This window comes from Vibrio sp. B1REV9, from assembly GCF_905175395.2.
Lineage (GTDB): Bacteria > Pseudomonadota > Gammaproteobacteria > Enterobacterales > Vibrionaceae > Vibrio > Vibrio alfacsensis.
Genome location: NZ_HG992745.1, coordinates 402,220 through 517,562, shown reverse-complemented (window position 1 = coordinate 517,562; position 115,343 = coordinate 402,220). Strand labels below are relative to the sequence as shown.

At 45.8% G+C, this 115,343-nt stretch carries 97 protein-coding genes, 9 tRNA genes and 3 rRNA genes (2 of these 109 only partly in view); 56 read left to right on the top strand and 53 right to left on the bottom strand.

What is annotated here, in order from left to right; genetic code table 11:
- Positions 1-650: the 5' portion of a LysM peptidoglycan-binding domain-containing protein gene (locus tag KHN78_RS07850; protein ID WP_211915700.1), read on the bottom strand. The gene continues 439 nt to the left of window position 1, outside the view; 650 of the gene's 1,089 nt are visible here — the first part of the coding sequence; the start codon lies at positions 648-650; its stop codon lies beyond the left edge, outside the window.
- Positions 651-788: 138 nt separating this feature from the next.
- Here KHN78_RS07850 and def point away from each other — a divergent pair, with 138 nt between their 5' ends.
- From def to KHN78_RS07820, 6 genes are all read left to right on the top strand, one after another.
- Positions 789-1,307, top strand: a complete 519-nt coding sequence (def, locus tag KHN78_RS07845) for a peptide deformylase (protein ID WP_211915699.1) — start codon at positions 789-791, stop codon at positions 1,305-1,307.
- A gap of 31 nt (positions 1,308-1,338) precedes the next feature.
- Complete coding sequence (fmt, locus tag KHN78_RS07840) at positions 1,339-2,286, top strand: methionyl-tRNA formyltransferase (RefSeq protein WP_211915698.1); 948 nt, start codon at positions 1,339-1,341, stop codon at positions 2,284-2,286.
- 82 nt (positions 2,287-2,368) lie between these two features.
- Complete coding sequence (gene rsmB, locus KHN78_RS07835) at positions 2,369-3,652, top strand: 16S rRNA (cytosine(967)-C(5))-methyltransferase RsmB (RefSeq protein ID WP_211915697.1); 1,284 nt, start codon at positions 2,369-2,371, stop codon at positions 3,650-3,652.
- A gap of 64 nt (positions 3,653-3,716) precedes the next feature.
- Positions 3,717-5,093, top strand: coding sequence for a Trk system potassium transporter TrkA (trkA, locus tag KHN78_RS07830; protein ID WP_211915696.1), 1,377 nt, complete (start codon positions 3,717-3,719; stop codon positions 5,091-5,093).
- A gap of 9 nt (positions 5,094-5,102) precedes the next feature.
- Positions 5,103-6,548, top strand: coding sequence for a TrkH family potassium uptake protein (locus KHN78_RS07825; RefSeq protein ID WP_211915695.1), 1,446 nt, complete (start codon positions 5,103-5,105; stop codon positions 6,546-6,548).
- A 25-nt stretch (positions 6,549-6,573) separates the two neighbouring features.
- A complete protein-coding gene (locus KHN78_RS07820) occupies positions 6,574-7,188 on the top strand; it encodes a DUF3157 family protein (RefSeq protein WP_211915694.1) in 615 nt (204 codons plus the stop codon).
- A 44-nt stretch (positions 7,189-7,232) separates the two neighbouring features.
- Here KHN78_RS07820 and trhA read toward each other — a convergent pair whose 3' ends face one another.
- On the bottom strand, positions 7,233-7,886 hold the full coding sequence (gene trhA / locus KHN78_RS07815; RefSeq protein ID WP_128812168.1) for a PAQR family membrane homeostasis protein TrhA: 654 nt from the start codon (positions 7,884-7,886) through the stop codon (positions 7,233-7,235).
- A gap of 72 nt (positions 7,887-7,958) precedes the next feature.
- Positions 7,959-8,765 (bottom strand): sporulation protein, encoded by an 807-nt coding sequence (locus KHN78_RS07810; protein ID WP_211915693.1) that lies wholly within the window; start codon positions 8,763-8,765, stop codon positions 7,959-7,961.
- Positions 8,766-9,062: 297 nt separating this feature from the next.
- On the opposite strand from KHN78_RS07810, the gene KHN78_RS07805 reads away from it, so the two are divergent.
- From KHN78_RS07805 to KHN78_RS07785, 5 genes are all read left to right on the top strand, one after another.
- Complete coding sequence (locus tag KHN78_RS07805; RefSeq protein ID WP_128812170.1) at positions 9,063-9,230, top strand: hypothetical protein; 168 nt, start codon at positions 9,063-9,065, stop codon at positions 9,228-9,230.
- A gap of 123 nt (positions 9,231-9,353) precedes the next feature.
- The gene (locus tag KHN78_RS07800) at positions 9,354-9,620 is read left to right on the top strand and encodes a YihD family protein (protein ID WP_128812172.1); all 267 of its coding nucleotides are present in this window, start codon (positions 9,354-9,356) and stop codon (positions 9,618-9,620) included.
- Between the two features lie 447 nt (positions 9,621-10,067).
- Complete coding sequence (gene ccoG, locus KHN78_RS07795; RefSeq protein WP_211915692.1) at positions 10,068-11,489, top strand: cytochrome c oxidase accessory protein CcoG; 1,422 nt, start codon at positions 10,068-10,070, stop codon at positions 11,487-11,489.
- Positions 11,490-11,543: 54 nt separating this feature from the next.
- On the top strand, positions 11,544-12,530 hold the full coding sequence (locus KHN78_RS07790) for a serine/threonine protein kinase (RefSeq protein ID WP_211916524.1): 987 nt from the start codon (positions 11,544-11,546) through the stop codon (positions 12,528-12,530).
- A 34-nt stretch (positions 12,531-12,564) separates the two neighbouring features.
- Entirely contained in the window at positions 12,565-13,167 is a 603-nt protein-coding gene (locus KHN78_RS07785; RefSeq protein WP_211915691.1) for a thiol:disulfide interchange protein DsbA/DsbL, read from the top strand.
- A 42-nt stretch (positions 13,168-13,209) separates the two neighbouring features.
- Here KHN78_RS07785 and KHN78_RS07780 read toward each other — a convergent pair whose 3' ends face one another.
- The gene (locus tag KHN78_RS07780) at positions 13,210-14,088 is read right to left on the bottom strand and encodes an acyltransferase (protein ID WP_211915690.1); all 879 of its coding nucleotides are present in this window, start codon (positions 14,086-14,088) and stop codon (positions 13,210-13,212) included.
- Positions 14,089-14,253: 165 nt separating this feature from the next.
- On the opposite strand from KHN78_RS07780, the gene KHN78_RS07775 reads away from it, so the two are divergent.
- On the top strand, positions 14,254-15,210 hold the full coding sequence (locus tag KHN78_RS07775) for a DUF2860 domain-containing protein (protein ID WP_211915689.1): 957 nt from the start codon (positions 14,254-14,256) through the stop codon (positions 15,208-15,210).
- A 46-nt stretch (positions 15,211-15,256) separates the two neighbouring features.
- On the opposite strand, the gene KHN78_RS07770 is transcribed toward KHN78_RS07775, so the two are convergent.
- Complete coding sequence (locus KHN78_RS07770; protein ID WP_211915688.1) at positions 15,257-16,780, bottom strand: YifB family Mg chelatase-like AAA ATPase; 1,524 nt, start codon at positions 16,778-16,780, stop codon at positions 15,257-15,259.
- A gap of 478 nt (positions 16,781-17,258) precedes the next feature.
- Between KHN78_RS07770 and ilvG the strand changes: the two genes are divergently transcribed.
- Genes ilvG through ilvA form a run of 5 tightly spaced genes read left to right on the top strand, consistent with a single transcriptional unit; the run spans position 17,259 to position 23,558 of the window.
- Positions 17,259-18,905, top strand: a complete 1,647-nt coding sequence (gene ilvG / locus KHN78_RS07765; protein WP_211915687.1) for an acetolactate synthase 2 catalytic subunit — start codon at positions 17,259-17,261, stop codon at positions 18,903-18,905.
- 11 nt (positions 18,906-18,916) lie between these two features.
- Positions 18,917-19,201, top strand: coding sequence for an acetolactate synthase 2 small subunit (gene ilvM / locus KHN78_RS07760; protein ID WP_005440786.1), 285 nt, complete (start codon positions 18,917-18,919; stop codon positions 19,199-19,201).
- Positions 19,202-19,213: 12 nt separating this feature from the next.
- Positions 19,214-20,152, top strand: coding sequence for a branched-chain-amino-acid transaminase (gene ilvE, locus KHN78_RS07755; protein WP_009708024.1), 939 nt, complete (start codon positions 19,214-19,216; stop codon positions 20,150-20,152).
- Positions 20,153-20,165: 13 nt separating this feature from the next.
- Positions 20,166-22,007: a dihydroxy-acid dehydratase gene (gene ilvD, locus KHN78_RS07750; protein ID WP_045371932.1), complete on the top strand. Its 1,842-nt coding sequence runs from the start codon at positions 20,166-20,168 to the stop codon at positions 22,005-22,007.
- A 3-nt stretch (positions 22,008-22,010) separates the two neighbouring features.
- A complete protein-coding gene (gene ilvA / locus KHN78_RS07745) occupies positions 22,011-23,558 on the top strand; it encodes a threonine ammonia-lyase, biosynthetic (RefSeq protein ID WP_211915686.1) in 1,548 nt (515 codons plus the stop codon).
- A 58-nt stretch (positions 23,559-23,616) separates the two neighbouring features.
- Here the strand turns inward: ilvA and punR are convergent, their stop codons facing one another.
- Positions 23,617-24,519, bottom strand: a complete 903-nt coding sequence (gene punR / locus KHN78_RS07740; RefSeq protein ID WP_211915685.1) for a DNA-binding transcriptional activator PunR — start codon at positions 24,517-24,519, stop codon at positions 23,617-23,619.
- A gap of 154 nt (positions 24,520-24,673) precedes the next feature.
- Between punR and punC the strand changes: the two genes are divergently transcribed.
- A complete protein-coding gene (punC, locus tag KHN78_RS07735; RefSeq protein ID WP_211915684.1) occupies positions 24,674-25,879 on the top strand; it encodes a purine nucleoside transporter PunC in 1,206 nt (401 codons plus the stop codon).
- A gap of 84 nt (positions 25,880-25,963) precedes the next feature.
- Here punC and glmU read toward each other — a convergent pair whose 3' ends face one another.
- The 23 genes from glmU to KHN78_RS07620 form a co-directional block, all read right to left on the bottom strand.
- Positions 25,964-27,325, bottom strand: coding sequence for a bifunctional UDP-N-acetylglucosamine diphosphorylase/glucosamine-1-phosphate N-acetyltransferase GlmU (glmU, locus tag KHN78_RS07730; RefSeq protein WP_211915683.1), 1,362 nt, complete (start codon positions 27,323-27,325; stop codon positions 25,964-25,966).
- A 148-nt stretch (positions 27,326-27,473) separates the two neighbouring features.
- Complete coding sequence (locus KHN78_RS07725) at positions 27,474-27,896, bottom strand: F0F1 ATP synthase subunit epsilon (protein ID WP_099080480.1); 423 nt, start codon at positions 27,894-27,896, stop codon at positions 27,474-27,476.
- Between the two features lie 18 nt (positions 27,897-27,914).
- Positions 27,915-29,318 (bottom strand): F0F1 ATP synthase subunit beta, encoded by a 1,404-nt coding sequence (gene atpD / locus KHN78_RS07720; RefSeq protein WP_211915682.1) that lies wholly within the window; start codon positions 29,316-29,318, stop codon positions 27,915-27,917.
- A gap of 35 nt (positions 29,319-29,353) precedes the next feature.
- The gene (gene atpG / locus KHN78_RS07715; RefSeq protein ID WP_211915681.1) at positions 29,354-30,220 is read right to left on the bottom strand and encodes a F0F1 ATP synthase subunit gamma; all 867 of its coding nucleotides are present in this window, start codon (positions 30,218-30,220) and stop codon (positions 29,354-29,356) included.
- A gap of 44 nt (positions 30,221-30,264) precedes the next feature.
- On the bottom strand, positions 30,265-31,806 hold the full coding sequence (gene atpA, locus KHN78_RS07710) for a F0F1 ATP synthase subunit alpha (protein ID WP_128812194.1): 1,542 nt from the start codon (positions 31,804-31,806) through the stop codon (positions 30,265-30,267).
- Positions 31,807-31,819: 13 nt separating this feature from the next.
- Positions 31,820-32,353 carry a F0F1 ATP synthase subunit delta gene (gene atpH / locus KHN78_RS07705; RefSeq protein ID WP_211915680.1) on the bottom strand — a complete coding sequence of 178 codons (534 nt, stop codon included), beginning with the start codon at positions 32,351-32,353 and terminating at the stop codon, positions 31,820-31,822.
- Positions 32,354-32,367: 14 nt separating this feature from the next.
- Positions 32,368-32,838 (bottom strand): F0F1 ATP synthase subunit B, encoded by a 471-nt coding sequence (atpF, locus tag KHN78_RS07700; RefSeq protein WP_128812198.1) that lies wholly within the window; start codon positions 32,836-32,838, stop codon positions 32,368-32,370.
- A gap of 56 nt (positions 32,839-32,894) precedes the next feature.
- Positions 32,895-33,152: a F0F1 ATP synthase subunit C gene (atpE, locus tag KHN78_RS07695; protein WP_005372317.1), complete on the bottom strand. Its 258-nt coding sequence runs from the start codon at positions 33,150-33,152 to the stop codon at positions 32,895-32,897.
- Positions 33,153-33,207: 55 nt separating this feature from the next.
- Positions 33,208-34,020, bottom strand: a complete 813-nt coding sequence (atpB, locus tag KHN78_RS07690) for a F0F1 ATP synthase subunit A (protein ID WP_010444751.1) — start codon at positions 34,018-34,020, stop codon at positions 33,208-33,210.
- An 8-nt stretch (positions 34,021-34,028) separates the two neighbouring features.
- Positions 34,029-34,418, bottom strand: coding sequence for a F0F1 ATP synthase subunit I (locus KHN78_RS07685; protein WP_128812200.1), 390 nt, complete (start codon positions 34,416-34,418; stop codon positions 34,029-34,031).
- A 189-nt stretch (positions 34,419-34,607) separates the two neighbouring features.
- The gene (locus KHN78_RS07680; RefSeq protein WP_211915679.1) at positions 34,608-35,489 is read right to left on the bottom strand and encodes a ParB/RepB/Spo0J family partition protein; all 882 of its coding nucleotides are present in this window, start codon (positions 35,487-35,489) and stop codon (positions 34,608-34,610) included.
- Positions 35,490-35,512: 23 nt separating this feature from the next.
- Positions 35,513-36,286 (bottom strand): ParA family protein, encoded by a 774-nt coding sequence (locus tag KHN78_RS07675; protein ID WP_211915678.1) that lies wholly within the window; start codon positions 36,284-36,286, stop codon positions 35,513-35,515.
- A gap of 10 nt (positions 36,287-36,296) precedes the next feature.
- Positions 36,297-36,932 (bottom strand): 16S rRNA (guanine(527)-N(7))-methyltransferase RsmG, encoded by a 636-nt coding sequence (rsmG, locus tag KHN78_RS07670; RefSeq protein ID WP_211915677.1) that lies wholly within the window; start codon positions 36,930-36,932, stop codon positions 36,297-36,299.
- A complete protein-coding gene (mnmG, locus tag KHN78_RS07665) occupies positions 36,932-38,827 on the bottom strand; it encodes a tRNA uridine-5-carboxymethylaminomethyl(34) synthesis enzyme MnmG (protein ID WP_128812208.1) in 1,896 nt (631 codons plus the stop codon). The genes rsmG and mnmG overlap by 1 nt, the downstream gene beginning before the upstream one ends.
- A 469-nt stretch (positions 38,828-39,296) precedes the next feature.
- Positions 39,297-39,737, bottom strand: coding sequence for an FMN-binding protein MioC (gene mioC, locus KHN78_RS07660; RefSeq protein ID WP_211915676.1), 441 nt, complete (start codon positions 39,735-39,737; stop codon positions 39,297-39,299).
- A 103-nt stretch (positions 39,738-39,840) separates the two neighbouring features.
- A complete protein-coding gene (gene mnmE / locus KHN78_RS07655; protein ID WP_211915675.1) occupies positions 39,841-41,202 on the bottom strand; it encodes a tRNA uridine-5-carboxymethylaminomethyl(34) synthesis GTPase MnmE in 1,362 nt (453 codons plus the stop codon).
- 132 nt (positions 41,203-41,334) lie between these two features.
- Entirely contained in the window at positions 41,335-42,957 is a 1,623-nt protein-coding gene (yidC, locus tag KHN78_RS07650; RefSeq protein ID WP_211915674.1) for a membrane protein insertase YidC, read from the bottom strand.
- A gap of 2 nt (positions 42,958-42,959) precedes the next feature.
- Positions 42,960-43,217 carry a membrane protein insertion efficiency factor YidD gene (gene yidD / locus KHN78_RS07645; protein WP_099080494.1) on the bottom strand — a complete coding sequence of 86 codons (258 nt, stop codon included), beginning with the start codon at positions 43,215-43,217 and terminating at the stop codon, positions 42,960-42,962.
- Complete coding sequence (gene rnpA / locus KHN78_RS07640) at positions 43,184-43,507, bottom strand: ribonuclease P protein component (protein ID WP_241214344.1); 324 nt, start codon at positions 43,505-43,507, stop codon at positions 43,184-43,186. Before rnpA ends, yidD begins: the two co-directional genes overlap by 34 nt.
- A 46-nt stretch (positions 43,508-43,553) precedes the next feature.
- Entirely contained in the window at positions 43,554-43,688 is a 135-nt protein-coding gene (gene rpmH, locus KHN78_RS07635; RefSeq protein WP_005378825.1) for a 50S ribosomal protein L34, read from the bottom strand.
- A gap of 243 nt (positions 43,689-43,931) precedes the next feature.
- On the bottom strand, positions 43,932-44,669 hold the full coding sequence (locus KHN78_RS07630; protein WP_211915673.1) for an amino acid ABC transporter ATP-binding protein: 738 nt from the start codon (positions 44,667-44,669) through the stop codon (positions 43,932-43,934).
- Entirely contained in the window at positions 44,666-45,337 is a 672-nt protein-coding gene (locus KHN78_RS07625) for an amino acid ABC transporter permease (RefSeq protein WP_211915672.1), read from the bottom strand. The genes KHN78_RS07630 and KHN78_RS07625 overlap by 4 nt, the downstream gene beginning before the upstream one ends.
- A 108-nt stretch (positions 45,338-45,445) precedes the next feature.
- Positions 45,446-46,207 (bottom strand): amino acid ABC transporter substrate-binding protein, encoded by a 762-nt coding sequence (locus KHN78_RS07620; protein WP_211915671.1) that lies wholly within the window; start codon positions 46,205-46,207, stop codon positions 45,446-45,448.
- Positions 46,208-46,636: 429 nt separating this feature from the next.
- On the opposite strand from KHN78_RS07620, the gene dnaA reads away from it, so the two are divergent.
- The 5 genes from dnaA to KHN78_RS07595 all read left to right on the top strand — a co-directional run bounded on the left by dnaA (position 46,637) and on the right by KHN78_RS07595 (position 53,636).
- Positions 46,637-48,043 carry a chromosomal replication initiator protein DnaA gene (gene dnaA / locus KHN78_RS07615; RefSeq protein ID WP_128809806.1) on the top strand — a complete coding sequence of 469 codons (1,407 nt, stop codon included), beginning with the start codon at positions 46,637-46,639 and terminating at the stop codon, positions 48,041-48,043.
- A 63-nt stretch (positions 48,044-48,106) separates the two neighbouring features.
- Positions 48,107-49,207, top strand: a complete 1,101-nt coding sequence (gene dnaN, locus KHN78_RS07610) for a DNA polymerase III subunit beta (RefSeq protein ID WP_211915670.1) — start codon at positions 48,107-48,109, stop codon at positions 49,205-49,207.
- A 9-nt stretch (positions 49,208-49,216) separates the two neighbouring features.
- Entirely contained in the window at positions 49,217-50,296 is a 1,080-nt protein-coding gene (gene recF, locus KHN78_RS07605; protein ID WP_211915669.1) for a DNA replication/repair protein RecF, read from the top strand.
- A gap of 13 nt (positions 50,297-50,309) precedes the next feature.
- A complete protein-coding gene (gyrB, locus tag KHN78_RS07600; RefSeq protein ID WP_211915668.1) occupies positions 50,310-52,727 on the top strand; it encodes a DNA topoisomerase (ATP-hydrolyzing) subunit B in 2,418 nt (805 codons plus the stop codon).
- Between the two features lie 471 nt (positions 52,728-53,198).
- Positions 53,199-53,636, top strand: coding sequence for an Hsp20 family protein (locus tag KHN78_RS07595; RefSeq protein ID WP_211915667.1), 438 nt, complete (start codon positions 53,199-53,201; stop codon positions 53,634-53,636).
- A gap of 124 nt (positions 53,637-53,760) precedes the next feature.
- Here the strand turns inward: KHN78_RS07595 and KHN78_RS07590 are convergent, their stop codons facing one another.
- The 3 genes from KHN78_RS07590 to glyQ form a co-directional block, all read right to left on the bottom strand.
- A complete protein-coding gene (locus KHN78_RS07590; RefSeq protein WP_211915666.1) occupies positions 53,761-55,014 on the bottom strand; it encodes a valine--pyruvate transaminase in 1,254 nt (417 codons plus the stop codon).
- A gap of 239 nt (positions 55,015-55,253) precedes the next feature.
- Entirely contained in the window at positions 55,254-57,320 is a 2,067-nt protein-coding gene (gene glyS / locus KHN78_RS07585; RefSeq protein ID WP_211915665.1) for a glycine--tRNA ligase subunit beta, read from the bottom strand.
- Positions 57,321-57,334: 14 nt separating this feature from the next.
- On the bottom strand, positions 57,335-58,252 hold the full coding sequence (gene glyQ, locus KHN78_RS07580) for a glycine--tRNA ligase subunit alpha (RefSeq protein ID WP_128809812.1): 918 nt from the start codon (positions 58,250-58,252) through the stop codon (positions 57,335-57,337).
- 489 nt (positions 58,253-58,741) lie between these two features.
- Here glyQ and KHN78_RS07575 point away from each other — a divergent pair, with 489 nt between their 5' ends.
- Together KHN78_RS07575 and KHN78_RS07570 are read left to right on the top strand one after the other, a co-directional pair.
- Positions 58,742-59,296 carry a TMEM165/GDT1 family protein gene (locus tag KHN78_RS07575; protein WP_211915664.1) on the top strand — a complete coding sequence of 185 codons (555 nt, stop codon included), beginning with the start codon at positions 58,742-58,744 and terminating at the stop codon, positions 59,294-59,296.
- 160 nt (positions 59,297-59,456) lie between these two features.
- Positions 59,457-59,717, top strand: coding sequence for a hypothetical protein (locus KHN78_RS07570; RefSeq protein WP_128809814.1), 261 nt, complete (start codon positions 59,457-59,459; stop codon positions 59,715-59,717).
- A gap of 44 nt (positions 59,718-59,761) precedes the next feature.
- Here the strand turns inward: KHN78_RS07570 and tusA are convergent, their stop codons facing one another.
- Positions 59,762-60,010, bottom strand: a complete 249-nt coding sequence (gene tusA / locus KHN78_RS07565) for a sulfurtransferase TusA (RefSeq protein ID WP_211915663.1) — start codon at positions 60,008-60,010, stop codon at positions 59,762-59,764.
- A 132-nt stretch (positions 60,011-60,142) separates the two neighbouring features.
- Here tusA and KHN78_RS07560 point away from each other — a divergent pair, with 132 nt between their 5' ends.
- Positions 60,143-60,325, top strand: a complete 183-nt coding sequence (locus KHN78_RS07560) for a hypothetical protein (protein ID WP_038870247.1) — start codon at positions 60,143-60,145, stop codon at positions 60,323-60,325.
- A 168-nt stretch (positions 60,326-60,493) separates the two neighbouring features.
- Positions 60,494-61,435: a LysR family transcriptional regulator gene (locus tag KHN78_RS07555; RefSeq protein WP_211915662.1), complete on the top strand. Its 942-nt coding sequence runs from the start codon at positions 60,494-60,496 to the stop codon at positions 61,433-61,435.
- A gap of 80 nt (positions 61,436-61,515) precedes the next feature.
- Here KHN78_RS07555 and KHN78_RS07550 read toward each other — a convergent pair whose 3' ends face one another.
- From KHN78_RS07550 to fadB, 3 genes are all read right to left on the bottom strand, one after another.
- Positions 61,516-62,496: an MDR family oxidoreductase gene (locus tag KHN78_RS07550; protein ID WP_211915661.1), complete on the bottom strand. Its 981-nt coding sequence runs from the start codon at positions 62,494-62,496 to the stop codon at positions 61,516-61,518.
- Positions 62,497-62,754: 258 nt separating this feature from the next.
- Positions 62,755-63,930, bottom strand: coding sequence for an acetyl-CoA C-acyltransferase FadA (fadA, locus tag KHN78_RS07545; protein ID WP_211915660.1), 1,176 nt, complete (start codon positions 63,928-63,930; stop codon positions 62,755-62,757).
- Between the two features lie 14 nt (positions 63,931-63,944).
- On the bottom strand, positions 63,945-66,146 hold the full coding sequence (gene fadB, locus KHN78_RS07540; RefSeq protein ID WP_211915659.1) for a fatty acid oxidation complex subunit alpha FadB: 2,202 nt from the start codon (positions 66,144-66,146) through the stop codon (positions 63,945-63,947).
- A gap of 268 nt (positions 66,147-66,414) precedes the next feature.
- Here fadB and KHN78_RS07535 point away from each other — a divergent pair, with 268 nt between their 5' ends.
- The 10 genes from KHN78_RS07535 (at position 66,415) to KHN78_RS07490 (ending at position 75,179) form a co-directional block, all read left to right on the top strand.
- Entirely contained in the window at positions 66,415-67,038 is a 624-nt protein-coding gene (locus tag KHN78_RS07535) for a YigZ family protein (protein WP_211915658.1), read from the top strand.
- A gap of 46 nt (positions 67,039-67,084) precedes the next feature.
- Positions 67,085-68,542 carry a TrkH family potassium uptake protein gene (locus KHN78_RS07530; protein WP_211915657.1) on the top strand — a complete coding sequence of 486 codons (1,458 nt, stop codon included), beginning with the start codon at positions 67,085-67,087 and terminating at the stop codon, positions 68,540-68,542.
- A 9-nt stretch (positions 68,543-68,551) separates the two neighbouring features.
- Positions 68,552-69,079 (top strand): menaquinone-dependent protoporphyrinogen IX dehydrogenase, encoded by a 528-nt coding sequence (hemG, locus tag KHN78_RS07525; RefSeq protein WP_211915656.1) that lies wholly within the window; start codon positions 68,552-68,554, stop codon positions 69,077-69,079.
- A gap of 504 nt (positions 69,080-69,583) precedes the next feature.
- Positions 69,584-71,141: ribosomal RNA gene (locus tag KHN78_RS07520) — 16S ribosomal RNA — on the top strand.
- Between the two features lie 172 nt (positions 71,142-71,313).
- Positions 71,314-71,389 (top strand) — tRNA-Lys (locus KHN78_RS07515).
- Positions 71,390-71,417: 28 nt separating this feature from the next.
- Positions 71,418-71,493: transfer RNA gene (locus KHN78_RS07510), tRNA-Ala, on the top strand.
- Between the two features lie 35 nt (positions 71,494-71,528).
- Positions 71,529-71,604 (top strand) — tRNA-Val (locus KHN78_RS07505).
- Between the two features lie 328 nt (positions 71,605-71,932).
- Positions 71,933-74,824, top strand: a 23S ribosomal RNA gene (locus tag KHN78_RS07500).
- 129 nt (positions 74,825-74,953) lie between these two features.
- Positions 74,954-75,070: ribosomal RNA gene (gene rrf / locus KHN78_RS07495) — 5S ribosomal RNA — on the top strand.
- Together the 16S, 23S and 5S rRNA genes with 4 tRNA genes alongside form the textbook arrangement of a ribosomal RNA operon.
- Positions 75,071-75,102: 32 nt before the next feature.
- Positions 75,103-75,179: transfer RNA gene (locus tag KHN78_RS07490), tRNA-Asp, on the top strand.
- 266 nt (positions 75,180-75,445) lie between these two features.
- On the opposite strand, the gene ilvY is transcribed toward KHN78_RS07490, so the two are convergent.
- Positions 75,446-76,336: an HTH-type transcriptional activator IlvY gene (gene ilvY / locus KHN78_RS07485; RefSeq protein WP_211915655.1), complete on the bottom strand. Its 891-nt coding sequence runs from the start codon at positions 76,334-76,336 to the stop codon at positions 75,446-75,448.
- A gap of 142 nt (positions 76,337-76,478) precedes the next feature.
- On the opposite strand from ilvY, the gene ilvC reads away from it, so the two are divergent.
- Positions 76,479-77,963 (top strand): ketol-acid reductoisomerase, encoded by a 1,485-nt coding sequence (gene ilvC / locus KHN78_RS07480; protein WP_211915654.1) that lies wholly within the window; start codon positions 76,479-76,481, stop codon positions 77,961-77,963.
- 424 nt (positions 77,964-78,387) lie between these two features.
- Here the strand turns inward: ilvC and ubiK are convergent, their stop codons facing one another.
- The 4 genes from ubiK to KHN78_RS07460 all read right to left on the bottom strand — a co-directional run bounded on the left by ubiK (position 78,388) and on the right by KHN78_RS07460 (position 83,611).
- Positions 78,388-78,639, bottom strand: a complete 252-nt coding sequence (ubiK, locus tag KHN78_RS07475; protein WP_128812156.1) for a ubiquinone biosynthesis accessory factor UbiK — start codon at positions 78,637-78,639, stop codon at positions 78,388-78,390.
- Between the two features lie 131 nt (positions 78,640-78,770).
- Positions 78,771-81,893: a multidrug efflux RND transporter permease subunit VmeD gene (gene vmeD / locus KHN78_RS07470; RefSeq protein WP_211915653.1), complete on the bottom strand. Its 3,123-nt coding sequence runs from the start codon at positions 81,891-81,893 to the stop codon at positions 78,771-78,773.
- 11 nt (positions 81,894-81,904) lie between these two features.
- A complete protein-coding gene (gene vmeC, locus KHN78_RS07465; protein ID WP_211915652.1) occupies positions 81,905-83,011 on the bottom strand; it encodes a multidrug efflux RND transporter periplasmic adaptor subunit VmeC in 1,107 nt (368 codons plus the stop codon).
- An 18-nt stretch (positions 83,012-83,029) separates the two neighbouring features.
- Positions 83,030-83,611 carry a TetR/AcrR family transcriptional regulator gene (locus KHN78_RS07460; protein ID WP_128812150.1) on the bottom strand — a complete coding sequence of 194 codons (582 nt, stop codon included), beginning with the start codon at positions 83,609-83,611 and terminating at the stop codon, positions 83,030-83,032.
- Between the two features lie 169 nt (positions 83,612-83,780).
- On the opposite strand from KHN78_RS07460, the gene rep reads away from it, so the two are divergent.
- A complete protein-coding gene (gene rep / locus KHN78_RS07455; protein WP_211915651.1) occupies positions 83,781-85,796 on the top strand; it encodes a DNA helicase Rep in 2,016 nt (671 codons plus the stop codon).
- A gap of 79 nt (positions 85,797-85,875) precedes the next feature.
- Here rep and KHN78_RS07450 read toward each other — a convergent pair whose 3' ends face one another.
- Positions 85,876-86,289 (bottom strand): c-type cytochrome, encoded by a 414-nt coding sequence (locus KHN78_RS07450; RefSeq protein WP_211915650.1) that lies wholly within the window; start codon positions 86,287-86,289, stop codon positions 85,876-85,878.
- A gap of 360 nt (positions 86,290-86,649) precedes the next feature.
- On the opposite strand from KHN78_RS07450, the gene KHN78_RS07445 reads away from it, so the two are divergent.
- The 5 genes from KHN78_RS07445 (at position 86,650) to KHN78_RS07425 (ending at position 87,208) form a co-directional block, all read left to right on the top strand.
- Positions 86,650-86,726, top strand: a tRNA-Arg gene (locus KHN78_RS07445).
- A 33-nt stretch (positions 86,727-86,759) separates the two neighbouring features.
- Positions 86,760-86,835 (top strand) — tRNA-His (locus KHN78_RS07440).
- A gap of 72 nt (positions 86,836-86,907) precedes the next feature.
- Positions 86,908-86,984 (top strand) — tRNA-Pro (locus tag KHN78_RS07435).
- Between the two features lie 47 nt (positions 86,985-87,031).
- A tRNA-His gene (locus tag KHN78_RS07430) sits at positions 87,032-87,107 on the top strand.
- A gap of 24 nt (positions 87,108-87,131) precedes the next feature.
- Positions 87,132-87,208: transfer RNA gene (locus tag KHN78_RS07425), tRNA-Pro, on the top strand.
- 336 nt (positions 87,209-87,544) lie between these two features.
- Here the strand turns inward: KHN78_RS07425 and KHN78_RS07420 are convergent.
- Positions 87,545-88,288, bottom strand: coding sequence for an HAD family hydrolase (locus KHN78_RS07420; RefSeq protein ID WP_211915649.1), 744 nt, complete (start codon positions 88,286-88,288; stop codon positions 87,545-87,547).
- A 661-nt stretch (positions 88,289-88,949) separates the two neighbouring features.
- On the opposite strand from KHN78_RS07420, the gene KHN78_RS07415 reads away from it, so the two are divergent.
- The 5 genes from KHN78_RS07415 to KHN78_RS07395 all read left to right on the top strand — a co-directional run bounded on the left by KHN78_RS07415 (position 88,950) and on the right by KHN78_RS07395 (position 95,512).
- Positions 88,950-90,665, top strand: a complete 1,716-nt coding sequence (locus tag KHN78_RS07415) for a dipeptide ABC transporter ATP-binding protein (protein WP_211915648.1) — start codon at positions 88,950-88,952, stop codon at positions 90,663-90,665.
- A gap of 105 nt (positions 90,666-90,770) precedes the next feature.
- Positions 90,771-92,324: an ABC transporter substrate-binding protein gene (locus KHN78_RS07410; protein ID WP_211915647.1), complete on the top strand. Its 1,554-nt coding sequence runs from the start codon at positions 90,771-90,773 to the stop codon at positions 92,322-92,324.
- 146 nt (positions 92,325-92,470) lie between these two features.
- Entirely contained in the window at positions 92,471-93,448 is a 978-nt protein-coding gene (locus tag KHN78_RS07405) for an ABC transporter permease (protein ID WP_099079113.1), read from the top strand.
- Between the two features lie 2 nt (positions 93,449-93,450).
- Positions 93,451-94,407 carry an ABC transporter permease gene (locus KHN78_RS07400; protein WP_211915646.1) on the top strand — a complete coding sequence of 319 codons (957 nt, stop codon included), beginning with the start codon at positions 93,451-93,453 and terminating at the stop codon, positions 94,405-94,407.
- Positions 94,408-94,564: 157 nt separating this feature from the next.
- Positions 94,565-95,512: an SPOR domain-containing protein gene (locus KHN78_RS07395; RefSeq protein WP_211915645.1), complete on the top strand. Its 948-nt coding sequence runs from the start codon at positions 94,565-94,567 to the stop codon at positions 95,510-95,512.
- A gap of 88 nt (positions 95,513-95,600) precedes the next feature.
- Here the strand turns inward: KHN78_RS07395 and KHN78_RS07390 are convergent, their stop codons facing one another.
- The 5 genes from KHN78_RS07390 to KHN78_RS07370 form a co-directional block, all read right to left on the bottom strand.
- Complete coding sequence (locus KHN78_RS07390) at positions 95,601-98,300, bottom strand: hypothetical protein (protein WP_223917776.1); 2,700 nt, start codon at positions 98,298-98,300, stop codon at positions 95,601-95,603.
- A 258-nt stretch (positions 98,301-98,558) separates the two neighbouring features.
- Positions 98,559-100,106: a hypothetical protein gene (locus KHN78_RS07385; RefSeq protein ID WP_211915644.1), complete on the bottom strand. Its 1,548-nt coding sequence runs from the start codon at positions 100,104-100,106 to the stop codon at positions 98,559-98,561.
- A gap of 3 nt (positions 100,107-100,109) precedes the next feature.
- The gene (locus KHN78_RS07380) at positions 100,110-100,682 is read right to left on the bottom strand and encodes a sigma-70 family RNA polymerase sigma factor (protein ID WP_211915643.1); all 573 of its coding nucleotides are present in this window, start codon (positions 100,680-100,682) and stop codon (positions 100,110-100,112) included.
- A 2-nt stretch (positions 100,683-100,684) separates the two neighbouring features.
- Entirely contained in the window at positions 100,685-102,151 is a 1,467-nt protein-coding gene (locus KHN78_RS07375) for a chromosome partitioning protein ParA (RefSeq protein WP_211915642.1), read from the bottom strand.
- A 14-nt stretch (positions 102,152-102,165) separates the two neighbouring features.
- The gene (locus KHN78_RS07370; protein WP_211915641.1) at positions 102,166-103,518 is read right to left on the bottom strand and encodes a serine/threonine-protein kinase; all 1,353 of its coding nucleotides are present in this window, start codon (positions 103,516-103,518) and stop codon (positions 102,166-102,168) included.
- Positions 103,519-103,724: 206 nt separating this feature from the next.
- Here KHN78_RS07370 and KHN78_RS07365 point away from each other — a divergent pair, with 206 nt between their 5' ends.
- From KHN78_RS07365 to KHN78_RS07350, 4 genes are all read left to right on the top strand, one after another.
- Positions 103,725-104,732 (top strand): substrate-binding domain-containing protein, encoded by a 1,008-nt coding sequence (locus KHN78_RS07365; RefSeq protein ID WP_211915640.1) that lies wholly within the window; start codon positions 103,725-103,727, stop codon positions 104,730-104,732.
- 58 nt (positions 104,733-104,790) lie between these two features.
- Positions 104,791-105,717 carry a LysR family transcriptional regulator gene (locus tag KHN78_RS07360; RefSeq protein ID WP_211915639.1) on the top strand — a complete coding sequence of 309 codons (927 nt, stop codon included), beginning with the start codon at positions 104,791-104,793 and terminating at the stop codon, positions 105,715-105,717.
- Between the two features lie 202 nt (positions 105,718-105,919).
- Positions 105,920-106,297, top strand: coding sequence for an SMR family transporter (locus KHN78_RS07355; protein WP_211915638.1), 378 nt, complete (start codon positions 105,920-105,922; stop codon positions 106,295-106,297).
- 2 nt (positions 106,298-106,299) lie between these two features.
- Positions 106,300-106,629: an SMR family transporter gene (locus KHN78_RS07350; protein WP_128812116.1), complete on the top strand. Its 330-nt coding sequence runs from the start codon at positions 106,300-106,302 to the stop codon at positions 106,627-106,629.
- Between the two features lie 177 nt (positions 106,630-106,806).
- On the opposite strand, the gene edd is transcribed toward KHN78_RS07350, so the two are convergent.
- Entirely contained in the window at positions 106,807-108,603 is a 1,797-nt protein-coding gene (edd, locus tag KHN78_RS07345; RefSeq protein ID WP_211915637.1) for a phosphogluconate dehydratase, read from the bottom strand.
- On the bottom strand, positions 108,600-109,121 hold the full coding sequence (locus tag KHN78_RS07340; protein WP_211915636.1) for a gluconokinase: 522 nt from the start codon (positions 109,119-109,121) through the stop codon (positions 108,600-108,602). Before KHN78_RS07340 ends, edd begins: the two co-directional genes overlap by 4 nt.
- 152 nt (positions 109,122-109,273) lie before the next feature.
- Between KHN78_RS07340 and KHN78_RS07335 the strand changes: the two genes are divergently transcribed.
- Together KHN78_RS07335 and KHN78_RS07330 are read left to right on the top strand one after the other, a co-directional pair.
- A complete protein-coding gene (locus tag KHN78_RS07335; RefSeq protein WP_211915635.1) occupies positions 109,274-110,650 on the top strand; it encodes a GntP family permease in 1,377 nt (458 codons plus the stop codon).
- Between the two features lie 9 nt (positions 110,651-110,659).
- Positions 110,660-111,271, top strand: a complete 612-nt coding sequence (locus tag KHN78_RS07330) for a bifunctional 4-hydroxy-2-oxoglutarate aldolase/2-dehydro-3-deoxy-phosphogluconate aldolase (protein ID WP_211915634.1) — start codon at positions 110,660-110,662, stop codon at positions 111,269-111,271.
- Between the two features lie 487 nt (positions 111,272-111,758).
- On the opposite strand, the gene KHN78_RS07325 is transcribed toward KHN78_RS07330, so the two are convergent.
- The 3 genes from KHN78_RS07325 to KHN78_RS07315 are packed head-to-tail and all read right to left on the bottom strand — an operon-like array spanning position 111,759 to position 114,616.
- Positions 111,759-112,133 (bottom strand): RidA family protein, encoded by a 375-nt coding sequence (locus KHN78_RS07325; RefSeq protein WP_072610207.1) that lies wholly within the window; start codon positions 112,131-112,133, stop codon positions 111,759-111,761.
- Positions 112,134-112,178: 45 nt separating this feature from the next.
- Positions 112,179-113,369, bottom strand: a complete 1,191-nt coding sequence (gene metC / locus KHN78_RS07320) for a cystathionine beta-lyase (RefSeq protein WP_072610206.1) — start codon at positions 113,367-113,369, stop codon at positions 112,179-112,181.
- Positions 113,370-113,380: 11 nt separating this feature from the next.
- Positions 113,381-114,616 (bottom strand): dicarboxylate/amino acid:cation symporter, encoded by a 1,236-nt coding sequence (locus KHN78_RS07315; protein WP_211915633.1) that lies wholly within the window; start codon positions 114,614-114,616, stop codon positions 113,381-113,383.
- A gap of 202 nt (positions 114,617-114,818) precedes the next feature.
- On the opposite strand from KHN78_RS07315, the gene KHN78_RS07310 reads away from it, so the two are divergent.
- Positions 114,819-115,343: the 5' portion of a transcriptional regulator gene (locus KHN78_RS07310; RefSeq protein WP_080535477.1), read on the top strand. 105 nt of this gene lie beyond the right edge of the window; only the first 525 of its 630 coding nucleotides appear in the window; the start codon lies at positions 114,819-114,821; the stop codon falls past the right edge of the window.

Sequence of the window (115,343 nt, the reverse complement as noted above, 5' to 3'; positions counted from 1 at the left end):
TGTTGTTGAGAAGTAATTTTTAATCCAGAAAAGGCACTTGAAGATTCAACCAACGTTCCTCTTGCGATCAAACGTAAAGACGTAACATTTTGAGAAACATCTTGTCTATGATATGCCCCCAAACGACGAAAAATGGCCCACTGAACCGCCGAGTGTGCACCGCTAATGTAAACCGTCTCATCCGCTGTTAGATACTTATGGCCGGATTTATTTCCGATCACTTTTGCAGCAGCAGTCAAAGCATTATTATCAATCAACCTATTGTTCTGAAACCCAGACAACATCAGTGGTTCAAGAGGCGCGACTATCGGTTGCTTCTCAATAATGCGAATCTTAGGGCTAAGCTTTTTAATCGGTTTTACGCTCAAAACCGGTTGTTCGTTGACCCAATCCAACACAATGGTGTCACCAGGATAAATTAGGTCTGGGTTATTAATTTCAGGGTTTGCTTGCCACAAACGAGGCCAATACCACGGACTAGCAAGATACAGAGACGAAATACTCCAGAGAGTATCACCTCTTGAAACGACATAGAATTTGGGAGCATTCGCTTTAAGACTCAAAGGTTGCGAGCCCTTACTTGCCAATGCATTGAAAGCCAAAAGTATCAGAAGAACTGCACATGAAGCATCATAAAGAATTCGATTCATGGCCCTCACCCTTGGTCTTTTTGTCCGTTAACTGAATGGAAATTGGTGCAAGGATGCTGTCATTTAGGCTATAAAATGTCTAGAATTGAGCCAACAAGGTTTGTGCTGTTACGGCACAGTTCAATATTTCGAGTGAATATGTCTGTATTACAAGTATTAACATTCCCAGATGATCGCCTGCGTACCGTTGCAAAGCCTGTAGAGGCGGTGACACCTGAGATTCAAAAAATTGTCGATGACATGATTGAAACCATGTACGACGAAGAAGGTATTGGCCTGGCAGCAACGCAGGTAGATATCCACCAACGTATCGTAGTAATTGATATTTCAGAAAATCGTGATGAACCAATGGTGCTCATCAACCCTGAGATTCTGGAAAAGCGTGGCGAAGATGGCATCGAAGAAGGCTGTCTATCAGTACCAGGTGCTCGTGCACTAGTGTCTCGCGCTGCTGAAGTTACTGTTAAAGCGCTAGATCGCAATGGCAAAGAGTACACTTTTGACGCTGACGATCTACTCGCTATTTGTGTTCAACACGAACTGGATCACCTACAAGGTAAGTTGTTCGTTGATTACCTATCGCCACTAAAGCGTAAGCGTATCCAAGACAAACTAGCAAAAATCAAACGCTTTAACGAGAAGCAGCAAAGCGCTTAATCTCGATACAAACAAATAGAGGAAGCCTACCTTGAGTCAGTCTTTACGTATTGTCTTTGCAGGTACTCCGGACTTCGCCGCCCGTCACTTGGCGGCGTTGTTGTCTTCGGAGCACGAAGTAATCGCGGTTTATACTCAACCAGACCGCCCAGCAGGTCGTGGTAAAAAGCTTACTGCAAGCCCAGTAAAAACCATCGCTCTTGAGCATGATATTCCGGTTTATCAACCAGAAAACTTCAAGTCAGATGAAGCAAAGCAAGAGCTTGCCGATCTGAACGCCGACATCATGGTGGTTGTGGCTTATGGTCTATTGCTTCCACAAATCGTTCTAGACACACCTAAACTAGGCTGTATCAACGTACACGGCTCGATTCTTCCTCGTTGGCGTGGTGCGGCACCGATCCAACGCTCAATTTGGGCTGGTGATGCCGAAACTGGCATCACCATCATGCAGATGGACATTGGTCTGGATACTGGCGACATGCTAAAAATCGCGACATTGCCGATTGAAGCAAGCGACACTAGCGCATCAATGTACGAGAAGCTTGCTGGCTTAGGCCCTGATGCACTGATTGATTGTTTAGCAGACATCGCTGCTGGTAAAGCAGAACCGGTGAAGCAAGACGATGAGCTTGCAAACTACGCGAAGAAGCTAAGCAAAGAAGAAGCGCGCATCGATTGGAACGACGACGCAGCACACATTGAGCGTTGCGTTCGTGCATTCAACCCATGGCCAATGAGTCACTTTGAAGTTGCTGAAAACAGCATCAAGGTATGGCAAAGCCGTGTTACTGAACAAACCAGCGACAAGCCTGTGGGCACGATTGTACAAGCGGATAAAACCGGTATTTACGTTTCGACAGGCAACGGCGTGCTGGTATTGGAACAGTTGCAAGTTCCGGGTAAAAAAGCCATGTCAGTTCAGGATATCCTGAACTCACGTGCATCTTGGTTTGAAGTTGGTACTCAACTGGTTTAAAAACCAGACAACGGTGTCAAAAAACCAATAATACGAACTTTTAGAGGGCAGAGATGCCCTCCTTTACTTTAAGGTACTCATCATGAATGTTCGCGCTGCGGCTGCCAACGTCTTGTATCTTGTCGTCGACAAGGGCCACTCACTTTCAAGCGCCCTTCCAGCGGCTCAACAAAACATACGACCTCGTGACCATGCTCTGCTGCAAGAGATCTGTTACGGTGCTCTACGTTACCTCCCTCGCTTAGAAACCATTGCAAACCAACTGATGGACAAGCCTCTCAAAGGCAAGCAACGTGTCTTCCATCACCTTATTTTGGTTGGTATTTACCAACTAAGCTTCATGCGTATTCCTGCGCACGCTGCCGTGGGTGAAACGGTTGAAGGGACTATGGATTTAAAAGGTCCACGTTTACGTGGCCTTATCAACGCAGTACTGCGTAACTACCAACGCAATCAAGAAGAGTTAGACCAAATTAGTGTGAGCAATAATGCGGGCAAATATGGTCATCCAGGATGGTTGTTAAAGCTATTACAAGACGCTTACCCACAACAATGGGAAAGCATTGTTGAAGCAAACAACCAGAAAGCGCCTATGTGGCTGCGTGTAAACCACCAGCACCACACTCGTGATGAGTACCTAGCGTTACTCAATAATGAGAACGTTGATAGCACGCCTCACACTCAAGCAATGGATGCCTTAAAATTAGCGGCGCCATGCGATGTGATGAAACTACCGGGCTTTGAAAAAGGTTGGGTATCGGTACAAGATGCGGCGGCACAACTTTCGATTAACTACCTTGAACCAAAAGATGGCGAGCTGATCCTAGACTGCTGCGCAGCACCAGGCGGTAAGACAGCGCACATTCTTGAGCGAACATCTGGTAGTGAAGTGGTTGCCATTGATTGCGATGACACGCGCCTTAAACGTGTGCACGAAAACCTGAAGCGCCTCAACCTTCAAGCAAAAGTGGTTTGCGGCGATGCGCGTAATCCTCAAGAATGGTGGCAAGGCGAACAATTTGATCGCATTTTGCTGGATGCTCCGTGTTCTGCAACTGGCGTGATTCGTCGTCACCCAGACATCAAATGGCTACGTCGTGCTGATGATATTGCCGCACTTGCGGATCTACAGAGCGAAATTTTTGATGCAATGTGGACGCAACTAAAACCTGGCGGCACCCTAGTTTACGCGACTTGTTCAATCACACCACAAGAAAACGTGGAACAAGTAAAAGCGTTCTTAGCACGTACTGCAGACGCGCAATTAGTGGACTCCGATCCAAAGCAACCTGGTCGTCAGATTCTACCAGGCGAAGAAGATATGGATGGTTTCTACTACGCAGTGCTAACAAAAAAACACGCGTAACAGCATGCTAAATAGGGCGATTGAAGTGAATTCAATCGCCTTTTTCAGATAACGAGTAAAGAGTATGAAGATCATTATTCTTGGTGCTGGTCAGGTTGGCGGCACACTGGCGGAAAACCTAGTTGGTGAGAACAACGACATCACCATCGTCGACAAAAATGGCGACCGACTGCGTGAGTTACAAGACAAATACGACCTACGAGTGGTTAACGGTCACGCCAGTCATCCAGACGTACTGCATGAAGCGGGTGCACAAGACGCCGATATGCTTGTCGCAGTAACCAACACCGATGAGACCAACATGGCAGCCTGTCAGGTTGCGTTCACTCTGTTCAATACCCCAAACCGTGTTGCACGTATTCGTTCTCCAGAGTATCTGGCAGAAAAAGAAGCCCTATTTAAGTCTGGTGCTATTCCTGTCGACCACCTTATCGCACCAGAAGAGCTAGTAACGAGCTACATTGAGCGCCTCATCCAATACCCAGGCGCACTGCAAGTGGTTAGCTTTGCCGAGCAGAAAGTCAGCCTAGTCGCCGTGAAAGCCTACTATGGTGGCCCATTGGTTGGTAACGCACTGTCTGCACTACGTGAGCACATGCCGCACATTGATACCCGTGTTGCTGCAATCTTCCGTCAGGGTCGTCCTATTCGTCCGCAAGGCACCACCATCATTGAAGCCGATGATGAAGTGTTCTTCGTGGCTGCAAGTAACCATATTCGCTCGGTGATGAGTGAGCTTCAGCGCCTCGAGAAACCTTACCGCCGCATCATGATTGTTGGTGGTGGTAACATCGGTGCAAGCTTGGCGAAACGCCTTGAACAAAGCTACAGCGTAAAGTTGATTGAACGCAACTACCAACGTGCAGAACAGTTATCAGAGCAACTAGAAAACACCATCGTCTTCTGTGGTGATGCGGCGGATCAAGAACTGCTTACCGAAGAAAACATCGACCAAGTAGATGTGTTCATCGCGTTAACTAACGAAGATGAAACCAATATCATGTCGGCGATGTTGGCGAAGCGCATGGGTGCGAAGAAAGTAATGGTACTTATCCAGCGTGGCGCTTATGTCGACCTTGTACAAGGCGGCGTGATTGATGTGGCGATATCTCCTCAACAAGCAACCATCTCTGCACTACTGACGCACGTTCGTCGTGCAGACATTGTTAACGTATCTTCTCTACGCCGCGGCGCAGCAGAAGCCATCGAGGCCGTTGCGCACGGTGACGAAACCACATCCAAAGTGGTGGGTCGCGCGATTGGCGATATCAAACTCCCACCAGGAACCACCATTGGTGCTATCGTTCGTGGCGAAGAAGTTCTTATCGCACACGACCGTACTGTCATCGAACAAGATGACCACGTAGTGATGTTCCTGGTCGACAAAAAATACGTACCAGACGTCGAAGCGCTGTTCCAGCCAAGTCCATTCTTCCTTTAGGATTTTCCTATGGTCAACTTACGTCCCGTACTGTTTGTTATCGGGCTGGTTTTATCCAAACTGGCCCTTTTTATGTACGTGCCGACTTTGGTCGCGTTTTTCACGGGTACAGGCGGATTCCTTGATTTCGCCCAAGCCGTTGTTATAACTCACCTTGCCGCATTTATCTGTTTAACCATTGGCCGAACCGCCAATTTCAAACTCAGCGTACGCGATATGTTCCTCATCACCAGTTTGGTGTGGACCATCGCCAGTGCCTTTGCTGCACTCCCGTTTATTTTTATTAACCACATCAGCTTTACCGATGCCTACTTCGAAACCATGTCAGGCTTAACGACAACGGGTTCTACGGTATTAAGTGGCCTAGATGATATGGCTCCAAGTATCTTGCTATGGCGCTCTATCTTGCAATGGCTAGGGGGCATAGGCTTTATCGTTATGGCCGTCGCCATCCTGCCAATGCTCAATGTCGGTGGTATGAAACTGTTCCAAACTGAATCGTCTGACTGGTCAGATAAAAGTAGCCCAAGAGCGAAGACGGTCGCTAAAAATATCGTATTGGTGTACTTGATGCTGACAGGCTTATGTATTGTGGGTTACTTGCTGACGGGTATGAACCTGTTCGAAGCCATTAACCATGCGTTTACGACCTTATCAACCGGCGGTTACTCCACATCAGACAGTTCAATGAATAACTTCTCTCACGGAGCCCATTGGGTCGCAACCGTATTCATGTTCTTAGGTGGCTTACCTTTCCTGCTCTTCGTCGCCGCTTTACGCAAACGCAGCCTAGATGCTTTATTGAAAGATGCACAGGTTCGCGGGTTTGGTTATCTGTTCTTGTTTTCAAGCCTAGTAGTTGCCGCTTGGTTGGTCATTCATAACGGCTATACTGTTCTTGATGCACTGCGCATCTCTATGTTCAACGTTGTGTCTGTCGTAACAACAACGGGGTTTGGTCTTGATGACTTTACCGCTTGGGGCGCATTACCTGCGACGCTATTTGCATTTTTGCTAATGGCTGGCGCGTGTTCTGGCTCCACATCTGGAGGCATTAAAATCTTCCGCTTCCAGATTGCAATGACCCTATTAAACAAGCAAATAATGAAGCTCATTCACCCATCAGGCATTTTTGTCCAACGCTACAACCAACGACCAGTGAATGATGACATCGTGCGTTCTGTCGTCGCATTCGGTTTAATGTTCTTTATCACTATCATCTTTATCGCAGGGTGTTTGAGTGCGCTTGGCCTAGACCCTGTGACCAGTATTTCTGGCTCCATTACCGCAGTAGCAAACGTCGGGCCGGGGATGGGCACTAGGATTGGCCCTACTGGAAACTTTGCCTCATTGCCAGACACCGCCAAGTGGCTACTCAGCTTTGGTATGTTGATGGGCCGTCTGGAAATTTTGACTATTCTTGTTCTGTTCTTCCCTGCATTTTGGCGCCGATAAGCAGACTTAAATAAAAGGTATAACAATGAAAACATGGATCACTCTGGCGACTCTACTTGCCGCCTCATCCGCTTACGCCGCAGAAGTGGTGAAATTAGCGGATGGTCGTGAAGTAAAATTGAACGATGACTTCACGTGGGAGTACGTTGTAAAGAAAGCAACACCAGAAACCACATTAGAGAAAGCAGAAGCGGTTGAAGCAGCGGCGGTTGCTGCATCAACAACAGCCGTAGAAGCTGTAACGGCTCCAGAAATGACGACTATTCCAGTCGTTAATAAGAAAGTGGGCACCACCGTTGTCGTGAACGCGAAAAAGCCAACCATGCAGTTGTCTGACTCTGGAGTGGATGTGCTGATTGGTTCCGCTGGCTATGACGATGGTGAGTTGGTACTACCAACCTCAATCACCAACCAAAGCTCTCAATCGGTAATTCAGGTGGAAGTGGAAGTACAAGTGTTCGATATGTCTGGCAAGCTGTTGGTGAAAGATAACATCACCGTTTGGCAATCCATCAAACGCATGGCGGATACTTACCTACGTCCACAACAAGCAGAGCAAGGCAAAGCCATCAAACTCGCGGTGCCACAATCGCAGCAATACCAATTATCTGCCGAAGTTATAGAAGTGAAAACACGCTAATAGTTCACCATTTCTTTGTCGAGTTTATCCATTTGATTTCATCGTTAGATAGGCTCGACAAAGTAGTAAATGGCGAAGAAGTGACACACACAACCCGCCAAGACAAAGCCATGCCAAATCGCGTGATTAAATGGAATCCGTTTAGCAACGTAGAAAATCACCCCAACCGAATACACCAATCCACCGACTGCTAATAGCGTCAAACCACCAATATCTAAATGAACAGCAAGTTGATAGATTACAATCAGCGACAACCACCCCATCACTAAATACGTCATCAGTGACAACTTCTTAAATCGATAGACAAACGCGACTTTCATAATGATGCCGATTAGCGCGATGGTCCAAATCACCATCATCAACCCAATGGCCAATGGAGTACGCAGACTCACCAATAAAAACGGCGTGTAACTGCCCGCAATCAAAAGATAAATGGCGCAATGGTCGAAAGTTTTTAGCCAACGTTTGGCCTGTGGATGAGGGATCGCATGATATAACGTAGAGGCCATAAACAGGACAATGATGCTAGAGCCATAAATTGCCATACTGGTCATAGTGAGAGTATCGGCTTGGTGATCGGCCGCTTTTATTAAAAGCAGTATCAAACCGACGATACCAAAGATCATCCCTATCCCGTGAGTGATCGAATTGGCCAGCTCTTCGCCCTGACTGTATTGAGCTTTCTGTGGTTCTGACATGAACACGCCTATACTAGAGTTTTGAATATTCACTCTAGTATGGCATATTAAGCGTACACGTGTAAGCCAAAATTAAGACTCTTGAACTGCTGTCGTTTGTTCGAGGTAATTCAACACTATTGGGCCGACGTTATCCAAATTAGTATTCACAGGAATGCTCAACTCTCGTTTGAGTTTTCCACTTCCTAATAAACTTGCCAACATGCCACTTACGCCACTTCGGGTACGATTAACTTCAAACCAGAGCTTTAGGTTTTGCTCATCGCGGTGCGCGACAAATTCTAGTTCACGCCACACTCCATGATATGGCCCATCGATTGGTACCATCTCAAACTCTTGCACAAAAGGTAAGTCGAAGCCTTTTACTTCTTCACATTCAACCTGACGAATACGTAACCCCTGAGATTCTAAAGCCGACAAAATGGCATCCATAAGTGGATCGGGTCTAACGGTAAGCGTGTCTTTGTCAGTCGGGTCAAGAGCCATGACAACGTCCAAGCCGGTTTCTAACCACACTTTGGCATCACCGATAGTGACAGGGGTATTCCACGGTACATCAAGTTTGACTTCAAACGTTCGGTCTTCCCCAGGATGAATAGTAAACGCATAGGGAAGACTCCACTTCGCCAATACATACGTTTGTGGAATACGACGCATAGGATTTGCTTCGCGAGCGCCCCGATCATCGGGAGCTTCTGCAATATAACGACAACACAGCTTGAGATCGATATTATCAATCACTTGTTCTGTTGAGCCACCATACACGTGAATAGAAACGTCCATATTCTGACCGGGATAAAGCACGTCTTGGTTCAGGATAGAGTCCACCTTGGCACTGCCGATCCCAAAACTTGCAAGTGTCTTCTTCAAAAATGACATATGCACCTCCTTTGTCGAGATCTCATACTACTACTGCTGATCATGGGATCAAAATAGATTTTTTGCCTCAATTATCTCTATAAAACCACAAAATCCATAGAATTCAACTGTTCAACTATCGACCAATTATTGGCGTAGTGCTAACCTATACTCGGTATGCATGCATATCATTATTCCTGATTCGTTATTTGGATTGGCGAAAGCCAGAAGAGCCACCCTTCAAGCAGTTGAAGCTCAACTCATAATGTTTCAGGCCATTAAATTGGCAATGGAAATGCCTGACTGTTAGGTAAAAGAATGCGCCCAACAACCGTCAGGTTCGCACAAACAAATCGTAGTGCAATGCGCCGTCGCAGTGGTTTTACTTCTGCGTTTAAGGCGAAACAAGTTGCGCCAACAATGACTCTGGTTGAGAAGACAGCGATTGTGCCAAGTGTTCCAAACAAAGTTATTAAAGCAGCTTAATTAAAAAGCGCGGTCTATTGCCGCGCTTTTTTCTTTCCTCATACTCTTTTCTTATTTGGTCTTCGCCGAGCAATTTGATACCTTTAATAACAAATAACACCTATAAAGATTGTGGAGAAAGAAATGAAGTGTCATCGAATTGAAGAGTTGCTTGAGCTAATTGAGCCTGAGTGGCATAAAGACCAAGAAATGAACCTATTACAGTTCATTGTTAAACTGGCAAATGAAGCAGGTTACACAGGAAAACTGGAAGATCTTACGGACGATGTACTGATCTATCACCTGAAAATGCGCAACAGCGACAAAGATGAAATGATCCCTGGTCTGAAAAAAGACCAAGAAGATGACTTTAAAACCGCAATCTTACGTGCGCGCGGCATCATCGAATAATCGTATCAACAACGAACTCTTTTCTAAGCGACTCAATTGAGTCGCTTTTTTGTCACTCATCAATCAGTAACACCAATCACAATCAATAACTGTTCAGAATTCGCGCAGAAAAACACTTGAGAATAAGGCTAACAGTTTCGAGAAATCGTTATTTTGCAGTCAAAATTTTAAACAGCGTTAAGCAAGCAACAATAACCCGTTATTGTCGACAATTGGCATACGTTAACTTACCTAACTTTTGTTGTTAAACGTTGACTGCGTTAAAGAAACGCAATTGTTATTGAATGTATAATCGCCGTTCATCAGTTATTGCTAAAATAATTCCGTTCATCTATCAAACTTATAGTCAAACATGAGTAGGAAAATGAGCAGTACAGCAATGTTCTCGAGTGACATCACTAGAAATGTCGCCGTACAGTACAAACGTGCCGAAAGAAGGATGTGTGCATGAGTCAGGATAAAATCGATATCAAAGATGTGACTCCCAAAACGTTTAACCCCAAGACCCACAAAGGAAAAGGGGATCGCTTTAACCCAAGCAACCAAATCTATGTGCGAGAGAGTAAAGGCACCTATCAAAAACTACGCCGTTATGGTGGCTGGTTTTTACTACTGTTATTTGCTTTGGTTCCATGGATTCCATATGGTGAGCGCCAAGCCATTTTGCTAGACATCGGTAACCAACAGTTCAATTTCTTTGGCACAACGCTATACCCACAAGACCTCACCCTGCTTGCTCTGTTATTTGTGATAGCAGCATTTGGCTTATTCTTTATTACCACTTTCCTAGGTCGAGTTTGGTGTGGCTATCTTTGTCCACAAACGGTCTGGACTTTCATATACATCTGGTTTGAAGAAAAACTGGAAGGTAGCGCCAACAAGCGCCGCAAACAAGACGCCAACAAAATGACCGCCAATTTAGCGATGCGAAAAACCGTTAAACACATCGCTTGGTTTGCCATTGCGCTCGCCACTGGTTTTACCTTTGTTGGCTATTTTGTTCCGATGAAACAGTTAGTGATCGACTTCTTCACTTTTAATGCTGAGTTTTGGCCAGTCTTTTGGGTGATGTTCTTTGCCATTTGCACTTACGGCAACGCTGGATGGATGCGCTCGATCATGTGTATTCATATGTGCCCTTATGCGCGTTTCCAATCTGCGATGTTCGATAAAGACACATTTATTGTTGGCTATGACACAAACCGCGGAGAGCAACGTGGACCTCGTTCTCGCAAAGCCGATCCAAAACAACTCGGCTTAGGAGACTGTATCGACTGTGATTTGTGTGTTCAGGTTTGCCCGACAGGCATCGATATCCGCGATGGTCTCCAGTATGAGTGTATCAACTGTGGTGCATGTATTGATGCGTGTGACAAAACCATGGAACGAATGGGGTATGAAAAAGGCCTCATCAACTACACCACCGAGCATCGCCTATCCGGTAAAAGCACCAAGATCATGCGTCCAAAATTACTTGGCTATGGTGCGGTATTGCTGGTGATGATTGGTTTGTTCTTCTTACAAGTTGCTTCTGTTGACCCAGCTGGCATGAGCGTACTGCGAGATCGCAACCAACTGTTCAGAGTCAACAACTCTGGAGAAGTAGAGAATACCTACACCCTCAAGGTCATCAACAAAACTCAGCAAGTGCAAGAGTACACCTTGAATGTGGAAGGTTTGAATGATGCGAGTTGGTACGGAAAACAAACTATCTATGTAGAGCCTGGTGAAGTTCTCAATTTACCAATGAGCCTTGGCGTCGATCCTGACAAGCTAAACTCTGCGATTACAACAATTCAGTTTATACTCACGGATAAGAGCAATGAATTCACTATCGAAGTAGAGAGCCGTTTTATCAAACAGTTATAGATTCGACTTCGACAATCAATGGAAAAAGGCTCAGCAATGAGCCTTTTTATTTATATGTCCCAAGGTACCTTTAACTTCGACGCTCTGACTCCAGACTTCATGTGGTACGCGCTGGAAAGTATCGGCATCCGAGCAGAGTCAGGCTTTTTGCCTCTCAATAGTTACGAGAACCGTGTTTATCAGTTTACCGATGAAGAGCGTCAACGCTATGTGGTCAAGTTCTACCGACCAGAGCGTTGGAGCTATGAGCAAATTCAAGAAGAACACGATTTCACGCTTGAACTGATCGAGAATGAAATTCCTGTCGCACCACCCGTTCGCATCAATGAGCAAACTCTGCATCACTATCAAGGTTACAGCTTTGCTTTATTTGAGAGCGTTGGTGGTCGTCAGTTTGAAGTCGATAACCTAGACCAACTAGAGGGCGTAGGCCGCTTTCTTGGTCGTATTCATAAGGTCGGTAGCCGACAAGCATTCCAACACCGTCCAACGATTAGCTTGCAAGAGTACCTCTACCAGCCAAAAGAGATTCTGCAAAACGCCAACATGATCCCAATGCATTTGGAAAACAGCTTCTTCAATGATTTAGATATGTTGATCAAATCCATTGAGAGTCACTGGCAAAGCAGCTTTGACACAATTCGGCTGCACGGCGACTGTCATCCAGGCAACATTTTATGGCGTGATGGTCCGATGTTTGTCGATTTAGATGACTCGCGTAACGGCCCTGCGGTACAAGATTTGTGGATGCTACTCAGTGGTGAGCGTCAAGATAAATTGATGCAACTCGATATCCTATTGGAGGGGTATCAAGAGTTTTGCGATTTTAACTCAGCAGAACTGAAACTAATTGAGCCTCTTCGCGGTCTACGAATGGTCCACTATATGGCATGGCTAACAAAACGTTGGCATGACCCGGCATTTCCGCTCGCTTTTCCATGGTTCAATGAGCCAAAATACTGGGAAGGTCAGGTCCTGGCATTTAAAGAACAGATTGCCAACTTAGAAGAAGCACCCTTGTCTTTAATGCCTCAATGGTAAGTCAGACCGAACAATTCAAAATGGAGATAATTAAATGAAAAAGCTGTTCGCACTGTTTTCTATGCTAATGCTGAGCCTATCGGCACATGCAGCGCAATTCAAAGAAGGTGAACATTACAAAGTATTGGATTTAGAGGCATCGAAAAAGCCGGTAGTCACCGAGTTCTTCTCTTTCTACTGCCCACACTGCCATACCTTTGAACCTATCATTCAACAGTTAAAGCAGCAACTACCTGAGGGCGTGAAGCTACAAAAAAACCATGTGTCATTTATGGGTGGCAACATGGGGCCATCAATGAGCAAAGCTTATGCCACTATGGTTGCTCTTAAGATTGAAGACAAGATGGTGCCAGTAATGTTTAACCGCATTCAAAACATGCGTAAAGCACCACGTGATGATGCAGAGCTTCGCCAAATCTTCATAGACGAAGGTGTGGATGAGAAGAAATTTGATGCTGCATTTAAAGGCTTCGCGGTAGATTCAATGGTTCGCCGCATGGACAAGCAATTTGAAAACAGCGGTCTAACAGGCGTTCCAGCCGTCATCGTTAACAACAAATACCTTGTTCAAGCACAGGGCATCAAGTCGATGGACGAATACTTCGCACTAGTAAACTACTTATTGACACTGAAGTAACTTAGACAAACATAAAAATGGGGAGCACTATGCTCCCCATTTTTATTTGTGAATCTCTTGAAGTAATTGATCTTTTTCTTGCCACACGTCCCCCAACCACTTCTGAAACTGACGCTTATATGGCTTGTCATTAAAGTAATCGCCCAATACGCGTTCATCGACAGGTAACACATTAACGCGCACAACGATTTTCGTCATGCGGCCCATCAATACATCCTTAAATGGTTGCCCCCTATTCTCTGGATAGGCCAATGTCACATCAATGATGCTCTCAAACTGATCCCCCATCGCGGCCAATGTATAAGCGATCCCACCCGATTTTGGCGCCAATAAATGTTGATAGCTAGCACGGCTTCGATTCTGTTTTTCTAGCGTGAAACGCGTGCCCTCGACGTAATTTACAACCGTGGTTGGAGTATGCTTAAACTTGGCACATGAGCGACGTGTTGTTTGCAAATCCTGCCCACGCTTGCCAGGATTACGAAGCAAATACTCACGAGAATAACGACGCATAAATGGCATATCGAGCGCCCAGCAAGCTAAACCAATAAACGGCACATACAACAATTGCTGCTTGAGGAAAAACTTTGGCATCGGAATGCGATCTTTAAACACGCAACACAGTACAACAATATCGGTCCAACTAAGATGATTACTGATCAACAAATACCAACCATCTTTTTTTAAATGCTCTCCGCCTTGAACATCCCATTCAATCCGATTCGAGAGCGAAAGAATGCCGGCATTAATGGTTGCCCATACCCACATAACTTTGTTGGCTAACTCTGTCCCTTTGGCTTTAAGCTTCGGCGTAGGTAGCAAAAGCTTAAAAATGGCAAGGATACAAATTGTGATAGAACATACTGCAGAATTAATAATCACAAAAGAAACGTTAAAAATAAGTAACAAATATGCCAACATGGTACCCAATCAGTAATTCGCGCGCATGGACAATAAAACAGCGTGTAATTATACGAATCCGCTGACACATTGGAATATGTGTAAGAATGGTCAGATTTGTTTTCATGATAAAAAAGTGAACTCATGCTCAAAAAGCTCTTCATTCGACATACAAGGAGAAAGCGAATGAAATCAAGGTTAGCCATAATCCCATTGGCTTTCATCGTCAGCTCGGTGCAGGCTCAACTTGCAGAAACCGCGGGGTTTAGTGGTGAAATTTCCTTAAACGCAGGTTTTATCTCATCAAACTCTCATTTTAATACTGACAACAACAGCACCATTAACTCACTCAACGATAATGCCGAAAGTGACCGTTCTTTTATCGCGGCTCCTCTTGGCAACGCCGCGTATACTTGGGGCTCCAAACTGAACCAACAAGTCTATGTCGGTACCACCCGTTCAGACATCGCCATTGGTACATTAGCATTCCAACTTGGCTACAAATATCAGCTCAACTCAGGAACCGTTCTCGACTTTTCTTACTTACCCACCATCTTAGAAGGGGAAACTTGGCAAAACCCTTACCTCACGAATCAGACAAGAAAGACCACTGATGAAGGTGGTAATGCATTTCGTTTCCAAATCAACCGTTTATTGAGTGACAACTTTAATCTTGATTTAGCTTACGCTGATAAAGACGTAGAGAAAGATACCGTGACCGATTCATCTCTACTGCGTGACGCCAAGATTTACCACATTAAAGGTGATTACCGAATTCCACTCAGTCGCACATCTATGCTGCAACCAGCGTTGACTTATGTCTATCAAGATGCGGATGGTAAAGCTGAATCTTTCGACTCTTACCGATTAGAATTAAGTTGGTTCCAGTTTGTTAATCGCCATCGTATTGCGGTGACGGCAGGCTACACACTAAAAAATTACGAAGCAGCCAGCGTTACATTTGATAAAACTCGTGATGACGGAAAACTCAGCTTGTTCACCGCCTACGAATACAAGAATGTGTTCGATTGGCAAGATTGGTCACTCATATCTCTGGCAGGTTACGGAAACAACGATTCCAATATCACTTTCTACGATGAAAAAGAATACCTATTGTCTGTTGGTTTAAACTATACATTCTAAGTACTTTTATCGCAGTGAGAGCTTTCGCTCACTGCGATTTCTCTTGTTACACAGCTTGTGCCGTCAGTTGTTTAAGCAATCGGTCCATCGCACGGTAACCTAACGCTTCAGCTAAATGAGATCGCTCAATTTGTTCTGAACCTTCAAGATCCGCGATCGTTCGAGCCACTTTAATAATGCGGTGATAAGCACGAATCGAGAGTCCAAGTCGATGAAGTGCATTCTCTAAAAACTCTGCATCGTTTTTTTGCAAAGGGCAAAAGGCTTCTATCTCGCGGCTTCCTAGCAACGCATTCACCTTACCACTGCGATTAAGCATACACTCCCTAGCTTGATTCACTCGCTCTTTTACAACTGCCGTTGGTTCACCTCTATCCCCACCCTCTGCAAGCGTCCCTTTCGGAAGAGCCGGTATCTCTAAAGACATATCAAAACGGTCAAGCAGCGGGCCAGATAAACGACTAAGATAACGCAAAATTGCCTGAGGATTGGTCCGTGCTTGATTACCCTCATAATACCCTGTAGGGCTTGGATTGAGTGCCCCAATCAATTGAAAACGAGCAGGAAAACGTGTCTTACCTTGCGCTCGAGAAATAATGATTTCGCCTGACTCTAACGGTTCTCGCAAAGAATCGAGCACCTTGCGATCAAATTCGGGCATTTCATCTAAGAACAGTAATCCGTTGTGTGCCAAAGAAATCTCTCCAGGTCGAGGGACAGATCCTCCACCAACCAACGCAGCCATTGAACTTGAATGATGAGGACTACGCAGCGGCCGTGTTTTCCAATTGTGCTCGTTGATTTCACTTTGAGTCAGTGAAGCTACGGACGCGGTCTCCATCGCTTCTTCGTCAGTCATTTCGGGCAATAAATCACACAGTCGCGAAGCCAGCATGGTTTTACCTGTACCAGGTGGGCCAAGAAAAAGCAGGTTATGGTTTCCTGCTGCCGCAATTTCTAATGCCCGCTTTCCCTGTTGTTGACCAATAATATCTTGCAAATCTCGGCCATGACATTCCACGACATGACGCTTAGACGTTTGGTGTAATTCAAGACGGTGTTGACCGCAAAGTTCTGCGCAAACTTCAAGTAACGACTGGGCCGATTTGTGTTGTTCTTTCCCAACTAAAGCCGCTTGATCGCCGTTGTCATGAGGTACCACTAAATGACGCTGACTTTTATTTGCGGCAAGAGCCGCCGGAAGAACGCCTTTTACTGGTCTCAAGCCACCAGAAAGCGCAAGTTCACCAACAAATTCGTAGTTTTTGAGGGTATTTGTCGAAATTTGCTCTGAAGCAGCCAAAATACCCAAGGCGATAGGTAAGTCAAACCTCCCTCCCTCTTTAGGCAAGTCAGCAGGCGCTAGATTGACCGTAATTCTCTTAGCAGGAAACTGAAAGTTCGAGTTAATAATAGCGCTACGGACCCTATCTTTAGATTCCTTAACGGTTGTCTCAGGTAACCCGACTAGCGTAAATCCGGGCATTCCATTACTAATGTGAACCTCCACGCTTACTGAAGGCGCTTGCACTCCCACACTTGCCCGACTATGAATGATCGCCAGCCCCATAATTCCCTCATTTCCCTGTACGTTATACAACCAGATGTTTTCTATATAGATATGTTATATACCGTGTCCAGATGGTGACGAAATGTGAAAAAAGAATGACTTTTTGCTTGTCATGCAGCAGATTTGTGTGTTACCACTAGTGACGCAAACAATTTCGTAGAACATTACACAATAAAATTTAACGAAAGAAAGAACGACAGACAGATGAACTCATTCGCTCACACCAACTCACTGCTAGCCCTGATTATCGTGGTCATTATTGGCACCGCGCGGGGTATTGTGGGCGAAAGATAACCACACAATAAAAAAAACCCCCGCACTGAAAAGTCCGGGGGTTTTTTTACAACTCGGTTTTTTACAACCATAGGTTGTCATCTGTCTAACCATCGGACAGCTTAACGGGAAGAATGGGAGTGCACATGAAGTGCGAAACACATGGCGATAGCTACGAGCCACAACGTAGCAAAGGAGGTTTACGATGACAGGAGCACAACTTGTCGTAGCCGCTTTAAGACAGCAAGGCATCAAGACCATATTTGGCTATCCTGGTGGAGCCATCATGCCAATATACGATGCATTGTATGACGGTGGTGTAGAACACATCTTATGCCGTCATGAGCAAGGAGCCGCAATGGCCGCCATCGGAATGGCTCGTTCGACACAAGACGTTGCCGTTTGTATGGCCACTTCCGGACCAGGGGCCACCAACCTTGTTACTGGCCTTGCCGACGCCTTCCTCGATTCCGTTCCTCTCGTCGCCATCACAGGTCAGGTTGCTAGCTCTCATATCGGTACCGACGCGTTCCAAGAAATGGATGTGATCGGAATGTCTCTAGCCTGCACCAAACACAGTTATCTAGTGACCGAGATTGAAGACCTTGCCCCAACGCTAGCCGAAGCGTTCGAAGTAGCCAAAACGGGTCGTCCTGGTCCAGTGATTGTCGATATCGCCAAAGACGTTCAGCTTGCTCAAGCACCAACCGAATTACTGCCTCCTTTTGTTCCACCAGCCGCTCCATTAGCGAGTGACGCCGATATTCAGCGAGCTCAAGAAGTACTATCCGCTTCAACTCGTCCGGTTTTATACGTCGGTGGTGGTGTACAAATTGCCAAAGCGACAGACTCAGTACGCGAGTTTCTACGCTTAAACCCAATGCCTGCGGTAAGCACACTAAAAGGTTTGGGTACCATTGAACGACACGACCCACACTATCTTGGCATGTTGGGTATGCACGGCACCAAGGCTGCCAACCTAGTAGTTCAAGAGTGTGACCTTTTAATCGTGGTTGGGGCACGTTTTGATGACCGCGTGACCGGTAAGCTCGACACGTTTGCGCCAAACGCGAAAGTCATTCATATCGACATCGATGCGGCTGAAATCCATAAGCTTCGCCACGCCAATGCACCTCTTCGTGGTGAGATCAGCAAGATTCTTCCTCAATTAGAGCTAACTCAAGATATCACTCCTTGGGTACATCACAGTGAAAGCCTGCGTAGCGGATTCAAATGGCGTTACGACCATCCGGGCGAGTTGATCTACGCTCCGCTGCTACTTAAACAGTTGTCAGACATGATGCCGGATAGCTCTATTGTGTCGACCGACGTAGGTCAGCATCAAATGTGGGCAGCACAACACATCCAACCGCGCGATCCACAAAACTTCATCACTTCTGCTGGCCTTGGCACTATGGGCTTTGGCTTGCCAGCGGCGATGGGCGCTGCAGTCGCACGTCCTGATGATCAGTCTATCCTTATTACAGGTGACGGTTCATTTATGATGAACGTGCAGGAATTGGGCACGCTGAAGCGTCGTCAGATTCCAGTGAAGATTGTCCTTCTTAATAACCAACGTCTTGGCATGGTTCGCCAATGGCAGTCATTGTTCTTTGACGGCCGCCACAGCGAAACCATTCTTGATGACAACCCAGACTTCGTGATGCTTGCCAAAGCGTTCGATATCCCGGGCAAAACCATCACCAAGAAAGAAGAAGTCGAACCGGCTCTCAAAGAGATGCTAGAAAGTAAGACTTCTTACATGCTTCACGTTTTAATCGACGAAGAAGAGAACGTGTGGCCACTTGTACCACCTGGTGCATCAAACAGTGATATGTTGGAAAACACTTAGGAGACAATCGCATGGACAGATATTTACTCGACATCAAAGCCGACGATAAACCGGTATTGTTGGAGCGCGTTCTTCGTGTGATTCGTCACCGAGGCTTTGTGATCAAACAAGTCGCGGCTACCCAAAACCACGAAAGCAAAGTAGCTAGCGTAGAGATCATCGTCGACAGCGATCGACCTATCTCGTTTTTGGTCAATCAAATTGAGAAGTTGTGGGACATTCGCACCGTTGAGGTACTGAAGATCCGCAATGATGAACTCCCAAATCACAACTTACAACAACACGTGAGTGCATAAGGAAGGCAATAAATGGCAACGAAAACTGCAGATTTCATTTGGTTTAATGGCGAGATGGTTCCGTGGGCAGAGGCGAACGTTCACGTTCTGACTCACGCAATGCACTACGGCACCTCTGTATTTGAAGGCGTACGCTGCTACAACACGCCAAAAGGACCAATTGTCTTCCGTCACCGTGAGCATGCACAACGTTTAAAAGACTCTGCCAAGATTTACCGCTTCCCGATTCCATACACAGTGGAAGAAATCATGGAAGCAACACGCGAAACACTGCGCCAGAACAAACTCGACAGCGCTTACATTCGTCCATTGGGTTTTGTCGGTAATGTTGGCTTGGGCGTGTGCCCACCTGTTGGTACTGAGATGGACCTTATCATTGCCGCATTCCCTTGGGGCTCTTACCTAGGTGAAGAAGCGCTAGAAGCTGGCGTTGATGCCATGATCTCGAGCTGGAATCGTGCAGCACCAAACACCATCCCAACTGCAGCTAAAGCGGGTGGTAACTACCTATCTTCGCTACTAGTCGGTGGTGAAGCTCGTCGTCACGGCTATGACGAAGGTATCGCTCTGAGCGTAGATGGTTACCTATCGGAAGGCGCCGGTGAAAACATCTTTGTTATCAAAGACGGCGTGATCACTACACCACCAGCAACTAGTGCGATTCTTCCGGGCATCACTCGTGATTCGATCATGACTATTGCACGCGATAAAGGCTATGAAGTGCGTGAAGCGAACATCGCTCGTGAGGCGCTTTACCTTGCCGATGAAGTCTTTATGACGGGAACCGCAGCGGAAGTTGTGCCAGTGGCAACCATCGACAAAATTGAAGTGGGCACCGGAAAACGCGGCCCAATCACTAAAGAACTGCAAGCGGCCTACTTTGGCCTTTTTAACGGCACCACGGAAGATAAGTGGGGCTGGTTAGACTATGTGTATCCAGAACAGAAGTAAGAAGGATTAGGAAATGCCAAAATATAGATCAGCTACCACCACACATGGTCGTAACATGGCGGGTGCTCGCGCACTGTGGCGTGCAACAGGCGTAAAAGATGAAGACTTCGGTAAGCCAATCATCGCTGTCGTAAACTCGTTTACTCAATTTGTTCCGGGTCACGTACACCTAAAAGACATGGGTCAGCTTGTAGCACGTGAAATCGAAAAAGCCGGCGGCATCGCTAAAGAATTCAATACCATCGCGGTTGATGATGGTATCGCAATGGGTCACGGCGGTATGCTGTACTCACTGCCATCTCGTGAACTGATCGCTGACTCTGTGGAGTACATGGTCAACGCACACTGTGCTGATGCGATGGTGTGTATCTCTAACTGTGACAAAATCACTCCGGGAATGTTGATGGCATCTATGCGTCTTAACATCCCTGTTATCTTTGTCTCTGGTGGCCCGATGGAAGCGGGTAAAACCAAGCTTTCTGATCAGATCATCAAGCTAGACCTTGTTGATGCAATGATCCAAGGCGCGGATCCAAAAGTGTCAGATGAGCAAAGCGAGCAGATCGAACGCAGCGCATGTCCGACGTGTGGATCGTGTTCAGGCATGTTCACAGCAAACTCAATGAACTGTCTAACAGAAGCGCTCGGTCTTTCTCAACCTGGCAACGGCTCTATGCTGGCAACGCACGCAGACCGTGAACAACTGTTCCTTAATGCAGGTCGTCGTATCGTTGAACTGACTCGTCGTTACTACGAACAAGATGACGAATCTGCACTGCCACGCAACATCGCTACGTTTGATGCCTTCGAAAACGCCATGGCACTGGACATCGCAATGGGCGGCTCGACCAACACCATTCTGCACCTACTGGCAGCGGCGCAAGAAGGCGAAGTGGATTTCGATATGGAAGATATCGATCGCCTATCTCGCCAAGTACCACACCTATGTAAAGTGGCACCATCTACTCAGAAGTATCACATGGAAGACGTGCACCGCGCTGGTGGCGTAATGGCGATTCTTGGTGAGTTAGACCGTGCGGGTCTACTACACAACCAAGCTCGTACCGTACTTGGCCTTTCGATGAAAGAGCAGTTGGCGAAATACGACATCATTCAAACCGAAGACGAAGACGTACTTAAGTTCTTCCGAGCTGGCCCTGCTGGCATTCGTACCACTCAAGCGTTCTCACAAGACTGTCGCTGGGATCGCCTTGATGACGACCGTGCAGAAGGTTGTATTCGTACCAAAGAAAACGCCTTTAGCCAAGAAGGTGGCCTAGCCGTTCTATCAGGCAACATCGCACTGGATGGCTGTATCGTTAAGACAGCAGGCGTTGATGAGAGCATCCATAAGTTCACAGGCCCTGCCGTAGTATTTGAAAGCCAAGAAGACGCCGTAGAAGGCATCTTGGGTGGCAAAGTCAAAGCCGGCGATGTGGTTGTTATCCGCTATGAAGGCCCTAAAGGTGGTCCGGGCATGCAAGAAATGCTTTACCCAACCACTTACCTAAAATCAATGGGTCTTGGTAAAGAGTGTGCTCTTCTAACTGACGGCCGTTTCTCTGGCGGTACATCTGGTCTGTCTATCGGCCACGCTTCTCCAGAAGCCGCAAACGGCGGTGCCATTGGTTTGGTTAAACAAGGTGATATGATCGCGATTGATATTCCAAACCGTTCAATCTCACTTCAAGTGTCTGAACAAGAACTTGCTGAGCGCCGTGCAAAACAAGACGAGTTAGGCTGGAAGCCTGTTGACCGTCAACGTGAAGTTTCATTTGCACTCAAAGCGTACGCAAGTATGGCGACCAGTGCTGACAAAGGTGCGGTACGAGACAAGTCGAAGCTAGAGGGTTAGCTTATGACCGATTCTCTATTTTCAGGGCAAGAGCCTCAAACTGGCGCAGACTATCTGCGCCAAATCCTCCGAGCGCCTGTGTACGAAGTCGCAACGGTGACACCACTACAAGATATGCCTCGCCTTACTGAGCGTATCGGTAATCATGTGCAAATCAAACGTGAAGATCGCCAACCTGTGCACTCATTCAAGCTGCGTGGCGCATACAACATGGTGGCAAGTTTATCTGAGGCACAAAAAGCCGCGGGCGTCATTGCTGCATCCGCGGGCAACCACGCACAAGGCATGGCACTTTCAGGCACTAAGCTTGGTATCACAACCACCATCGTTATGCCTAAGACCACACCAGACATTAAAGTCGATGCAGTACGCAGTTTTGGTGGCAATGTGGTGCTCCACGGCAGCAACTTTGATGAAGCAAAAGCCGAAGCCGAACGTCTTTCAGAGCAGCATGGTTACACCTTTGTTCCGCCATTCGACCACCCATTGGTGATTGCGGGTCAAGGCACCATCGGCATGGAAATGCTGCAGCAAAATGGTCACCTTGATTACATCTTCGTTCCTGTCGGTGGTGGTGGTTTAGCCGCTGGCGTGGCAGTACTGGTGAAACAATTAATGCCAGAAATCAAAGTGATTGCCGTCGAGCCAGAAGATTCTTCATGCCTTAAAGCTGCTTTGGATGCGGGTGAGCCAGTGGTACTTGATCAAGTCAGCATGTTTGCCGATGGCGTCGCAGTAAAGCGCATTGGTGAAGAGACATTCCGCTTGTGTCAGAAGTACATTGATGGCCACATCGCGGTCTCCAGTGACGAAATCTGCGCCGCGGTAAAAGACATCTTTGAAGACACTCGCGCCATTGCTGAGCCGTCTGGCGCACTTGCTCTGGCGGGTTTGAAGAAGTTTGCTGAACAGCACAAGTTGAAAGGTAAGAGTCTAGGTACCGTACTGTCTGGCGCAAACACTAACTTCCATGGTTTGCGTTATGTTTCCGAGCGCTGTGAACTGGGTGAGAAACGCGAGGGACTGCTTGCTGTCACCATCCCAGAGCGTCAAGGTGCATTCTTTGAGTTCTGTAACTTGATTGGCGGTCGTGCTGTGACGGAGTTTAACTATCGTTATAACGACGACGCACTCGCGAATATTTTTGTCGGTGTGCGTTTGCAAGGTGGACAGGAAGAGCTCGAAAACATTATTCATGACTTACGAGATGGTGGCTACCCTGTCGTTGATCTTTCAGATGACGAAATGGCGAAGCTGCACATACGTTATATGATCGGAGGAAAACCATCTAAACCACTCAAAGAGCGCCTCTACAGCTTTGAATTTCCTGAATACCCTGGTGCGCTACTCAAATTCCTAAGCACACTTGGCACCCATTGGAATATCAGTTTATTCAATTATCGCAACCATGGCGCAGACTACGGTCGTGTTTTGTGTGGTTTTGAGCTAGATGAGAGCGACTTAGCGCAGTTTTCTACGCATTTACGAGAACTTGGCTACCAATGTAAAGACGAAACAGATAACCCATCGTACAAGTTCTTTTTGTCTTAACTCCCATGTGTCTTAACGATATTGAAGCAGCCATCTTCAACCGAAGATGGCTGTTTTATTAATACTGTAACCAATCTTGATGCAACTGGTTTGGAGCACCTAGATAGTCCACCATCCACTGTATTAGCTTATGGTTATCGTCTTTTCGCCAGACTAAGCAACACTGACTAATCGGCTTATCGTCCGGCAATACTTTTTCCACCAGCACTCCATCATTGATCAATGGCATGGCGATATGACGTGGCATGTACCCGACCCCGACACCATTCTTTAAGCATTCAATCGCACTATACCAATTTGGTAGTAACAAACGACGTTGTTTAGGGCAATGCCCAGTATGGCGTTTTGGCAGCACATTCGAGGTGTCATCTAGGCATATCGCCGGAAATTGACTTACAAACTCTTCCGTTAGCACTTGTTGACGCACACAGGGATGCGCGGGTGCCATAACGAATGCCCAATCTAGCACGCCCATGTCTTTAACTTCAAAATCTCCACCAACCGGAATCGCTGAGGTGGCTCCGACGACAATATCGGCACGTCCCTGAGCTATCGCTTCCCAAGATCCATTGAACACTTCCATATTGATTTGCAGCTCTGCGAACTCGAACTCTCGATAGAAGTCTTCAACTAAAGGCTTTAGCCTATCGAGCTTAACCACATTGTCGAGAGTGAGCTTAAGCGTTGACTGCCAACCTTGAGCTGCACGGCGAGTTTGTGCTTTAACTTCAGCCATTTGCCTTAGCAATAACCGAGCCTCTTCAATGAATAACTCTCCAGCTGGGGTCAATTCTACTTTCCTTGGTAAGCGCCGAAATAGCACGACATCCAGCTCTTGCTCCACTTGCCGCACACCATAACTGATTGCTGATGGCACCTTATGCAACACCTCAGCTGCGGCAGTAAAACTGCCTAAACGAGCAACGGTATCGAGCATTTCCAATGAAGATTTAGAGAACATGAACATCAAGCCTTCAAAAATTTTGATTGATAACTAACAATTTTAGCGTTTTATTTTCTTGAAATCGAAAAATAGAATGGCGAGGTAAATATATCGGTGTGAGTGACAACTCATACTGAACAAAAAATGATTAAATAATTTGATTGGTTGAATCATGAAAATATCAAAACTCCAGCTTATCTACCTTGCTGCCCTATCCATGCTCGGCTTTATTGCGACCGACATGTACTTACCTGCATTCAAAGCGATGGAAGTCGACTTTGCGACAGGACCAGAACAAATCGCACTATCATTGACCGTATTTCTTATTGGTATGGCTTTTGGTCAGTTGATGTGGGGTTTAGCTTCAGACAAGTTTGGACACCGTAATACACTAGCAGCAGGCTTAGTAGTCTTTACCATTGCATCATTTGGTTTAGCATTTAGCGATCAAGTATGGCAACTATTGGCATTGCGCTTTATTCAAGCGATCGGCGTATGTGCTCCAGCAGTGATCTGGCAAGCGATGGTGATAAAGCGTCACTCGAGTAATAGTCAGCAAATTTTTGCGACCATTATGCCATTAGTGGCTTTATCACCAGCGTTGGCCCCTCAACTCGGTGTCTTGCTGGCAGATAATTTTGGCTGGCACAGTATCTTCGTCGCACTGACTTTCATGGGTGTTTTGCTAGTGACAGCAACCATGCTACAAAAAGATGAAGCCGTAGAAGTAAAACAAACCAGTGTGTCTGCTGATATCAAGGCGCTGCTCAGCTCTAAAACATACTTAGGTAACGTATTCATGTTTGCGACAGCTTCTGCAGCATTCTTTGCTTACCTAACAGGCATGCCAGAAATCATGTCACAACTCGGTTACGAAGCGAAAGACATTGGGTTGAGCTTTATTCCACAAACTATCGCTTTCATGGCTGGTGGCTACTTCGGTAAAGTTGGTGTACGCAAGTTTGGGGATGAGAAAGTACTGCGTCAGTTAATTGGTCTATTCAGCGTCGCTGCGTTACTGATTTTCATCGCATCACAATGGGAATTAACTTCCATCTGGCCAATCCTAGCGCCATTTTGCTTAATCGCTGTAGCAAATGGTGCGATGTACCCAATTGTAGTAAACCGCGCGTTAGCAAGCGCACAGCAAAGCCCAGCAACAGCCGCTGGTCTGCAAAATAGCCTGCAAATTACCGTGAGCAGCCTATCTAGCGCATTGGTTGCTTCAATGGCAAGCCAAGCTCAAATGGTGACAGGTGTTGCTATTGTAATCTGTATGGGAGGGATGTGGATGGGTTACATCCTGTCTAACCGCGATCTGTCTAAGCATTTCACTACTCCAGACAACGCACGAGTGGTTAGAGAAGAAGAGCTCTGATCAATAACAACCCGCATTAGATACAACAAAGCCGCTCATGATGAGCGGCTTTGTTTTTTATTGCTCAAAGAAAGCAACTCAGGCTTACTTTTGTTTTACTGGGCGTTGCCAACCCGCAATTTTTCGCTCTTTCACACGAGTAATCACGAGTTCATTTTCAGCCACATCTTTAGTCAACGTGGTACCTGCACCAATCGTTGCTCCATCAGCAATCGTCACTGGCGCAACAAGCTGGCTATCTGAACCAACAAAAACGTCGTTACCAATAACGGTCTTGAACTTGTTCGCACCGTCGTAGTTACAAGTGATGGTACCAGCACCAATGTTAGTACGTTGACCAATCTCAGCATCACCTAGGTAAGTCAGGTGGTTTGCTTTAGAGCCTTCACCAATACGTGCGTTTTTCACTTCTACGAAATTACCCACGTGAGAGTCATTACGCATCTCTGCGCCAGGACGTAGGCGTGTGAATGGACCAACTGTACATTCTTCACCAACTGTTGCGCCTTCAATTACGCTGTATGGGCGAACGATGGTGTTATCGTCGATTTCACAATCTTTGAGAACACATCCAGTACCGATCACGACGTTATCACCGAGTGATACCGTTCCCTCGATGATAACATTCACATCGATCTCACAGTCCATGCCACATTGCAGTTCACCACGTAGATCAAAACGTGCAGGATCACGGAGCATCACGCCCTGCTCTAAAAGTTTCTGGGCTTGCATTGACTGGAATGCTCGCTCCAAACGAGCCAGTTGAGCACGGTCGTTTACACCCTCAACTTCAATTGCATTAACAGGATGTACCGCTTCAACGGCACGACCTTCGTCGTGCGCAGCCGCAATCACGTCGGTTAAATAGTATTCGCCTTGAGCGTTTTGGTTGTTTAAGCCAGACAACCAACGCTTCAGATCACCACCGGTCGCAACCATAACGCCAGTGTTGATCTCTTTAATCATTTTTTGTTCTTCGGTCGCGTCTTTTTGTTCTACGATCGCAACCACCGGACCATTTTTACGAACAATACGGCCATAGCCGGTTGGGTTATCAAGCACAACCGTAAGCAATGCAATACCGCCTGTAGGCTGAGCATCAAGCAAGCTTTCAATGGTTTCTTCTGAAATCAGCGGAACATCACCATAAAGAACGAGGATTTTCTCATCATCTTCAAAATGAGGTGATGCTTGATCAACTGCATGACCAGTACCTAGCTGCTCCGCTTGCAATATCCAATTCACTGGCTCTTCCGCTAGCGTCGTCTTCATTTGGTCGCCACCATGCCCATAGACCAAATGAATATTCTGAGCACCTAAACCACTGCAAGTGTCGATAACGTGTTTCGCCATCGGCTTGCCAGCCAAGGTATGGAGCACCTTTGGCTTATTAGAGTACATGCGAGTCCCTTTGCCCGCAGCGAGGATAACCGCGCTAAATTTCATAACTTACCTATAGACGTTGTACCAAAATTGGTTGCCATTTTAGACACTAATCGACAATTAGTTAATTGCTGAAAAAAAATTTACGTCGAAAAAAAAGCAAAAAGGCGGTCAAATGACCGCCTTTATCACTATTAAAACAACACTGCTATTAACGGCGTTGTTTCGTCAGCTCGATAACTCGTAGCTGAGCAATGGCTTTAGCCAGTTCGCTGGCCACTTGTGCGAAGTCCATATCACCGTGCTGATTCTGGATTTGCTCCTCAGCGCGACGTTTAGCTTCTTCAGCCTTAGCTGCGTCTAGATCTTCACCACGAATCGCTGTATCAGCCAGTACTGTAGCAGTACCCGGCTGAACTTCGACCATACCACCAGAGACATAAATGAACTCTTCGTGGCCGTGCTGTTTCACAATACGCACCATACCAGGCTTAATAGCGGACAGCAGCGGAGTGTGACCATGGAAAATACCAAGCTCACCCTCACTACCGGTCACCTGAAACGTTTCAACACGACCTGAGAAAATTTGCTTCTCTGCGCTTACCACGTCTAGGTGAAAGGTTATTGGTGCCATATCGCCTCCTAGTTAGCCTTATAGCTTCTTAGCATTCTCGATAGCATCGTCGATCGTACCGCAGTACATGAACGCTTGCTCTGGAATGTCATCGTATTCACCAGCTAGTAGACCTTTAAAGCCACGTAGAGTCTCTTTAAGAGGTACGTAAACGCCTGGGTCACCTGTAAATACTTCCGCTACGTGGTAAGGCTGAGTTAGGAAACGCTCAATCTTACGTGCACGAGATACAACTTGCTTATCGTCTTCAGATAGCTCGTCCATACCTAGAATCGCAATGATGTCTTTTAGCTCTTTGTAGCGCTGAAGCGTTTGTTGAACGCCACGCGCAACATCATAGTGCTCTTGACCAACAACCAATGGATCTAGCATACGAGATGTAGAATCTAGTGGGTCGATTGCAGGGTATAGACCCATTGCAGCGATGTTACGGTTAAGTACAACTGTTGCATCTAAGTGCGCAAACGTGGTTGCTGGAGACGGGTCAGTCAAGTCATCCGCTGGTACGTATACCGCCTGTACAGACGTGATAGAACCATGCTTAGTTGACGTGATACGCTCCTGAAGTACACCCATCTCTTCTGCTAGTGTTGGCTGGTAACCTACCGCAGATGGCATACGACCTAGAAGAGCTGATACTTCTGTACCCGCTAGTGTGTAACGGTAGATGTTATCTACGAATAGCAGTACGTCACGACCTTCGTCACGGAACTTCTCTGCCATTGTTAGACCCGTCAGTGCAACACGTAGACGGTTGCCTGGTGGCTCGTTCATCTGACCGTAAACCATCGCTACTTTTGACTCTTCAGGCTTCTCAACGTTTACAACGCCCGCTTCCTGCATCTCAAAGTAGAAGTCGTTACCTTCACGAGTACGCTCACCAACACCCGCAAATACGGATAGACCAGAGTGTTGCAGTGCGATGTTGTTGATAAGTTCCATCATGTTAACGGTCTTACCTACACCTGCACCACCGAATAGACCGATTTTACCACCCTTAGCGAATGGACAAACCAAGTCGATTACCTTAACACCTGTTTCTAGAAGTGCTGTTTCGTTTGATTGCTCTTCGTAGCTTGGTGCTGGACGGTGGATAGAGTAAGTCTCTTCCGCACCGATCTCACCACACTCATCAATCGCGTCACCTAGGACGTTCATGATACGACCTAGTGTTTTAGTACCTACTGGTACTGAAATTGGAGCGCCAGTGTTAACCACTTCAACTCCACGACGTAAACCATCAGAGCTACCCATTACGATACAACGAACTACGCCACCGCCTAGCTGTTGTTGAACTTCAAGAACTAGACGCTCTTTTGAGTCCGTTACGTTTAGAGCGTCGTATACACTTGGTACATCGCTCTGTGGGAACTCTACGTCGACTACCGCACCGATGATCTGTACGATCTTACCTGTAGCCATCGTTAATCCTCTAAACTAATTCGTTTTACCTAAGCTTAAACCGCAGATGCACCACCAACGATTTCAGACAGTTCTTGTGTGATCGCAGCCTGACGAGCTTTGTTGTACACAAGTTCTAAATCTTCAATCAAGTTGGTTGCGTTGTCCGTTGCAGCTTTCATCGCAATCATTCGAGCCGCTTGCTCACAAGCAAGATTCTCTACCACACCTTGGTATACCTGAGACTCTACATAACGCACAAGTAGCGTATCTAATAGAGGTTTTGGCTCAGGTTCGTAGATGTAGTCCCATGAATGCTCACGCTGCATCTCTTCGCTGTCCGATTTAGGCAAAGGAAGCAATTGATCGATCGTTGGTTGCTGAACCATAGTATTCACAAACTTGTTGAACACTACGTATAAACGGTCCAGTTCACCTTCATCGTATTTCTTAAGCATTACGCCAACAGAACCGATAAGGTCTTCAAGCGTTGGGTTATCACCCAAACCTGACACCTGTGCCGCAACTCTTGCGCCACCATGTCTAAAGAAACCCGTTGCTTTTGAGCCAATCACAGCTAGCTCAACTTCAGCGCCTTTCTCTTTCCATGCTTGCATGTCTGAAACGGCTTTCTTGAACACGTTAATGTTCAAACCGCCACACAGACCACGGTCTGTTGAAACGATGATGTAACCAACACGTTTAGCTTCACGCTCTTCTAGGTACGGATGACGGTACTCTAGATTTGCGTTCGCCAAATGACCGATCACTTTACGCATTGTTTCAGCGTATGGACGAGAAGCTTGCATTGCGTCTTGAGAACGACGCATTTTGGAAGCTGCTACCATTTCCATCGCTTTCGTAATTTTCTGCGTGCTTTTAACACTACCGATTTTATTACGTATCTCTTTTGCGCCGGCCATCGTTACTCTCCGTTAGTTGGTGGCAGAAACTGCCACCGACCTAATTACCAAGTTTGGGTTGCTACAAAATCGTCTGTCAGCGTTTTAAACTGAGCTTCGATTTCATCGTTGTATGCACCCGTCTTGTCGATCTCAGACGCTAGTTCAGCGTATTGAGCGCGAGCGAACGATAGTAGAGCCGCTTCAAAATCTAGCAGTTTGCTTAGTTCAACATCTGCTAAGTAGCCGCGCTCTGCCGCGAAGATCACTAGTGCTTGGTCAAATACAGACATAGGAGCGTACTGCTTCTGCTTCATTAGCTCTGTCACTTTTTGACCATGGTTTAGCTGTTTCTTCGTTGCTTCATCAAGGTCAGATGCGAACTGTGCGAATGCCGCTAGTTCACGGTACTGAGCTAGAGCTGTACGAATACCGCCAGATAGCTTCTTGATGATTTTCGTCTGAGCTGAACCACCTACACGAGATACTGAGATACCTGGGTCAACGGCTGGACGTACACCTGCGTTGAATAACTCAGTTTGTAGGAAGATCTGACCATCGGTAATCGAGATTACGTTAGTCGGTACGAATGCTGAAACGTCACCGGCTTGAGTTTCGATGATAGGAAGCGCAGTTAGAGAACCTGTCTTGCCTTTCACTTCACCGTTAGTGAAACGCTCTACGTACTCTTCGTTTACACGAGCTGCACGCTCTAGTAGACGCGAGTGTAGGTAGAATACGTCACCTGGGAATGCCTCACGGCCTGGTGGACGTTTTAGTAGTAGAGAGATCTGACGGTAAGCTACCGCTTGTTTAGATAGGTCATCGTAAACAATCAGTGCATCTTCACCGCGATCGCGGAAGTATTCACCCATTGCACAACCAGCGTATGGCGCTAGGTATTGCAGTGCAGCAGACTCAGAAGCTGATGCCACAACAACGATCGTGTTCGCTAGTGCGCCATGCTCTTCTAGTTTGCGAACTACGTTAGCGATGGTCGAAGCTTTTTGACCAATTGCTACGTAGATTGAGAAAATACCTGAGTTTTTCTGGTTGATGATCGCATCGATCGCCATTGCTGTTTTACCAATCTGGCGGTCACCGATGATAAGTTCACGCTGACCACGACCGATTGGGATCATTGAGTCAACAGACTTATAACCAGTTTGTACAGGTTGATCTACCGATTTACGGTCGATTACACCTGGTGCAATCACTTCTACAGGTGAAGTCAGTTTCGCTTCGATTGGACCTTTACCATCGATAGGCTCACCTAGCGTATTTACTACGCGGCCTAGTAGTTCTGGACCAACTGGCACTTCAAGAATGCGGCCAGTACCTGTAACTTTCATGCCTTCCTTAAGGTCAGCATATGGGCCCATTACTACCGCACCAACCGAGTCACGCTCAAGGTTAAGTGCTAGTGCATAACGGCCACCCGGTAATTCAATCATTTCACCTTGCATCACGTCCGCTAGGCCGTGAATGCGGATGATACCATCGCTTACCGATACGATAGTACCCTCATTACGAGCTTCACTAACAACTTCGAAAGATTCGATACGTTGTTTGATCAGATCGCTAATTTCCGTGGAATTAAGTTGCATGCTCCAATCCCCATTAAGACTGCAATGCATCGCTCAGGCGGTTCAAACGACCACGCGCTGAGTTATCGATGACTAGGTCTCCGGCTCGAATAATAACCCCACCAAGTAGGGTCTCATCTACACTGCAATTCAGCTTCACTTTGCGTTCAAGACGCGCTTCAAGTTTGGTGCTGATGTTTGCTTGTTGTTCATCAGAAAGCTCTGACGCTGAAATAACTTCAACATCGATTTCTTTCTCATGCTCTTGTTTCAGAACAAAAAATTGTTCACAAACATCAGGAAGAGCCTTTAAACGGCCATTCTCAGCCATCACCTTAATCAGGTTTTGGCCATGTGCATCAACTTGTTCACCGCAAACCGCAACAAAGATTTCTGCCATTTTTTCAGCAGAAACAGAACCCGTTAAAAGCTCTTTCATTTGTTCGTTTTTGGCAACTTCTGAAGCGAAAGACAACATTTGGCCCCATTGGTCCAATTGGTCTTTATCTACAGCAAAGTCGAAAGCTGCTTTAGCATAGGGGCGTGCGATTGTAGTCAAATCAGACATATGCGCCCCCAAACTTAAAGTTTTGCAGTAATGTTGTCGAGAATATCTTTTTGAGCGTCTTTATCGATCGCACGCTCAAGGATTTTCTCAGCACCAGCTACAGCCAGAGTAGCAACTTGTTTGCGCAGGTCATCACGTGCACGATTACGTTCTGCTTCAAGTTCTGCTTCCGCTTGCGCTAGGATTTTCTGGCGTTCTGCCTGAGCTTCCTCACGTGCTTCATCAATAATTTGAGCTTTACGTTTATTCGCTTGATCGATGATCTCTGTTGCTGTGCGCTTCGCTTCTTTCAACTGATCAGAAGCGTTGGCTTGTGCTAGATCCAAGTCTTTTGCAGCGCGTTCAGCTGCATGAAGACCATCAGCAATTTTCTTCTGACGCTCTTCGATCGCTTGCATAATTGGCGGCCATACATACTTCATGCAGAACCACACAAATAGTGCGAACGAGATTGCTTGACCTAGCAGAGTTGCGTTTATATTCACAACAGCTACTCCCTTTTAAGAATCAACTACAAAAATACAATTAACAGAGTTGTTAATTAGCCTGCTAGTTGACCCACAAATGGGTTTGCGAATGTGAATAGTAGCGCGATTACGATACCGATCATTGGAACCGCATCAAGTAGACCAGCGATGATGAACATCTTAACTTGTAGCATAGGAGCCATTTCTGGTTGACGTGCTGCACCTTCTAGGAATTTACCACCTAGCAGTGCGAAACCAATCGCTGTACCAAGAGAAGCAAGACCGACGATAATACCTACGGCGATTGCAGAAAAGCTCAGTAAAGTTTCCATTACTATCTCCAATTTATAGTTGTTGGCTTAGTGCCCAAATAAAAAGCTTAAAAAATTAATGATCAGAATCTTCGTGTGCCATTGACAGGTAAACAATTGTCAACATCATGAATACGAAGGCTTGAATCGTAATAACCAAGATATGGAAGATTGCCCACGGTAGTGAACCCATCCATTGTAAGTACCATGGTAGCATTGCCGCACAAAGAATGAATACAACCTCACCCGCAAACATGTTACCGAATAGACGCATACCAAGTGAAAGAGGTTTCGCAAGTAGCGATACCACTTCGATCAGTAGGTTAAACGGGATCATCAGTGGGTGATTGAATGGATGTAGTGCAAGTTCTTTTGCGAATCCACCTAGACCTTTTACTTTGATGCTGTAGTAAATCATCAATGCAAAAACGCCTAGAGCCATAGCCATGGTGATATTCACATCAGCAGACGGTACAACCTTAAGATAAGGGATACCTAGCCAATGCTCTGCTGGGTAAGGCAAGAAGTCGATCGGGACTAAGTCCATCACGTTCATCAAGAATACCCAACAAAAGATAGTCAGTGCTAAAGGCGCGATCAGTGGGTTGCGTCCATGGAACGTGTCTTTGACGTTTTCCGCGACAAATTCAACGATCATTTCTACAGCACACTGAAGCTTACCCGGTACACCTGCTGTTGTTTTCTTCGCTACTTTGTAAAAAATTCCTAAGAAAATTAAACCCGTAAACCAAGAAAAAAACAGGCTATCGATATGTACGTTCCAGAAACTTGCTTCATCCGCTACCAAGCCTAACTTAGCTAAAGAAAGGTTTGATAAGTGGTGGGCAATGTATCCGGACGATGTTAGCGCTTCACCTGGCGCAGCCATAACTCATCCTATTTTTTGTTGTTAATGAATAGCACTGGTGCACAGATATTAATACCTAGTACCAGCAAATAGGTTAGTTTGAGGGGAACAAGTTCCACCTGCATATACATGTAGGCTACGTAGAACAACACAACCGTGATGAGGATTTTCAGAACTTCACCCGCATAGAAAGACGCCGCGACACGCTTGGCAGCGCGAGCCCCACTAAACATAAAAGCACATAACGCAAAGACGGCATTGGCAACAACAAATATGCCACCGCCCACTAGCGCTGAAAGTCCCCATTCAGGATTTACGGCTATCGCCATTCCTGCAGCCACAAAAATAACCGCGCCAGACTGGATCATTAACAATTGCTTTGCGAGCTCTCGTCCTGGTCTAGCTAACGCAGCTACCATGTATTCGTACCTCTAATAATATCCACTTCGCACTAAACTCACTGTGCAGGGAAATTGGCAAAAATTATACGGTGAGTCCGCTTGAATGCAATTATATTGCATCAAAAACTTACATTTCTGTTTACAAACCGACAACTTTTACACAAAATTCGATTATTTTAATTAATTGACCTAAATCAATTATCTCACTTAGGCCTCTAGCTTGGCAATTAGTTGCTCCAATTTGTGAGGCTCATCAAGACTTATCGTTAGCTTCGCTTTGCCACTTGCAGCGCGAACAACGGAAACCTTAGCATCAAGCAGCAGACTCAATTTATGCGACATTTGCTCTGCTTCGATATCTTCTTGTTGCGCTTTTTGCTCATTTTGTGGGGCTAAGCACTTTTTTACTAACTGTTCGGTTTGGCGAACGGTCATTTGTTTCTTGGCAACAAGCTGTGCAATCTCGACTTGTTGCTCGCCATCTAACGCCAATAGCGCTCTAGCATGACCCATTTCTAATTTTTTGTTGGCAACCAGACCTTTTACGTCATTCTCTAATTGATTTAGACGTAATAGGTTACTTACCGTCGTTCTTGATTTGCCAATAACATCGGCAACTTGTTGATGCGTAAGCGTGAATTCGTCTTGTAGGCGTTCAAGTGCTTGCGCTTCTTCAATAACGTTTAAGTCTTCGCGCTGAATATTTTCAATCAACGCCATCGCAATGGCCGCGCGATCTTCGACTTTCTTGACCAAACAAGGTACACGCTTCAAGCCCGCTTGTTTTGCAGCGCGCCATCGACGCTCACCCGCAATGATTTCAAACTGACCGCTCGGCACTTGGCGAGCCACGATAGGTTGAATGATACCTTGCGACTGAATCGAAGCCGCTAGCTCTTCTAGCGCTTCTGGTGCCATATCTTTACGCGGTTGGTACACACCTGGCTGCAATTGGCTAATCGCTAAATCCACGAGCTCGCCGTCAGCCGACAACGCTTGACTGTGCGATGCTATATGCTGTTTTTCACGCGCTAATGAACTGGTCGAAAGCAGCGCGTCCAGTCCTTTTCCAAGACCACGCTTAGACATAGGATGAATTCCTTAAGTTAGAGTTAAACTGGGATTTCTTCGCGGCGGAGCATTTCGCCCGCTAGAGCAAGATACGCTTTGGCGCCAGCAGAGTACTTGTCATAGTACATTGCAGGTTTACCGTGGCTCGGCGCTTCGGCCAAACGCACATTACGTGGGATCACAGTACGGTAAACTTTACTACCAAAGTGTTTTTTAAGTTGGTCGGATACTTCATTAGACAGGCGGTTACGAGGATCGTACATAGTACGCAGTAAACCCTCGATTTTGAGGTTTTCATTGACCACGGCCGCTAACTTGCTGATTGTATCCATAAGAGCAGTCAAACCTTCTAACGCAAAGTATTCACATTGCATCGGCACCAGCACAGAATCCGCTGCGGCCATAGCATTGATTGTAAGAAGGTTTAGAGAAGGGGGACAATCGATAAAGATGAAATCATAGTTATCGCGAACTGACGCAAGTGCATTTTTTAAACGCACTTCTCGAGCGAACACTTCCATCAACTTGATTTCAGCAGCGGTAACATCGCCATTTGCTGCAATCAGGTCATATTTTCCAGATGTATCGGTGCATACGACCTGATCAAACGGGGCATCTTCTACAAGAAGATCATACGCGGTGGCGTCGACCATGTATTTATCGACACCACTGGCCATCGTAGCATTCCCTTGGGGGTCGAGATCGATCACCAAAACCTTGCGCTTTGTTGCTGCCATCGAAGCGGCTAAGTTAATGCACGTTGTTGTTTTGCCGACCCCACCTTTCTGGTTGGCGATTGCTACGATTTTACCCACGATTACCTCGCTAATTTTCCTTGCGCGATAAGATTACTAGATGACGATCACCTTCCAACTCAGGAACAGCTAAAGATATGATCTCGGTCACACAGCACCATTCAGGAAGCAGATCTATTTCATCTTTAGGGTGTTGTCCCTTCAATGCGAGAAACACTCCTGAACCTTGTTTAGGCAGATGATGACACCATTCCACCATATCCGTCATTGAAGCAAAAGCTCGACTCAAAACGCCATCAAATTTTTCTTCGGGCTGGAACTCTTCCACACGACTTTGAATTGGCGTCACATTTTGAAGCCCCAACGTATGAATAACTTGCTTGATAAAGCGAACACGTTTACCAAGGCTATCAAGCAAAAAGAACGTCTTGCCAGGATTCATAATGGCAAGCGGGATACCTGGTAGCCCAGGACCGGTGCCCACATCGATAAAACGCTCACCCGGTAAGTGAGCGCTAACGACGATACTATCAAGAATATGTTTCACTAACATATCAAGTGGATCGCGCACTGACGTTAAGTTGTATGCCTTGTTCCACTTATCGAGCAGTTCGACGTAACCGACTAACTGCTCGCGTTGTTTTTCAGATACTTCTAAATCCGTTTGTGCGATCAGAGCATCCAATTTGGTGCGTAAAGCGCTCATTACTCTTCCTCACCTTTTTTCAACAAACCATGCTTTTTCAAATGCACAAGCAGAATGGAGATTGCCGCTGGCGTAATGCCAGAAATGCGAGATGCAATACCAATACTCTCTGGTTTTGCATCGCTTAATTTAGCAACCACTTCATTCGACAGACCTTTTACGTTTTTGTAATCCAAGTCTGTTGGCAGTTTAGTGTTCTCATGGCGCAGTGATTTTTCGATCTCATCTTGCTGACGCTTAATGTAACCATCGTACTTCACTTGAATTTCAACCTGCTCAGCCGCTTGTTGATCTTCTAGAGCAGGAGCGAATGCATCGAGCTGAGTGAGCTGTGAGTATGTGATCTCTGGGCGACGCAAAAGATCTTCACCGCTTGCTTCACGTGCCATTGGAGTCTTCAATAACTTGTTCAGCTCATCGATACCGACAGAGTTCGGGTTCATCCACGTCGATTTTAGACGTTGACGCTCAGTCTCCATGTTATCGATTTTTTCATTAAAACGGGCCCAACGAGCATCATCAATCAAACCAAGTTCACGCGCTTTTTCTGTCAAACGCAGATCGGCATTGTCTTCACGCAGTAACAAACGGTACTCCGCGCGAGACGTAAACATACGGTAAGGCTCTTTGGTACCCATTGTTGACAAGTCATCAATCAATACGCCGACGTAGGCTTGGTCACGACGTGGACTCCAGCCATCTTTGTCTTGGCTATACAAACTCGCGTTCAGACCCGCCATTAGACCTTGTGCGGCCGCTTCTTCGTAACCCGTCGTGCCGTTGATTTGGCCCGCAAAGAACAAACCACTGATGAATTTGGTTTCGTAGGTTTGCTTCAAATCACGTGGGTCGAAGAAATCGTACTCAATTGCGTAACCTGGACGAACGATGTGCGCATTTTCAAACCCTTTCATTGAGCGAACGATTTGAACTTGTACGTCAAATGGCAAACTCGTGGAGATACCATTCGGGTAAAGCTCGTGAGTTGTAAGACCTTCTGGCTCAATGAAGATTTGGTGACTGTTTTTATCTGCAAAGCGCATCACTTTGTCTTCGATAGAAGGGCAGTAACGCGGACCGATACCCTCGATCACGCCTGCATACATTGGGCTACGATCTAGGTTGTTGCGGATCACCTCATGAGTTTGCTCATTGGTATGCGTAATAAAACATGGGATTTGACGCGGATGATGTTCACGTTTGCCCATGAATGAAAATACAGGTGTTGGATTGTCACCATGTTGGGCTTCAAGCACCGAGAAATCAACGCTGCGAGCATCAATACGCGGTGGTGTACCCGTTTTCAAACGATCCACTCGGAATGGTAGTTCACGTAGTCGATCCGCTAATGCGATCGATGGAGGATCCCCTGCACGGCCACCCGCTGAACTTTCAAGACCAATATGGATCTTACCACCCAAGAAAGTACCGACCGTTAATACTACCGCTTTTGCACGGAACTTAAGACCCATTTGAGTCACAACGCCAATGACACGATCTTGTTCCACAATCAGATCATCGACCGATTGTTGGAATAGCGTTAAGTTTGGCGCGTTTTCTAACGCATCGCGTACATACGCTTTGTACAATGCGCGGTCTGCTTGAGCGCGAGTTGCACGAACCGCAGGGCCTTTTGAGGCATTAAGTGTTCGGAATTGAATACCTGCATGGTCAATGGCTTGTGCCATTAGACCGCCCATAGCATCCACTTCTTTTACTAAGTGACCTTTACCGATACCACCAATCGCTGGGTTACAAGACATTTGGCCTAATGTATCGATGTTATGGGTGAGAAGGAGCGTTTTTTGTCCTGTGCGTGCAGATGCGAGCGCGGCTTCCGTTCCTGCGTGTCCGCCACCGACAACAATGACGTCAAAGTTTTCGTGATAAAGCATGAACTGACCTCAGGTATTCAAAGGATTTAATGGGCAGATAAAAAAGAGCGGTATTTTACCTTTTTTATCGGAGAGAGAGAATCGTTTTCTCGCTTTTCAAATTTTAGCCTCAAAGACTATATATATAAGATCTATATATATGATCTTTTATTAGATCTATTATTAGGATCGACCACTTCTGTGGATAACTGAAAAATGATCAACAAGATCATGGATCTTTTTGGGATCATATCTTGTGATCATGCGTTGATCAGATCGAGGATTTCCTGAGATCAAAATTGATGGTTATGCACAGGGGTAAAAAAGGATCTAAGTTGTTATTTGGATAACTAAAGGAAAATCACTGGATCTTACCTGACTTATCCACAAATGCTTTGGGCGTTTTTTGAGCGGTTGAACAAGAAAAATGGAGAGGGGTTCGTAGTCAGGAGAGAAAATAGAGCCGCGACGCGACTCTATGAAGGAGAGATTAAGCTGAAAATTGGCTTAAGTTCTCTTGCAACCATGCTTCTGCAGCGTCTTCAGGAACTGCATGGCTAAGTACATCTATTTTAAAGCAATCAGCCATCGGTGTTGCACCAATATCTTCTAGTAAGTCATATGCGTGCTGACCAGCGGCACAGAATGTGTCATAGCTTGAGTCACCGATGGCGATTACCGCAAACTTTACATTCGTCATCTTTGGTGGTGTATTTTGTAAAGCATCAATAAACGGTTGAATGTTATCTGGGTAATCACCCGCACCATGAGTCGAGGTGATCACAAGCCATGTGCCTTGATTATCGATCGAGGTCAGTTCTGGTTGGTTGTGGATCGTTGTTTCAAATCCGTTTTCGTTGAGGAGATCACTAATGTGATCACCGACGTATTCTGCGCCACCTAGCGTACTGCCTGTTATAATGTGGATCATGTGTCTTCCTTTATTGAGCCATACTGGCGCTTTGGATAACTGCCGTGCGTCAGCATAAAAAGAAGCGCGGTGTTAAACTTATGCTTAACACCGCGCGTTTTGGTTATTTACCGATACAGAATGAAGAGAAGATTCGGCCGAGGAGGTCATCAGAGCTGAACTCACCGGTAATCTCATTGAGGTGCTGCTGAGTAATACGTAGCTCTTCTGCTAGGATTTCTCCAGCCATGAAGCCCTCAAGCTGCTCCTGGCCTATTTGGAGGTGCTGAGCGGCACGTTCAAGGGCGTCTAGGTGACGACGGCGCGCCATAAACCCACCTTCTGTATTACCAGAGAAGCCCATGCACTCTTTTAAATGCGTACGCAGGGCATCAACACCTGCACCCGTTTTTGCTGATAGGCGAATCAGAGTTGGATCGTTAACATGGCAGATCCCCATCTCTTCATTTGTTTGATCAGCTTTATTGCGGATCACTGTCATGCCCATGTTACTTGGTAGGCGATCGACAAAGTCCGGCCAAATTTCTTTTGGATCCGTTGCGTCGGTTGTGGTGCCGTCCACCATGAACAGAACACGGTCTGCTTGAGCGATTTCATCCCAGGCACGCTCGATACCGATTTTCTCTACTTCATCGGAAGCATCACGTAGACCTGCAGTATCAATGATATGCAGCGGCATACCATCAATGTGGATATGCTCACGTAGGACGTCTCGAGTGGTACCCGCGATATCAGTTACGATGGCAGACTCTTTGCCTGACAATGCGTTAAGTAGGCTTGATTTACCAGCGTTAGGACGACCGGCGATCACGACTTTCATCCCCTCACGCATAATCGCGCCTTGGTTAGCCTCTTTGCGCACCGCTTCTAGGTTGTCGATGATGGTTTGCAAATCTGCTGACACTTTACCATCGGCAAGAAAGTCGATTTCTTCTTCTGGGAAGTCGATGGCCGCTTCTACGTATATACGCAGATAGATTAAAGACTCCACTAACGTTTGAATACGCTGTGAGAACTGACCTTGCAATGATTGTAACGCCGATTTCGCCGCTTCTTCAGAGCTTGCATCAATCAAGTCCGCAATCGCTTCTGCTTGGGTTAAATCCATCTTATCGTTTAAGAATGCACGCTCCGAGAATTCACCTGGGCGAGCCGCTCGAACGCCATCAATGCCCAAAATGCGCTTAATCAGCATGTCCATTACCACAGGGCCACCGTGGCCTTGCAGTTCAAGTATGTCTTCACCTGTAAAAGAATGTGGGTTAGGGAAGTACAGTGCAATGCCTTGGTCTAGCACGGTGCCATCTTCCGCTTGGAATGGCAGATACTCTGCGTAGCGAGGCTTTAGCGTTTTACCTGTGACTTCTAGTGCCACTTGGTTGGCCTTAGGGCCTGAAACACGAATAATACCAACACCACCACGGCCTGGTGCGGTTGCTTGGGCGACAATCGTATCTGTAGTCATAATATTGCCTTTTGAGCTGGGCTATAGGTCAATAGAGCCTAGGGAGCCATAACCATTAATTAGCTGAATTGTAATCAGCCAAAAACAAAAAGGCGACCTTTTGGCCGCCTTTCTCATGTTTTTATGCAAAGGTTACTTGGTGTGTAAGCCTTTTTTCTCCAGCGCTTTGTAGATCAAAGTTTGTTGAATTAGCGTAACGATGTTCGATACCAACCAGTATAGAACTAGTCCTGATGGGAAGAACAAGAAGAAGAACGTAAACATAACCGGCATAAAGGTCATGATCTTCTGTTGCATTGGATCCGTTACCGTCGTAGGGCTCATCTTCTGGATTAGGAACATTGAAGCACCCATCAGTAGCGGCAGGATGTAGTAAGGGTCCTGTGCTGAAAGGTCATGAATCCAACCAAAGAATGGTGAGTGACGTAGCTCAACCGATTCCATTAGTGCCCAGTAAAGCGCGATGAAGATAGGCATCTGTAGAAGAAGAGGTAGACAGCCACCCAGTGGGTTCACTTTCTCTTTCTTGTACAGTTCCATCATCTCTTGGCTCATGCGCTGACGGTCATCACCGATGCGCTCACGCATTGCTTGCAGCTTAGGCTGTAGCATGCGCATTTTCGCCATAGATGTGTATTGCGCTTTCGTTAGTGGGTACATTGCACCACGAACAATGAATGTCAGTAGAATAATCGCCACACCCCAGTTGCCAACAAAACCGTGAATCGTATCAAGCAACCAGTGCAGTGGCTGAGCAATAAACCATAACCAACCGTAATCTACGGTAAGGTTAAGATTTGGTGCTACTTGCGCCATCTGGTCTTGAAGTTTTGGACCAACCCAAAGTGTCGCAGTAAAGTTTGCACTGCCACCATCTGCGATAGTCTTATTCGGCATGCGAATACCGATATCACCCAGATTACCAATCACTCGAGTGTAGATAGTCGTACCTGGCTCATCACGCGGGATCCAAGCTGATGCAAAGTAGTGCTGAATAATAGCAGCCCAACCTTCACCATTTGGTAGATTCACTGACAGGTTACGATCTTGCATGTCATCAAAGCTGTACTTTTCGTACTTAACACTTTCTGTTGAGTAAGCGCCACCAAGGTAAGTTGGCATGGTGATACTACCACCCGCATCCATTAGGTTATGACGCAAATGCGCGTACATACCTAGTGCAGCATTGTTGCCTGACTTGTTGACAATATCGTACTCAACGTTCATGGCATAGCTACCACGTTTAAGTACGTAAGTCTTTGTATAGTCAATGCCATTTGCAGTAAAGGTCATTGGAACGCGCAGTTCGTCTTGACCGTCAGCGAGCGTAAAGCTGTCTGCGCTCACGTTGTAGTGAGGGCGGTTAGTGCTGCTAACATCGATACCTTGTGGTCCCACTAGACCGCTTTGAGCGATATATTGGTGACCTTGGGTGTCTTGTAACAGAACGAATGGGTCTGATGAGTCGAGCTCAGCAGCGTACTTGTTTAGATCGGCATGTACCACATCGCCACCAACGGTGTCGATCGACAGAGTTAAAACATCAGTCGTTACTGTGATAGTTTTTGCTGATGCTTGTTGTTGACCCGGAACTGGATCAAGCTCATCCGCAAAAGATGGTGCAGGTAGAGTACTGCTTGATTGAGCCTGTTCAACCGCTTGAGGTGCTGGATTCTTTGCGACTTGCCATTGTTGGAATAGCAAGAAAGAAACCAGAGCCAGAGCGATGAGCAGGATATTACGTTGAGAATCCATCGTTATTTATCTCTGTCTTGTTTTTGGACTGGTGGAATGGGGTCATACCCCCCTTCATTCAAAGGGTGGCATTTTAATAGACGTTTGCCTGATAACCAACACCCTTTTACAAAACCGTGAGCTCTCAGTGCTTCTAAGGCATAAGTTGAGCAGGTTGGAGTAAATCGGCAGCGAGGACCAATCAGAGGGCTTATAAACCAACGGTAGAGATAAATGAGCCCAATGGCTATCCACGAGAGGGGCGAGACAGGCGATGCCATAGCTTATCAAACAACTTTAAAATTTCCTCATTGCTTAAATCTTGCGCGCTTTTCTTAGCAATCACAACAAAATCTTTATTTGGAAGCTGATGTTGTTTGTTACGAAAGCTTTCGCGAGCCAAACGTTTAAAACGATTTCGGCCAACGGCAGTTTTGATTTGTTTTTTCGGAACGGCTAAACCTAGTCGAGGATGAGATAGGTCGTTATTACGAGCAATGATGGTGAAATGAGGCGAGCCAGCTCGATGAGCTTGCTGAAAGACGTTTTGATAATGCTCGGGAGTTAACAAACGTAACTCCCGATTAAACGCGTACGTGTTCAAAATAAACTAGCGATTATTTTGATAGGCGCGCACGGCCTTTTGCACGACGTGCGTTAATAACTTTACGACCGTTCTTAGTTGCCATGCGAGCACGGAAGCCGTGAGTACGCTTGCGCTTTAGAACTGTAGGTTGAAAAGTGCGTTTCATGATAATTACCTTTACTGATCAGTAGTTTTAGGTTCTTGTTAAACCCGGCGAGGGCAATATGCTTTCTTTATATGAAGAAGCTCTTTATATAGAGAAGAACAACCGACGCCTCTCAACAAAGAGGCGGAATTGTAATCACACTCACATAATGTGTCAATGACTCATGCGTATGAAATTCCGACCGGGCGATTATACGTAGTGTGAGTAAAATCTCAAGGATCGATTGATCTTGATGCTTGATCTTTACTCTATTCCCACTTGGTTAAGGAATTTTTGCAAACGAAGATCTTGTGGATTGTCGAAAATATCCTGTGGAGAACCTTGTTCGACAATATTACCATCGGCCATAAAGATCACTCTGTCGGCGACTTCTTTGGCGAACTGCATTTCGTGTGTGACCACCAGCATCGTTTGATGTTGATTCGCTAACCTCTTCATTAATGAGAGAACTTCTCCAACCCATTCAGGATCCAATGCAGAAGTTGGTTCATCAAATAGTAGCAATTCTGGCTGCAACGCCATGGCTCGAGCGATACCCACTCGCTGTTGTTGACCACCTGACAGTGCCGCTGGATAACTTTCGCCTTTATCACCAAGGCCAATGTCATCCAGAATCTCTTGCGCGCGCTTATGAGCGTCGTCTTTCTTCCAACCACGCACGGTGATCAAGCCCTCTGCAATGTTTTGGCGAGCCGTCATATGAGCAAATAGCGCGTAGTTTTGGAAAACAAATCCAGTTCGACGGCGTAATGCCAATACTTCTGCTTTAGTGTGCTTCTGCGTATCAACAGAAATATTATCAATGGTAATTCGGCCTTGGTCTGCTTGCTCAAGGAAGTTCACAGTGCGAAGTAGCGTTGATTTACCTGTACCACTAGAGCCGATAATCACAATGATCTCGCCTTGTTTTATGTCGAGATCGATGCCTTTGAGCACTTCTGTATCACCAAAGCGCTTGTGGATATTTTCTAGTTTGATCATCGTACATACGCCTTATTTAATTTCGCTTCTGCCCAAATCTGCACTCGAGTCAAAATGACCACGACGCCCCAGTAAATTAATGCAACGGCAAGGAAAGCTTCAAAGAAACGGAAGCTAGAGGACGCCTCCATCTGTGCTTTGGCCATGATTTCTGCCACGCCAAGTGTGAATGCGAGAGAAGTCGATTTGATCATGTCGATAAAATAGTTCATTAGCGATGGCAGCGCGACACGAGTTGCCTGCGGCAGAATGACACGACGCATTGCCTGGGGCGTTGTCATACCGACAGATAAGCTCGCTTCCATTTGGCTGCGATCAATACCAATGATGGCGGCACGAATGCTTTCTGCCATATACGCTGCGAAGTGCAGAGTTAAACCAATGACTGCCGCTGAAAAGGCATCCAATCCCACCATAAATGGAAAGACTTGCGGTAAGCCGTAGTAAAGCAAAAACAGCTGTACTAAGAGCGGTGTTCCGCGAAAGAAGCTGATGTAAAGTTGACTCAATTGATCGAGAACTGGCAGTCTGAATACGCGAATGTTAGCTAAAATCACGGCCAGAATGAGTGAAAACACCAATCCCCATGTTGCCATTTCCATGGTGGTACCAAGATACTTAAGCAGTATCGGTAATAGCTCCAACATGTAATTAAAATCAAATCCCATACGACGTATTACCTTGAGAAAAGAAAAGGTGGAATACGAAGTTCCACCTTGTGATTAAGTTAAAAAAGGGTGCGAGATAACGTTCTGCACCCTAAAAGAAGAGAAGTTTTACTTAGTGATGTCGGCACCAAACCATTTCACAGAAATTTTCTCTACTGTGCCGTCGGCGCGCATTTCAGTGAGTGCTTTATTCACTTGCTTCTGCAGTTTGCGACCTTTTTCGTTATCCACGAATGGCCAAGCGTTCTCGATGGTTTCAAAAGGTTCACCAGCAAGTTCTAAAGGCAAACCGGTTTTCTTGATCAGTTCTAGCGCAGAAAGACGATCCATGATGAACGCATCTGCACGACCTAGTGCGACGTCGTGTTCAATTCCCGTGTCGTAGGTCTTGATGTTGATCTTGCCGTCTTTGTCATAGTTACGTAGGAGCTGTTCAAAGTTAGAACCTAGGTTAACCGCAACGGTTTTTCCTGCGAGATCTTCAACGTTTTGAATGTTGTTATTGCCTTTACGCACTGTGATTTGCGCACCATCGACGACGTAAGGGTCAGCGAATAAGAATTTTGCTTTACGTGCGTCCGTCATCGTAATTTGGTTTGAGATAGTATCGATACGACCGGTTTCTAGCAGGCCAAATAAACCAGAGAAGTTTGCGGTGACGTATTCGATCTTGTAGTTGTTACGTTTGCCTATTTCATCCCACATATCGACTTCGAAACCTTGAAGCTTGTCTTGCTTAACAAAGGTAAATGGGAAGTAGCGGCCTGACATGCCGACTTTTACTTCAGTTGCGGCAGTGTCGATTGTCGCTTGAGCGGTTGTAGCAGACAAAGCGATAACAGCAACCGCTATCTTAATCCAGTGTTTCATAATACATCTCCAAACTTTTATGGTAGGAAATACTACTGTCACTTAGCTCAATTAAATAAATAACCAAGTGCAATAACCTAGTCCAGAGAGTAATAAGATCCTATTTGGTATAAATCGTCGCCAATCGAGAAGCATGAGTGATGAAAGCGTCATCAAAAAGTGGGGAAATACGATCAAAAAGAATCAAGCACAGAAATTTCATTCACAGAGTTATCACCAGAAGCAAGATCTGTGCATTTTTGACCAAATGTGGATCATTGTGTGGGCAATCTTGGGGCAAGATGTGTTGATCTCACTATCTAGCGCGAAATAATTGTGAATAACTTAGATCTTATTCACTGGATCGTCGATCAATTACTGGCGATCTTGGTTATCAACAGGTAAAATTGCCAGTCTTTTCCGATAATTCAAATACTCAGTGGGGGCACCGTGTCATCTTCGCTTTGGTTGCAATGTTTGCAGCAGCTTCAAGAAGAGCTACCAGCTACAGAATTCAGTATGTGGGTTCGTCCGTTACAAGCGGAGCTCAATGACAATACTCTCACTCTATTCGCTCCAAACCGCTTTGTGTTGGATTGGGTTCGCGATAAGTACCTGAATAGCATTAATCGTTTACTGCAGGAATACTGCGGTAATGATGTTCCTAACTTGCGCTTTGAAGTGGGTAGCCGCCCTGTAGCTGCACCAAAACCGGTACCGACACGTACGCCGGCTGATGTTGCGGCTGAGTCATCGGCCCCTGCACAATTGCAAGCACGCAAACCTGTCCACAAAACGTGGGATGACGACCCTCAAGCGATCGCTAATATCAACCATCGCTCAAACGTGAATCCTAAACATAAGTTTAATAACTTTGTTGAAGGTAAGTCGAACCAACTGGGTTTGGCTGCTGCTCGCCAGGTTTCAGATAACCCAGGTGCGGCTTACAACCCATTGTTTCTATACGGCGGTACTGGTTTAGGTAAAACGCACTTATTGCACGCCGTGGGTAACGCGATTGTGGATAACAATCCAAATGCGAAAGTGGTGTATATGCACTCTGAGCGTTTTGTACAAGACATGGTAAAAGCTCTGCAGAACAACGCGATTGAAGAATTCAAACGCTACTACCGCAGTGTGGATGCACTACTTATCGATGACATTCAGTTCTTTGCAAACAAAGAGCGTTCTCAAGAAGAATTTTTCCATACTTTCAATGCTCTGCTTGAGGGTAATCAACAGATCATCCTAACTTCGGATCGTTATCCAAAAGAGATCAGCGGTGTGGAGGATCGTCTTAAATCGCGTTTCGGTTGGGGCCTAACCGTTGCGATCGAACCACCAGAGCTTGAAACGCGCGTTGCGATCTTGATGAAAAAAGCGGAAGACCACCAAATTCATCTAGCGGATGAAGTGGCATTCTTTATTGCTAAGCGATTGCGTTCTAATGTTCGTGAGCTTGAAGGCGCACTTAACCGTGTTATTGCCAACGCGAACTTTACAGGCCGTCCAATTACGATTGATTTCGTCCGTGAAGCGCTGCGCGATCTTCTTGCTCTGCAAGAGAAGTTAGTGACCATCGACAATATCCAAAAGACGGTGGCGGAATATTACAAGATTAAAGTGGCGGACTTGCTTTCAAAACGTCGCTCTCGCTCGGTTGCTCGTCCTCGCCAATTGGCAATGGCACTGGCAAAAGAGTTGACCAACCACAGCTTGCCAGAAATTGGTGACGCATTTGGTGGTCGCGACCATACGACGGTACTGCATGCTTGTCGCAAGATTGAGCAGTTGCGTGAAGAGAGCCACGATATCAAAGAAGATTACTCTAACTTGATTCGCACCCTGTCGTCTTAATCGGTTAGAATGACAGTATTCTAAGCAAATCACTAATTGAGCTGACAGCGTAAAGAGCCAAGCATGAAATTTACCATTGAACGTAGTCATTTAATCAAACCGCTACAACAAGTGTCGGGCGCTTTAGGTGGCCGAGCAACCCTGCCAATTCTTGGCAATCTACTGATTAAAGTAGAAGAGAACGTGTTATCCATGACTGCGACCGATTTGGAAGTAGAATTGGTGAGCAAAGTGACTCTAGAGGGCGATTTTGAAGCCGGCAGCATTACTGTTCCTTCTCGTAAGTTTCTCGATATCTGTCGCGGACTACCGGATGACTCGATCATTACTTTTGTATTGGAAGGGGATCGCGTCCAAGTTCGTTCGGGTCGTAGTCGTTTTTCATTAGCCACGCTTCCAGCGAACGATTTTCCAAACATTGAAGATTGGCAAAGCGAAGTTGAAGTTTCTTTGACTCAAGTTGAACTGCGCACTCTGATCGAAAAAACACAATTCTCAATGGCGAACCAAGATGTTCGTTATTACCTAAACGGTATGTTGTTTGAGATTGACGGCACAACGCTACGCAGTGTGGCGACTGACGGTCACCGTATGGCAGTATCTCAAGCTCAGCTAGGTGCAGATTTTGCTCAAAAACAAATCATCGTACCGCGCAAAGGTGTGCAAGAGCTGGTTAAGCTAATGGATGCACCGGAGCAACCCGTTGTACTGCAAATTGGTAGTTCTAATGTGCGTGCAGAGGTAAATAATTTTATCTTCACTTCTAAGCTTGTTGATGGTCGTTTCCCTGATTATCGCCGCGTAATGCCGCAAAGTACGACTAAAACACTTGAAGCGGGTTGTGATGAATTGCGTCAAGCCTTCTCTCGTGCTGCGATTCTTTCGAATGAAAAGTTCCGCGGCGTACGTGTGAATCTTGCAGGCAGTGAAATGCGCATTACTGCGAATAACCCAGAGCAAGAAGAAGCCGAAGAGATGCTAGACGTGAGCTTTGAAGGCGATGCAATTGAAATCGGCTTCAACGTTAGCTATGTGCTTGATGTGCTCAATACATTGCGCTGTGACAAAGTGCGCGTGTCAATGTCTGATGCGAATGCCAGTGCGTTAATTGAAAACGCAGACGATGACAGTGCCATGTACGTGGTGATGCCAATTCGACTATAAGTCATCTGAATGCCACTTTCTCGCCTCATCATTCAGCAATTTCGCAATATTAAAGCCTGTGATATTCATTTATCAGCAGGCTTTAACTTTCTTATTGGGCCAAACGGCAGCGGAAAAACCAGTGTCCTAGAAGCGATTTACTTGCTCGGACATGGCCGATCTTTCAAGAGTTCACTAACGGGACGAGTTATCCAAAATGAATGTCATGAGCTGTTTGTTCATGGTCGTTTTTTGAACTCGGATCAATTTGAGCTACCTATTGGTATTAATAAGCAGCGTGATGGGTCTACAGAGGTTAAAATAGGCGGTCAATCTGGACAAAAACTGGCGCAGCTTGCACAAGTTTTACCGTTGCAGTTGATCCATCCGGAAGGATTTGATCTGCTTACCGATGGCCCAAAACATCGCCGTGCATTTATTGATTGGGGGGTATTTCATACTGAGCCCGCTTTTTATGATGCATGGGGGCGATTTAAGCGCCTTAACAAGCAACGTAATGCCCTGTTGAAAACCGCCAGAAGCTATCGCGAACTCAGTTATTGGGATCAAGAAATGGCTCGATTGGCTGAAAACATCAGCCAGTGGCGAGCGCAGTACATTGAGCAGATGAGAACCGTCGCGGAAGCCATCTGTCAGACATTTTTGCCAGAATTTGAGATCCAATTAAAGTATTATCGTGGTTGGGACAAAGATACACCTTATCATGAGATACTAGAGAAAAATTTCGAGCGTGATCAGGCGTTGGGGTACACCTTTAGTGGCCCAAACAAGGCGGATTTACGCATTAAAGTGAATGGAACACCCGTTGAGGATGTTTTGTCACGCGGTCAATTAAAACTCATGGTGTGTGCCTTACGCGTGGCGCAAGGGCAACATCTGACAGAGATGACCGGAAAACAATGTATTTATCTAATTGACGACTTTGCGTCGGAATTAGACAGCCAACGTCGCAAGCGTCTAGCAGACTGCTTAAAAGAGACGGGCGCACAAGTATTTGTAAGCTCTATCACTGAAAGCCAAATCGCCGATATGTTGGATGATACTGGCAAGTTGTTTCATGTGGAACATGGCAGGATAGAGTCAAACTAGAAGAGAGAAACTCATGTCTGAAAATTACGATTCATCGAGTATTAAGGTACTAAAGGGTCTGGATGCGGTTCGTAAGCGTCCAGGTATGTACATCGGCGACACGGACGACGGCACCGGTCTTCACCACATGGTATTTGAGGTGGTGGATAACTCAATTGATGAAGCGTTGGCAGGTCACTGTAAAGACATCGTTGTGACAATTCATGAGGATAACTCGGTTTCAGTTACGGATGATGGTCGTGGCATTCCAACAGAATTGCACCCAGAAGAAAAAGTATCAGCAGCAGAAGTTATCATGACGGTACTTCACGCGGGTGGTAAGTTTGATGATAACTCATACAAAGTATCAGGCGGTCTTCACGGTGTAGGTGTTTCAGTAGTAAACGCGCTGTCTGAAAAAGTGGTTCTTACCATTCATCGTGGTGGTCATATCCATACGCAAACATACCATCATGGCGATCCTCAAGCGCCACTAGCCGTGGTAGGTGATACAGATACCACTGGTACTCAAATCCGTTTCTGGCCAAGTGCTGAAACGTTCACCAACATTGAATTTCATTACGATATTCTAGCAAAACGACTACGTGAACTTTCTTTCCTAAACTCTGGTGTATCCATCAAACTGGTTGATGAGCGCGAAGCCGATAAGAGCGACCACTTCATGTTTGAAGGTGGTATTCAAGCGTTCGTTGAGCATCTAAACACCAACAAAACCCCAATCATTGAGAAAATCTTCCACTTCGATTTTGAACGTGAAGATGGCATTGCTGTAGAAGTAGCAATGCAATGGAACGACGGCTTCCAAGAGAACATCTACTGTTTCACCAATAATATTCCACAACGTGATGGTGGTACTCACCTTGCTGGTTTCCGTGCGGCGCTTACGCGTACGCTGAATACCTTTATGGATAAAGAAGGTTTCTCTAAGAAAGCGAAAACAGCAACGTCTGGTGATGACGCTCGTGAAGGTCTAACTGCGGTTGTTTCGGTGAAAGTACCAGATCCTAAGTTCTCTAGCCAAACTAAAGACAAACTGGTTTCTTCTGAAGTGAAGTCAGCGGTTGAATCAGCAATGGGTGAGAAACTGTCAGAGTTCCTGATTGAGAACCCGACAGAAGCGAAGATGGTTTGTTCGAAAATCATCGATGCAGCACGTGCTCGTGAAGCAGCGCGTAAAGCTCGTGAAATGACTCGTCGTAAAGGCGCACTAGACCTAGCGGGCCTACCAGGCAAACTTGCAGACTGTCAGGAAAAAGATCCAGCACTCTCTGAACTATACATAGTGGAGGGTGATTCGGCAGGCGGCTCCGCAAAACAAGGCCGTAACCGTAAGAACCAAGCAATCCTACCGCTAAAAGGTAAGATTCTTAACGTAGAAAAAGCGCGTTTCGACAAGATGCTTTCTTCTCAAGAGGTAGCAACACTGATCACTGCACTAGGTTGTGGTATCGGTCGTGACGAGTACAACCCGGACAAACTGCGTTACCACAACATCATCATCATGACCGATGCTGACGTCGATGGTTCGCACATCCGTACGCTACTGTTGACCTTCTTCTACCGTCAAATGCCAGAGCTCATCGAGCGTGGCTATGTGTACATCGCTCAGCCACCACTATACAAAGTGAAAAAAGGCAAACAAGAGCAATACATTAAAGACGAAGATGCGATGAACCAATATCAAGTGTCATTAGCACTGGATAATGCATCGCTACATGTTAACTCTGAAGCGCCAGCTCTTGCTGGTGAAGCGCTAGAGAAGCTCGTTCAGCAATACAATGCAGGTATTAAACTGGCGGACCGTATGAGTCGTCGCTACCCAAGCGCATTGGTTCACGAGTTTATCTACACGCCGCGTCTAACGGCAGAACAGTGTCAAGATGCTGCGAAAGTTGAAGCTTGGACTAAGCAACTTGTTGAGCAACTAAATGCGAAAGAAGTGGGGGCAAGCCAATACAGCTTTGAAGTCGAGCAACACGAAGAGCTAGGTCTAAATCTACCTAAGATCATCGTACGTACTCACGGCGTGACGCATGACTACGCATTAAGCATTGATCTTCTAAACTCGAAAGAGTACGGCAGACTAGCGGATCTATCTGAAGCGCTAGACGGTCTATTGGAAGAGAGTGCGTACATCAAGCGTGGTGAGCGTACTCAGCCTGTATCGAGCTTTGCTTCTGCACTAGAGTGGTTAATTAAAGAGTCGCGTCGTGGCCTAAGTCTACAACGTTACAAAGGTCTAGGTGAGATGAACCCAGATCAGCTTTGGGAAACCACAATGGACCCAGAGACACGTCGTATGATGCAAGTAACCATTGAAGATGCCGTAGGTGCAGACCAATTGTTTACAACGCTAATGGGTGACCAAGTTGAGCCGCGTCGTAACTTCATCGAAGAGAACGCGCTTAAAGTTGCAAACCTAGACGTGTAGTCGTACAGACTCAGTCAAATCATGTTAAAAACGCCATCTCGCAAGAGGTGGCGTTTTTTATGGGGGTAGAAACGAGATAATAGAGTCGAGATACGAGAACGGCTGTGCCCTATGGATATGGGAACGCTTCTCTTCGAGAGGAAAGGATGACCGAGTCGGGGAGCTAAGAATATTTTCACCGGAGCCCTTGAAAGCGTATTTATCGACCTTATATCTAGTTATGAAGAGGATGATTGGCTTGCTAAAGATTAGAAGAACAGCGCCTCTGGAATCGCTAAGCGAGATCGCTCAGGAGAGGATGCTCCGTATTAGCACACAATTTGACCCTAGATTCGACATCATGTCCCCGAACCTAAAGAGTAGGTCTGAGGAATGAAGTATCGGATCCCTTAGCTCGGCGTTTACTGCATAAATGCGCCATTTGGATGACTTCATCTGAGCTAAGACTATTGCTTAAAAGAGGATAGAATTATGCGTAATGTAGATTTCTCACCACTATACCGTAACGCAATTGGCTTCGACCGTCTGTTTAACCTGATGGAAGCAAGCTCTGCGAAGAACACTTCTGGCGGTTACCCTCCATACAACATCGAACAAAAAGACGAGCATAACTACCGTATTACTATGGCAGTGGCTGGTTTTGCTGAGGAGCAGTTAGATCTGACTCAGAACGAAAATATGTTGATCGTTAAAGGCGAGCGCAAAGCAGAAGAGAGCAAAAACTACGTCTATCAAGGTATTGCAGAACGCGATTTTGAACGTAAATTTCAACTAGCAGATTACGTAAAAGTCGTTGGTGCATCCATGGAAAATGGTCTACTTCATATCGATTTGGTTCGTGAAATTCCAGAAGCAATGCAGCCACGTAAGATTGCGATTGGTGGTAATAATCTGATTGAAAACAGCTAATCAGCTAATGACACTTCAGTTAACCACCCGGTTATAGAATGAGAAAGAGCGCCATATGGGCGCTCTTTTTAGTTTGGGGCTTTCAAAGCCGCAATTTCAAAGAGAAGCGGCTGAGTTTAATCAGTTATTTACCCTCGCAGTAAGCCTTTTCCACTTCTTCAGCAATAATCGTAATGCCTTTTTGCATCATCTCATCGTCTTGAACGTAGTTCATACGTAAGCATTGATGAGCATGGTCCCACTCGTCTTTCTGACCAATAAAGAAGTATTCACCCGGAACAATCAAAACTCCACGCGCTTTCAAACGTTGGTACAACTCCATTGTGGTGATTGGCAGTTCATCGAACCATAACCACAAGAAGATAGCCCCTTCTGGTTTGTGGATGCGGAATCTCTTATCAGTAATCGCTTCTTGGAGCAGTTCAACCGCACGTTGTGACTTTTGTTTGTAGAACGGTTTAATCACCTCAGAGCTCAATTTAAGCAGATCGCCTTTGCCAATGATGTGGTTTGCTAGCGCTGGACCAACACTGCCTGGAGCTAGGCTGATGATACCGTTCATATTAGTCAACGCTTGCGTGATTTCTTCACTCGCAATCACAATCCCACAACGCACGCCCGGCAAGCCAAGCTTAGATAGGCTCATGCATAGGATGGTGTTTTCATTCCAAAACGGTTCGACATCTTCAAAGATGATGTTCGGGAAAGGCAGACCGTAGGCGTTATCGATGATCAGCGGGATGTTGTTTTCACGTGCCAGTTTATCCAGCTTACGTACTTCTTTGTCTGTCAGTACGTTACCTGTTGGGTTGGTTGGGCGAGACGCGCAGATTGCCGCAACAGAGTCATCAACTTTTAGCTGCTCAAAATCGACGTGGTATTTAAATAGACCGTTATCTAACAGCTCGATTTCTGGATGGTAAGAGACAAAGATATCTTCATCAATGCCCGCGTCACCATAACCGATGTATTCAGGCGCGATAGGCAGTAGCACTTTCTTGTGTGAACCGTCTGGCTGTTTACCTGCCAACAAGTTGAACAAGTAGAAGAAGCCACTTTGGCTGCCGTTAGTTAGGCTGATGTTCTTTTCTGAAATATCCCAGCCGTAATTTTCACGGAATAACTGAGCCAACGCTTTAACGAATGCGTCTTTGCCTTGCGGCCCATCGTAGTTGGCGAGGGCGGCGACGAGCTCCCCACTGGCGAGCATCTCCTCACTGGCTTGGCGAAAGTAATCGAGCATGGCAGGAATGGCGGCTGGGTTACCCCCACCGAGCATGATGGCGCCTGGAGTGCGCAGACCATCATTCAAATCGTCCATTAACTGCGTGATACCTGAATACTGATTAAATTTTTCACCAAACTTCGAGAACTGCATGCCTTGTGATACCTAATTCATTGTGATTGCTTAATGTGATTACGCTAGCGTGATGCCAGTCAATAGGATAATCCTTGACCTTACATGAATGTGGAAACAACGCAAAGTGTGAATTTGCTCGAAGAAGAAAAAAGTGAGTCATCAGACCAGAGGCACGAAATAAATGGATAAAAAGCGTAAAAAGAGCAATAAAAAGGGAAGCCTTTGCTTCCCTTTCAGTCGAACATATCTCAATAATCTTACTTCTGAAGAACAGAGATATCTGCAATCTGTAGGAACAGGTTACGTAGGTTGTTCAGTAGAGTCAGACGGTTCTTCTTCAGCGCTTCATCGTCTGCCATTACCATCACGTTATCAAAGAACGCATCAACTGGCTCACGTAGGTCAGCTAGCTTGCTTAGGGCTTCTTGGTAGTTACCCGTTGCAAATGCAGGCTCTAACGCTTCTGTCATGACTTCAACGCTTTCTGCTAGTGCTTTCTCTGCGTCTTCTTGTAGAAGTGCTAGGTCGATGTCTGCTGCTAGTTCGCCATCGAATTTCGCAAGAATGTTACCTACACGCTTGTTCGCTGCAGCGAGTGCTTCTGCTGCTTCCAGCTCACGGAAGTGGGAAACGGCTTTAACACGTTGGTCGAAGTCTGCTGGTTTCGTTGGACGACGAGCTAATACTGCTTGAATGATGTCTACGCTAAAGCCAGCATCTTGATACCATGCACGGAAGCGACCAAGCATAAATTCAAGAACGTCAGTTTCTACGTTTTCATTCGTTAGTTTATCGCCAAACAGTACTTTTGCTTCGCGGATCAGATCAACCAAGTCTAAGTTGAAACCATTTTCTACGATGATGCGCAATACACCTAGTGACGCACGACGAAGGGCAAATGGATCTGAACCTTTCGGCGCTTGACCAATACCGAAGATACCTACGATAGTGTCCAGTTTGTCTGCCATTGCTACCGCAGATGACACGCCGTTAGATGGCAGTTCATCACCCGCAAAACGTGGCATGTATTGCTCGTAAAGTGCTAAAGCGACTTGCTCATCTTCGCCATCATGACGTGCATAGTGCATACCCATTACACCTTGAGTATCCGTAAACTCGAATACCATTGAGGTCATTAGGTCACATTTGGCCAGTAGGCCTGCACGTGTTGCTTTCTCAACATCGGCATCAATTTGTTTTGCAATGTAGCCAGCAAGAGCGGCGATACGATCAGTTTTATCCTTGATGGTACCGAGCTGCTTTTGGAAGATCGCTTGCTCTAGTTCTGGCAGACGGTCGATAAGCGGACGCTTACGGTCTGTGTTGAAGAAGAACTCTGCGTCAGCAAGACGAGGGCGAACCACTTTCTCGTTACCCTCGATTACGTAACGAGGTTCTTTTGATTCGATGTTCGATACGAAGATGAAGTTAGGTAGTAGCTTCTTGTTTTCGTCATAAACAGGGAAGTACTTCTGGTCACCTTTCATTGTGTAAACCAACGCTTCAGAAGGCACTTTTAGGAACTCTTCTTCAAACTTCGCTGTTAGTACTACTGGCCATTCAACCAGAGACGTTACTTCTTCTACTAGGTCATCTTCTAGGTCAGCGATGCCGCCAACCGCTGCTGCCGCTTTTTGTGCGTCAGCTAGAATGATTGCTTTACGCGCTTCGTAATCTGCCATTACTTTACCGCGCTCTTCTAAGATTGCAGGGTATTGCTCAGCAGAATCGATCGTGAACTCTTTTTCACCCATGAAGCGGTGACCACGGATAGTGCGATCAGATGCGACACCAAGGATTTCACCCTCGATTAGATCGCTGCCCATAAGCATGGTTAGCGTTTTTACTGGGCGAATAAACTGAGTTGTTTTGTTGCCCCAACGCATTGGTTTAGCAATAGGTAGGTTAGCCAGTGCTTTTGCAGCAAGTTCTACAACAACTTCTGATGTCGGTTGACCTTTCACTTCTTGTTTAAATAGAAGCCATTCACCCTTGTCTGTCACCATACGCTCAGCTTGCTCAACAGTGATACCACAACCACGAGCCCAACCTTGAGCCGCTTTTGTTGCATTACCTTCAGCGTCAAATGCTGCTGAAACCGCAGGACCACGTTTTTCTACTACTTTGTCTGATTGGCTTTCTGCTAGCGCTGCCACTTTAAGAGCTAGACGACGAGGAGCTGCGAACCATTTCACGCCTTCGTGAGCAAGCTCAGCGCCTTTTAGTTCAGCTTCGAAGTTTGCTGCGAATGCTTCCGCTAGAGTACGAAGTTGCGTTGGTGGTAGCTCTTCTGTGCCTAGCTCGATTAGAAATTCTTTTGCCATGTTATATCGCTCCCTTACGCTTGTTCTTTTTTACACATTGGGAAGCCAAGTGCTTCACGCGATGCGTAGTAGGCTTCTGCTACTGACTTAGTCAGATCACGGATGCGCAGGATGTAGCGTTGACGTTCAGTTACTGAGATCGCTTTACGTGCGTCTAGAAGGTTGAACGCGTGAGCGGCTTTCAAGATGCGCTCGTATGCTGGTAGAGGCAGTGGCTTTTCTAGCTCAAGTAGCGCTTTACACTCTTTCTCACATTGCTCGAAGAAACCAAATAGGAATTCCACGTCAGCGTGTTCAAAGTTGTAAGTCGACTGCTCTACTTCGTTTTGGTGGAAGATATCACCGTATGTCACTTTGCTGCCGTTTGGTGCAATGTTCCAAGTGAGGTCGTAAACGGAGTCTACTTCTTGGATGTACATTGCTAGACGTTCGATACCGTAAGTGATTTCACCGGTTACTGGTTTACACTCAAGGCCGCCAACTTGTTGGAAGTAAGTAAATTGAGTTACTTCCATGCCGTTTAGCCATACTTCCCAGCCTAGACCCCATGCGCCTAGTGTTGGGTTTTCCCAGTTGTCTTCTACGAAACGAATGTCGTGTACAAGAGGGTCAATACCAAGAACTTCTAGAGAACCTAAGTACAACTCTTGGATATTGTCTGGTGATGGTTTCAATGCTACTTGGAATTGGTAGTAGTGTTGAAGGCGGTTAGGGTTTTCACCGTAACGACCATCGGTAGGACGACGAGATGGTTGTACATAAGCTGTAGACATTGGCTCTGGGCCAAGCGCTCGTAGACAGGTCATTGGGTGAGAGGTACCCGCACCTACTTCCATATCTAGCGGTTGAACAATGGTGCAACCATTTTGAGCCCAATAATCCTGCAGCGCGAGGATCATTCCCTGGAAGGTTTTGATATCGTATTTTTGCATAAGTCGGTTCGCGCGATTCTCTAATTACTCGCATTGCGTCAAACAATAAGGCTTTGGTGCCTAAATGATGACGTTTAGAGTAATGACAGTTGAATAAAATAACGATCAAGTATACCCAGATATTGTGCGTGGGAGTAGAGCTAATCTTGCTTATTTCATAGCCAGAACCGCTAAGTTTGCCTAATTCTTGGCATATTTAGCTAATAGAGATGAAAATTGAGCTTTTAGGGTGATTTTTACTTACAAAACGGAGCTTGAGATGACGCGTTGTTATAGTTAGAATTGCCTCGTCTTTGGGGAGTAGCTTACTTGATGAAATGCCAGTTTCATTCGGTTCGTTCGTCAACATAATTGGTGCAAAATCACCATGGCGTTCGAGACTTGTCACCTGATGAGTTTAGCAAGACCTTAGACAAATCATCATGAACCGGGGTGGGGCATGAGGTTTGTCTATGGTTGTAATAATTATCCCGCCCCAATGAGTATGTCGTGAGCGTTTTAGCTATTTCAATTACTACCGTAGCGTTAGCAGAAATTGGCGATAAGACCCAATTGCTATCTCTATTACTTGCCAGTCGTTACCGTAAACCAATCCCTATTATTGCAGCAATCTTTTTGGCTACCATTGCTAACCACGCTTTGGCTGCATGGCTAGGTGTGGTTGTGGCAGATTATCTGTCTCCTGACATTTTAAAATGGGTGCTGGTGGTCAGTTTTGTCGCCATGGCGGCTTGGGTGCTGATCCCAGATAAGTTAGATGACGACGAGCAGATTTCTAATCGAGGTCCTTTTATTGCGAGTTTTATTGCTTTTTTTGTTGCGGAGATCGGAGATAAAACTCAGATTGCGACTTCGATTCTAGGGGCGCAGTATGCTGATGCGCTGAGTTGGGTGATTCTCGGTACGACGATCGGTATGCTGCTCGCGAATGTACCAGTGGTTCTGATCGGTAAATTATCGGCAGACAAGATGCCGTTAGGGCTTATCCGTAAGGTTACCGCATTCTTGTTTATCGCGCTTGCGATAGGAGCGGCGTTGTTTTGATTTATATAATCTAAAATGATGCGAATTATCAATAAGTAGATAGGGAATGCGCGAGTTCAAACTCTGGCTCAAAATCATTCAGGACCGTGACGAATGACGTATTAGTGTCATACTTGTCATGGTAATTTAATGGTGTGAATGATGGCGAGAGGGCAAGTTTATGCTTACACGTTATATGGGGATGTCCCCAAAAAGTCAGAGTTACTTATTCACTTTTGGTTTAGCGCTGTGCTTGTTGGCAATGGTGTTAACGGATATGTGGCTACCTATTGTGGCAGGGTCTTTTATTCTTACTGGCTTAACAGTAGAAGCATGGATTCGGGTTGCCCACATTATTCCGATGCATGAAGAAATACGCGCGATGCGCAAACAATTGAACAAGCTACAATCAGAAGTTCGCACACTAGAATACGATGAATAAACAAACGGCAGCCTTATGGGCTGCCGTTTTTGATTCTGCTGAGATTATTCCAAACCTTTCTTAATTAAGTATTGGTATGGGAGATGTTCCGTTTGTGCTGCTATTAATTGGTGATCCATAAATCGGCAGAAGCTCGGGATATCTCGAGTTGTCGATGGGTCATCTGCTTTTACTAGCAACACCTCACCGTCTTGCATCGTTCGAATTGTCTTCCTGACCATCATTACTGGCTCTGGGCAGCGTAATCCTTCCGCCTCTAATGTCTTGGTCGCCAGTTCAGGATTAAAACTCATAATGTGATTCTCATAGCTAACTTAGCGGTGAATTTTACTTTCGTTGAAAAAATATTCAATAACCACTTGGCAAACTGAATTTTTTGATTTACCTTAAATTAACAATTTGGTAACAACTGGCAGGGAGAGACGATGTTAACAGCGTTAGATAGACTAACCATCTATTCGGTTTTGTGCTTTATCTCGTTCTGTGCGCTTGTGCTTAGAACGCCAGCTGAAACCTCATTAATGCCTCTTGTGGGCATGAGTGCAACGATTATTGGGATTTGGATTGAGATGCACAAATGGTCAGGTGCATCAGAGCAAGAAAATTAGCGCTTTTTTGCTGTATTCGGAACCTATCGATATACCGTTCACCAAACTTAACGACACTTCATTCCGACACTATCCCCATTTTTCTTGGGCTTCCCCGCTGAAAGGCGGGATTTTTTTTGCCTGAAGAGTACAATTTATCTAAATCCCCTACATGATAAGTGGCAAATCGTGGAATTAGAAGACATCTATCGTCGAGATCTTAACTTATTGGTTGCGTTGCGCGTGCTGATTGAGGAGAGCAGCGTCAGCAAGGCAGCAACGCGCCTCAATTTAAGCCAATCGGCTATGAGTCGTGTACTCGGGCGCTTACGCGACCTGCTTGGTGATCCGTTGTTTACACGGCAAGGTCAGCACTTGATCCCAACGCAAAAGGCGTTAGAAATCGATCGTTCCTTAGGCGAGCCATTGGAGTCTTTACGTCAGCTGTTGTCGCCACGCGAGTTCGATCCACGTAATTGCGATCAAACCTTTAATATCGCCACCACAGATTATGCGATGCAGACGATTCTTCCTTTTGCTTTGCCGCGTATTTATCAAGAAGCACCGAATGTGTCGTTTAACTTCTTGCCACTGCAACACGACCGTTTATCTGATCAATTGACATATGAAAGCGCGGACTTGGCGATTTGTCGCCCAACTGGTCCTGTTGAACCACTACGTAGCGAAGTGCTAGGTCGAGTCGGGGTGCTGTGTATGCTCTCTAAGCAACATCCATTAGCCGATAAAGAGATGTGCTTAGATGATTACCTTCGCTATCCGCACGCGATGATTGCGATAAGTGATGGAGTCAAAGCGCTGATTGAACAAGCCTTAATTGAAAAGCCAAAACGTAAAATGGTGCTGCGTGCTTACCATTTGGAAGCTGCATTGGCGATTGTCGATACTTTACCAATCATCATTACCGTACCTGCGGATTTGGCGTATTTGGTTGCTGACCGCTATGATTTGGTGGTGAAGCCATTGCCATTCCAGTTCACCCCGTTTGAATACTCGATGATTTGGCATGCGCGCTGTGAACACTCTCCTGCTCAAGAGTGGTTGCGCGCGGTGGTTCGTGAGGAGTGTAGTCGTCTTATTGCTAAGCGAATTGAAGATATGGGGTTGGATTAGTTTTCCGAAAGTCGAAATAGCAAAAAGCCGGGCAATGATGAACTGACCCGGCTTTGTTTATTCTATGGAGTTGTTAGCGCTTATAGCTTGATAACCACACGACCCGTTACTTGGCCGTTAGTGATGTCTTCAGCGTATTTTGGTGCTTGTGCTAGTTCTACTTCAGTACATGCTTGCTCGAAGTAGCTGTCTGGTAGTAGCTCAACCAATTTTTCCCATGCTACAGTGCGTTTTTCAAATGGACATGAAACAGAGTCCACACCTTGTAGACGAACGTTACGCAGAATGAACGGCATTACTGTGGTTGGTAGATCGAAACCACCTGCAAGGCCACAAGCGGCGACTGCACTGTTGTAATCCATTTGCGCCAATACTTTTGCTAGCACTTTGCTGCCTACGGTATCAACTGCCCCCGCCCATACTTGCTTTTCAAGTGGACGTGCTGGCTCTTCAAACTCAACACGATCAATAATGCGGCTCGCACCTAGTTTTTCTAGTAGCGGACCATTTTGTTCAACACGACCGGTCACGGCTGCCACCTTGTAGCCAAGCTGTGCTAGAAGCGTTACGGCTACTGAGCCCACACCGCCACTTGCGCCAGTTACTAAGATTTCACCCGCTTCAGGTTTGATACCTGCATCCAGCAGTGCTTGAACACATAGCATGCCAGTAAAGCCAGCAGTACCAATCATCATCGCTTTCTTGCTGTCTAAACCTTTAGGTAGTGGTACGAGCCAATCCGCTTTTAGGCGAGCGCGTTGAGACATACCACCCCAGTGGTTTTCACCTACGCCCCAACCAGTAAGGACAACTTTGTCACCTGCTTGGTAGCGGCCGTCTTCAGAGCTTACTACCGTACCTGCTAGGTCAATACCTGGCACCATTGGGAAGTTACGGATGATTTTACCTTTACCTGTGATCGCAAGGCCGTCTTTGTAGTTCAACGATGAGTAATCAACGTCAATCAGAACGTCGCCTTCAGGCAGTTGCGTCTCATCGATTTGCTCGATGCTAGCGATAGTACGTTTGTCTTCTTGATTTAGAACTAGAGCATTAAACATAAGGTTCTCCGAATGTGCGGTATCGTGACTCTGGGTCACATGCAGCAAGATATTAACTGGTGCTAAGTGTATGTCTTCTTTGTTTATGAATAAAATGAAACTTGAGCATTTAATGTATGCTTTTTGTGCATGTGAATAATGTTGAGCAAAAAAACAAAAGACGACATCAGATGCCGTCCTTAAGTGTAATACTAAAATTTTTCAGTATTGGTTCATTTGCTTGTGATTGTTGGGTTGATCACGACGACCATTAAAGCATTATGGACGTTCAAATACAGTTGCAATACCCTGACCTAAACCAATACACATGGTTGCGAGACCATATTTTGCGTCTTTGTCTTCCATTAGGTTGATCAGCGTGGTTGAAATGCGCGAGCCTGAACAACCAAGTGGGTGACCCAATGCAATCGCACCGCCGTTGAGGTTGACCTTTTCATCCATTACTTCAAGCAAACCTAAGTCTTTCGCACACGGTAGTGATTGTGCAGCGAATGCTTCATTGAGCTCAACCACATCCATGTCTTCAATTGAAAGACCAGCACGTTTAAGCGCTTTTTGCGTTGCAGGAACAGGACCATAACCCATGATAGATGGATCGCAGCCCGCAATAGCCATACCTTTAATACGTGCGCGGATCTTTAAGCCAAGTTCATTGGCTTTTTCTTCGCTCATGATCAGCATGGCTGAAGCGCCGTCAGACAATGCCGATGATGTACCTGCAGTGACGGTGCCGTTTGTTGGATCAAATACAGGACGCAGTTGAGATAGGCCCTCTACAGATGTTTCAGGACGAATTACTTCATCGTAATCTAGGGTGAACAGCGTGCCGTCGGCTGCATGGCCTTCAATCGGTAGGATTTCGTTTTTAAAGCGGCCCTCTACCGTCGCGGCATGCGCTCGGGCATGAGAACGAGCAGCAAACTCATCTTGTTGTTGTCGGCTGATTCCATGAAGCTTGCCAAGCATTTCTGCGGTTAACCCCATCATACCGGCGGCTTTTGCTATGTTTTTCGATAGACCCGGGTGGAAGTCAACACCATGATTCATTGGTACATGACCCATGTGTTCAACACCACCGATCAGACAGATTTCAGCATCACCAGTCATGATTGCACGTGTACCGTCATGCAGCGCTTGCATGGATGAACCACACAGGCGGTTCACCGTTACCGCGCCAATTTCAATTGGTAGGCCTGCAAGTAGTGCTGCGTTACGTGCTATGTTGAATCCTTGCTCTAGGGTTTGTTGTACACAGCCCCAGTAGATGTCTTCAATCTCGCTTGGGTTAACTTGTGGATTTCGCGCAAGGATACCTTTCATTAGGCGTGCAGATAGATCTTCTGCTCGCGTATGACGGAAAGCACCACCTTTAGAACGACCCATTGGTGTACGTAGGCAATCGACTACGACAACATTTCTTGTTTGATTAGTCATTTTAGAATCCCTCCTTAGATAGAACCTTGCTGTTGTGCACCGTAAAAGGTTTTTCCATATACGGGGTGGCCTTTCTCTGCCATATCAATCAGCATCTGTGGTACTTGGTACATGGCACCGAGCTCTGAGTACTGTTTTGCCATGGCAACAAACTCAGCAATACCAACACTATCTAGGTAGCGGAATACGCCGCCGCGGAATGGAGGGAAGCCAAGGCCGTAAACCAGTGCCATATCCGCTTCTTGAGGAGTCGCAATGATGCCCTCTTGTAGACACAGTACTACTTCATTGATCATTGGAATCATCACTCGATTGATGATGGTCTGATCGTCAAAGCGTTCTTTGTCATGGAAAGGCTTATCGGCACAAACGTCAGCGAGTACGGGCAAGATATCTTCAGAGAAAGTTTTCTTAGGCTTACCTTTTCTATCAATGGTGTAGTTGTAGAAACCACTGCCATTTTTCTGGCCGTATTTATCTGCTTCGAACAGTGCATCGATCGCGTCACGACCTTGTTTGCCCATACGCTCTGGGAAACCTTGTGCCATCACGGCTTGTGCGTGGTGAGCAGTATCAATACCAACGACATCGAGCAAGTATGCAGGTCCCATCGGCCAGCCAAACTTACGTTCCATGATTTTGTCGATTTTCGTAAAGTCAGCACCATCGCGAAGTAGCATGCTGAAGCCACCAAAGTATGGGAACAATACGCGGTTTACAAAGAACCCTGGGCAGTCATTGACGACAATTGGTGATTTGCCCATTTTCGCTGCGTAGGCGACAACACGATTGATGGTTTCATCAGAGGTATGTTCACCACGGATGATCTCAACAAGAGGCATGCGGTGCACTGGGTTGAAGAAGTGCATGCCACAGAAGTTTTCTGGGCGTTTTAGCGATTTCGCTAATAGATTGATTGGAATCGTCGAGGTGTTTGAGGTAATAACCGTGTCTTCACTGACATGTGATTCGACTTCACTCAGCACTGCTGCTTTTACTTTCGGGTTTTCTACTACGGCTTCAACAATCACGTCTGATTCTTCGATGCCAGCGTAATGTAGGCTTGGTGTGATAGACGCTAAAATACCAGCCATCTTAAAGCCATCAATGCGACCACGAGATAAGCGTTTATTCAGCAGTTTAGAGGCTTCTGTCATGCCTAAATCGAGTGAAGGTTGTGCGATGTCTTTCATTAACACCGGTACGCCTTTTAATGCAGATTGGTAGGCGATGCCGCCGCCCATAATGCCCGCACCAAGTACCGCCGCACGTTGCGTGTCTTTACTCGCTGACTTAGCTGATGTTTTAGCAAGCCCTTTAATGTATTGGTCGTTAAGGAACAAACCAATCAGTGATTTTGCTTCTTCAGACTTAGCCAGTTTTACGAAGTGTTTACGCTCAATGTCGAGTGCTTCGTTACGAGCGAAGCGAGCGCCTTCTTCAATAGTAATAACGGCAGTCATTGGTGCAGGGTAGTGAGGGCCTGCTTTTTGTGCCACCAGCCCCTTCGCCATGGTAAAGCTCATCATTGATTCAAGCTTACTTAGCGTTAGTGGTGATGTCTTTTGTTTGCGACGAGTTTGCCAGTCTAGTTTTTCGTTGATTGCCGATGTCAGCGTTTGTAGCGCTGACTCGTAAAGAGCGTCGGTATCAACAACTGCATCAAGCAGACCAATCTTTAATGCTTCGTCCGCACGACACGCTTTACCTTGAGTGATCACTTCCATTGCGCTGTCGGCACCGATCACACGTGGTAAACGGACGCAACCACCAAAGCCCGGCATAATGCCTAATTTCGTTTCTGGTAGACCGATGTTGGTGGTCTTGTCACCAATTCGCATGTCAGTTGCAAGCACGCACTCACAACCGCCACCTAACGTGTGACCTTTTAGTACCGAGATCGTCGGGACAGGTAAGTCTTCCAGTTTATTGAAGATGCTGTTCGCAAATTGTAGCCACTGATCGAGCTCAGCGTCTGTCTTGGCAAAAAGACCTAAGAACTCGGTGATGTCCGCGCCAACAATGAACGCGTCTTTATCTGAGGTGAGCATCAAGCCCTTCAGTCCTTGATGCGCAATCAAGGCATCAAGTGCTTTGTCGAGTGACTCTAGTGTTGCTAGGTCGAGCTTGTTGACGGATTTTGGAGAGCAGAAGCTAAGCTCTGCAATACCATTGTGTACTTCCTTTACCTGTAGGGTTTCGGCTTGGTAAATCATTGTCTATCTCCATGACATACAATCTTGGATTGTCTGTATACCGATTTGATGTTGGCTAGATGCCGTGTGATACAACAAATAGATATAGAGGAAAGTCGTTTTATTCTTATTCTGGTTAGACCAGTGGGATTAGTTTGGACCGCAGATTGGCTAATTTCAATACATTTTTTAAACAAGTGTTTAACATTGTGCACTGGTGCAGATCTTATGCGACGTGTAAATCGGTCTCGTGATAGACTTTGAACAAAGAGAAAAGTGACGTAATCCTATGAATGACCAACCTTATCTGATTCCAGCAGAGCCTGTGCAATTTGAAGAAGAGATCAAAAAGAGCCTCTTTATTACTTATTTGGCTCATACACCGAGCGTGGAAAAGGCGAAAGCATTTGTGGAACAGATAAAATCCCAACACTCTGACGCAAGACATAACTGTTGGGGTTTTGTTGCTGGCCGGCCAGAAGATTCAATGAAGTGGGGGTTTAGTGATGATGGAGAACCGTCCGGTACTGCAGGTAAGCCAATACTTGCTCAATTATCAGGATCAGGTGTCGGAGAAATCACGGCCGTAGTGACGCGTTACTATGGTGGTATTCGGTTAGGTACGGGAGGACTTGTTAAAGCTTATGGTGGTGGTGTACAACAAGCTCTCAAGCAGCTTCAAACAATTGAGAAAAAAATAACCACAAAGCTCAGACTAGAGTTAGACTATGGCTTTATGCCTATCGTACAGTCGTTAATGCCTCAGTTCGGTGCGGTTGAAGTCGATGCCGAATACAGCGTTCAGGTGGCATTAGTTGTGGAAATCGAGCTACGTGAAGTGAGCGCGTTTACCCAGACTATCATCAACAAAAGTGGTGCAAAGGCAATTGTCACCCCATTAGACGGACAATAATGAAAAATAGGAAGCCACAGGGACAGCTTCGCTAGTCAATCAATCCATGCAATTTCGTTCAATTATTCGAATCGTCGGGCTATTGCTCGCGCTTTTTAGTGTCACAATGCTCGCACCTGCACTGGTTGCACTTATCTATAGAGATGGTGCGGGTGTACCGTTTGTCACGACATTTTTTGTTCTCCTTTTATGGGGAGGGGTATGTTGGTTTCCAAACCGAAGGCATAAGCACGAGCTTAAAGCACGTGATGGCTTTCTTATTGTTGTTCTCTTTTGGACAGTTCTAGGTAGTGCAGGCGCTATTCCTTTTTTGATTGCAGATAATCCAAACGTTTCTGTAACCGATGCCTTTTTTGAGTCTTTCTCTGCCTTAACGACCACCGGTGCGACAGTTATTGTTGGATTGGATGAATTACCCAAAGCCATTTTGTTCTATCGCCAGTTGCTTCAATGGTTTGGCGGTATGGGTATCATTGTTCTTGCTGTAGCAATTCTTCCGGTTCTTGGTATCGGAGGCATGCAGTTATATCGCGCTGAAATTCCTGGGCCAGTAAAAGATACTAAGATGACTCCGCGCATAGCTGAAACTGCAAAAGCACTGTGGTATATCTATCTGAGTTTGACTATTGCATGTGCCTTAGCATTTTGGTTGGCAGGCATGACGCCGTTTGATGCGATCAGCCATAGCTTCTCCACGATTGCAATTGGTGGTTTTTCGACCCACGATGCCAGTATGGGCTATTTCGATAGTTATGCTATCAACATGATCACCGTTGTCTTCTTGTTGATTTCGGCATGTAACTATTCTTTGCACTTCGCCGCGTTTGCGTCTGGCGGCGTGCATCCTAAATACTATTGGAAAGATCCTGAGTTTCGCGCGTTCATCTTTATTCAAGTTATCCTGTTCTTGGTGTGCTTCTTATTACTGTTGAATCACCACTCGTATGACTCCCCATATGACGCCTTTGACCAAGCGTTATTCCAGACCGTGTCTATCTCTACTACGGCGGGTTTTACCACAACAGGCTTTGCTGACTGGCCGTTGTTTTTACCAGTGCTGCTGTTGTTCTCTTCTTTTATAGGGGGGTGTGCAGGTTCGACTGGCGGCGGCATGAAAGTGATCCGTATTCTTCTGCTGACCTTACAAGGTGCGCGTGAACTAAAGCGGTTGGTTCACCCTCGCGCAGTTTACACTATTAAAGTGGGAGGAACGGCTTTGCCTCAACGCGTGGTTGATGCGGTGTGGGGATTCTTCTCTGCTTATGCCTTAGTGTTCGTCGTTTGTATGTTGGCGCTGATCGCAACAGGGATGGATGAGTTAAGTGCATTTTCCGCTGTTGCCGCCACATTGAATAACTTAGGACCAGGGTTGGGAGAAGTTGCTCTTCATTTTGGTGATATAAATGATAATGCTAAATGGGTGCTGATTGTTTCTATGCTATTTGGTCGCTTGGAAATATTTACCTTACTTATTTTACTCACGCCGACATTCTGGCGTAGCTAAGGAGAAATCGTGGCAAAAGCTTTATTTCTATACTCTTCGCGTGAAGGGCAGACAAAAAAAATTCTCCACTATATAGATGAGCAACTCACAGGCTTCGAATGCGAGCTGGTGGATTTACATAATGTAGAGACGATTGATTTTAGCCAATACGACAGAGTATTGATTGGAGCGTCTATTCGCTATGGTCATCTTAATAAGAAGCTATACCAGTTTATTGAACGAAACTTGAATCAACTTGCGCAAAGCAAAGTGGCGTTTTTCTGCGTGAACCTTACTGCCCGTAAAGAAGACCAAGGTAAGGATACGCCTGAAGGTAGTGCCTATATTCGTAAGTTCCTAATTAAGTCACCTTGGAAACCTACGTTAATAGGTGTTTTTGCAGGAGCTCTTTATTACCCTCGCTATCATTGGTTTGATCGAACGATGATTAAGTTCATTATGTCGATGACAGGTGGTGAAACCGATACAACCAAAGAAGTGGAATACACCAACTGGGAAAAAGTGGCTCTTTTTGCAGATAAATTCAAAGAACTGTAGAAATAACGTGCTCTTTTAAGTATTTTTGCTGCAATTTTATCCGAATGATAAGAAAATCAAAAAAAACGTAAAAAAGGGCTTGCCAATGTGATCGCAATCTCTATAATGCCACCTCGCTGACACGGCAACGCTCCCTGAAAGGAACGCAAGCCAAGTTAGCAAGCCAATTAGCCAAGTGGAAACGCTTGAAAGAAAGTTTGAAAAAAGTGGTTGACACTAAACTTTATCTCGCTAAAATGGCCGTCCGATTTGAGCAAAGCTCAATAGGAAAGCTCTTTAACAATATAGACCTATCAATCTGTGTGGGCACTCGTTGATGATAATCCAATTCGATACCTCGGTATCAAATTAGGTTTCAATGAACTGAGTGACCAAACGAGTCGAAAGACTTGGCACAGTCAATTCATTATCGTTCTGTTGGAGCGATAATAGCTTTAAAATTACTTCTTACTTTCGAGTAAGAGCAGTTTTGAAGTCAGTATTCATTGAACCGAACAAAATCTTAAATTGAAGAGTTTGATCATGGCTCAGATTGAACGCTGGCGGCAGGCCTAACACATGCAAGTCGAGCGGCAGCGACAACATTGAATCTTCGGAGGATTTGTTGGGCGGCGAGCGGCGGACGGGTGAGTAATGCCTAGGAAATTGCCCTGATGTGGGGATAACCATTGGAAACGATGGCTAATACCGCATGATGCCTACGGGCCAAAGAGGGGGACCTTCGGGCCTCTCGCGTCAGGATATGCCTAGGTGGGATTAGCTAGTTGGTGAGGTAAGGGCTCACCAAGGCGACGATCCCTAGCTGGTCTGAGAGGATGATCAGCCACACTGGAACTGAGACACGGTCCAGACTCCTACGGGAGGCAGCAGTGGGGAATATTGCACAATGGGCGCAAGCCTGATGCAGCCATGCCGCGTGTGTGAAGAAGCGCCTTCTGGGTTGTAAAGCACTTTCAGTAGGGAGGAAGATTCATGCGTTAATAGCGTATGGATTTGACGTTACCTACAGAAGAAGCACCGGCTAACTCCGTGCCAGCAGCCGCGGTAATACGGAGGGTGCGAGCGTTAATCGGAATACTGGGCGTAAAGCGCATGCAGGTGGTTTGTTAAGTCAGATGTGAAAGCCCGGGGCTCAACCTCGGAATTGCATTTGAAACTGGCAGACTAGAGTACTGTAGAGGGGGTAGAATTTCAGGTGTAGCGGTGAAATGCGTAGAGATCTGAAGGAATACCGGTGGCGAAGCGCGGCCCCTGGACAGATACTGACACTCAGATGCGAAAGCGTGGGGAGCAAACAGGATTAGATACCCTGGTAGTCCACGCCGTAAACGATGTCTACTTGGAGGTTGTGGCCTTGAGCCGTGGCTTTCGGAGCTAACGCGTTAAGTAGACCGCCTGGGGAGTACGGTCGCAAGATTAAAACTCAAATGAATTGACGGGGGCCCGCACAAGCGGTGGAGCATGTGGTTTAATTCGATGCAACGCGAAGAACCTTACCTACTCTTGACATCCAGAGAAGCCAGTAGAGATACAGGTGTGCCTTCGGGAACTCTGAGACAGGTGCTGCATGGCTGTCGTCAGCTCGTGTTGTGAAATGTTGGGTTAAGTCCCGCAACGAGCGCAACCCTTATCCTTGTTTGCCAGCGAGTAATGTCGGGAAGAGACTCCAGGGAGACTGCCGGTGATAAACCGGAGGAAGCGTGGGGACGACGTCAAGTCATCATGGCCCTTACGAGTAGGGCTACACACGTGCTACAATGGCGCATACAGAGGGCAGCCAACTTGCGAAAGTGAGCGAATCCCAAAAAGTGCGTCGTAGTCCGGATTGAGTCTGCAACTCGACTCCATGAAGTCGGAATCGCTAGTAATCGTGGATCAGAATGCCACGGTGAATACGTTCCCGGGCCTTGTACACACCGCCCGTCACACCATGGGAGTGGGCTGCAAAAGAAGTAGGTAGTTTAACCTTTCGGGGAGGACGCTTACCACTTTGTGGTTCATGACTGGGGTGAAGTCGTAACAAGGTAGCGCTAGGGGAACCTGGCGCTGGATCACCTCCTTATACGATGATTACTCACGATGAGTGTCCACACAGATTGATACGGTTTATAAAGTAAAAGAGACGAAGATATCCCAATATCTTCAATCCAGTGTCCCGTTGCGTCGTCTAGAGGCCTAGGACACCGCCCTTTCACGGCGGTAACAGGGGTTCGACTCCCCTACGGGATACCATTGGGTCGTTAGCTCAGTTGGTAGAGCAGTTGACTTTTAATCAATTGGTCGCAGGTTCGAATCCTGCACGACCCACCATTTCTTTTTTAGAAATGACTCTCAAGATGGGGCTATAGCTCAGCTGGGAGAGCGCCTGCCTTGCACGCAGGAGGTCTGCGGTTCGATCCCGCATAGCTCCACCACTCTTGACGTCTACCACGAGACGTAAAACTCATGTGGGCGATTAGCTCAGTTGGGAGAGCACCTGCCTTACAAGCAGGGGGTCACTGGTTCGAGCCCGGTATCGCCCACCATCTTTAAGTACACTTTCTTTGAAACAGAAAGCAGAGTGTTTTTAAAAATGGTTACTTCATGAGAAGTGATTAGCTCTTTAACAATTTGGAAAGCTGACAAAACAAATCTTGTCTTAAATAGATAAGCGTTTGTTTGTAAAGTTCTCAAAGTATTCATTTCGATGAATACACAAAAACACATTCAAGTGTTCTTGGGTTTTGCGAAAGCAAAACATATTTGAGTCCGGCAAAATCGATAGCTATCTCGCTCATTCAAATAATGAGATAGCAACTTTGGTTGTTTAAACAACAAACTCAAGATTTCTTCTGAAACTCTTTGGGGTTGTATGGTTAAGTGACTAAGCGTACACGGTGGATGCCTTGGCAGTCAGAGGCGATGAAAGACGTAGTAACTTGCGATAAGCCCAGATTAGGTAGTAACAACCATTTGAGTCTGGGATTTCTGAATGGGGAAACCCACTAGCATAAGCTAGTATCATTAACTGAATTCATAGGTTAATGAGGCGAACCGGGGGAACTGAAACATCTAAGTACCCCGAGGAAAAGAAATCAACCGAGATTCCGAAAGTAGCGGCGAGCGAAATTGGACTAGCCCTTAAGCTTTATATGCGTTAGACGAACGGTCTGGAAAGTCCCGGCGATACAGGGTGATAGCCCCGTAGTCGACAACGCACATTCAGTGAAATCGAGTAGGGCGGGACACGTGATATCCTGTCTGAATATGGGGGACCATCCTCCAAGGCTAAATACTACTGACTGACCGATAGTGAACCAGTACCGTGAGGGAAAGGCGAAAAGAACCCCTGTGAGGGGAGTGAAATAGAACCTGAAACCGTGTACGTACAAGCAGTAGGAGCAGGCATTATGTCCTGTGACTGCGTACCTTTTGTATAATGGGTCAGCGACTTATATTCAGTGGCAAGGTTAACCATCTAGGGGAGCCGTAGGGAAACCGAGTCTTAACTGGGCGTTCAGTCTCTGGATATAGACCCGAAACCAGGTGATCTAGCCATGGGCAGGTTGAAGATTGAGTAACATCAATTGGAGGACCGAACCGACTAATGTTGAAAAATTAGCGGATGACTTGTGGCTAGGGGTGAAAGGCCAATCAAACCTGGAGATAGCTGGTTCTCCCCGAAAGCTATTTAGGTAGCGCCTCGGACGAATACTACTGGGGGTAGAGCACTGTTAAGGCTAGGGGGTCATCCCGACTTACCAACCCTTTGCAAACTCCGAATACCAGTAAGTACTATCCGGGAGACACACGGCGGGTGCTAACGTCCGTCGTGGAGAGGGAAACAACCCAGACCGCCAGCTAAGGTCCCAAATTATTACTAAGTGGGAAACGATGTGGGAAGGCTCAGACAGCCAGGATGTTGGCTTAGAAGCAGCCATCATTTAAAGAAAGCGTAATAGCTCACTGGTCGAGTCGGCCTGCGCGGAAGATGTAACGGGGCTAAGTAATAAACCGAAGCTGCGGCAATGAAGTTTACTTCATTGGGTAGGGGAGCGTTCTGTAAGCCGTAGAAGGTGTGTTGTAAAGCATGCTGGAGGTATCAGAAGTGCGAATGCTGACATGAGTAACGATAAAGGGGGTGAAAAACCTCCTCGCCGGAAGACCAAGGGTTCCTGTCCAACGTTAATCGGGGCAGGGTAAGTCGACCCCTAAGGCGAGGCCGAAAGGCGTAGTCGATGGGAAACGGGTTAATATTCCCGTACTTCTTACAATTGCGATGGGGGACGGAGAAGGCTAGGTGGGCCTGGCGACGGTTGTCCAGGTTCAAGTGCGTAGGCTTAAGAGTTAGGTAAATCCGGCTCTTTCTAAGGCTGAGACACGACGTCGAGCTACTACGGTAGTGAAGTCATTGATGCCATGCTTCCAGGAAAAGCCTCTAAGCTTCAGATTGTAAGGAATCGTACCCCAAACCGACACAGGTGGTCGGGTAGAGAATACCAAGGCGCTTGAGAGAACTCGGGTGAAGGAACTAGGCAAAATGGTACCGTAACTTCGGGAGAAGCGTACGCTCTTGATGGTGAAGTCCCTTGCGGATGGAGCTGACGAGAGTCGCAGATACCAGGTGGCTGCAACTGTTTATTAAAAACACAGCACTGTGCAAAATCGTAAGATGACGTATACGGTGTGACGCCTGCCCGGTGCCGGAAGCGTTAATTGATGGGGTTAGACTTCGGTCGAAGCTCTTGATCGAAGCCCCGGTAAACGGCGGCCGTAACTATAACGGTCCTAAGGTAGCGAAATTCCTTGTCGGGTAAGTTCCGACCTGCACGAATGGCGTAATGATGGCCACGCTGTCTCCACCCGAGACTCAGTGAAATTGAAATCGCTGTGAAGATGCAGTGTACCCGCGGCTAGACGGAAAGACCCCGTGAACCTTTACTACAGCTTGGCACTGAACATTGACCCTACATGTGTAGGATAGGTGGGAGGCTTTGAAGCAGGTACGCTAGTATCTGTGGAGCCGTCCTTGAAATACCACCCTTGTAGTGTTGATGTTCTAACGTTGACCCCTTATCGGGGTTGCGGACAGTGCCTGGTGGGTAGTTTGACTGGGGCGGTCTCCTCCCAAAGAGTAACGGAGGAGCACGAAGGTGGGCTAATCACGGTTGGACATCGTGAGGTTAGTGCAATGGCATAGCCCGCTTGACTGCGAGAATGACAATTCGAGCAGGTGCGAAAGCAGGTCATAGTGATCCGGTGGTTCTGAATGGAAGGGCCATCGCTCAACGGATAAAAGGTACTCCGGGGATAACAGGCTGATACCGCCCAAGAGTTCATATCGACGGCGGTGTTTGGCACCTCGATGTCGGCTCATCACATCCTGGGGCTGAAGTCGGTCCCAAGGGTATGGCTGTTCGCCATTTAAAGTGGTACGCGAGCTGGGTTTAGAACGTCGTGAGACAGTTCGGTCCCTATCTGCCGTGGGCGTTGGAGAATTGAAAGGGGCTGCTCCTAGTACGAGAGGACCGGAGTGGACGAACCTCTGGTGTTCGGGTTGTGTCGCCAGACGCATTGCCCGGTAGCTAAGTTCGGAATCGATAACCGCTGAAAGCATCTAAGCGGGAAGCGAGCCTTGAGATGAGTTCTCCCTGATACTTTAAGTATCCTAAAGGGTTGTCGGAGACTACGACGTTGATAGGTCAGTGTGTAAGTGCTGTGAGGCATTGAGCTAACTGATACTAATTGCCCGTGAGGCTTAACCATACAACACCCAAAGGGTTTTGATGGACTCAAAGCAAGAACAAGACTTGATTGTGTAGAGAACACAGAAACAGCTTTCCAAACTTTTTGTTTTCACTTTTTAAAAAAGTGGAAGTAAAAAGACAGAATTTGCTTGGCGACCATAGCATTTTGGACCCACCTGACTTCCATTCCGAACTCAGAAGTGAAACGAAATAGCGCCGATGGTAGTGTGGGGCTTCCCCATGTGAGAGTAGGACATCGCCAGGCTTTAAATTTAGACTTAAATGTCTAACCAGTGCGGAGCGGTAGTTCAGTTGGTTAGAATACCGGCCTGTCACGCCGGGGGTCGCGGGTTCGAGTCCCGTCCGCTCCGCCATTTATTTAGACGAAGCCCTAGCAGAAATGCTAGGGCTTTTTCGTATATGCATAAACTTGGCCTTTGACCAACGAGTCCCGCTTGGGTAACGCAAGCCCGGCCGTCCCGCCATTTATTCAGATGAAGCCCTAGCAGCAATGCTAGGGCTTTTTCGTATATGTATAAACTTGGTCTTTGACCAACGAGATCTATCAGAAAACTAATCCGAATGTCCGTCATATTATCTAGACCTCAGCAGAAATGATCAGGTCTTATCGCTAGCGTTCTTATAAAGAGATATACTTACTCTCTGCGACTTCCCATAGAGCTTTAACTAATGGGTTTTCTAGCTGACTTTTAACGCAACAAACACCGAGTTCAAAAGGTTTAATCGGTATTACCTTAAGTCGAGAAATTTTTTCTTTGACTGGGCTATTGTTGATGACAACATCTGGTGCTATGCCGACACCACATCCTAATGCCACCATGCTGACAATTGCTTCATGCCCTGCTACTTGCGCGTAGATATTCGGTTTGATCCTCATTTGCTTGAACCAAATATTCGCTCTGTCTCTTGCTGTCCCCGCTTCTGGGAGAATAAAAGGGATAGTCGACCAGTCGGGTACTTCTTTTTGTAGTTCTTCCGCAAAGCTGCTTACCCCGACAGGTGCAATAACTGATAAAGGAATTTCACTGATTGGTTCGAAAGCGACTTTGGCTGGAAGTTGATCTGGTTTTGCAGAGATAGCAATGTCAGCCTCATCGGTTAGTATTTTGTCGATTGCTTGGGCTGGATCGCCAGTGGAGAGTTTGAACTCAATAAAAGGGTGTTGTATGCGGAATTCAGAAATAAGCTCTGGTAGGTGACTGTAACTCGCTGTTACTGAGCAAAAGAGGCGTATCTCACCTTTTAAATCATCTTCAGTGCCTTTGATGTAGCTTTGGTATTGCTGCCACTCACCTAAGATCTTCAGTGCTACAGGTAATAGTTTCTTACCTTGAACTGTTAATTCAACGCTTCGATTGTCACGCAAGAACAGTTGTTGATGTGTTTCTTCTTCTAGCTTCTGGATCTGCCGACTCAGTGCGGAAGGGCTGATATGCATTGCTGCCGCTGTCTTAGCGAAGCTCTTACTATCACATAGATGAATGAATAATTGCAGGCTTTTGATGTTCATTAAATCTTCACTTCCATGTTGCATTAATTGCAATAAGTAATTGTGAATATATCACTTTCAGCAACAGAATGTCTGTTTTAGTATGAACTCATTCGGTAACACAAATACCGACCTCTATGGAAGAATGTTAAGGAGCACCCAGATGGCTAACTATTTCAATACCCTAAACTTGCGTGAGCAATTGGACCAACTTGGTCGTTGTCGCTTTATGGACCGCGAAGAATTTGCATCAGAAGCAGATTACCTAAAAGGTAAGAAAGTGGTCATCGTAGGTTGTGGTGCTCAAGGCCTTAACCAAGGTCTGAACATGCGTGACTCTGGTCTAGATGTTGCTTATGCGCTTCGCCAAGCCGCGATTGATGAGCAACGCCAGTCATTCAAAAACGCAAAAGACAACGGTTTTGAAGTAGGTAGTTACGAAACGCTAATTCCACAAGCTGACCTAGTTGTAAACCTTACTCCAGATAAGCAGCACACAAACGTTGTTGAGACAGTAATGCCGCTAATGAAAGAAGGCGCAGCACTAGGTTACTCACACGGTTTCAATGTTGTTGAAGAAGGCATGCAAATCCGTAAAGACCTAACGGTAGTAATGGTTGCACCTAAGTGTCCGGGTACGGAAGTTCGTGAAGAATACAAGCGTGGTTTTGGTGTACCGACTCTTATCGCTGTTCACCCAGAGAACGACCCTAAAGGCGAAGGTTGGGATATCGCGAAAGCTTGGGCTGCAGCAACAGGTGGTCACCGTGCTGGCTGTCTTGAGTCTTCTTTTGTTGCTGAGGTGAAATCTGACCTAATGGGTGAGCAAACTATCCTTTGTGGCATGCTACAGGCTGGTTCTATCGTATGTTACGAGAAGATGATTGCTGATGGTATCGATCCAGGCTACGCGGGTAAACTTCTTCAATATGGTTGGGAAACCATCACGGAAGCACTGAAGTTTGGTGGTATCACTCACATGATGGATCGTCTATCAAACCCAGCAAAAGTAAAAGCATTTGAGCTTTCTGAAGAGTTAAAAGAGCTGATGCGTCCGTTATACAACAAGCACATGGATGACATCATCACAGGTCACTTCTCTAGCACGATGATGGCTGACTGGGCAAACGACGATGCGAATCTACTAGGTTGGCGTGCAGAAACGGGTGAAACTGCTTTCGAAAACTACCCAGAAACTAATGTAGAAATCTCTGAGCAAGAGTACTTCGATAACGGTATCCTGATGGTAGCTATGGTTCGTGCGGGTGTTGAGCTAGCATTCGAAGCAATGACGGCATCTGGCATCATCGATGAGTCTGCTTACTACGAGTCTCTACACGAGCTACCGCTGATCGCGAACACTATCGCACGTAAGCGTCTATACGAGATGAACGTGGTTATCTCAGACACTGCGGAATATGGTAACTACCTGTTCGCTAACGTAGCAACGCCGCTTCTACGTGAGAAGTTTATGCCAGCAGTAAATACTGACGTAATTGGTAAGGGGCTAGGTGAAACTTCTAACCAAGTAGATAACGCGACTCTTATCGCTGTAAATGATGCTATCCGTAACCACCCAGTGGAATACATTGGTGAAGAGTTACGTGGCTATATGACTGATATGAAGAACATCGCGGTAGGCGGTTAATCTTCTTCGCTGATGAGCTTAATTTCTTTGTCGGTAATACTCATTTGCTAGTGCAAACGCCGTGTTACCTCCGCGGATTTAAGCTCTTAGCTTTGAATATACAATCTGAAAAATTGCATTCAAGCAAAGCAGATAAGAACTCCAGACAGACTGGGGTCAGTAAATACAACATAAAACACAACATCTAATTAAAAGGCTTGGTCGCCGTTGACCAAGCCTTTTTGTTTTTATAAAGACGGACTTTGTCTTTCGAGGTGCGGAAGTGTTTCGTTGTGGGAATCGAGAACGGTTCGCTGAGAAGAGGTGAGGTATAAATGTGTTGACTGAGTTTGCCCTCAAGAAAGCACAATCGAAGCGAATCCCAATAAACAAAAAGGGCTGATGCTCTCACATCAACCCTTATAATTTTCTCGTCGCTTTTCGCTTATTTATCAGCGAGCTTTTCTTCAAGCTCTGCCAATTTCTTTTCCATTTCTGTCAGTTTTTGACGAGTACGCAGTAGAACTTGCGTTTGAACGTCGAATTCTTCGCGGCTAACTACGTCTAGTTTGTTTAGTTGGCCTTGGATTACTTGACGAACCTTTTGATCAACATCTGCGCCTAGTTCTTTTACTGGCTGTGGCATTGAGTCATGAATTTGTTTAGCAATTTGCTCTAATTTCTTTGGGTCAAACATAGTGGCTAAAACTCCTTTTGATTTGCTCATATTTTATGTAAATGATACGGGAAAGTCGCCATTTAGATGGCAAAAAATAGAGCAGCAATAAAAAAGGTCACCGAAGTGACCCTTTTCTTAGCTTATTGAGTTTATTTATTTTCAGCTAATTCGCGATGAGCTGCTTTTGCTTCATCCACTCGAGCCAGCTTCTCCAAGTCTTTGTCTTCAACAAACACTGGTAATGGTTTGTGCTTCTCAGCTAGGTAGCTGTAAATCACAGGTAGAACGAATAGCGTAAATAGAGTACCGATCGCTAGACCAGCGACGATTACGATACCGATACTAAAGCGCTGAGCGGCACCTGCACCCGTTGCGTACATCAGTGGGATCAGACCAGCAATCATCGCCGCCGTCGTCATTAGGATTGGACGAAGACGAACTTTTGCCGCTTCCATTACCGCATCGATACGAGACAGTTTGTTGTGTAGCTGTTCTTCTTTCGCTACCTCACAGATCAAAATACCGTGCTTGGTAATCAGACCTACCAGGGTGATCAGACCTACCTGTGAGTATATGTTCATTGATGCCGTACCCCACGCCAGAGCAATCAACGCGCCGCATACCGCTAGCGGTACCGATACCATGATTACAAGTGGATCGCGGATAGACTCAAACTGAATCGCTAGAACTAGGAAGATAATTGCCAACGCCAAGCCGAATGTTGCATACAGTGCGCTACCTTCAGTTACGAACTGACGAGCCTCACCCATATAGTCATGGTTGTAGCCAGCAGGCAGTTTGTTTTGCGCAATATCTTCAAACCAATTAATTGCATCACCCATGGCAACACCAGGTGCTGGGACTGCACCAACCGTTGCAGAGTTTAGTTGGTTGAAGTGTGGTAGCGCGCGCGGTTCTGCGACAACATCAATCGTAATTAAGCTACCAAGCGGCACTGCGTTACCATCAACGGAACGTACGTAATAGTTCTTCATTGACTCTGGGTTTAAACGCCACTTACGCTCAACTTGAGGGATTACCTCATATGAGCGACCATTTAAGTCGATACGGTTTACATAACCATCCGCCATCATAGTACTGAGCGTTACACCTATATCTTGCATGGTCACGCCATACGCACCTGCTTTGTCTTTGTCGATGCTGATCTTCATCGTTGCTGAATCGTAGTTTAGATCCAGATCCGAGTAGACGAACATTGGGCTTTTCGACACATTCGTTAGAATATCACTAGCGATGGTAAACAAGCTTTCAAAGCTGTTTGGTGTTGTAATGACAAATTGGATAGGCAGACCAGAGCCTGCGCCAGGGAGTTCAGGCATTTGAAACGCCGTTACTGACATACCAGGAACTTGAGAAACAAGGCCACCAACACGTTTGGTAATTTCAGCCTGACTTGCTTCACGTTCACTCCAAGGTTTTAGAGTCGCTAGACCAAATGCTTGGTTTGAATTTGGCACACCATTAAATACCTGTGCGTATTCCACTTCTGGCTGATCAGACAGAATCTTGTTTACGTCATTCATGGTATTTTGGATGTAATCCAAGTTCGCATTTGATGGGGCAGTACCTAACAATACCACGACACCTTTATCTTCTGATGGTGCAAGTTCACTTGGAATGAACTTAAACAGAATTGGCAAGCTTGCGAATACGATAACCGCAAAAGCAATGATTACAGGGCGATGCGCCATGACCGCTTTGAGCATTTTTTCATAGCGGTTAGTCATACCATCAAGTATGTGGTGAACTTTCTGTTCGAACTTACTTGGCTCTTCATGAGCTTTCAACATTTTCGAACACATCATCGGAGACAATGTTAGTGCGATGATACCTGAAACAAACACCGCTCCAGCTAGTGTTAGCGCGAATTCTTTAAATAGTGAACCCGTAATGCCCCCCATCAATGCGATTGGCGCATAAACGGCACCCAAGGTTAGCGTCATTGCAATAACCGGAATCGCAATTTCACGCGTACCAATGATTGCTGCACGGAATGGTGATTCACCTTCTTTAATATGACGGTCAACGTTTTCTAGTACTACGATCGCGTCATCCACTACCAGACCGATGGCGAGTACCATTGCCAGTAGCGTCATCAAGTTCCACGAGAAGCCCATCGCCTGCATCACCATTGCAACGCCAATCAAAGATAGCGGGATAGTAACGATAGGGATGATTACTGCTCGGAAAGAACCGAGGAATAGAGTAATAACCACAAGAACAATGACGGCCGCTTCGACAATCGTTTTCACAACTTCGTGAATTGATTCATTAATCGCTATGGTTGAGTCGTACATCACGTTCATTTTGATGTTACTTGGCAAGTTGCGTTCAAGTTGAGGCAATAGCTTCAGAACATCTGCAGCGATGTTGATAGGGTTTGCGCTTGGTGCTGCATTGATTGCTGCAACCACTGCTTCCTTGCCGTTTGCACTAGCGCGGTAAACATCGTGACTCTTTGCTAACGAGACTTTGGCAATATCGCCAAGGCGTATCACATCACCGTCGCCCGTTTTCACAACTAGCGCTTCAAGTTCAGCAACGTTCGATACCTGAGTATCAGCGCTACCGTTGTAAAGGACAAACTCACCTACGGCCTGCCCCGTTGCTGACTGGTAGTTATTGGCATTTAGAACGCCCATCACATCCGTTGCTGTCAGCTTAAGTGCCCCCATTTTGGCTGGATCTAGCCATACGCGTAGCGCGTATTTCATTCCGCCGTATAGGTCTACTTTGGAGACGCCGTTTACCGTGAATAGCTGTGGGTTGATTACACGCTCAAGATAATCGGTGATCTGGCTAGAAGACAACTCATCACTGGTGAAGCCAATGTACAGCACCGCTGTAGTCGAACCTGTCGACATCGTTACTGTTGGGTCTTCCGCTTCTTTTGGAAGTTGTGAGCGAACCGAGTTGGTTTTCGCCAGAATGTCAGACAGTGCGGCGTTCGGATCGGTATTTAACTTCATGTTCACGGTGATGGTCGATGTACCAAGAACCGAAGATGAAGTCATATAGTCGATATTATCGGCCTGCGCGACAGCTTGTTCCAAAGGCTGAGTAATGAAGCCTTGGATCAAGTTGGCACTGGCACCGTAATAACTGGTAGTTACCGTTACTACGGTATTTGTCATTTCAGGGTATTCACGAACCTGCATTTTGAAAACGGCTTGTAAACCAAGCAACGCAATCAAAAAGCTGATCGATACCGCTAAAACTGGACGTTTTATAAAAACATCAGTAAAGCGCATGATGCCTCCAATTAAAGCATTGGTGTTTCAGCCGGTGGGGTTAGTGAATCATCTTCAACAATGTTCACTTTCGCGTGGTTGCTCAGACGGATTTGACCAGACGTTACGACTATATCTCCTGGTTTTACACCATCTAGGATATGTGCGATGTCTTTGGTGCGTTCACCCACTTTTACCACGTGTTGATTAACGCGTTTTTCACCATTTTCTTCCGTTACGATGTACACATTATCGCCGTATAGCGTAAACGTAATTGCGGTCTGAGGTAGCGTCACTTGGTTTTCAAGTTTAGGTAGAATGATGTTTGCACGAGCGAACATACCACTGCGAAGTTTGCCATCGCTGTTTGGAATGTCTGCTTGAACTTGAATCAAACCACTTTGAACGTTAACGGCTGGTTCAATAGCTGAGATAGAACCTTTGAATGGTCTATCAGGGTAAGCATCAACGAAGATATCGACTTCTTGGTTTAGGGTAATGCGTGATATGTCAGTTTGAGGAACGGTAAAACGCAGACGCATAACACTGGTGTCTTCAAGGCGAACGATATCGGTACCTGCTTGTAGGTATTGGCCAAGATAAACATTACGAATACCAACCACACCTGCAAAAGGGGCTTTGATTTCGCGGCGATCTATGGTTGCTTTTAAGCTTTCGATATCTGCCTTAAGTGAAAAGTAATTGGCTTCGGCTTCGTCGTACGCTTCTTTAGAAATTGAGCCTTTTTTGAAAAGACCTTGATAGCGCTTGTACTTCGCTTGAGCAGCTGGCAGTCTTGCTTGAGAGCTTTGTAAGTTTGCTTTTTCTACATCAGAGTCTAAGTGAACCAAAGGTTGGCCCTCTTCAACAGACGTTCCTGAGTGGAAAGAAATCTTATCGATCACGCCGCTGGTTTCGTTCGCTACGGTGACCCCTTGGTTTGGTTCGATGAAGCCGATCGCTTCAATAACAGGAACCCAATCAACCGCTTTTACTTCTGTAACCGTGACTGGGAATTCAGGCTCCGGACGGTTCGCCATGTATTCAGCGATTTTCTGCTGCTTGAATAAGTTGAAACCTATCACGCTCCCAAATAGAAGAACCGCGATAAGCAACATAAAGAAAGTCCACTTTTTCATTCTTATAAGAACTCCAAGTTAGTGTTTAATAATTGCATCCCAACTGGCTTCGATGGCTGCTTCCAACGCATCGTCATCCAACTGATAAAATCCCAAAGCATGTTTTCTTGCAAGCGCGACACTAGCTTCGAAACTTAACCCCGAAAGAATTTCGTTATCGAGAGGCTTAAATACCCCTTCCGCCTTGCCTTGATCAAAAAGACGATCTACTTGGGCAAACATTTGTCGTTCTAGTTCCCGCGTATTTCTACGATTTGCACAGGGTAATGATTCATACTGGACACGGCTGCTCAGTGTGTCGAGGTTTGAACCAGCAAGGCGCCAGATATTGAGCCACATAGTTCGGTAACGCTCTTTCAAAGACATATTGTCATGAACATCTGATTGAACGGCTTCCGCAATACGTTTGGTTACGTTAAGGCGAACTTCTTCTAAAAGATGTTCCTTATCTGAGAAATAACGATAAATCGTACCTGCAGCAACGCCTGCTTCAGCGGCGAGCTTGTGCATAGAAAGGCCATGAAAGCCAGATTCGGCGATCAAACGTTCAGCCGCAGCGATGATTTGCTCGTATTTACTTCCAGCAGCGCTATTTGACATAACCCTACCACCAATGAATGAACGTTCATTCATTATAGCGTGATCTATGACCGTTTATGCAACGAAATGTTACGATTATCTTTGTAAACTTTACGTGAAAATCGCATAGCTTTCGAACGGTCCCCCCTTTATCATAGGCGCCACTATTTTTTAGCCGCAGAGAATTTTTATGAAGCTGAACCCTAGACAAGATGAAGCCGTTAAATATGTATCAGGCCCATGCTTGGTGCTGGCTGGTGCTGGTTCGGGTAAGACTCGCGTAATTACCAATAAAATTGCTTACTTGGTTCAGCAGTGTGGCTATAAAGCACGGAATATTGCAGCGGTTACTTTTACTAACAAAGCATCACGTGAGATGAAAGAACGTGTAGGACAAACGTTAGGAAAGGCGGAAGCAAAAGGTTTGATGGTGTCAACTTTCCATACGTTAGGGTTGAACATTATCAAACGTGAATACAAGCACTTGGGGTTGAAGTCTGGCTTTTCGTTGTTTGATGATCAAGACCAGTTAGCACTCTTGAAAGAACTGACAGAAAAACAATTGGATGGCGATAAGGACTTATTGCGCCAGTTGCTTAGCAGTATCTCCAACTGGAAAAATGACATGTTGTCTCCTGAGCAGGTCAAAGCATTTGCAAAAGGTGAACAGCAACAATTGTTTGCGTTTTGCTTTGAGATGTATCAGAAGCAGATGAAAGCGTACAACGCATTGGATTTTGATGATCTGATTTTGATGCCTGTCCTTTTATTGCGTCACAATGAAGAAGTGCGTCAACGTTGGCAGAATCGCATTCGTTACTTGTTGGTTGATGAATACCAAGATACCAATACCAGTCAGTATGAATTGGTGAAATTGTTGGTTGGCGAGCGTGGTCGTTTGACCGTAGTAGGAGATGACGACCAATCTATCTATTCATGGCGAGGCGCGAAGCCACAAAATTTAGTGCTGCTCGGGCAGGATTATCCGAATTTACGTTTGATTAAACTGGAACAGAACTATCGTTCAACCAGTCGTATTTTGCGCGCTGCGAATATTTTGATCGCAAATAACCCACACGTGTATGAAAAGTCGCTGTTTTCGGAAATTCCAGATGGTGAGAAGCTGAAAGTATTGTTGGCGAAGAATGAAGAGCATGAAGCGGAGCGTGTTACGGGTGAGCTCATTGCGCATAAATTCTTAAATCGCACGAACTACAAAGATTATGCGGTGCTTTACCGCGGTAACCATCAGTCACGATTGATTGAAAAATCTCTAATGCAAAACCGAGTTCCGTACAAGCTTTCTGGCGGCACGTCTTTTTTTGCCCGAGCTGAAATTAAAGACATCATGGCCTACCTGCGCGTGTTGGTGAACCCTGATGACGACAATGCATTTTTACGTATTGTAAATACGCCTCGACGTGAAATTGGTCCAGTTACTTTGGAAAAACTGGGTAGCTACGCCAATATGCGAGGTAAGAGTCTATTTGAATCCAGTTTTGAGCTTGGATTAGAACACCATCTTACTGGTCGTGGCTTAGAGAATTTACGTCGCTTTACTCAATGGTTGGTGGCGATTGCCGATCAAGCCGAGCGTGGGGATACCGTAGAAGCCGTGCGTTCGCTCGTTCGTGATATTCATTATGAAGATTGGTTGTATGAGACCTCTGCAAGTCCGAAAGCAGCAGAAATGCGCATGAAGAACGTTTCAGATCTTTATTCTTGGATTGTTGCTGACCTTGAGGGGGACAATTACGATCAAGAAGAGAAGACGCTTAAAGAGGTGGTTCAGCGACTCACTTTACGCGACATGATGGAGCGTGGAGAAGAAGACGAAGACAGCGATGCGGTACAGCTTATGACATTGCATGCATCGAAAGGTTTGGAGTTCCCTTATGTGTACTTGATTGGTTCGGAGGAGGGGATTCTACCGCATCAAACCAGTATTGATGAAGATAACGTCGAAGAAGAGCGACGACTGATGTACGTTGGAATTACTCGTGCTCAGCGTGAGTTAACCTTTACCATGTGTAAAGAGCGTCGCCAGTTTGGTGAGCTCATCAAGCCAACACAAAGTCGTTTTTTAGATGAACTGCCTTTTGATGATGTGGAATGGGAAGCGAACAAGAAACCTGTAACGCAAGAAGAGCGGATGGCAAAAGGGCAAGCTCATATCGCTAACTTACGTGCCATGTTCAAGAAGTAGCGTTTCAACAAATCAATTCACATAAGTGTTAAAAACAAAAGGCTTGCCGTTGGGCAAGCCTTTTTACTTTTTGGGACAATTAAAGGCCTTCGATCATGTGGTCAATCGCTGCGATGATTTCATCATCAGAACAATCCATACACGTTCCTTTCGCTGGCATTGCATTGAAGCCTTTAATCGCGTGATCAGTCATCACATCTTTACCTTGGGCGATGCGTGGTGCCCAATCTGCTGCATCTCCAGTTTTTGGTGCGCCGCTTACACCTGAAGAGTGACAGGCAATACAGAACGTTCCATAAACGGCTGCACCATCACGTGGGCCTGTTGGCTCTGCTTTTACTGGCTCTGCACCAGCTAGATAGACATCACCGACAGGTTTGATGCGTTCTGCGATCGCATCATATTCAGTTTGGCTGATGTCAGAAGCTAAAGCTGCCGTAGAAAAAGTTAAGGCAGCGAACAAAACGCTAATCATTCGTCGAGACATATCCATTAAACCCACTTCACATTCCTAAGGTAAGTGACTTACCTTTTTATATTGTTAGAGTATTTAGACCGTTTGGATAAATTTTTATGTCATTGTTCGTGCAGTGAGCAAAAAACTTATCTAACCGTCTTGAGTGACCGAACAACTAAGTTGTAGCTGTTAAATCAATGTAAATAATGAGTGATTATATCCTGATAAGTTGTTGCAATAAACAACGAGTTATCCATGACAGGGCGTGAATCACATCAAAAATTCAGTTTTAAAGCAGATAACTGTCGAAAAAGAGACCAAACGATAAAAAAAGTAAAAAAAGTACTAGACGGCATAGTGTGATATCCGTATTATTCCTCTCCGCCGATAGGGCATGCGCCCGTAGCTCAGTTGGATAGAGCGTTGGCCTCCGGAGCCAAAGGTCGAAGGTTCGAATCCTTTCGGGCGTACCATTCGCCTAAAGGTTATCGGTAAAAATATCAGTGGTGGCTATAGCTCAGTTGGTAGAGTCCCGGATTGTGATTCCGGTTGTCGCGGGTTCAAATCCCGTTAGCCACCCCATTCTTCCCTTTTGGGATAGAATACGGTAGCATTGCTTCCGTTCTTGATTTAAAGTCGAGATAAAACATAAGTCGGTGAATAGCGCAGCTTGGTAGCGCATCTGGTTTGGGACCAGAGGGTCGGGGGTTCGAATCCCTCTTCACCGACCACTATTTAGTTTATGGCTATAATAGCGGTAGACAATAAAAAATTGATGGTGGCTATAGCTCAGTTGGTAGAGTCCCGGATTGTGATTCCGGTTGTCGCGGGTTCAAATCCCGTTAGCCACCCCATTCTTTCTTTAAAGAATACATGCTCGGTGAATAGCGCAGCTTGGTAGCGCATCTGGTTTGGGACCAGAGGGTCGGGGGTTCGAATCCCTCTTCACCGACCACCATTAGAAAGCCTGCTTTTTAGCAGGCTTTCGTCGTTTTAGAGTTTATGAAATAGCTTAGATGACTATTAGTCGACAATATTTCAATGGATTTGAACCCAAGTGGGGTTCGCCTGAAATTAGAATATGGCTCTTCACTGACCACTATTTAAAGCCTCGATAGAAATATCGAGGCTTTTTTGCATTTATCGTTTTTTAAATCCTCACGACATCATAGGCTCAGCTGAAATGTACAGTTTTGGGGCTTTTGAGCACCTATGATCCAAATGCTTTTAGACCTGACAAAAGAAACCCCAGCACTGACTCTGGGGTGTTGTGTTTCTTAAATTGAACGTTTTACTGAGCAAGCGTTTTAAGGATTTCGTTGAGCTCTATCGTCTTTTTCACTTCGTAGCTTGGCTTGATTTCGGTTGGGTTTGCAATACCTGTTGAGTTAACCCATACACTTAAAATGCCCATGTTGTTGGCGCCCTGGATGTCGGCTGGCAGAGAGTCACCAATATGAATCACTTCTTCTGGTTTTGCATCGACAAGGCTGAGCGCTTTATGGAAGATACTTGCTGCCGGTTTTTCTTCTGGCTCTTCGCCACCCACAATAATGTGGTCAACCCATTCGCTCATTTGTGTCGCTTTGAGCTTTGGATGTTGTGAGAAGATAGGACCGTTAGTGATCACCACTAACTTATAGTGCTGGCGAAGTTCGGTTAGCATCTCTTTCACTCCCGGGAAGAAGTTAAAAGCGCCCATTCGAGCGGCATCAAAATAGCTTTGTGCTTGTTGTGCTTGTTCTGCATCGATCTCGATACCTTGCTCTGCCAAGATGGTTTGGATTAAACCGCAGCGGAATGTATTTTCGTCTGGTAATAGGGCGATAAGCTCGGGAAATTCATCGTTGAGCTTTTTATATACTCCTTGTAGGTAGCGATGTACAAATGCCGTTGAATCGGAGACTTGTGGGTAAGTTTGTGCAATCCAATTAGCAAACTCTTGTCCTGCGACTGTATCTGCCTGAGAGGTGCCACATAAGGTCTCGTCCATATCAAAAAAAAATCGCTTTAAGCACAGAGGCTCCTTGTTCATTACCAGATATTGGAGTGAGATTATCGCTTATCCAGGCTCAAATTGCAGCGTAAAGCCACAAATCTCTGCTTTCTTCCCTTATTTAGCAAAGTACTAACATGATTAATGGAAGTATTACTCTGCCTTTATCTTTTTAATCACAATATGGAATAACAAACGCATAACCAAAACAAAGTGAACGATGCGGTATTTTGCCGATGTGCTCACGTTTTAATCTCATTTTCCCTTTATGACCTTTGGCTTTTCCTTAGTGCCGACTATTTTGTTAGTAACATTTTATGCCGAAAAAATCTGCTATATGCCATATCTTGTTTTGTATTTGTTAATTATTCCATTCGAATAGTATGGTTATGTCAAAGTATGTATTTATGATTAAATTTGGAGCATATTTCTAATTTTTATGGTACTTGTCGCACAAAAATGGTGCGAAGTTTAAATGGTTAAATACTTGTTAATGCATTTATATTCGCAAATTGTGCGTGCAATTAATGTTTTTTCGGCAAGATATACTTTAATTGTTGCTTTTTTGTGTGATATTTGCCAAATTGTTTCCGCATTAAGATTTCAGAGTATTATTCTGAATTTGAACGGATTCATTCAGGTGATAAATGGCGCTCGTTTGCGCGATTTGATACCACAGACAAGGCAGTAGAGGTCTGAAATGTCACTATTAGAGGTGAAAAACCTTCGTATTGAGTACCCATCTCGCCACGGAGTCCACGCGGCGGTGAAATCACTTTCTTTCAATATTGAAAGAGGCGAAATTGTGGGTGTGGTTGGCGAATCAGGTGCGGGTAAATCCACCGTTGGTAACGCCGTTATTGATTTGCTAAGTCCTCCAGGTCGCATCGCAAGCGGTGATGTATATCTTGATGGAGAGATTATTTCTGGATTGTCCCCAGAGGCGATGCGAAAGGTTCGAGGCTCTAAGATTGGTTTTATTTTCCAAGACCCAATGACCTCTCTCAACCCTTTATTTACGGTTGAGCAGCAACTAACAGAGACGATTCATGCCAACATGAAAGTGTCGGATGAAGAAGCGTATCAACGCGCGTTGTCTCTTATGCAACAAGTAGGGATCCCTCAGCCGGAAAACCGCCTAAAACAATATCCTCACCAGTTCTCTGGTGGTATGCGTCAACGTGTGGTGATTGCAATCGCATTGGCTGGTGAGCCAGAACTGATCATCGCCGATGAGCCAACGACGGCTCTCGATGTATCTATCCAAGATCAAATCCTCAACCTTATTCGTGAATTGTGTATCAAAAACAACGTTGGTTGTATGCTGGTGACGCACGACATGGGGGTGGTATCTAATGTGACTGACCGTGTTGCCGTTATGTACCGTGGTGACTTGGTTGAATTTGGTCCAACCGCGAAAGTACTTGGCGATCCTGACCATTCTTATACGCGCAGTTTGATTTCTGCCGTTCCTCGCTCTGACGTGAAGCTCGATCGTTTTCCATTGGTCAGCTATATCGAGGAAGCGACAGAAATGGAGCCGCTCGACATCAAAAATCACTGGCTTGGTCAAAGCCAAGATCAACGTGAATATACCGGCCCGTTGCTAGACGTGAAGAACGTCAATCTACGTTTTGTGACTAAAGATTCGTTGTTTGAAAGCCGTCGCGAATACGTGCAGGCATCGAACAATGTCAGTTTTGAAGTGCACGAAGGTGAGACGTTTGGTTTGGTGGGTGAGTCCGGTTCAGGTAAGTCGACCATCGCACGTGTGATTGCTGGTCTGTATGAACCAAACTCAGGCCAAGTGAGCTTTGAGGGCATTGAACTTACGGCACTAAAATCGGAAAAAGCGCGCCGTCCACTGCGTCGTCAAATGCAGATGGTCTTCCAAAACCCATACACGTCAATGAACCCGCGTATGAAGATTTTTGACATCATCGCGGAGCCAATTCGCTTTCATAATCTGACTCATAATGAAGCGGAAACGCGCCAGATTGTCAATGACCTACTGGATCACGTAGGTTTAGGCAAAATGGCAGCTGTTAAGTACCCACATGAATTCTCCGGAGGTCAGCGTCAGCGTATCTCAATTGCGCGCGCCCTGGCGACTCGTCCTCGATTACTGATCTGTGATGAACCGACTTCTGCGTTGGATGTGTCGGTACAAGCACAAATTCTGAACTTACTGAAAGATCTGCAAAGTGAACTGAATCTCACCATGTTGTTTATCAGTCACGACTTACCTGTTATTCGTCAGATGTGTGACCGAGTGGGTGTAATGCAGATGGGCACGCTGCTGGAAGTGGCACCCACTGAGCAGCTATTTACTGCTCCTCAGCATGAATACAGTAAGAAACTGATTTCTCTGATGCCTGAATTCAAGGGCCTACGAGAAAATATTAAAACAGCATAAACCAAGTTTTTCGCTTGGCTGACCTTTAAGGTCAACAAACCTTAGTCATAACAAAGACGCAAACACAACAAGGGATTCGAATTCCCGCATGAAGGAGTTATGCAAATGAAAACCATGAAAAGCAAATTAGCAGTGGCGCTAATGGCTGCAGGCTTGAGCTTTAATGCGATGGCAGCAGAAATCAAAGTGGGCTACGCCTCCGATCCGGTGTCTCTTGACCCGCATGAGCAGCTATCTGGCGGTACGCTACAGTTTTCTCACATGGTATTTGACCCACTGGTTCGTTTTACTCAAGAGATGGACTTTGAGCCTCGCCTAGCGGAAAGCTGGGAGCGCGTTAACGATACAACGGTCCGCTTTAAGCTACGTGAAGGCGTAAAGTTTCATTCTGGTAATGACTTAACGGCTGACGATGTGGTGTGGACTTTCGAGCGTCTACAAAACTCTCCAGACTTTAAAGCTATCTTTGACCCATACGAAAAAATCGTAAAAGTGGACGATTACACGTTTGATCTTGTGACTAAGGGGCCATACCCACTAGTGCTACAAACAGCAACGTACATTTTTCCAATGGACAGCAAGTTCTACTCAGGTCAAACCGCTGACGGCAAAGACAAGTCTGAGCTCGTGAAGCACGGTAACTCATTTGCATCGACGAACGTTTCTGGTACGGGACCATTCATTGTGACGTCTCGTGAGCAGGGCGTAAAAGTGGAATTCGAACGCTTTAAAGATTACTGGGATAAAGCGTCGAAAGGTAACGTTGATAAGCTAACGTTAGTTCCTATCAAAGAAGATGCGACTCGTGTAGCAGCACTGCTTTCTGGCGGCGTTGACATGATTCACCCAGTAGCGCCAAACGATCACAAACGTGTGAAAGACGCAAAAGGTATCGATCTTGTGACACTACCAGGTACGCGTATCATCACATTCCAAATGAACCAAAACAGTAACGAAGCACTGAAAGACGTGCGCGTTCGTCAAGCGATTGTTCACGCGATCAATAACGAAGGTATCGTGAAGAAAATCATGAAAGGCTTCGCAACGGCGGCTGGTCAACAAAGCCCAGTCGGTTACGTAGGTCATGATGACAAATTGGTTCCTCGCTACGATCTGAAAAAAGCGAAACAGCTAATGAAAGAGGCAGGCTACGAGAACGGCTTTACGCTGACGATGATGGCGCCAAACAACCGTTACGTGAACGATGCGAAAGTGGCACAAGCTGCTGCGGCAATGCTGTCTAAGATCGGCATCAAGGTTGATTTGAAGACGATGCCTAAAGCGCAATACTGGCCTGAGTTCGACAAGTGTGCGGCAGATATGCTGATGATCGGTTGGCACTCAGACACGGAAGATTCGGCGAACTTCAACGAGTTCCTAACCATGACTCGTAACGAAGAAACGGGCCGTGGTCAGTACAACTGTGGTTACTACTCAAACCCAGAAATGGACAAAGTGGTTGAAGCGGCGAACGTAGAAACGGATCCAGCGAAACGTGCAGAAATGCTGAAAGGCGTAGAAGCAACACTATACAACGACGCTGCATTCGTACCGCTACACTGGCAAAGTGAAGCGTGGGGCGCGAAGTCTAACGTGAAAGCTGCAGACATTGTTAACCCAATGGTAATGCCTTACTTCGGTGACCTAGTGGTTGAATAATCACGGTTAGTCGATTTTGAGGAGGGATGGATGTCCCTCCTCAACTTAAAGTACTCGGCTCAGTTTTGTTTCAGTCGGACTGAGTTGGTTTTACAGACTGAATTTTCTCTCTGAATAGAGATCTATGGATAGTTAAGGGGCAAGGAATGTTTTCGTTTCTGGTCAAGCGCCTGTTTCAGGCACTGATAGTGATGTTTGTGATCAGTTTGGTGGCGTTTGCCATTCAGGATAACCTGGGTGACCCGCTGCGTGAGCTTGTAGGTCAGTCGGTTTCAGAAGCGGAGCGTCAAGCGCTGCGTGACGAACTGGGCCTGAACGATCCCTTTATCACAAAGTACACTCGCTTTGTGGGCAATGCGCTACAAGGTGATTTAGGTACGTCTTACTTCTTCAAGCGACCTGCGGTTGAGGTGATTCTCGATAAGCTGGTGGCCACGCTAGAGCTCGTGTTTGGTGCGACGCTCATTATCATTCTTCTCTCGATCCCTCTTGGGGTGTATTCCGCGATTCATCCGAAGAGCATCTTTACCAAATTTGTCATGGCGATGAGTAGTGTTGGTATCTCGATTCCGGTGTTCTTAACCGCGATCATGTTGATGTACGTCTTCTCCATTGAGCTGGGCTGGCTACCGTCCTACGGGCGGGGAGAAACAGCGAATGTCTTCGGCTGGGAATCCGGCTTCTTTACCATTGATGGTCTTAAACACTTGATTCTGCCGTGTGTGGCACTGGCTTCGATCATGTTGCCACTGTTCATCCGTTTGGTTCGCTCAGAAATGCTAGAAGTGCTGAGCTCGGAATACATCAAGTTTGCCAAAGCAAAAGGCCTGAACTTAAACAAAATTTATTACCAACATGCACTTAAAAACACCATGCTGCCAGTACTAACAGTAGGCGGCGTGCAGATTGGTACCATGGTAGCTTACACCATTCTTACTGAAACTGTGTTCCAATGGCCGGGCACAGGCTTTCTTTTCCTTGAGGCAATCAACCGTGTCGATACACCGTTGATCACTGCCTACGTTATCTTTGTTGGTTTGATCTTCGTGGTAACCAATACCATCGTTGACTTGCTGTACGGCATCATCAACCCAACTGTGAACCTAACTGGAAAAGGAGCTTAATCATGAGCCAATCAAACGTAACGGCCGCTCCTGAATCGACGCCATCAGCGTGGGAGCGTTTTAAAAACTCGGACTTCCTGTATTACTTCAAGCGCGACAAAGTGGCGATGGCAAGTTTTACGGTGTTTATGATGTTCTTGGTGTTGGCACTCGCTGCACCAATCTTGGCGCCAACAGACCCGTATGACCTAACGTCTATCGACATCATGGATTCTGAACTTCCACCATCATGGATGGAAGGAGGAGAGGATCGCTTCTTACTGGGTACTGATGAGCAGGGCCGCGATATTTTATCGACCATTTTGTACGGCTCTCGCCTGTCTTTGACCATCGGTTTCCTTGCGGTTGGGCTTCAATTGATTTTGGGCATCATTATCGGCCTGTCTGCGGGTTACTTCGGTGGCCGTATTGATAGCTTCTTGATGCGCTTTGCTGACGTACAGTTGTCGTTCTCGACCATGATGGTGGCGATCATCGTCTCGGCCATCTTCAAAGCCAGCTTTGGCAGCGACTTCTATAGCCAATATGCAGTAGTCATGCTGGTGGTGATCATCGGCGTAGCTGAATGGCCGCAATATGCACGTACCATTCGCGCCTCGGTGCTGGCAGAGAAGAAGAAAGAATACGTCGAAGCGGCGCGTGTGATGGGCTTTAAAGCGCCTCGCATCATGTTCCGTCACATTCTGCCGAACTGTCTATCGCCTATCTTGGTTATTTCTACGGTACAGGTAGCGAACGCAATCATGTCGGAAGCGGCATTGTCATTCCTAGGTTTGGGTCTTCCTGTCGATCAGCCGTCATTAGGTGCGCTGATCAGCATCGGCTTCAACTATATCTTCTCTGGCGCATGGTGGATCACCGCGTTCCCAGGTATCGTGTTAGTAACGCTGGTACTGGTTATCAACCTATTAGGTGACTGGTTACGTGATGTGTTTAACCCGAAACTGTACAAAGGTTAAGAATTACCTATTCAAAGCATTGCGTATTAAGCTAATTTATTTCTAAACTGAGAGCTGGGTAAAAATCCGGCTCTTTTTTTGCTTATCATTTTGTTATTCATGTTTTATTGACGCTCAGTCGTAATAATTCATCCTCTACCAGTTTAAAGTGAAGCGTATGGAAATGAAGAAGGCACACCTTTCAACTCGTATTGCCAAATCAAGTCTAAGCCTAGGTTTGTTGCTGGTATGCGCCCATTATTCCCCTCTAGCAATGGCGGACAGTGTTCTATGTGATGCATCGCAAGCGAGTCACAGTGAGTTGCCAATGTTGGAGAAATCGTGCCCGATTGGCAAAGGAGTATGGGGAAAAAAAGTGCCGCAGGGAGGTAATAACTTTTTCTGGATTCAATGTGGTCTGCTGCCTAAGCCGATGCCACTCGCTAAAGCTAAGCCGATTTATAGCAAGATCACAACCGATGTATGGATGAAGAAAGAGCAAAGTAACTATCGCTGTTTGATTGGGCCGTATCTTGATTTGGCTGATGCAAGGGCGGATTTAAACCGCGTAAAAACGTTAGTGGATTACAAAGAAGCGTTTATTCGTGTCGTCAACAAATCGGGCGCGAAAGCCCAAAAGCAGACAAAGCCCGCGCCTAAACCCGTTCCTAAACCAATTGCAAACAAGCCTAAAGTTGCCCCTAAAACAGTAGCGCCTGTGACTCGCCCAGATACTGATGCCTTTAAAGGTAAACCAGTGATTGAGTCTAAACCTGAGTCAGCAATAAATAGCAGCAATGTTGAACTGCGCTTAGAAACAAAATGGCAAGGGGTGACCTATGCCGTGCCCTATTTCTCAGATAACCAAAACCAGTTTTATATGGAGCATGGTAAGCCGTGGAATCGTTTAGATTACCCGACCTCTGAGAAAGTTTGCCAAGTGATGGGGATGAAGCTTGCGACGGTCGGTGAGTTTAAAGCGCTGCGTCAATCTGGTGTGATGGAGAAAAACCGTTGGCCGATGCAACTGCCATACTGGGGCAAGGACAGAAAAGGGTTGTTTGCGGATCGAGAGCCGAATCAACTAACTGGCACGTCACTGTTGAATGTGATGTGTGTGAAGTGATCGCCTTACAATTAGGGTGATTATAGAAAATAAGACAAAAGAAAGCCCCGCGTTTGCGGGGCTTGATGTATCAAGTAGCTCGGACTAATTAGTCGTCGTTGCCAACACCTGTCCACTCCATATTGAACTTGATTTGCTCAACTTGAGTGCGACCGCTTTCAGTCGTTTTACCTAAGAAGCTGTACACATCATTTTTAACTAGAGATGGTAGGTCAAAATCGATCGTTGAGTAATATACTTCGTTCTCTTCTGACGTATGACATTCAAAATCGCTTGAACCAAAGTCTGAAGACGCATATACATTTTCACCATTAGTTAAAGTGAAACTGCGGAACACCTCTTTTGCCATTTCACACGTGAAGTCTTCGCCAGGGACATCGAATGTAATATCCGCATCAAATGCACCATCAGAGTGAGATGGATCGTTTTCTTCCATAGAAAGACTTACAGTGCCAAGTTTTAGGCCAGAGTTTGTTGGTAAGTACATTGAAAATACTCGACCATCCCAGCCCGCATCAGATTGAACATTCAAACGTTTTTCAAGATCCACTCGATCACTAAAGAATGTGTAACGTTGAGAGTGTGTTACGTTAAGGCCAGCATCATCCATTTCTTGCATATATACAGTAGCTGCACTCTTGGTAATATCACTTTCAGAGCGAGTCAATTCATAACGCATTTTGGCAACAAATGTTTCGCCATTTTCTGTCATTGGAAGAGATGCATCAATAGTAGTGCCATCTTCTGATACTGTATAAGTCGCACCTTCCCATTCTTTTACTTCTTCAGAACAAGAGGTTAGATTTTTTGCTTCGCGAACGCTTGTAAATACTTTCTTACCGTCAAATTTGATAGAGTCACACCAAATTTGATCGTTGCCTTTTTCCGAGTCAGAACCATCAACTAGACCGTACTCAGTGAAGAACCATGTTTTACCCTCAAGAGAAGTTGTCTCTGATGGTGGCGGTGTGACTTCGTCTTCTGGTTGAACATTTGGCAATGTAATTGTCACGTACTCAGAAATTACAGCATCTTCAGCGTCAGGGTTTACGCCTGCTGCAATAACAAATGAGCCACCTTTAGTCGCGCTAGTAGGTGTGCCAGAAATCGTTAACGTACCGTTGGTATCGACATTTACTTTTAGTCCAGGAACAGTTGTCACGTATTCATCGTCTTCTGTACCTGCGTAGTATTCGATTACTCCGGAAGTATGTTGTGCTTCAAATACTTCGGTAATGTTGAAATCTGCATCAACGGCTTCACCAACTTTAAGGTCAGCCAGTTGTGATTTGATTGCACTTTGAAGTTCAGCTAGGTCTTCACGATCAATTTCGATAGACGCTTCTGGTTGCTTCTCGATATCGTCTAACTCGAATGTTTGGTAAACCGTGTTTACACCATCGAACGCAGAGATAGTGATTGTTTGGCCATCAGCGTATACATAAGCTGGCTTACCCGTGATTTTTAGTTCTGTTTGACCTGCTGATTTAACAAGCGTTAGAACCAAACCTTCCACAGAGGTGTAAGCATCAAATGTAAGCTCATCGTTATCTGAGAATAGGTTATCAATACGGTATTGCTCGTTTTGAACTTCAACGCCTTGGAATAGCTCAATACTTTCAATCCATTCTTCAATGGTTTCTGCAACTTCTTGGTCAATTGTTGGGGCTGGGTTTTCAACGTTTACTTGTAAGTCGAAAGCCGTAGTTACAGAACCAAAGGATTTATCTTTAGTTTCTGAGTTGTAGTCCGTTGCTGTTAGCTTGATTTGGTAAGTCGGGCGAACAGGAGTTAGCTCACCTGAAATAGTCAGTTCACCACCGTTAACAGCTGTCGCTGTTAGGCCTGTCACTTCTACGCCATCTAACGTGACAACTTTCACTGCAATTTCGATATCAGAGTTATCTTGGTCTTTGAATAGAGAAAGCTCTTCTGCTGCTAGTGATAGATTGATGTTGAGAGTGTGGCTCTCAAGAGGTTTTAGCTCTGCTTTGATTGCGTTTACAACCGTTTCATTGGCAAACAGTTTGCTGTTGGTTACAACATCAACAGTGCCGCTATTATTTACTTCAACAACTGGTTTGAAGTTTTCATCTGCAAGATCTTCAGGTTTTGCTTTTTGAACAACCTCAGCTGCTTTATCAGCAATTGCAAGAGATGTTTCTGCAGAGTAGTTGTCTTTTGCCTGTGCTTTAGATTCAGTAAGGATCTGTGCTGTTTTGTGAAGTGCTTTGTTGTTAGCTGCAATTACGTCGGTGAACGCCGTATTTCCCTCGATACCTAGCGTTTCATTGACTTTTGCTTTTGCTTCTTGGATCGCCGCTTCTGTTGGGTTTGCACCCGCTTGAATTACAACAAGATCAGTTAGTGGAGAGATAACTTTCTCACCCGGAAGCGTGCGGAACACAACTTCATGTGCCATCGCTTGGGTTGGGTTGTCCATATCAACTGTATATGTACCAGCAAAGCGGTTAGGGTCACGAGCGATCAATGCAGCTTGTACTTCACCACCAGGGACAATAGTTTGAATTGCAAGGTTCTTTTCAGCTGAGTACTGCTTGTTTGTTAGTTGCACCTGACCTTTTTCATTGGTTAGGTCGATGATTGGGTCACTGCTGTCTAATTTTCCATTGTTGTTTAAGTCTTCGAAAACAACAGCATCTTTGAAGTAGCCATCAAAGCCTGTAATAACAACCCCACTGTTTCCAGCGTTTGAACCACCATCTGAACCACCACAGCCTGCTAGAGCAATAGCCACTGACGCTGCTAGTAAACTCACCTTATTCATTATTTGTTTGTCCTTGTTTCGTTGCCGAATGAGAAAGTCATTTTTATTGTTATGTTTCCACTCTCACTTCGTGAGGAGGAAAAATTTGGCGTATTTTTGAGTCAATTCGATATGGTTTCAAGACACGAAAAACCAAAAAAAACCGTAAAATTTTTTGAATATTTTTATCAATAAGAATGAAGGAAGTTGGGGGGGGGGAGAAGATAAGGCGGAAGCATTGAGCGTAGTAGGAGCGGCACATCCATTGTGCCAGTGTTTTTATTGCGCTTTTGGTTGGTGGTAAATCAAGTTGATTTTGAGCTCTTCCACACGATCTGCGAATTGAGGATGAGGTTTAAGTACATAACTGTAGACTTCACCGACCTGGAAAATATCGTAATCTTGGTACTCTAAGTCGAAGAAAGAGTAGATGACTTGCTTTTGAGGATCATACCATTCGCCACAGTGCAGTGGTTGCTCTGGGTTATGCGGATCGACTGAGGAAGACACGATATCGGTGAACTCTCCAGGGCCAGCAAGAATCGAACTATACCAGTATCGATGGATGTCACTGCAATAGAGATCTTGAGTATGAATTTTCATATTAAGATCAGAGTCAACATCCTCAAACGTATCTGGATTGAAAACAGAATAGTCATAGATGTAATTACCGGCAAAACCATGCACATAGCCTTTTCCTGTAATCGGGAACAGGTAGTCAAACATGATCATTTGGAACTCATGTTCACCAGTGTTGACGTTTAAACGCGCCTCCATTGAGCGTTTATTTTTTTGCATGGTGTAGCTTTCAAACTGCTTCCCACTATAGACCGTTGTAAAATAGTTATCGGTGCCTTTGTGAACCTGAGATGGGTAGACTTTTTTTGTGGTCCAGATTTGACGATCCCCATTTGCCGAGACAATCAGTGAATCGTCGCTAATTTGGTAGTGGCCAACTTTTTTTAGTGCGGTGGTTTCTGGACACGTTCTCATGTTGTTTGATGCCGCATAAAAAACATCATCTTCAAGAAATTGAAATGCTTCGCAATAGACGACTTCGTATGTATAAGCGATGCCATTTAGCTGCTGAGTTGTTTCAAGGCGGTACACGATGTCACCGACAAGAGGGTGTTCGGAATCATCTTCCTCTTCTGTGATGATAGGCAGTTCAAATTGGGTGGTGACCCAAGCGTGATCTTCTTCGCCATGGTGATCGTCACGAGCTGCCACCGTGAGATACGTTGTAATATCAGCGCGTTCTGGTGCACCTTGGACCATGATTTGTCCCTGATTGAGGACATTGAGGCCATTGGCGTTTTCTAGCCAAATACGCGTGGTTAGAAGGTCGCCCTCAGGGTCCTCAAACAGTTGCTCAAGGCTCAGAGAGTAGTTAATCGGGGTGTTTTGCGCTAAGTCCCAAGCATAAATAATGGTCTGAAGTTGCTGCTCAACGGACAAGTTGATGATGGGCTTTCCGTTACTTGCTACATCGTCTTTTGAGTGTTTATCACCATAGGTTTGTGTGAGGTTCATGCCTTGATTTGGCATAACCGCTGAGTCACTCAAATCTCTCGAGGTCTCGTTGGTATCATAAAGGTGATCAGATGTTGGACGATGGGATGTTTGATTGCTCCATGATGAGGTGGTCAGCGCTTGCTTGACCTCAATTAATGGGGGAGTAAGGGAGGATTGCTCTACATTTACATTGACTGCATTTCTCGCCAAACCGGCATGTGCGACCGCGGTGATCTGATTTTCGCCAGAAAGCAAGTAAGCACCGAGCAATCCGGTGCCTAAAACAGTCAGTATCCAGTATCTTTTTGTCATGGATTACGCGTGTGCCATTCTTGATTGCAGCCAGCTGCGTGAAAACTGAAGATCTTTTTCAATCAAGCTAGAGCTGCACTCTAACAGCTCGCAAATCTCGCGATTTTTCATTCCCATTAGGTACTTGAGTTTTAACGCATTGGATTGACGAGGATAACGAGCGCTGAAGTTATCGAGTGCTTTATCCATGATAATCAGCTGTTCAAAACGGTCATCTTCTTCTTTCATGAAAGTGATGTGCTGCCGCTTTTGTGCTTGATGTGAACGTGCATTATCAATCAGGATTTGGCGCATCACTTTTGCCGCCATCAGGAAAAAGTCCCGTTTATTCTCGATTTCACTCATGTCGCAATGAGACATCTTAAGGTAAGCATCGTGGATTAATGCGGTGGTGCTGTTCACACTGTCGGAAAACACCTTATTGTTTAACCCGTATTTCTCTGCGTTGCGTTCACGTTCTTGGTGCGCAATCTTACGCAGTTGCAGGTAAGCAAATTGATACAGTTCACTCTCTGCTTGTTTATTGCCATCTTGCCATTGCTGAATAATTTGTGTGAGTGTTGATTGCGAAGCCATCGTTATACATCCTCATTAACTTTGACAAACTCAGAAATTGTGTGGGTTTCGATGCTATCTGACCCATCTCGGTTGCGACTGACATTTTGCTGGTAGCGATACAAAATACCTTGCTCCCAGTTTTTTCCTGCTGGGAGATACTCCCACGTGGTGTAGTTGATTTTCGCTGGATTTGGCGACCACCGTACCATCACATTCATTTGTGCTAGGTCAGCTTTTGGCTCAGTGTTGTTGACCCACCACATGTCCAAGTAATCTGTTGTGACGTCTAGCGTGTACAAGCTCGTATCTGTTGGGCAATGCTCCGATGCATGAGGCAGCGTGAAGACTTTCTTCTGTTCCATCAGTAAGCATGTTTGTGTCATGGATTGCTGGTGGTATTGGGTTTGCTGCCAAATACCTTGGTAGTCGATGTCATTTTTATTGGTGTCAGGGTACGTAAACCAAAGCATCTCAGAGCGGTTACTATGACGAACGTGTTCGTTTGGACCAAGACCTTGAACTTTTTCCATCAGCAGTTGTGTCGTAGGGTCGAAGTTCAGAGCAACAGAGCGATATTTCCAATCGCCTTCATCGTTATAGTCTTCGAGTGAAAAACCATTGAGATCATTGCGAGTACAGCCTTTTTGGGCGCACCCTGCTAGGCTTTCCCACTCGTAAAAATTTTCGATGGGTTCGACGATGTCTTCAAGGATTTGATTATCCAGTGATAGGAAACAGCCTTTGAAGTGATCACCAATACTTGGATGCTGAATTAAGGTCTTGTCGGTAATCGTAAAACTGACTTCACCAATTGGCGGACGGTAGCGCGGGTGATTTTGATGGCGGACATCAAACGCACAAGCTCGGCCTTGCCAGTCTTTTTTCCTGATGATGATGTTTCTGAACGTGACATCGGTAGGTTGAAAGATGATCTCGTTAGAGGCGAAGTTTTTCTCAATGTATTGTTGGCTTTCGTTAAGATGCTCGACCGCTTCTTTGACGGATACCAAATCGAGATTGAGAGATTCTTTGGCATTATCAAGTAGGTTTAGATCAAGTCTTTTTAACTGCGCTTGAAATTGCGGATCAGACAAAACTTTGTTCGCTAATACAATCTCTTGGCGGTTTTCTGGTGTGCTATCTAAGGACAATAACAAACGGGTCATGTTGATACTACGACTGGGTTTGGTTGTTGCCATGGTTGGTGTGAGTACTTCTTGGCTAGATAGAGTCGTGAGTAAGTAGCCTTTATCATCATTGCCGAGGAAAAAGCTCACAACATCACCCGGACGATATTGAAACGCCCCTTTTTGCGTGTAACCAGAAAGATGAGAACTGGTTTTGTAATACAGGCCAGTCACCGGAGAATCGATGAAAAAACCTTGTTTGATTGTCGATTGAGGTTTGGCCTCTGTCGAATTTGAGGCTGCCCAAACTGGGGCTATCGCAAGTGCTGACAGCCATAGAGCCACTGAACGTGAGTACATATAAATTTTAAGCCTTATTCGTTGGTGTCCTTTTGTGGAGAACAATTTGGCTGACAACTCATTGATTTTGTCATGTGCTTATCGGGCACGGGTGTCATCATCGCCAACAACATTTTTTGTTTTATGTGTTTTGGAATATCTGGATTTGTCAGAATCCGCCGACGTGTCAGTTCCATCATGGCACTGACCGACATTTGTTCGACGTTTCGCCCCTTAGTGTGGAAGATAAGGCGCGTCACTTCATACATCATGTCTTCTGCAACTTTCTTCTCTTGCTGCAGCTGAATGTTTTTTTGAATCAAAGCGTTAGCAAAAAGTGCGCCAGAAAGCACAATGATTGCCGATAATACGGTTGGTAGTGGTCGGCGTTGCACTAAACGAAGCGTACTATAAAGCGGCCAGTGTTTTTTTTGTTCTATAGGGCGGCTTTCAATAATTCTTTCAATGTCTTGTCGTAATGCTCGTACATTGAGGTAACGCTGCTTTGCCTTAGCTCGTGTTGCACGCCTTATCACCCAGTAAACATCAGACCAAAAGGCCGGCGTTGGAAACAACAATGCCAATATTTTGCCTAGCGAAAACACATCACTTTGTTCGGTTAAGTATTGACCTGACTGCTGCTCAGGACTGGCGTATTGATCACTGAATGCAATGAGTGCCGATGGCGACTTTTGACCATCGGATTGCACTTTTTGTGTCAGGTTAAAATCGAGCAGTTTTGGTCGTTTATTACGATCAATCAGAATATTTTCTGGCTTGAGGTCTGCGTGTAAAACCTGATGCTGGTGGGCATGCTCCATCGCCTGACAAATTTGCTTAAACAGTCGCAATTTGTCGATGTCTTCCATTGGCGTGGTATTGAGGTAGGTATTTAACGTTTGGCCAAATACGCGTTCCATCACAATGTAAACCGAGTCATTGTGAACGCCACCATCAAAGACTTTAGCGATATACGGATGGTTTAAGCGTGCTAAAAGCTGAGCCTCATCGAAAAGTGCTCGTCGGCCTAGCACATTGCTTAAGTTGCTTTGGATGAATTTGATCGCCAAATCTTGTTCGAACGTTTCATCGGCTCGCAGCGCGGCATAAACCACTCCCATGCCACCACGACCTAACTCATGTGTGAGGCGGTATTTCCCAATCACCTCACCACAAAGGTTCACTTCTTTATGTGTCGCTTGGTGCGCACCAAAAACCAGCAGTTGAGTCAGGTTTTCCTCAGAAACAGAGCAAGCCAATAATGATTGCACTTGTCTGTAGATCTCTGGTTGAGTCTGACTCAACTCATCGAGATACTGCTGTTTCTGGCTCTCATCCAAATCTAATAAGTGATAATAAATTTGGGTTTCACTGGATGCTGACTGCACTTCGTTTCATTTCTAATCTATTTAGATGCGACATTTTATTTCAAATATCTATCAAATGTCAGAACTTTCTTGTTATTGATGGTTGTATCACTTTTTAATGAGTAATCTGTTGCATTTTGATGGCAATTACGATGAGTGATGGCTTGTCGGAGGGTAGATAAGTCTTCATAATGTTACAAGTAACATTAAGGATGACAAATTAAACAATGGCTCAACAAAACAAAAAAAATAGAACAACACTACAGGATGTAGCCGATAAGGTTGGCGTAACGAAGATGACGGTTTCCCGCTATATGCGTAATCCAGAATCGGTAGCCCAAAAGACTCGAATAAAGATCGCTGAGGTGATCGAAGAATTAGGTTATATTGAAAACCGAGCCCCGGCGATGCTTTCTAAATCATCAAGTAAAGCCATTGGCATTTTACTGCCGTCTCTTTCAAACCAAATTTTTGCTTCTTTTGTACAAGGAATAGAAACGGTCACTAAGGCGAATGGCTATGAAACCCTACTTGCTCACTTTAGTTATGATGAGCAAGAAGAAGAGCACAAAATTGCTTCTCTGCTTTCCTATCATGTGGACGGTCTTATTCTAACGGAGAGTCTCCATACTCCGCGTACGCTACAGATGATTAAAAATGCAGGCGTGCCAGTGGTTGAAACCATGGAACTGCCAGAAAACCCGATTGATATGGCGGTCGGTTTAGATCATGTTGATGCATCCTACAATGCAGTAAAACGTATACTGGCATCGGGTAAACGTACGGTCGTGTACTTTGGTGCTCGCTTGGATACACGTACCAAACTGCGTATGCAAGGGTATGACCGTGCGATGATCGAAGCTGGGCTAGAACCCAAGCATGTGCTGACGGGAGAACACTCAAGCTTTTCTTTGGCAGATGGCTTGTTAGAACGCGCATTGGAAACCTATCCAGACCTTGATGGCGTGTTTTGTACCAACGACGACATCGCGATAGGTACGTTATTGAGTGCTCAGCATCGAGGCATCAAAGTGCCGGATCAGCTCGCAGTGGTCGGTTATAACGCGCTTGATATTGGCCAAACCATCAGTCCTAAGCTCACCAGCGTGGATACGCCTCGTTTCGAGATCGGTGAAAAGAGTGCCGAGCTATTGATTGCACGTTTAAAAGGTGAGGAGAACGCAGAGACCAAAGTCGATATGGGCTATCAAATTACTGCGGGTGAGAGTGTTTAACTCGTTCTGATTCACGTTCATTTCTATTTAATTATTCGTTTCTGATAAGGACTCGGGCATGCCACACCAACTTGATGCATTGGATCTTAATTTAATGCGCTTACTCAAAGCCGTGGTGGAAAACCGCAGTATCAAGTTGGCGGCGATGCAACTTGGCATTTCGCAACCCAGTGCCAGTCGTGGGGTGATGAAGCTGAAAGACGTGTTTGATGATCCGCTTTTTGTACGTAAAGCGCATGGGGTAGAGCCGTCTCCAATGGCCATTCGCTTAGCGGCGGAGTTTGATAATATGTTGTCTCCGCTAGAAAAAGTGGTGCAGGAGTTTACGGAATTCGACCCACTTGAATATCAAGGTCAGATTGCAATAGTGACTGACCCTTATCTAATGGATGAGCAAGGTCAACGTCTATTGCGCGGTTGTCATCAAGCGTTTCCTAAAGCCTCGTTTGCTTTCTCAAGTTGGAACATTTATTCCCAAGACGAGATGCTAGAGGGCGAGCACGACTACTGCATTCTTGACCAAGAAACCGAATTGTCGAAAGACATCTACATGCGTCCGTTGTTTGTCGAAAAGCGTGTGATTCTGGCGCGTAAAGACCATCCTACACTGTCGCAAGTCAGTAATGATTGGGATACGGTATCGAAATTACCTTTAGTCTCTCTGCCAGCGCCTGCGTCTTACAACCCGCTGTGTACGGTAGAATCTGAATATCGTCGTATGGGTTACGAGCCCGTTGTGCTACTCAAATCCTACAACTTGCGCGTGGCTTGCCAAATGCTACTTGAGACCGATGCCATTATGTACGCTAGCCAAAGTACCGCGCATTTGATGCACGAGCTCGCCTCTTACCCGATGCCGATGGTCAATCGCGAATTCAGTCAATTTGTTGTTTCGGGAGGCTATTTGCAGACTTACCGCAATCATCCACTGCATCGCCATTTGCATCGAGTGGTGCAGCAAACCCTCAATACACCATTAACGTGATCGGATCGATAAACTGTACCCTAAGATATTCAAAAATGAATATCTCAATTACCTATCTGTTTCACTGATGAAAGGTTAACCTGACCATAAATAGTCAGGAGAAGCGGCTCTTTTTATCTTATCAATTCTTTGAATGTCTGATTTCGAAAGGACATTCACCATTCTCCGTTATGCAGTTTTTTAAATTCTGGGAGGATGAATCATGCTCATTGCTCGTCTATTTTTATTGCTCGCGATTGTTGCCGAAGTTGCCGGTACTAGCACGATGTCGTTTATCGGTGAAAGTAATGCTTGGGAAGGTTATCTGGTGATGTATGTACTTATCGCCATTTCGTATTACTTCTTGTCGAAAGCGGCAAAGAAAATCTCTATCGGTGTCGCATACGCAACATGGGAAGGCTTGGGTATCGCCTTGATTACCCTGGTTTCTATGGTTCTGTTTGATGCGAATTTAAATACCCAACAGTTATTCGGTCTAGGGTTAGCTATCGTTGGTATCGTATGTGTCACGCTAGGTGAATCACACGGTCAGCCTCAACAAAAAGATGAGTTGCCACGCTCATCGAATGCGAGGTGTTAATCATGAGCCAATTTTTTACCGTTTCATTTGGCTTTGTCGTCATGGCAGCGCTGGTCGACATCATGGCGAACATGGCGCTGACTCGCTCCAAAGGTTTTAAGCACAAAGGGTGGGGCATTACATCAATTGTGTTGGTGATGGCGGCGTTTACCTTGCTTGCTCAAGCGGTAAAAGAGATCGATCTTGCGATTGCCTACGCCTCATGGGGTGCGATTGGTATTTTGGGGACTGCGATTGGTGGTGCTTTGCTGTTCAAACAAAAGCTTAAGCCAATTGGCTGGTTTGGTATCTTTGTGGTGATTGCAGCGGTTGTTGTGATGAAGACGGCTTGATGTTCTTTGCCTGAATCCTAGATATCGTCATTCTGAGCTGCGAGGACGAGCGTGATTCAGAATCTACCTACAAAAAAGTGCTGTGGCAGGGGTGTTTCCTCTTGCTTCACAGCACTTTGATAGTAGATTCCTGATTTCGCCTAGGCTCGTCGGAATGACGGGGTCTCTCTCCCCGCCTTAAACAATAAAGCTTGCGCCTTCTTCTGCACTCGAAACGCTTTGGCGAATCACGTTAAAGAAACCACGACCCCAAGTCTGTTGTTTCGTTTCAGTATCCATCTCTAACAGTTCACGACCAGTAACATCGCTGAGGTTATTCAGTTCGCCAGTTTGGCAATCAACGCGGATGATATCGCCATTGCGCACCAAGCCAATCGCGCCGCCACGAATCGCTTCTGGAGAAACGTGGATTGCCGATGGAATCTTACCGGATGCACCAGACAGTCGACCGTCGGTCACTAGCGCGACTTTAAAGCCCGCTTTTTGCACGTTGCCTAGGATTGGCATCAGTTTATGCAGCTCTGGCATGCCGTTTGCCGCAGGACCATTGTGAGTTACTACTACGATGCAGTCTTGGTTTAGCTCACCGCGTTTGTATGCCGCTTCCACTTCGTGTTGGCATTGGAACACAATCGCAGGTGCTTCGATGATGCGCTGATCTTCTTTCACCGCAGATACTTTCACCACCGCCTTACCCAAATTACCGCTAAGTACGCGAGTACCACCGGTGTTTTGGAACGCTTGCGTTGGTGCAGCAATGACGTCGCCGTCTCGGCTGCCACTACATGGTGCCCAAGTCAACTTACCGTCGACTAGTGTTGGTAGTGTCATTTGATCTTCGAATTCGCCGAATACCGGTTTCACGTCACGATGAAGCAAGCCCGACTCGTCCAAACGATGTAATAGCGCAGGTACGCCGCCCGCTTCTTGGAACGCGTTCATGTCAGCTGGACCATTCGGGTAAACGCGTGCCAACAGTGGCACGACTTCAGATAGGTCACTGATGTCTTGCCATGTCAGAATCAAGCCTGCTGCACGTGCCACTGCCAACATGTGGATAGTGTGGTTGGTGCTGCCGCCTGATGCTAACAGCGCAATAATGCCGTTGATTAGGCTCTTTTCTGTGACGACTTCAGACAGTGGACGGAAGTTTGCTGAACCTGCATTCATTGACGCGATTTTCAGAGCTGCGTGATCAGTCAGTGCTTTACGTAACTCAGTATGTGGATGGATGAATGCCGAGCCCGGCAACATCAGACCCATCGCCTCAAACACAAGTTGGTTGGTGTTTGCGGTGCCGTAGAAAGTACACGTACCCGCAGAGTGGTAAGCACGACACTCCATATCAAGCAGTGCGTCTTTGCCTACTTCGCCCGCCGCGTATTTTTGGCGCACGTCGACTTTCTCTTCGTTGCTGATGCCTGTTGCCATTAAACCTGCTGGTACAAACGCCGTAGGTAGATGGGCGTAAGACAGAGCTCCCATCAGTTGTCCTGGAGCGATTTTGTCACAGATACCCAGAAGCAAGGTTGCGTCGAATACATTATGGCTCAGTGAAAGCGCGGTTGATTGAGCAATTAAGTCACGAGAAAATAGTGACATGTCCATGCCTGCTTGGCCTTGAGTCACGCCATCACACATTGCCGGAACACAGCCAGCAACTTGCGCAGTGTGGCCATAGCCAGATAGCACTTGTTTGATTTGATCAGGATAGTGTTGGTACGGCTGGTGGGCACTCAACATATCGTTGTAAGCACTGATCAGCGCCACATTCGAATGAGTAAAGTCGAGGATGTTTTTCTTCTCAGAAGAGCAAGATGCCGCGATAGCATGCGCTAGGTTGCCACAAGATAATCCCACACGACCTTTTCCAACGTTAGCTTGCGCTTCGGTACGGGCAAAAAACGCAGCGCGTGCTTCTTGACTGCGCTCTACTAAGCGTTGAGTAACGTCTAAAATTACTTGATGAGTCATACCATTGCCTCGTCTTGCACTAGAATGAGTTCCGCGGCATTTGCCACAACTTCTTCGATGGTCGCATCAATATTCACGAAAATAGTGCGAGGCTCATTTTCAGGGCGCTCTAGTGTTTCGAATTGGCTGTTGACCATATTCTCTTTCATGAAGTGACCTTGGCGGGCACGCATGCGATCAAGGATCAGCTCTTTGCTGCCATCTAGGAATAGAAAACTTACGTTCTCATTCCCCTCGCGAATTTGGTCACGATAAATCTTTTTTAGTGCCGAGCAGACAATAATGCCGTGCTCATTTTTGCTTTCTAAGCTATAAGCAGCATCGCGAATACGTTCTAGCCATGGTTTGCGGTCGTCGTCGTTCAGAGGTTGACCAGATGCCATTTTCTGAATGTTTGCTCGTGGGTGAAGGTTATCACCATCAATGAATTTACGTCCTAGCTTTTCTGCTAAGTGTTCACCTATTGTGGTTTTTCCACTCGCACAAACGCCCATAACGACGACACTACTACCAGCCATAACTTATCCTCATAACAAATTTGCGCGTGATCTCAATTTTTGAATTCACTTTAAAATATGGGTTTATCTTATTCATGTTATCGGTAACATGTTACCGGTAACTCAAATAAATGTGAACCACAACACAAACAATAATTCTTTAAGGTGAACTCATGGAACAGCTAACCCAAGCTCCAGACCCTACGTTCCTACTAACGATTGCTGTCCTCGCGATTGCAGCGTTGCTAGTGTTAATTATTAAGCTCAAAGTGCACGCGTTTGCCTCTCTTACTATGGTGAGTTTAGGCACTGCGATTGCGACAGGTGTATCTTCTGACCAAGTTGTTCCAACCATGATGAGTGGTTTCGGAGGCACACTGGCTTCTGTTGCTCTGCTGGTTGGTCTTGGTGCCATGATTGGTAAAATTTTAGAAGTAACGGGCGGTGCAAAAGTACTGGCTGATACTTTGATTGGACGCTTCGGTAAAGAGCGTGCACCCTTTGCATTGGGTGTGGCGTCACTGCTATTTGGTTTCCCAATCTTCTTTGATGCTGGCCTAGTGGTTATGATGCCAATCATTCTAAGCGTGGCAGCACGCTTTGGTGGTTCGCCAATTAAATACGCGTTACCAGCAGCGGGTGCATTTGCGGTTATGCACGGTTTCGTTCCACCACACCCAGGTCCAGTTGCTGCAGCAGAATTCCTAGGCGCAAACATTGGTCTACTATTGGTTGTTGGTATCCTAGTGGCGATTCCTACTTGGTACCTAGGCGCTTACCTATTTGGTCTGTACGCAGGTAAAAAATTCGATATTCCACTATCAAAAGCGTTCTTTAACGGTGATACGCTGGTTGATGAAGCAAAACTGCCAAAATTCGGCACAGTAATGACCATCCTAGTGTTACCTGTACTGCTTATCTGTCTAGATACAGTATTGAACACGCTAGCGGTTGCGGGTGTGATTGATGGCAAAACAGCATTAGTAGAATTCCTACGTATGCTAGGTAAAACACCAGTTGCACTATTGATTACTCTACTTGTGTGTTTAGCGGTATTTGCGAAAGACTACGGCATGGCAAAACTTGAGAAGCTGTGTGGCGACTCTCTTGCTCCAATCTGTGGTGTTATCCTTGTAACAGGTGCGGGCGGCATGTTCGGCGGCGTACTGCGTGCAAGTGGTATCGGTGATGCACTAGCAGACTTACTAACAGACACTGGTATGCCAGTGATCGTAGCAGCGTTTGTTATCTCTACCTGTCTACGTGTTGCTCAAGGCTCTGCAACCGTAGCACTAACCACAACCGCAGCCCTTATCGCGCCAGTAGTAGCAGCATCAACCGGTTTGAGCGAGCTAGACCTATGCTTTATCGTTATCGCGATTGCAGGTGGTGCAACAGTGCTTTCTCACTTCAATGACTCTGGTTTCTGGCTAGTATCTCGTCTGCTAGATATGGATGAGAAAACAACGCTAAAAACTTGGACGGTAATGGAAACGTTACTTGGTGGTATCGCGTTTATTATCGTAGCAACATTAAGCTTTATTCTTTAGAGGTTACCCATGACAACACTTGAACAACGATTAAGAGAAATCAAAATCGTCCCAGTTATCGCAATCAACGATGTAGCACACGCTCTGCCACTGGCAAAAGTGTTGGTAGAAAACGGTTTACCATGTGCGGAAGTGACATTCCGCACTGAAGCGGCGGCTGAGTCGATCCGTATCATGCGTGAAGCGTACCCAGAGCTGCTGATCGGTGCTGGTACAGTGCTGACAACAGAGCAAGTGGACATCGCGATTGAAGCGGGCGTGGACTTTATCGTGAGCCCAGGTTTCAACCCAACCACAGTGAAATACTGTCAGCAACGCAACGTGACTATCGTACCGGGTGTGAACAATCCAAGCTTGGTTGAGCAAGCGATGGAAATGGGTCTACGTACCTTGAAGTTCTTCCCTGCTGAGCCATCAGGCGGTGTAAACATGCTTAAAGCACTGACTGCGGTTTACCCAGTGGAATTCATGCCAACAGGTGGTGTAAGCCCATCTAACGTTGGAGAATACCTAGCGCTGAAATCCGTTGTCGCTTGTGGCGGTACTTGGATGGTACCAACAGCAATGATGGACAGCGGCGATTGGGATGGCATTGCAGAATTGGTTCGCGCAGTTAAGTAAAACGCGCAAACGGCTCCGAAATACCCCCTAACGTTGTAAAACGTGAATAGAAAAAGGGTCATCAAGTTATTGATGACCCTTTTTGTTTGCGTGTTATTTGAGGGGCTGCTCGTCGGTCTGGCGTATTAAGTTGAGGTTCGGTTCGAAAGAGTGGTGGCAATGAGGCTCCGAGTATTAATGCTGCTTCGTACCTTGTGATATTTGAAATGGAATGGACCAAGGTGTAGATACTCTGCTTACCAAGCAAAAGCGAAAAGCAGGCTTCTTCTTAGAATGAACAGAGGATGGCAAAGTAACTCGCTAGATAGACAGGCAGACAGCAAGAAAGATAGATGGGTAACTCGAGTGATGGAGTGTGGTCAGAGGGGGGATTAATAAAGTTTCATTGGGCAGAGCTGATATGTGCGAGAGCAGTAGATTGTGATAAAAAAAGCCAACAGCATGTTGTCATGTCTGTTGGCTTTAGGGGGATCAGGAGTAAGGTAAATTACAGCTCAGCGATCAGCTCAATTTCAACCAGTGCATCAAGCGGCAGACGAGCGACTTCTACGCAAGAGCGAGCAGGTTTGTGCTCTTCGAAGAATGCAGCATAAGCAGTATTGAACTCGGCAAAGTTGTTCATATCAGAAAGGAATACCGTCGTTTTCACTACTTGAGTTTTTTCACAACCAGCTTCCGCAAGTACTGCACTGATGTTCTTAAAGATTTGCTCAGCTTGACCTGTCACGTTGTCTGATGCGAACTTCATCGTTTCAGGGTTTAGTGGAAGTTGACCAGATAGGTACAACATGCCGTTAGATTTGATCGCTTGTGAGAATGGGCCTACTGCTGCAGGCGCTTGATCAGAAAATACAATTTGCATAGAAACTCCAAAAAAGCACCACATCCAACTGTGGTGCTGTCGATATTATTTGTAAATACGGTCGAAGCCTTTCTCTAGGTCTTCAATAAGGTCAGCAACGTTTTCTAGGCCGATATGAACGCGGATAAGTGTGCCTTCAAAGTCTACAGGGTTTGCAGGGCGAATCGCGTTTAGCTCTTCAGGTTGGTTTGCAAGAATCAATGATTCGTAACCACCCCATGAGTAAGCCATAGAGAAGTGCTCAAAGTTATCTAGGTAAAGTTCTAGCTCTTCTTGAGACAGTTTTTTATTCAGTACAAAGCTGAATAGACCGTTACAGCCTTTGAAGTCACGAACATAGAACTCATGACCTTTACAGCTTGGTAGTGCAGGGTGGTTTACCACCTCAACCTCTGGACGAGCTTCCAACCATTTCGCCACTTCGATACTTGCTTGTTCATGTTGTGCAAGACGAATACCCATCGTGCGTAGGCCGCGTGCTGCTACATAAGCGGTGTCAGCATCTACCATTTGACCCATCAAGTAAGAACGCTCACGTAGGCGATCCCAACAACGCTCGTTACTTACCGCTGTGCCAAGCATCGCGTCTGAGTGGCCAATGATGTACTTCGTACCCGCTTGAATAGAGATATCGATGCCGAACTCAAGTGCAGGGAATAGAATGCCCGCAGCCCAAGTGTTATCGATCATAATAATGATCTCTTCATTGATGGCACGAATCGCTTTCACAATCCCAGGAATGTCTTGTACTTCCATCGTGATTGAGCTTGGTGATTCAAGAAAAACCACTTTTGTATTGTCTTGCACGAGCTCTGCGATTTTTTCACCAACACTTGGGTCGTAGTAAGTGGTCGAAACACCCATGTCTTTCAGTACGATGTTACAGAAGTCTTGTGTCGGCTCGTATGCTGCGCCTGTCATTAGAACGTGATCGCCAGATTCAACGAACGCTAGAATCGAGTTAGAAACTGCTGCTGCACCACATGGGTATAGGTAACAACCTGCACCACCTTCTAGTTCACACATCGCATCTTGCAGAGCGAAGTGAGTTAAAGTGCCGCGACGACCGTAGAACAGTTCACCTTTTGCGCGGTTTGCCGTTGCGTGTTTTTTCTGTTGAACGCTGTCAAATACGAGAGAAGACGCACGTTGAATTACTGGGTTTACAGAGCCTTGTAAGAAACGAGGTTTACGGCCAGCAGTTACCAATTTGGTTTCGATATGTTTACTTGTCATTTGTCTGTGTCCTATGCCAGTTGTTCAACAGGTTGAATTTGTTCTTGTTGTTGTGTTTCTTTGCCCATAAAGCGCTCAACGATTTGTGTCGCGTTTAAGTCGTGTACTACGTTTAGTACGGTTGCTGGTGCGTCACATACCGTGCCGATTACAACCAGAACTGGAATTGCTTCAAGTGGAAGACCGAGAGTGGTTACGATGAAGATTTCACCCAAGAATGCACCACCAGGTACGCCACCAATGATGATTGCAGATAGCACTGCGATAACCATCGTCATAGCGAATACATCAAATGTGAACGGTAGGCCTAATACTGCGTAGATGAAGACAACTTTAATCGCTGCAGTGATCGCTACGCCGGATTTGTTTAGGTTTACAAACAGAGGGATACAAATATCGTAAATGTCTTTACGAATGCCCATGTTATCTGCTGTTTTGATCGTGACTGGTAGTGTACCCAGAGATGAGCAAGTACCTAGAGCAGTGATTGAAGGTGCCGCAGCGTATTTCCAGAATTGTTTTACACCATTCACGCCACCACCGATGTACGAGTAAACACACGCACCAACGATGTAGTAAGCCACCATGTAGCCACAAAGTAGGCCAATAACGGTTGCTAGAGGTGCAAGGATCGAGCTGTCTTGTGAAGCCATTGTTGCGGCGAAGAACGCGCCTAGACCAACAGGAGCAAGCTTCATGATTAGGCCAACAATGTTCATTACGATTGCGTTAGCTGCATCGATAAGCTCAGCGATTTTCTTGCCTTTCTCACCAGCTTGGCTTGTCGCGATACCTGCAAGAACAGACATGATGATCAATGCAAGGATGTTTGATTTAGATAGCAGACCCACAAAATCATTCGTCGTGAACATGCTTACGAAATCCATACCGCCGCTGCCACCAGTGAACTCTTGGCTTAGGTCGATGGTTACACCTTGAGAGATGTCAAACATCTGTGCGATGCCCACGATACCAAGTGCAGGGAAGAATGCCATTGCAATTGAGATAACCAATACTAGGCCAAGGATTTTGCCCAGCTTTTTCAGGTCAGTCATGCTGGCAATCGAAGACATAACACTGAGTGAAACCAAAGGAACGATCACCATGAAAAGAAGGTTTAGAAAGATTTGACCGATTGGTTTTACTTTTAGTGCAAGTTCAGGTGCCGCAATGCCAAAGATGGCGCCAATTATGAGCGCGAGTAGCAAGACGATTGATGAGCGGTATGGCTCTAGCTTTTTCCACATAATGTTTCACTCGTATAATTAAGTATTAACGGATAAAAATTTATCCATTTGCTTTTCTGTGGAACATTATCGCTAAAAAATTATACGTTGAACGTGATTTTGATCTCCAAAATGAATAAATAATAAAATTTATTATAATTAGTGCGTTTGGTGAGGTTGTTTGTGATAAATTATTATCAAAATATAAAGGAGGGAATGTGGCATGGATTACCTGTCGCTGTATGAACCGATAGTCGATATGTTGGCGGATTTTTTAGGTGAAGATGTTGAAGTCGTATTGCATGATCTATCCGATTTAGAGCAGTCAATTTATAAGATTCGTAATGGCCATATTAGTGGAAGAAAAGTTGGCGATCCGATCACTAACTTGGTAGCAAAGTCTCTGGCGACAGATAAGTCGGTGGATTATGAATGTAACTACGTTGGTTTATCGAAAGACAACAAAAAGCTGAAGTGTGCGACGTTCTATATTAGAAATGCAGAAAAGCAAATTGTTGGCGCCATGTGTATTAATATGATGGTGGAGCAGTTTGTTAATGCGAAGCGCTTCATTGATTCTCTGCTGTCCGGTTACCCTACATTTTCTGAAGAGAATCAGATTGATGAGCACTTGGGGGTCAGTATCCCTGAAATGGTCGATATTCGAATCGATAAGGTGCTAGAGGCTTACCCTGTGCCAATTGAAGACTTATCGAAAGAAGACAAAATCACCATCGTAACTGAGTTG

Bases quoted from the DNA above. Each gene is read 5' to 3' on its own strand.
- gyrB (WP_211915668.1), top strand. From the start codon at position 50,310: ATGTCTGAAAATTACGATTCATCGAGTATTAAGGTACTAAAGGGTCTG.
- ilvG (WP_211915687.1), top strand. From the start codon at position 17,259: ATGACAGGAGCACAACTTGTCGTAGCCGCTTTAAGACAGCAAGGCATC.
- KHN78_RS07630 (WP_211915673.1), bottom strand. From the start codon at position 44,669: ATGATCAAACTAGAAAATATCCACAAGCGCTTTGGTGATACAGAAGTG.
- KHN78_RS07625 (WP_211915672.1), bottom strand. From the start codon at position 45,337: ATGGGATTTGATTTTAATTACATGTTGGAGCTATTACCGATACTGCTT.
- KHN78_RS07375 (WP_211915642.1), bottom strand. From the start codon at position 102,151: ATGTACTCACGTTCAGTGGCTCTATGGCTGTCAGCACTTGCGATAGCC.
- glmU (WP_211915683.1), bottom strand. From the start codon at position 27,325: ATGAAATTTAGCGCGGTTATCCTCGCTGCGGGCAAAGGGACTCGCATG.
- KHN78_RS07400 (WP_211915646.1), top strand. From the start codon at position 93,451: ATGAGCCAATCAAACGTAACGGCCGCTCCTGAATCGACGCCATCAGCG.
- mioC (WP_211915676.1), bottom strand. From the start codon at position 39,737: ATGATCCACATTATAACAGGCAGTACGCTAGGTGGCGCAGAATACGTC.
- dnaN (WP_211915670.1), top strand. From the start codon at position 48,107: ATGAAATTTACCATTGAACGTAGTCATTTAATCAAACCGCTACAACAA.
- KHN78_RS07365 (WP_211915640.1), top strand. From the start codon at position 103,725: ATGGCTCAACAAAACAAAAAAAATAGAACAACACTACAGGATGTAGCC.
- ilvM (WP_005440786.1), top strand. From the start codon at position 18,917: ATGGACAGATATTTACTCGACATCAAAGCCGACGATAAACCGGTATTG.
- ilvY (WP_211915655.1), bottom strand. From the start codon at position 76,336: ATGAACATCAAAAGCCTGCAATTATTCATTCATCTATGTGATAGTAAG.
- edd (WP_211915637.1), bottom strand. From the start codon at position 108,603: ATGACTCATCAAGTAATTTTAGACGTTACTCAACGCTTAGTAGAGCGC.
- mnmG (WP_128812208.1), bottom strand. From the start codon at position 38,827: ATGCTTTATCACGAAAACTTTGACGTCATTGTTGTCGGTGGCGGACAC.
- ilvE (WP_009708024.1), top strand. From the start codon at position 19,214: ATGGCAACGAAAACTGCAGATTTCATTTGGTTTAATGGCGAGATGGTT.
- KHN78_RS07325 (WP_072610207.1), bottom strand. From the start codon at position 112,133: ATGCAAATTGTATTTTCTGATCAAGCGCCTGCAGCAGTAGGCCCATTC.
- KHN78_RS07315 (WP_211915633.1), bottom strand. From the start codon at position 114,616: ATGTGGAAAAAGCTAGAGCCATACCGCTCATCAATCGTCTTGCTACTC.
- glyQ (WP_128809812.1), bottom strand. From the start codon at position 58,252: ATGCAAAAATACGATATCAAAACCTTCCAGGGAATGATCCTCGCGCTG.
- ccoG (WP_211915692.1), top strand. From the start codon at position 10,068: ATGAGTCAGGATAAAATCGATATCAAAGATGTGACTCCCAAAACGTTT.
- tusA (WP_211915663.1), bottom strand. From the start codon at position 60,010: ATGAGTTTTAATCCTGAACTGGCGACCAAGACATTAGAGGCGGAAGGA.
- trhA (WP_128812168.1), bottom strand. From the start codon at position 7,886: ATGTCAGAACCACAGAAAGCTCAATACAGTCAGGGCGAAGAGCTGGCC.
- KHN78_RS07560 (WP_038870247.1), top strand. From the start codon at position 60,143: ATGTTAACAGCGTTAGATAGACTAACCATCTATTCGGTTTTGTGCTTT.
- KHN78_RS07355 (WP_211915638.1), top strand. From the start codon at position 105,920: ATGCTCATTGCTCGTCTATTTTTATTGCTCGCGATTGTTGCCGAAGTT.
- KHN78_RS07620 (WP_211915671.1), bottom strand. From the start codon at position 46,207: ATGAAACACTGGATTAAGATAGCGGTTGCTGTTATCGCTTTGTCTGCT.
- KHN78_RS07380 (WP_211915643.1), bottom strand. From the start codon at position 100,682: ATGGCTTCGCAATCAACACTCACACAAATTATTCAGCAATGGCAAGAT.
- KHN78_RS07685 (WP_128812200.1), bottom strand. From the start codon at position 34,418: ATGGTAGCTGCGTTAGCTAGACCAGGACGAGAGCTCGCAAAGCAATTG.
- atpA (WP_128812194.1), bottom strand. From the start codon at position 31,806: ATGCAACTTAATTCCACGGAAATTAGCGATCTGATCAAACAACGTATC.
- recF (WP_211915669.1), top strand. From the start codon at position 49,217: ATGCCACTTTCTCGCCTCATCATTCAGCAATTTCGCAATATTAAAGCC.
- vmeD (WP_211915653.1), bottom strand. From the start codon at position 81,893: ATGCGCTTTACTGATGTTTTTATAAAACGTCCAGTTTTAGCGGTATCG.
- atpD (WP_211915682.1), bottom strand. From the start codon at position 29,318: ATGGCTACAGGTAAGATCGTACAGATCATCGGTGCGGTAGTCGACGTA.
- KHN78_RS07410 (WP_211915647.1), top strand. From the start codon at position 90,771: ATGAAAACCATGAAAAGCAAATTAGCAGTGGCGCTAATGGCTGCAGGC.
- KHN78_RS07390 (WP_223917776.1), bottom strand. From the start codon at position 98,300: ATGAATAAGGTGAGTTTACTAGCAGCGTCAGTGGCTATTGCTCTAGCA.
- trkA (WP_211915696.1), top strand. From the start codon at position 3,717: ATGAAGATCATTATTCTTGGTGCTGGTCAGGTTGGCGGCACACTGGCG.
- KHN78_RS07330 (WP_211915634.1), top strand. From the start codon at position 110,660: ATGACAACACTTGAACAACGATTAAGAGAAATCAAAATCGTCCCAGTT.
- KHN78_RS07340 (WP_211915636.1), bottom strand. From the start codon at position 109,121: ATGGCTGGTAGTAGTGTCGTCGTTATGGGCGTTTGTGCGAGTGGAAAA.
- KHN78_RS07725 (WP_099080480.1), bottom strand. From the start codon at position 27,896: ATGGCACCAATAACCTTTCACCTAGACGTGGTAAGCGCAGAGAAGCAA.
- KHN78_RS07780 (WP_211915690.1), bottom strand. From the start codon at position 14,088: ATGTTGGCATATTTGTTACTTATTTTTAACGTTTCTTTTGTGATTATT.
- rsmG (WP_211915677.1), bottom strand. From the start codon at position 36,932: ATGAGCGCTTTACGCACCAAATTGGATGCTCTGATCGCACAAACGGAT.
- ubiK (WP_128812156.1), bottom strand. From the start codon at position 78,639: ATGTTTGACCCAAAGAAATTAGAGCAAATTGCTAAACAAATTCATGAC.
- KHN78_RS07360 (WP_211915639.1), top strand. From the start codon at position 104,791: ATGCCACACCAACTTGATGCATTGGATCTTAATTTAATGCGCTTACTC.
- KHN78_RS07775 (WP_211915689.1), top strand. From the start codon at position 14,254: ATGAAATCAAGGTTAGCCATAATCCCATTGGCTTTCATCGTCAGCTCG.
- KHN78_RS07385 (WP_211915644.1), bottom strand. From the start codon at position 100,106: ATGACAAAAAGATACTGGATACTGACTGTTTTAGGCACCGGATTGCTC.
- atpG (WP_211915681.1), bottom strand. From the start codon at position 30,220: ATGGCCGGCGCAAAAGAGATACGTAATAAAATCGGTAGTGTTAAAAGC.
- ilvD (WP_045371932.1), top strand. From the start codon at position 20,166: ATGCCAAAATATAGATCAGCTACCACCACACATGGTCGTAACATGGCG.
- KHN78_RS07770 (WP_211915688.1), bottom strand. From the start codon at position 16,780: ATGGGGCTGGCGATCATTCATAGTCGGGCAAGTGTGGGAGTGCAAGCG.
- yidC (WP_211915674.1), bottom strand. From the start codon at position 42,957: ATGGATTCTCAACGTAATATCCTGCTCATCGCTCTGGCTCTGGTTTCT.
- atpE (WP_005372317.1), bottom strand. From the start codon at position 33,152: ATGGAAACTTTACTGAGCTTTTCTGCAATCGCCGTAGGTATTATCGTC.
- KHN78_RS07595 (WP_211915667.1), top strand. From the start codon at position 53,199: ATGCGTAATGTAGATTTCTCACCACTATACCGTAACGCAATTGGCTTC.
- rep (WP_211915651.1), top strand. From the start codon at position 83,781: ATGAAGCTGAACCCTAGACAAGATGAAGCCGTTAAATATGTATCAGGC.
- atpH (WP_211915680.1), bottom strand. From the start codon at position 32,353: ATGTCTGATTTGACTACAATCGCACGCCCCTATGCTAAAGCAGCTTTC.
- glyS (WP_211915665.1), bottom strand. From the start codon at position 57,320: ATGGCAAAAGAATTTCTAATCGAGCTAGGCACAGAAGAGCTACCACCA.
- KHN78_RS07335 (WP_211915635.1), top strand. From the start codon at position 109,274: ATGGAACAGCTAACCCAAGCTCCAGACCCTACGTTCCTACTAACGATT.
- ilvA (WP_211915686.1), top strand. From the start codon at position 22,011: ATGACCGATTCTCTATTTTCAGGGCAAGAGCCTCAAACTGGCGCAGAC.
- KHN78_RS07450 (WP_211915650.1), bottom strand. From the start codon at position 86,289: ATGGATATGTCTCGACGAATGATTAGCGTTTTGTTCGCTGCCTTAACT.
- KHN78_RS07570 (WP_128809814.1), top strand. From the start codon at position 59,457: ATGCTTACACGTTATATGGGGATGTCCCCAAAAAGTCAGAGTTACTTA.
- rsmB (WP_211915697.1), top strand. From the start codon at position 2,369: ATGAATGTTCGCGCTGCGGCTGCCAACGTCTTGTATCTTGTCGTCGAC.
- KHN78_RS07810 (WP_211915693.1), bottom strand. From the start codon at position 8,765: ATGTCATTTTTGAAGAAGACACTTGCAAGTTTTGGGATCGGCAGTGCC.
- KHN78_RS07530 (WP_211915657.1), top strand. From the start codon at position 67,085: ATGCAATTTCGTTCAATTATTCGAATCGTCGGGCTATTGCTCGCGCTT.
- KHN78_RS07350 (WP_128812116.1), top strand. From the start codon at position 106,300: ATGAGCCAATTTTTTACCGTTTCATTTGGCTTTGTCGTCATGGCAGCG.
- rpmH (WP_005378825.1), bottom strand. From the start codon at position 43,688: ATGAAACGCACTTTTCAACCTACAGTTCTAAAGCGCAAGCGTACTCAC.
- fadA (WP_211915660.1), bottom strand. From the start codon at position 63,930: ATGACTAATCAAACAAGAAATGTTGTCGTAGTCGATTGCCTACGTACA.
- fadB (WP_211915659.1), bottom strand. From the start codon at position 66,146: ATGATTTACCAAGCCGAAACCCTACAGGTAAAGGAAGTACACAATGGT.
- KHN78_RS07550 (WP_211915661.1), bottom strand. From the start codon at position 62,496: ATGTTTAATGCTCTAGTTCTAAATCAAGAAGACAAACGTACTATCGCT.
- punR (WP_211915685.1), bottom strand. From the start codon at position 24,519: ATGTTCTCTAAATCTTCATTGGAAATGCTCGATACCGTTGCTCGTTTA.
- def (WP_211915699.1), top strand. From the start codon at position 789: ATGTCTGTATTACAAGTATTAACATTCCCAGATGATCGCCTGCGTACC.
- KHN78_RS07405 (WP_099079113.1), top strand. From the start codon at position 92,471: ATGTTTTCGTTTCTGGTCAAGCGCCTGTTTCAGGCACTGATAGTGATG.
- KHN78_RS07460 (WP_128812150.1), bottom strand. From the start codon at position 83,611: ATGTCAAATAGCGCTGCTGGAAGTAAATACGAGCAAATCATCGCTGCG.
- KHN78_RS07680 (WP_211915679.1), bottom strand. From the start codon at position 35,489: ATGTCTAAGCGTGGTCTTGGAAAAGGACTGGACGCGCTGCTTTCGACC.
- KHN78_RS07590 (WP_211915666.1), bottom strand. From the start codon at position 55,014: ATGCAGTTCTCGAAGTTTGGTGAAAAATTTAATCAGTATTCAGGTATC.
- atpB (WP_010444751.1), bottom strand. From the start codon at position 34,020: ATGGCTGCGCCAGGTGAAGCGCTAACATCGTCCGGATACATTGCCCAC.
- KHN78_RS07535 (WP_211915658.1), top strand. From the start codon at position 66,415: ATGAATGACCAACCTTATCTGATTCCAGCAGAGCCTGTGCAATTTGAA.
- KHN78_RS07415 (WP_211915648.1), top strand. From the start codon at position 88,950: ATGTCACTATTAGAGGTGAAAAACCTTCGTATTGAGTACCCATCTCGC.
- ilvC (WP_211915654.1), top strand. From the start codon at position 76,479: ATGGCTAACTATTTCAATACCCTAAACTTGCGTGAGCAATTGGACCAA.
- KHN78_RS07790 (WP_211916524.1), top strand. From the start codon at position 11,544: ATGTCCCAAGGTACCTTTAACTTCGACGCTCTGACTCCAGACTTCATG.
- KHN78_RS07395 (WP_211915645.1), top strand. From the start codon at position 94,565: ATGGAAATGAAGAAGGCACACCTTTCAACTCGTATTGCCAAATCAAGT.
- metC (WP_072610206.1), bottom strand. From the start codon at position 113,369: ATGACAAGTAAACATATCGAAACCAAATTGGTAACTGCTGGCCGTAAA.
- punC (WP_211915684.1), top strand. From the start codon at position 24,674: ATGAAAATATCAAAACTCCAGCTTATCTACCTTGCTGCCCTATCCATG.
- KHN78_RS07820 (WP_211915694.1), top strand. From the start codon at position 6,574: ATGAAAACATGGATCACTCTGGCGACTCTACTTGCCGCCTCATCCGCT.
- KHN78_RS07825 (WP_211915695.1), top strand. From the start codon at position 5,103: ATGGTCAACTTACGTCCCGTACTGTTTGTTATCGGGCTGGTTTTATCC.
- KHN78_RS07420 (WP_211915649.1), bottom strand. From the start codon at position 88,288: ATGAACAAGGAGCCTCTGTGCTTAAAGCGATTTTTTTTTGATATGGAC.
- KHN78_RS07805 (WP_128812170.1), top strand. From the start codon at position 9,063: ATGCGCCCAACAACCGTCAGGTTCGCACAAACAAATCGTAGTGCAATG.
- KHN78_RS07785 (WP_211915691.1), top strand. From the start codon at position 12,565: ATGAAAAAGCTGTTCGCACTGTTTTCTATGCTAATGCTGAGCCTATCG.
- vmeC (WP_211915652.1), bottom strand. From the start codon at position 83,011: ATGAAAAAGTGGACTTTCTTTATGTTGCTTATCGCGGTTCTTCTATTT.
- mnmE (WP_211915675.1), bottom strand. From the start codon at position 41,202: ATGACTACAGATACGATTGTCGCCCAAGCAACCGCACCAGGCCGTGGT.
- KHN78_RS07800 (WP_128812172.1), top strand. From the start codon at position 9,354: ATGAAGTGTCATCGAATTGAAGAGTTGCTTGAGCTAATTGAGCCTGAG.
- yidD (WP_099080494.1), bottom strand. From the start codon at position 43,217: ATGGCATCGCCTGTCTCGCCCCTCTCGTGGATAGCCATTGGGCTCATT.